An 87133-nucleotide genomic window follows, 5' to 3' on the forward strand; every position below is an offset into this window, starting at 1 on the left:
AATATTATAGAATCTAATAATTTTATTTGATTTTAGTATTTATTTATACAGAAAAATAAATATTTTTAATGCAAAAGTATAAAGTATTAAAAATATTTAACGTATGTATATAGTATATAAAAAAATACTTTACCAAGTATATAAAGATTTAATAAAAAATGACAAGGATGTCGAAAAACTAAGGAGAGTACAATGAGAATAAATACAAATTTAAATGCTATGGTAGCAACAAATCAAATGGCAAAAAATACAGCATTATCAGGAGCTTCTATGGAGAAGTTATCAACAGGTTTAAGAATAACTAAAGCTGGAGATGATGCAACAGGACTAGCAATATCTGAAAAAATGAGAGCACAAATAAGAGGTATGGAACAAGCAGATAGAAACGTACAAGACGGAATATCAATGGTTCAAACTGCAGAAGGTGCTATGGAAGAAATAGGGAACATAACTCAAAGAATGAGAGAGTTAACAGTACAAGCTTCAAATGAAACTAATACAGCTGATGATAGAACAAAGATAACAGAAGAATTAACTCAATTAAATGAAGAAATAACAAGAATAGCAGAAAGCACAACTTTCAACAATGAAAAAATATTAGTTGGAGGTAAAGGGTTTGATGCGGCGAGTATAAGTGCAGATAGTGTATCAGATTTAAAAATAACTTCAAATCTTAGTGGTATAGATGGTATATCATTTGAAGTAGATAATGCTCAAAATACAGTTACAATAACATTAAAGAATGNGGTATATCAATGGTTCAAACTGCAGAAGGTGCTATGGAAGAAATAGGGAATATAACTCAAAGAATGAGAGAGTTAACAGTACAAGCTTCAAATGAAACAAATACAGCAGAAGATAGAACAAAGATAACAGAAGAGTTAACTCAATTAAATGAAGAAATAACAAGAATAGCAGAAAGTACAACTTTCAACAACGAAAAAATATTAGTTGGTGGTAAAGGATTTGAAGCAGCAAGTATAAGTGCGAGTGTATCAGATGTGAAAATAACTTCAAACTTAACCGATGTAAATAAAATATCATTCACTGCAGACGCTAACGCAAATACAGTTACAATAACATTAAAGAATGAGAAAAATGAGGATGTAGCTACACAAACACTATCAAACATAACAGCTGCTCATAATGATAAACTTAATTTTGATGAAGTTGGTATATCATTTAAGATAAATGCAACGGGTGATAAGTTGGAAGCTATACTTAAAGATAAAGAAGTAAGCTTAAAAGATGGTTTTGGAGATAAAAATATATCTATCCAAGCTGGCGCAAATAACGAATCAAGCAACACTTTATCAGTAAATATAGGAGCAATGACATCAGAATCATTAGGGATAAACGCTGATGATATAAATGCTATAGGAGTTGCAGGAACAGTAGGAACAAAAGCAGCTAATGATTTCTTAGATAAATTAGATGAAGCAATAAGTAAAGTAAATACTTCAAGATCTAAATTAGGAGCACAACAAAATAGATTAGAGTATACTTCTTCAAACTTAGTATCATCAACAGAAAACTTAACATCTGCAGAATCAAGAATAAGAGATGTAGATGTTGCTAAAGAAATGGTTACATTATCTAAGTTAAACATATTAAACCAAGCTTCTCAAGCAATGGTATCTCAAGCTAAGCAACAACCAGAATCAGTATCTCAATTATTAAGATAATTATATTAGATTTATAAATTAATGGGTAAAGCATATGCTTTACTCTTTATTTATAAATACAATAACTTATAAGTATAGATTATTAGACGATATAAAATATTATAGAATCTAATAATTTTATTTGATTTTAGTATTTATTTATACAGAAAAATAAATATTTTTAATGCAAAAGTATAAAGTATTAAAAATATTTAACGTATGTATATANAATTTTAAATTAAGGGGTAAAGCACATGCTTTACTCTTTATTTTTAAATTTAATAACTTAAAAGGAGATAAATTATGTTATTAAGTATTGTAATGATTGTAAAAAATGAAGAAAAATATTTAGATAAAACATTATTTGCTTTAAATGCTTTGAAAAAAAATATAAATAGTGAACTTATAATATTAGATACAGGTTCTACCGATAATACAGTTAATATAGCAAAAAAATATACTGATAAAGTATATTTTGAAAAATGGAATAATAATTTTGCAGATATGAGAAATAAATCTATAAGTTATGCGAAAGGGGATTGGATTCTTGTATTAGATGCTGATGAAGTATTAAGTAATCTTGATAAATTAGTTCAATTTTTTAGAACTGATCTATATAAAAAATATAACTCTGCAACAATTGAGCTTATGAATATAAATAGTGAAGATGAACTTGAATATAATTTAGTTTCAATACCTAGATTATTTAAAAATGAAAATGGATTTTGTTATATAGGTGCAGTGCATGAACAACCAAAGTTTAAACTACCATTATATAATGATATTGCATCTTTTAAACATTATGGATACATGTTTAAAGATAAAGAATTATTAAACAAAAAATATCTTAGGAATGGTGAAATTCTCTTAAAAGAAATAGAAAAGAGCCCAAATGATCCTTATATTAACTACCAATTAGGTAAAAATTATTGCATATTAAAGTCTTATGAAGATGCATTATTTTATTTAGAAAGATCGTTGGAATTATATAGAAAAAGAAAGCATATACCAAGATTTCTTACATCTAACTTAGCACAATTATATATTTCAATGAATCAGTATAGAAAATGTGAAAATTTATGTTTAGATTATATAAAAGAAGATAATAAAAATATTGATATTTATTATGCATTAGGTATAAGCCAGGCATATTTGGAAAAGAAAGAGGAAAGTATAGAAAGTTTTGAAAGATATTTGTATTTAATTGAAAACTATAATATTTCTACTCAAGCTAATAATATAGATACAGATTGCCTAACTATTAGAAATAAGGAAGATGCTAAAGTTATTATTTTTGAGAATTATTATAAATTAGAAAGATATAAGGATGCAGTTAATTATAGTAAGTGTATTAATGAAAATAACTTAAGTAAGATATATTATATGTTAATACATAGCGTATATAAGCTAGGAGAAAGTGAAGAAATAAAAAATATATATATTAATTTAACCGATGATATTGAAAGAAGTAAATTTATTGATGCAATAGAAATATTTATAAATAACATTAAAGAAGTTGATAAAAAAATAATATATAAATATTTTTCAAATATAGATAATAACTATGGTAAATTGAATAGATTAAGACTTGGAGAACAAATAGATGTTAATGAAAGTATTTATATATTAAAAAATGAAAATCGTAATTATTTTGGAGATTTAATTTACTACTTAACAAAGACAAATATAAATTTATATGAAATTGTTAAAGATATAAGCTTATATAAATTAGAGATGTATCTAACTTATTTAATACAAAGCAAAAATGATATGGAACTTATATTATATGAGTATATAGACCAAACTGTAAATACTTTAGAAGTTAATAAACTGAAATTAGAAAGTACAATATGTAAATTATTATGTAAACATAGTAATTTACTTGAAGATAAATACAAAAAAGTATTTTTAACATATATAGTTTATAGAAATAATTACTTACAAAGTATATATAATGTAGATAAAATTAAATGTAATTTATGTGATATTGTAAACAATAAAGATGATAAGTTTGCATTAGATTTATATAATATTTTAAATTTAAAGAAAAATAATACATTAAGTTTTATAAGAAATATAAAAAATTTACTTAAAGAATATCCAGAATATAAAAAAGGGATGCAATATCTATTAAACGATATTGAAAAAGATATTTTAGTAAGTGATGAAATGAATATTTTAAAGAAAGAGTATAAATCAATTATAGAAAAAATAATAGCCTCAAATAATTTATCAAAAGCTATAGAAGTAGTTAGCCAGTATGAAGATATGTTTGGCAATGAAGAAATGTATAATATAAGAGCGATAATTAACTTATATTTAGGTAATATTCAACAAAGCGAAAGGTTATTAAAGTTAAGTTATATAAATGATCCTTTAAATGTAGACACTATATTTAATATAGCTTACACAAAAGAGATAAGTGGAGATTATGATGAAGCTATTAGTTTTTATGAAAAACTTTTAAGTATATCAGAGGATGAAGATTTAAAAAATGAAGTAGTATTAAAACTAAATACTCTTATAGGTTAAAAATAAAGTGAGGCATAATAATGAAAATATTAAATAAGATACAAAACTTTATAGTTAATAATGATATAGAAAATGCTTATAAATATATAATAGAAAATGAAAAAGCATATGAAAATAACTCTATTTACTGGAACTTAAGAGGAATGCTATGTTTTAAGGTTCAGGAGTATGATATAGCTATAAATTGTTATAAAAAGTCTATAAATATCAAAGAAGATTGTATTGATGCTTATTTTAACTTAGCATATATATATAAATTAATTGGAGAAAATATAAAATCAGTTTTATATGGTGCAATAGGTTTAAGATATACAGAAGATATAGAATTTATAAATGATATAAATAATTTATATGATGAAGAAATTCTATCTGACCAATACAAGAAATTATTAGAAGAATTAAAGTCCAATCTATCTATAAATTGCAATAATTTTAGTTTATTTAGATATATATCTAATAAGTTTACTGATGTAGATGAAGAATTTATTGAGTTAGCTGATAAAAATAATATAGATGAAAATTGGTTATATATAGAAGGAAATTATTCTATAAGTAATAAAGAAATTTTAACTATAGAAGATTATATTAGGAGACAAGAAATCTTAAATTTAGATGTTATAGTTTTATATAATAAAAATTATATAAATATAATAAAAGATATAGCCTATAAGGGAATAAAAGAATGTAATATATTAGTGCAAACAAATGATAATAAATTTACTTTAGTTAAAATAAACAATGATGAAATGTTGAACTTAAAAAATAAATACAATGAAGCAACAGTAACCTTCAATTTATTTAATTCAGCTGATGCTAATGTATATGCAATGATAAAATATATGCCAGAACAATATAAAGAAAAGTATAAATTAAATGTTATAAAAGGACGAGATGTATTTAATGTAGATAATATAGTTAAAGTACCTCTATTGTCATCTGTAACTGTATCTGGGTTCAATACTTTTACTAGTTATCCTAAATACACATATAATATAGATGTGGGTCATGCTAGTGTAATAATGAAAAATTGTGGTATTCTTGATAAAAAACATAAAAACTTTGGATTTACTCCCAAAGAATATGAAAGTATAGATAAAGTTTGTATTACATCTGAGATGAATATGTTAATACAAAGTGCATTTTCTGCTATTTCAGAAAATAAATATGAAATAACAGGAAATCCAAGAACAGATATACTTATGTTAAGTGATGGTAGAACAAACTTAGAGAAGTTATTGAATAGAGATTTGAAAGATAAAAAGGTTATATTTAATATGCCTACTTTCCATGTTCATGAAAATTCGGGAGTTATTAATGGTGATCCTATTAATGAAGGTATAAAAATTAAAAATTTTAATTATGCTAAATTTGATAAATTATTAGGAGAACATAATACGATTCTTATATCAAAGGTTCATCATGCAGAAGAAAGATTAGTAACTAGTAAGATGAAAGGTTATAAACTTAAGAATATAATATTTGTATCTAATAATGATTTAGAAGAAAAGAATTTAAATCTATATGAAGTTTTAAACTGCGCTGATATTTTGATTACTGATTATTCAAGCATATATGGTGATTTTTTATTTATGGACAAGCAAGTTATATTTACTAATTATGATATTGAGCAGTATAGAGCTGAAAGAGGTTTAAGTTTAGAACCATATGATTTTTGGACAGCAGGTCCAAAGGTTAAAACACAAGAACAACTAGAGTCAGAGGTTGTAAAGTGTTTATATGATGAAAATTACTACAAAGAAAAAAGACATGAATTAAGAGATGTATTTTATAAATACAAAGATAGTAATTCAACACTTAGAGTATGGAATCATATAGATAAAGTTTTAAGCAAAAAAATAATTAAAAATAGACATAATGAAGATGCTAGGAAGGATTAAAAATGGATTATAAATATTGGAATGAATATTATAAAAAAAATATAGCACCAAATGAGCCATCAAAGTTTGCTAAAGATATATTAAAATATTTAGATTCTGGCAAAAAATTAATAGAACTAGGGTGTGGAAATGGTAGAGATGCTATGTTTTTAGCAAATAATAATATAAGTGTAGTAGCAATAGATCAAAGTGAAAGCTCTATAAATAATCTAAAACAGAGTGTATCTAATAATAATATAGAATTTGTAGTAGATGATTTTATAAAAACTAAATTATTAAAGAGAGAAAGTTTTGATTATATATATAGTAGATTTACGTTACACTCTATATCAGAGGAACAAGAAGAAAAATTATTAAAAAGAGTATATGAAGGACTAAAAAAGGATGGACTGTTTTTAGTAGAAGCTCGTAGTATTAAAGATGATATTTTTGGATTAGGTGAAAAAATAGCAAGAAACACTTATGTGTATAATAATCACTCTAGACGATTTATTGTTTTAGATGAATTAGTAAAAAAGCTAACTTCTTATGGATTTAAAATTGAATTTGTAAATGAAAGTAATAATTATGCAGCATATAAAGATCAAAATCCTATAGTTATTAGGGTTATCGCTAAAAAATAAATTCGATTTTATTATAAAATATATTATATTATATATTATATTGACTCGTTGTATTAGTTAAATTTAAGTGTTGAAAATATTATATAGTAACTTTAATACTTGAAATAAGAAAACTAACAAAATAGGGTGTAGTATTATTTGTATATTTTTATGAATTAAGGAAGAGGATTTTATATGATAAATTTATCTATTGATAAATATTTAGAAGATTTTAAATTTATATATAATAAGAAATTAGAAATAAAGCATTATTTTTTTACTGAATTCTCTAATAGTGTTAAATTAATAAATATTTTTATAGAAGTTATAGATAGACTAATATGTTATAATTTAAAATCATTAAATAGATTAGAAAATACTATATTTGAATTTATAAAAAGAAATAATGATAATTTATATCCTAAAGAATATGAACTATATGAACTATATGAACATCGTTTAAAGAAAGTATTTGATGATATACAAGATGAATTTCGTCAATGTTACAGTTTAAATATATTTTTCTATGGGAATGATACATTTGGTTTAATTGAAAATAAACTATTAAATTATAATATAATAAAAATAAAAAATGAAAAAGAATTAAAATCTGTATCTATAAAAAAAGATTCTATAGATACAAATGTATATAATGTATTATTAGTAGAAAATGATATTTTATTTAAAAATAATTTTTTTGATAAAATATTAAACTATTCACAAATATCAAGCTTATTTTTAAAAGCAGCTGAAAATATATATAAATATTACTATGATTTTAATTACTTAAACAACTCTTTAAAACGTAGTTATAAAGATGATGTTGAGTCTATTATAGTAGGAAACTCTTATTCATTGGTAGGAATAAAGGAAGATTTGCTAAATCAAAGAACTGTTAATTTATCTATGCATAGTCAAGATTTATATTATTCTTTTAAATTAGCTAAAAATACTATTCTTGAGAACGGAAATATAAAACAATGTATATTTGGTATGAGTTATTATATTTTACATCATGATTTATCAAGAGGGAATAGTTTATACTCTAAAAATATGATAGAAAATGTATATTATCCATTACTAAATGATAGACATAATTCTACTACTGAAAGTATGAAGAATCGAAAAAGCTTAAATGATTACGAATTAGATATTTTAATAGAAAACATATTTAATATAAATGAAGTTGAAAAGTATTTTAAAGATAAAATATACAATGAAAATACAATGTATTACAACAGTATAAATTATGTAAATCGACAAAAACGATTTTCAGATTTTAATAAAGGATATAAAGAGCAATTAGGATTATTAAGAGCTGAGCAACATAATAAAATATTTAAGTATAGTGAAACTGAATCAGAATACAAAGATATACTTAAAGAATTTTTGAAATTTTTATATAAACATTCTATTCAAGTAATTATAGTAATTTTTCCTACTAGTAGGTATTATTCAAAAAATATAAAATTAGAATACAGACAACTTTTTGATAACTTACTTAATAAAATAAAAAAAGAAAATGATATAAAAGTAATAGATTTAAGAAATTCTTTATTTGAATTTGATGATACAGATTTTATAGATGCAGATCACTTAAATGAAAGGGGGGCGATAAAGGCAACAAATTATTTAAATGAATTTATAAAAGGTATTTAAGTTGTTTTATAATATTGTGGGGGAGAGCAAATGAATATAAATAATGATAATAAATTACATGAACTAAATTTATATACAAATATAAATATAAGTAATATGAATTTAAATCAAAATAATAATGAAAAAGTAAAAAATAATAAAAATGATAATAACTCATCTACTACGATTACTAGAATGAAGAGAAAAGCAAGTACAATGAATCATAAACAAAGAGAATTGCAAGAACGTATATCAGATATACAAGTTCAAGAAGCTAAAATTGATGAAATGGAAAAAACTTTACAAAATGCAAAAAACATATACTCTGAAAATATAAAAAATGAAAAAAAAGAATCATCAAATATAAAAGTAAAAATAAAACAACTAGCTAAAAAAGAAGATGAATTAAATTTTAAATCATACGAAGAAATTAATAGCAAAAATACTGATAATAAACTAGAAGATGAAAGAACAATATCAATAATAGAAGAAACACTTAAGAAAATAGAACAAGTAAAAAATAAGATATCTATATATAAAACAAAACTTATGATTTTAGAAGATAGTGTTGATAAGGCTGTATCAAAACTATATTCTAATAAAGATTCTATACATAAAGATTTTATAAATGAAGAATTAGGATTTATATCTATAGAAAATAATATTGAAACTGGAATTCTAATTAATATTGCAATATAAATTCTAAATTTAGAAGCATAAAATTAAAATAAATTATAAAAGGCTTGAGATTTATAATTTATTTTAATTTAAATTAATTACTATTAATGTAAAAATAAATATAAATTTTATATATTAAAGGAAATAGTCATTTTATGTAAATTTAAAATGGCTATTTTCTTTTTTTATTTAAAATACAAAATTATACAACTTATAAAAATGAATACATATAAAAGTTATGCAAAAGAATGTCGAAAAATATATGGAAATATATGAAAAAAACGAAAAACGTAGAAAAATGTCGAGAAAAGTAGTATAATAGGTCGATAGGAAATTTAAAATTTAAATAAAATATTATAAAAAGTTTTTGTAGGAGATGGACTATGGATATATATGGATTAATGAAAATGGGGTTAGATGCTACAGAACTAAGAAATAGAACTATAGCAAACAACATTGTAAATATAAATACCCCGAATTATAAAAGAAAGTATGTTACTTTTGAGGACAGTTTAAAAAATGAAATGGATAATGCAAAAATTGAGGTAAAAGTTGATAAAGATTCCGTAGTAAGGGAAGACGGAAATAATGTTGACTTAGAAAGTGAAAAGGTAAATCAAGTTGCTGCAAGCCTTCAATATAATGCAATTGTAAGTTTGACAAATACTAAATTATCTATGACAAAAAGTGTAATATCAGGGAGGTAATTAAATGAGTGTTTTTAATGGAATGAGAATAAGCGCTAGTGGTTTATCTGCCGAAAGATTAAGAATAGATGTTATATCTTCGAATGTTGCTAATGTAAAAACTACTAGAACTGAAAATGGAGGGGCCTACGTTCGTAAGATAGCAAGTTTTCAAGAAAACTATGATGAAAAATTAGGTATGTTAGGAGTTAAAGCTGTTTCTATAGAAGAAGATAAATCTCCTCTTAGAAAGGTATATGAACCAAATAATCCTGATGCAGATGAAGAGGGATATGTAGAATATCCAAATGTTGATTTGCTAGTAGAAATGTCAGATTTAATATCTGCATCTAGAGCATATGAATCAAATATTGATACTTTGAATGCTCAAAAAGATATGATTTCAAAAGCTCTTGAAATAGGAAAGTAATATATGGAGGTGCAAATAATGAGTTTGATAAATATGTCAAGTGTTAATTTTGATTCAAAGATGTTTTTAAATCAGATTCAAAATAACACTATAGATAATACAAATAAGAATTTAAATGAAAGTGATAAGGTTAATTTTACAGATGTATTAAACAATGCAGTAAATAAAGTTAATGATAGTCAAGTTAAAGCTAATAATGACATTGAAGCTCTTATAAAAGGTGATGATATAACAATGCATGAGGTTATGTTATCTACTCAAGAAGCTCAAATTTCTATGCAGCTCATGTTAGAAATGAGAAATAAATTATATGATGCATACAAAGAGTTAAGCTCAGTTCAACTATAGTTTTATTTTATAAAGGAGTGAGCAAATGAATGTAAAGGATATTATAAATAAGATTAAAGAGTTTATAAGTAAAAAAATATTGGACTTTAAAGCCTTAAGTAAAACTAAAAAGCTAGCTTTAGTAATAGCTTCTGTAGCAGTAATCTTATCTATTGTATTTGGTGTAAAGTACATGAATAACAACAAGTACAAAGTTCTTTTTTCAGGTTTGAATTCTACTGATGCAGCAAGCATAACTAAAGAACTTGAAAGTGAAAATATAGATATGAAAATACAAGGTGATAGTATACTTGTTCCAAAGGATAAGGTCGATGAATTAAGATTAAAATTATCAGAAAATATATCTAATGGTTCTAAAGGTTATGAGCTTATGGACGAAGGTTCATCATTTGGTATGACAGATGAAGAGTTTAAGATAAAGAAACAAAGAATGCTACAAGGCGAGATTGAAAAGACTATAAAGACATTTTCTCAAGTGGCAGATGCAAGAGTTCAGATTATAAATGGTGAAGAATCTGTATTTGCTAAGGAAACTCAACCAGGGTCTGCTGCAGTAACTATAACTCTAAACCCAGGAGAAAGTTTAGATATAAGTCAAGTAAGGTCTATTATGTCTTTAGTTTCTGCAAGTTGTGAAAATATACCCAAACAAAATGTAGAAGTAGTTGATCAAAATATGAATCTTTTATCTGAAGGTTTATATGATGAAAATGGAAAAGAGCAAGCTACCAACTCAAATGGTTTATATATAGCCAGAAAAGCAGAGAAAGAATTAAACTCAGATTTAGAAAGAGCTATATCTTCAATACTTGAATCTATGTTTGGACAAGGTAAAGTTGTAGTAAAAGTAAATTCAGATTTAAACTTTGATACTAAAGAAACTACAGAAATAAAGATTGACCCAGACAGGGTTGCATTAAAAGAAGATAGAAAAACCAATAAAACATCACAAGATGAAGCTACAGGTGGAAATATTGACAACAATATGAACACTGTAGGTGGTAATGAATCAAATTCAAATGAAAGTAAGGAAGAGAAGATAGAGTACGAGACAGGAAGAGTAGAGTCTAAAACTATAAAGGCTCAAGGTGAAATTAATAAGATTACTGCCTCAGTTGCTATCAATGGAAACTTAGATAATAAAACAATAAAAAAAGTAGAAGATATAGTATCTAATGTTATAGGTCTTGATGAGAAAAGAGGAGATAGTATTTCTGTTGTTGGCATGAAGTTTGATACATTAGCTAATGATGATGATTTAAATGCTAAGGATGAGATAAATAACGTGATGAAGATTGTAGGATATGTAGTAGGAATATTATTATTATTAATACTTGCAATATTAGTATACATGTACATTAAGAAGAAGAAAAACTCAGACTTTGTTGAAGATGATTATGATGATAGTGAACATCTTGATATTATAAATCAAAAAATACAAGAAATGGAAAAAACTAGATCTACTGAGGATGAAGAAGAAAGTATATCTTTAGAAGAAGAAGTAAGACAATACGCATCAGAAAATAAAGAGCAAGTTACAGACTTAATTAGAAATTGGTTAAGTGAGTAATACAAAGGGAGGTGCTTATAATTGGAAAAAGAAAGTGTTAATTTAGGAAATGCATTTGACTTGGGGGATATACCAAAGGTTAGAAAAGTTACAGGTGCTAGAAAGGCAGCTATTTTATTAATTACACTAGGTGCAGATGTAGCAGCTGATATAGTAAAAAACTTGCCTGATCAATATATACAAAAGATAGGTGTAGAGATATCAAATATTCATAAAGTAGGAACAAGAGAGAGAAGAGAGATTCTACAAGAATTTATAGAAGTTAATAAGGGACAAGATATTGTTCTTCAAGGTGGTATGGACTTTGCAAAATCTCTTCTTAATGGAGCTCTTGGCAATCAAAGGGCTAATAAAATATTAGAAGGTATAAAGTATGATACGTGTACAAAATTATTTATGGCTGCTAGAAAGGCAGAACCAGAGCAAATTTTATCTTGCATACAAGGTGAAAGTACGCAAACGATAGCAATTATACTTTCGCATCTTCAACCAGATAAAGCAGCAGTGGTTTTAAGTGAAATACCAGATGATATAAAACATGAAGTTTCTCTGAAAATAGGGGGAACTTCATCTATATCTCCTAATATTATAAAGGCTATAGATGAAGCTGTAACAAATAAGCTATCTAAATTAGGTCAAAGAGACCTTGAAAAATCAGGTGGAGTTGACAGCTTAATAGATATATTAAGTAATGTTGATAGAAAAACTGAAAAGAGCATTATTAAATATATTGAAGAAAATAACATAGAATTAGCAGAAGAAATTAAAGCTAGCATGTTCGTATTTGATGATATCGTAAGACTTGAAGACACAGCTATACAAAGAATTCTTAAAGAAGTTAATGTTAAAGATATTGCATACGCACTTAAAGGAGCATCAAATGATGTTTCAAATGCTATATATAGAAACCAATCACAAAGGGCTGCTGCTGCATTAAAAGAAGAGATAGAATTACTTGGAAAAACTAAGGTTTCTCAAGTTGAAGAATCTCAACAAAACATAGTAAACATAATCAGAAAGCTTGAAGAAATAGGAGAAATTACATTAACTAGAGGTTCAGATGAAGAATTCGTCTTATAGTAATAATATAATTAAGTCTGATTATGTAAAGGTTAAGGGTACAGTTTCTTTAAACTATTTTAACTTCAAGGAAAAAGAAGAGTTACCTGTTAATGAAGAAGTTGAGGATCATAATGAAAAGAGATTAGAGCTATTAAGATTAGAAGAGAAAATAAATCAAAAGCTTATAGATGCTCAAATTAAATATGATGAAATTTTAAATCAAGCTAATACTGAAAGTGAAAAAATATTAGCTGAAACGAATCAGAAAGCTGTGGAAATAGAGAAAAGAGCATATCATGAAGGTTACGAACAAGGTACACAAAATGGATATGAAGATGGCTACAAAGAAGCTTATGAAGACAACATAGAAAAAGCTAAAAATGAATCATCTGAAATAATTGATAAGGCAAATAAAATAATGCTTGAAGCTAATAATCAAGTTGCATCTTATATAAAAAATAATAAAAAAAATATTTTAGCTATGGGAATATCTATTGCGGAAAAGGTGCTAAGAAGAAATTTTGAAGATGAAGAATCTATGGATTTATTAATTTTAGATGTAATAAAGGAATATGAGTTAAAAGAAAACTTTGTAATACGAGTTAATCCTATTTATAAAGAAAGTTTAGATAAACAAATTTTAGAATTAAAAGAAAATAATCTTATTAATAAAGACGTTTTTATTTTATCTGATGAATCAGTTGATAAAGGCAATGCACTAATAGAAAGCTTGAATGGAAAATTAGTCATTGGCATTGATGATGTTATTGGAAAAATAAAAGAGGAGTTGCTATGATTGATATAGATTTCGAAAATGTAATAAATAAAATTAATTCTATACCTAAAATAACATTTGAAGGAAAGGTATCAAAGGTTATAGGTCTTACAGTAGAGGTTGAAGGTATAAAGGCATTTGTGGGAGAGCTTTGTATAATCCATAACAATATGGGAGCTGAAATCAAATGTGAGGTAGTTGGATTTAAGGAAGACTGTGTAATACTTATGCCGCTAGGAGAACTTGTAGGAGTTAGTCCTGGATGTAAGGTTATTGGTAAAGGAGTTCCGCTAAATGTTAGATGTAGTGATGAACTTTTAGGAAAGATATTAGATGGTCTTGGACATCCAATTGATGGAGAAGCAATATTAGATGGAGAAAATTACAGTTTATCTAATGAGCCACCAGACCCTATGAAAAGACCAAGAATAACTAATATAATGCCGACTGGAGTACGAGCAATAGATGGATTTTTAACTTGTGGAGAAGGTCAACGTATTGGGATATTTGCAGGAAGTGGAGTTGGAAAAAGTACAACTCTTGGTATGATGGCTAGAACAGCAGAAGCAGATGTTAACGTAATAGCTTTAATAGGTGAACGTGGTAGAGAAGTTTTAGACTTTATAGAACGAGATTTAGGTGAAGAAGGTATGAAAAAGTCAGTTGTAGTATGCGCTACATCTGATAAATCACCTTTAGTAAGACTAAAAGGAGCACTTACTGCAACATCTATAGCAGAATATTTTAGAGATAAAGGTAAAAAAGTACTTCTTATGATGGACTCAGTAACTCGTTTTGCTATGGCTCAAAGGGAAGTTGGTTTAGCAATAGGAGAGCCTCCAGCACAAAAAGGTTATACTCCATCGGTGTTTGCGATGTTGCCAAAATTAATGGAAAGAACGGGTATGTCAGATAAGGGGTCTATAACGGCATTTTATACAGTACTTGTTGATGGTGATGATTTTAATGAACCTATTGCAGACACAGTAAGGGGGATACTTGATGGGCATATAGTTTTATCTAGACAATTAGCACATAAAAATCATTATCCGGCTATAGATATTCTTAATAGTGTAAGTAGGCTTATGAAAGAAATTGCAACAGAAGAACAAAATAAGGCAGCTTCAAAGGCAAGAGACATATTAGCAACTTATAAAGAAGCTGAGGATTTAATAAATATTGGTGCTTATGAAGAAGGATCAAATAAAGAAATAGACTTAGCTATTAAATATATAGGTAATGTTAATTCATACTTAAAACAAGGTGTTAATGAAGTATCTCAATTCGAAGTAAGTAAAAGTAAATTAATTAATATGCTTGACTAAAGAGGAGATTATAGATGAGCAATTTTAAGTTTAAATTACAGAAGCTATTAGATATAAGAGTTAATGAAGAAGAAGAGAGTAAGTTATTTTATTCTAAGGCTCAAAATCAAAAAAATATAGTAGAAAATAAGCTGCATGAATTAGAAAACAATTATAAAAAGTATTCTGATATAAGTAGGGCAAAAGACACTATAAGTCAAAAGATTACTATGAACTATTTATCTTATCTTAACACTACTATAAAAGACACAGAAAAAGAACTTGAAGCTAAAGAAATTGAACTTGAAAAAGCAAAAAAAGATTTCATAGATAAAAGAATAAAAAGACGATCTTTAGAAGTGCTTAAAGAAAATAAAATTTTAGAAATAAAAAAAGAAGAAGAACGATTAGAGCAGATTTCTAATGATGAATTTGCTTTATATGGATATATAAGAAAAACTTCAAACTTATAATAGAAAGGTGAATGTATGATTAATATAAACTTAAGTAATATGGTGGGGGATAGTAGTTTATCACAAAGTAAATCGGTAAGTTCTGACAGTTTATCTACATTCAAGGATTTTATTAGTGAATTTAAGTTAGAAGATGAAAATAGTGGAACAAATACCAACAATAAAGAGGATGTTGATGAAAGCTTAATATTGTATAATTTAATTTATACCTTATATGAAAAGTTTAATATAGCAGAAAAAATAGATAGTTTAACAGATTTAGAAAATATAAAATCATCATTAAATTCTAAACTAAACGAAGTTGAAAATACAAAAAATATTTTAGATGCTATTGAAAACTTACATACAAGTTCAGAAAGCAATTATTCATTAGAGTTAAATAATAATGATATGAAAGAAATTATAAACAATATTAACTATCTTATCAATGAAGGCAGAAATAATTCAAATAAAATCAATGAAAGCTTAAATTCACTAATAGATAAAATAAAAAATCAGATAAAGGATTTAGACAAATCAAGCCAAGAAGACAGTATGTATGAAAACTTAGATACAGTAGGAATTTTAAATCAATCTAAAATAGATGAATATAAAAGTTCTAAAGGTACAAGTAATGATATTGAATATTTAGAAAATATTGTATCAGCTGATGATAATTCATATATAAATTCCTTTGTAGGAATTAATGAATTTAATACTGTATATAGAAATAGCACAAGTAACGATATACCCCAACCAGTTACAGAAATTAGGCAAGAGTTTATAACAGAAGATATTATTAAATCTGTAAAGTATATGAAAAATAGTGATTTAGAAGAGCTAAATGTAAAACTTAATCCAAGAAATTTGGGAGAAATAAGCATAAAGTTATCTAAGAATAAAGAACATTCAAATTTATTAATAACAGTTGATGATAATAACATATTAGACCTTGTAAATAAAAATATAGAAGATATAAAAAAGCATCTTAATGATACAGATATCAATATAAAAGATATTGTTATAAATGTAAAGTCAGAAAATGAAAATTTATTTTCTGATAACTTAAATAAAGAGTTTAATCAAGACAGAAGGTTTAATCAAAACAATAGTAATAAGAATAAAAAAAATAATAATCAAATAATAGAAGAATTACACAATAGTGAACATAACAAAGATGACGATAATTTAAACATATTAATTTAATGAAAGTGAGGACTAATAAAAATGACAAGCATAAACACAGGTACCTCAATGAATGATACTAGTAGTTTAAGGTCAAGAAATGTTAATAAAACTGAAAATGGAACGACTATAGTTTCAGGTAATGACAATTCAGATAAAGATTTATTTCTTAAACTTCTTGTAGCTCAAATGAAAAATCAAGATCCATTTAACTCACAAGATCCTACGCAATATATTACTCAGTTAGCACAGTTTAATATGCTTGAGCAATCAATGGCTTTAAATGAAAATATAGAGTATTTAATAGGAATGACTAATGGGATTTTAGCAAACTCGGCAGTAGGAAGTGCAACTAATCTTATTGGAAAAGAAGTTGAAGTATATGCACCAATTGAGAGTGGACAAAGGAGAGATGAAGACGTAAAAACAATATCTGGAAAGGTAGAAAGTGTATACATTAAAGATGGAGTTGTATATATGAACGTTAAAGATTCTCAAAGCGAAAATATAATCGAAGTTGAGTATGGAGCTCTTATAAAGGTAAATGGTTAATAAATATAATTTTAAATATATAAACGGAGGAGAAGTAGTATGTTAAGATCGATGTATTCAGGAATAAGTGCTATGAAATCAAATCAGACGAAAATGGACGTTGTAGGTAACAATGTAGCAAACGTAGGAACAACAGCATATAAAAAGACAAGCACAAGATTTGCAGATGCACTATATCAAAGTTCAATATACCCAAGTGCACCAACAGCTACAAGTGGAGGGGTTAACCCAGGGCAAGTTGGTATAGGTGTTAAAGTAAGTGGTATATTAAAGAACATGGTACAAGGTTCATTACAAACAACAGGAAGAGATACAGACTTAGCTATTGATGGAGATGGATTCTTCACTGTTGAAATAGGTCCAAATCAAAAGGGATATACAAGAGATGGATCTTTTAGTTTAGATATGAATGGAAACCTTGTAACATCACAAGGTTATAAGGTTTTAGGTGAAGGTGATAATCCTATATTAATACCAGAAGAAGTTGAAAATGCTAATGGTGTTAATCAAAAAGTAGTATCATTTAACATTGCTAGTGATGGTTCTATTTCATATTTGTTAGCTGATGGTACAAAAATGCCTCAATTAGATGTTGATGGAGCTGTAATAAAGGGAGATAAACAAGTTTTACAAATATCAGTATTCCAAAATGATGAAGGTTTAGAGCAACTTGGAGGAAATATATATGGAGAAACTGCAAACTCAGGCGAACCAATAAAGAACCCTGTATTTGGAAAGATAACTCAAGGTGCTATAGAAATGTCTAATGTTGACTTATCAGAAGAATTTACAGAAATGATAGTTACAACTAGAGCATTCCAAGCAGCAAGTAAAGTAATAACTACTAGTGATGAACTACTTCAAGAAATTGTAAATCTTAAGAGATAATAAGAGGTGGTAGAGAATGAAGAAGAATGATATTCTAACACCAATAGGATTAGTATTAGCAATAGGATTTATATTCTTTGCTATAGCACAGGGTAAAGGTGGAGTTGGTATGTTTATCGATATACCATCATTCCTTATAACTGTAGGAGGTTCATTTGCAGCAGTATTAATAACTTTTGATTTAGATACTGTAAAGAGAATTCCTAGTGCATTAAAAATGAGTATAGTTTCACCAAGCGTTAATAAAGTTGATTTAGTTGATCAATTCAAAGAACTTTCAAAAACAATTAGAAAAGATGGAATACTTGCAATAGAACAACAAGTAGCTGAAATGGAAGACCCATTCTTAAAAAAAGGTCTTGAATTAATTGTTGATGGTGTAGATGCAGAATCGGTAAAAGAAATATTAGAAATAGAGTTAAATGAAAAAGAAAAAGTATACGGCAGTAGTTCTAAGATATTCAAACTTTGGGGATCTTATGCACCTGCCTTTGGTATGGTTGGTACACTTATAGGTCTTATACAAATGCTATCTGATATGGGTTCACCAGATGATATAGCCTCGGGTATGAGTACTGCACTTATAACTACACTTTATGGAGCATTATTTACTAATATGATATTTAACCCAATTGGATTTAACATTGAATCTAAAGGTGAAAAAGAAATAGAGTATTTAGAAATGGTAGTTTGTGGATTACAAAGTATACAAAATGGTGACAGTGTAAGAGCAATGGAAGAAAAATTAATAACACACTTAAATGAAAAAGATAGAAAAGCATATTATGAAAATTCATCAAGTGAGGTTGCTTAATCATGGCTCGTAAGAAAAAAAAGGATGATGAAATAAGAACCGATGGATGGATGGATACCTTTGCAGACACCATGACATTGCTACTAACATTTTTTATACTACTATATTCGATATCAGCAGTAGACAGTGAAAAACTAAAAAAATTATCAGAGGCATTACAATATTCTTTAACAGGTGATTCATCTATTGAAGAAGTTCAAAGTATAGATGATTTAAAGGTTGAAATCGAAAAGGGTACTAAATATGAAGATTTAGCTGCAAAGTTAAATGAAATAATAGAAAAAAATTCTCTTACAGACGAAATTAAAATAAGAGAAGAAGAAAGAGGAATAGTACTTCAAGTTGATGAGTCAATACTATTTGATTCAGGTAAAGCAGAAATAAAAAGTGAGAGCATAAATGTTCTTGATACAATAGCTAAAATAATACAAGAAACAGATAATGAAATTGTTGCAGAAGGAAATACAGATAATGTTCCTATAAATAGTTCAGCATATAGGTCTAACTGGGAGCTTTCTACAGAAAGAGCATTAAGTATAGTAAGGTATTTAATTGAAAATAAGAATATAAATCCCAATAGAATTTCGCTTAAAGGGTATGGAGAATTTAATCCTATTGTTCCTAATGATACACCTGAAAATAAAGCTAAAAACAGAAGGGTTGATATTTTAGTAGTTGAAGAAAGAGAATCAAAAACTGAAAATAAAAACAATAATGTAGAAAATAAGTAATAAAATTTGAGGAGAAAGTTAAGAAATAGGAAGGGAAAATAAATTATGTTGCATTATATAATAAACTTAATAATATTTATACCTATTACTATTATTTTAATAATAGCTTCAATAAAGTTAACTAAATTTAACTCAGATAATATTAATAAGCATAAGTATGTTAAAGTCCTAGAAAGAACTAACTTAAATAAAGATACAAGTATATTTGTTTTAGAAATGGGTGATGAAGGATGTGTACTAGCTTCATCACCTTCTAAAACTGAAAAAATAAAAGTATTAAGTAAAGAAGAAATAGCTCAAATATATGATATGAAAGAAAGCTATGGGATAGATTTATCACAAATAGATGTTGATAAATTTAATATATCTAACTTTGGATTAAAGAACAAAAAAAATAAAAAGAATATGTTTTCAAAAAAGAATAAGTCAAAATTTTCAAACTTTAATAATTCGGATAGACTTTTATTTAATAAAAAATAGAAATTACTAGAAAAAGGGGGACGTATGTATGAATGATTTAGTTGGATTAGTATCAAATCATCAGCAAGAATTTACTCCTTTAATAAAGTTATTTATAGTAATGACATTTATGATGTTTTTACCGACTATCATCTTTATGATGACAAGTTTTGTAAGAATAATCATTACATTCTCATTTTTAAAATCAGCTTTAGGAGCTCAACAATCTATACCTAATCAAATACTAGTAGGTATAGCATTAGTATTGACAATATTTATTATGTCACCAGTAGTAGATAAGATTAATAAAGAGGCTATACAGCCATATAGAGAAGAAAAAATAACTTTTCAAGAGGGAATAGAAAAAGCTCAAATTCCTATGAAAGAATTTTTATTAAAAGAAACTAGAGATGAAGACATAAAATTATTTTTAGATAGTGCTCGTATTGATAAAAATGATGTAACAAGAGAAAATTTACCATTACAAGTACTAGTACCAGCGTTTGCAATAAGTGAATTAAAAACTGCGTTTCAAATTGGATTTTTAATATATTTACCATTCTTATTAATAGATTTGGTAGTATCAAGTGCATTGATGTCGATGGGGATGTTTATGCTACCACCAGCTATGATTTCTCTGCCTTTTAAACTTTTATTATTTATAATGGTAGACGGATGGAATTTATTAATTAAATCTTTAATTTTAAGTTTTAATTAGCAAGGAGATGACATTATGAGTGAACAGATGATAATGGGAATAATAACGAAAGCTTTATCTACTGCATTAATGGTAGCAGGTCCAATATTAATAATAGCATTGGTAATTGGTTTGCTAGTTAGTGTATTCCAAGCAGCAACTCAAATACAAGAACAAACATTAACATTTGTACCTAAATTAATAGCTATAGCAACAATACTTCTTGTTGGAGGGAGTTGGATGCTTAATAAGTTAGTAGTTTTTACAAATGAGATTATGAATATAATAGCAAATGTAAAGGGATGAGATAAATGATATTTGTATTTATAAGGATATTAACGTTCTTTAGTTGTATAAATGTAATATTTCCAAATGGAACTCCTAAAGTATTTAAAGTGATGTTTTCTATATTTATCTCATTTATAATATCTCCTTTTATACAAGCAGATATAGCTGTTCATTCACTTAGTCAACTTATTATATATGCATTAATGGAAACATTAACAGGATTAGTATTTGGCTTTATAACTAATATGTGTTTCAATAGTTTAAAAATAGCAGGGAGTTTAATTGACCAGCAATTAGGTTTATCTATGGCAAATATATATGATCCAAATACTAATACTCAAAATACATTAATTGAAACTATTTTATATTGGTTAGGAGTAATGATTTTTTTTAGCATGAATGGACATCACCAGTTAATAGCGGGGATACAAAATAGCTTTAACTTAGTTAAAGTAGGTCAACTAATACTTAGCGGAAACTTTGACTATGTAATAAATGTATTTGTTCAATGTTTTATAATTGGAATAAAAATAGCAGTTCCTATGATTTTATCATTACTTATTGCAGAGTTACTAATTGGTTTTATATCAAAGAGCGTTCCACAATTAAATGTAATGATAATAGGTATGCCTTTGAAACTACTAATAGGAATTATATTTTTAATGATAGCATTACCATTTATAGTGAGTAAAATTCACTATTTATTCAATCAGATACCATCTATTTTAGATGGAACTCTTAGTATGAATAATGACATGTTTTCTGGTGTAGGAGCTTTTGGATTTATGCTGTCTATGAGTGGAGATAAAACAGAAGACCCAACTCCTAAGAAAAAGAAGGATGCTAGAAAGCAAGGTAATATAGCAAAAAGTTCTGAAGTTAATACTGCTATGACTTTTTTAGCAATATTAGTTGTAGTTTATACAATGTCAGACTTTATAGTTTTTGAAGTTAAAAATTTTATGGTCAATATGCTTAGTGGAAACTTAAGTATGACTATAAATAATAATACTCTAAAAGTATTAATGTTTAAGATAATACTTTCTTTTATGAAAGTAATTTTACCAATATGTCTAATCATAATGGCATTTGGAATTATAGGAAATTTAATTCAAACAGGTTTTTTCTTTTCAGGAGAAAGTTTAAAACCTAAGTTTTCAAAATTAAATCCTATCAATGGATTTAAAAATATGTTCTCATTAAAATCGTTAGTGAATCTTGTAAAAAGTATAGTTGTCATATCAGTAATGGTAGCTATAGGATATTCATTTATGAATAAGAATTTTGCAGGGATAATAAAAAGTGGGGATATATACACTCCATATTTGTTTGATACTATAGTTGATCTTATAAAAAATATACTAGGTACCATAGCTATGGTAGTAGTTGTTATAGCAATACTTGATTATGCATATCAAAAGTATAGCCATAATAAAGAGCTTAAGATGACTAAACAAGAAGTAAAAGAAGAGTACAAACAGATGGAAGGGGACCCTCACATAAAAGGAAAGATAAAGCAAAAACAAAGACAGATGGCAACTCAAAGAATGATGCAAGCTGTTCCTTCGGCTACTGTAATTGTAACCAATCCTACACACATATCTATAGCAATAAGATATGAACAAGGAGTAGATAAAACACCAGTAGTAGTAGCAAAAGGGGCAGATCAAGTGGCATTTAAAATAAGAGAAATCGCTAAAAGTCATGATGTACCGATTATTGAAAATGTACCTCTAGCAAGACTTATTTACAGAGAGGTTGAGATAGATCAAGAAATACCAGAAGAAATGTATAAAGCAGTTGCTGAAGTATTAGTAGCTGTGTATAAGATAAAAAATAAATATAAGTAGTTATTAAGAAGAGGTTAAATATGGATAAATTAAGTTTAAAAGGCAGATTTGATATATTGGCCGGATTTGGAATACTAGGAATAGTATTAATGATAATAATCCCACTTCCGCCATTTTTACTAGATGTATTGTTATCAGTAAACATAGCATTATCAATTCTTATATTACTACTTACTCTTTTTTCAACTAATGTATTACAGCTATCTATGTTTCCAACAATATTGCTTGTTACAACATTATTTAGATTAGGTCTAAATATTTCATCAACAAGGCTTATATTAGGACAAGGTTATGCAGGAAATGTTATAGAGGCATTTGGTAGCTTTGTTGTTGGTGGGAATTACGTAGTAGGTGTAATTATATTTTTAATTATAATGATAGTACAGTTTGTTGTAATAACAAACGGTTCAGGAAGAGTATCAGAGGTATCAGCGAGATTTACACTTGATGCTATGCCTGGTAAACAAATGAGTATAGATGCAGATTTAGGTGCAGGAATAATAGACGAAAAAACTGCAAGAAAAAAAAGAGCAGAATTACAGCAAGAAGTAGACTTTTATGGTGCTATGGATGGTGCATCTAAGTTCGTAAAAGGAGATGCAATTGCAGGTATAATCATAACAATAATAAATGTATTAGGTGGAATTATTATTGGTGTAGTTATGATGGATATGAGTTTTGGTGAAGCTGTACAAAACTTTATAAGACTTACTATAGGGGATGGCCTTGTTGGTCAAATATCAGCATTACTAATATCAGTATCTGCAGGTATTTTAGTTACAAAGTCTAGTAACGAGAAAAACTTTGGTAATCTTTTAGGACAACAGTTAACATCAGTACCTGTAACTATAGGTATGGCAGGAGCTGTTTTGTTAATCTTAGGGTTTCTTCCAGGACTTCCTAAATTATCATTCTTTACATTAGGTGCTGGTGCATTAGCTACTTCATTTTTATTAAATAAAGAAGAAAAAGAAAAACAAAAACAAGAGGAATTACAATCTATACAAAGTGAAGCTGAAGATACTAAACCTAGTATAGAAATGGCAGAAGATGTGTCTAGCCTTATAAATGTTGAGCCGATAGAAGTTGAAATTGGATATGGTCTTATACCACTTGCAGATGAAAGTAATGGAGGGGACTTATTACAAAGAATAGTTTCTATAAGAAGACAGTGTGCAATTGATATGGGGATACTAGTACAACCAATAAGAATTAGAGATAATCTTCAGTTAGAGCCAAATCAATACAGTATAAAAATAAAAGGAAATGTAGTAGCAACATATAGTCTTATGCCAACAATGTTATTATGTATGAATCCTATGGGAACAGATATTAATATTGATGGAATAAGAGTTAAAGAACCTACATTTGGTCTTGATGCATTATGGATAAGTTCGGATAAGGCAGAAGAAGCAGAATTATATGGACTAACTGTTGTAGACCCAACAACTATACTAGTTACCCATTTATTAGAAATAATAAAATCTAAGGCACATGAACTTATTGGTAGACAAGAGGTTAAATTAATTATAGATTCGGCTAAAGAAAGATATAGTGCCGTTGTTGATGAGCTAATCCCAGATTTAATGACATTAGGAGAGGTTCAAAAAGTATTACAAAACTTATTAAGAGAAAATATTTCAATAAAAGATAGAGTTACAATTCTAGAAACGTTAGCTGATAATGCTAGAAATACAAAGGATATAGAACTTTTAACTGAGTATGTAAGAATGGCTATGAGTAGAAGTATTTGTTCTAACTTAGTTGATGAAAATAACTCTATAACAGTAGCAACTTTATCTATGGAAGTAGAAAATATAATAAGCAATAGCTTACAAAGATCTATTAATGGTACATATCCAGCAATAGACCCAGATACAACAAACAAGATATTCTCTAGTATACAAAATACAGTAGAAAGCATTCATTTTAATAATAATAGAACTATACTTCTAGTTTCTCCAAAAATAAGAGCGCCTTTTAGAAAGTTAGTTGAAATGGTATTTCCTAATATAACAGTTTTATCATTAAATGAAATACCGAGTGATATTCAGATAAAGGCTCAAGGTACAGTAAATATATAGTAGGAGGTGTGTATTGTGACTACTCAAAGTCAAGAAGAATTCATAGTGAATAATATGAATATTGTTAAAAATATAGCATCTAAGTATTATACAGATAAAATAGGATTAGACTATGAAGATTTAGTTAGTTATGGCGTTATGGGACTTATAGATGCAAGAAAAAAGTTTGATGAAAGTAGAGGCGTAAAATTTTCAACTTATGCTTCAATCAGAGTATCTTCATTTATAATAGACGAAATAAGAAAATACTCACCGGTATCAAGAACTTATATGAGCAAAATAAAGGAATACAATAAATGTGTAGATCAATTGCAACAAAAGCTTTTTAGAAAGCCAAGTGAAGATGAAATTGCACAATATATGGATATAACTAAAAAAGAAGTAATTAGTATTAGAAATAAAATGAAAACTTCAAGTAATATATCCATAGACCATACAGTTTCAGAAGGTGAAAAAGAATTTAGTATTATAGATACTATTGAAGATGAAGATATTCTTTGCCCAGAAGAAGCCTTTGAGCAAAAGGAGCTTCAAGATGTGTTAGCTAAAGCAATAGACATGTTAAAAGAAAAAGATCGATTAGTATTATCTCTTTATTATTATGAAGAGTTAACTTTAAAAGAAATTGGGGAAATACTTGGAGTATCAGAATCAAGAGTTTCCCAATTAAATAATAGAGCTATTTCTAATTTAAGAGCTGCTATGAAAAAGTTAAAGTATATTGATTAAGGAGGAATTAACATGCTTAGAAGTATGTATGCATCTGTGTCTTCAATGTTAACTTTACAAGCAAGGCAAGGTGTTATAACTAATAATTTAGCAAATATAAACACAACAGGATATAAAGGTCAAACTGTAGTAGCAAAAAGCTTTGATGAGATGTTACTACATAATAAAGATAGTTATGAAAATGGAGTTTCTAATGTAAAAGACTTAGGTTCTTTAAGTTTTGGAGTTAGAATAGATGATACTTTTACTAGCTATAATCAAGGAAGCTTAGTTTCAACTGATAACAATACAGATTTTGCAATAGTTGGGAGTGGATTTTTCCAAGTTTCTGATGATGCAAATAATACTTACTATACAAGAGATGGTTCATTTAAAGTAAACCCTCAAGGTTACTTAGTAACTAATTCTGGAGAATATGTTATGGGTACAAATACCCAAACAGGAAATTCTGAAAGAATATATGTAGGTACAGACCTTATTAGCATATCACCTGATAATAGCGTAATGATAAATGGAGAAAATAAGTATAAATTCAATATAGTTGATTTTGAAAATTATGATAACCTAACTAAATATGGAAATAATCTGTATAAAGGAGAGGGAGGATTTAACTCTAACAATTACAGTATAAAGCAAAAATATTTAGAAGGTTCAAATGTAGATTCTATAAATGAGATAGCTATGATGATGGAAACTGTCAATGAATTTGAAGCAAATCAAAAGGTTATCCAAACTATAGACTCAATACTTGGGCAAATAGCAAGTGATATAGGTAGAGTAAAATAATATTAATAGGAGGAAATATCAATGTATAACATAATGAACAACAGTATAACTGGAATGTCTGCTAATCAAGGAAAAATTGATATTATTTCTAATAATATAGCAAACTCACAAACTGTAGGTTATAAAAAACTAGATTCAGGTTTTCTAGATTTATATACAGATACTTTATCTAGACAATCATATCCACATAATGGAGATAATTTAATAACTGGAACTGGAGTAAAATTATCAAGTGCGACTAGAAACTTAACTCAAGGTGCATTAAAGGAAACTGGTATAAATACAGAAATAGCAATAGATGGAGATGGATATTTTAGAGTAATATCAAATGATGGAACATACAAGTACACTAGAAATGGAGAATTTAGTTTTGACTCAAATGGAAAGTTAGTTGACGATTCTGGAAATATCTTAGACATAACTTATAATCAAGGTATTAATGGTCAAGGTTTAAATTTATCAAATGGAGATCTTACAATAAGCAATAATGGACAAGTATTTCTAAATAAACAAAATGTGGGTAGTATAACTCTATATATGCCACAAGGTAATAATGATTTTACATCAGTTGGAGATAATTTATTTGCTCTTAATGATGGAGCTACACTTACAACGGTAGAAAATCCAAAACTTCATCAAGGATATGTTGAAATGTCTAATGTAAGTATGCAAGCAGAAATGACTGATTTAATTATGGCACAAAGAGCATTTCAATTTAATAGTAGGGCAATGCAGTCTACAAATGAGATGTGGGAAATGATAAATAACCTTAGAAGTAGATAATATCTTGAGAGGAGGTAGGTTTTAATTATGGATGAAAATGTAAGAGTATATGACTTTAAAAAGCCACAAAGATACTCAAGTGATAATATGAGATTCTTATCTGTAGTTTCAGAAGAATTCTGTAAAAATGTAAACTTATTCTTAGCTTATGAACTAAAAAAGCAAAAAATACACTGTAAAATTGAAAAAGTTGAGCAAACAAACTATGATGAATTTATAAATTTAATTGATAAAGATTCAGTAATTGCAGAACATGCTATACAACCATTAGTACAAGATTTAATTTACCAAATTGATAAAACTATAGCCCTTACTTTAATTGATGTAGTTTTAGGTGGAGATGGACTTTTAGAAAATTATGATAGAAACCTTACTGAAATAGATAAGCAATTATTATTTCAAAGTGTTAATGACTTCTTAAAGAGAATGTATGTAGTTGAAAGTTGTACACACAGAGAAGTATTAAGAGTTCATATAAATGCGGGAGCAAGTAAAAAATATCCTATAAGTGAATCTGTCTTAATTGCACATATGAAGGTTATGTATGAAGACAAGGAAATAGGTAAAATGAGATTTTGTGAACCATATAGCTGTATGGAACCAATACTTGATTTATTAGAAACTAAAAAATTATTTAGAAATAAGAATCAAGAATATGATTTTGAATTTACAAATGCAATTTATAACAATGTGTGCGGAGCGAAGGTTGATTTAATTGCAAGATTAGGAAAATCAACTATAAAAGTAAATGAACTCCTTGATTTAAAAGTAGGAGATATAATAACTTTAGATACAAAAGTAGATGGAGATATAGAGCTAGATGTTTCTGAAGCTAGATCGTTTAAATGTAGACCAGGATTAATAAAAAATAAAAATGGTGTAGTAATAACTGATAGTGTTAAGAAAGGAGTATAGACAATGAATAAAAATCTTGCTAGAGTATTAGATATAGAACTTAATGTAAGTGTTATTCTTGGTAGAACTAAGATGGCACTAAAAGACATATTTGAGCTAGGTAAAGGTTCATTAATAGAATTGGATACCTTTGAAAATCAAGAGGTTGAAATATATGTAAATGGAAGAAAAATCGGATATGGTCAAATAGTTGTAATAGACCAAAACTTCGGAGTTAGAATAACTAATATACTTGGTGAAGATGAATTAGTCAAAACATTAAGTTAAGGGTATCTATCATAGGAAGGACTGGTAAATGAGTAAATTATTAAAAAGCAAGTACAATAATAGTGGGGATAGATGTGTAGATGCTTGCTTAAGCTATGGAGAATTAAGGTACTTAGACCATGAGGGGCAGCCCATTAATATTGAGGTTCCTGAAGATAAATATGAAGAAGCAATAATAGATTTTACTGAAAGAAAAAAAGAAGGATTGGTAAGTAGCAGTATAGATCCAATTAAGGTATTAAAAAAAGGAAGCTTCACATATAATCAAGTAAAAAATATAGCAAATTTGAATAAGATAAAAGGGTTAAGAGTTTTTGAAATAGACGGAAGTATAGAACTTGAACATACTTTAGGTGTATCAGGAAGTATAGAGTATGCTTTAGCTATATGGAATGGTGATAGCAAAGAAGTAGCATTAGAAAAAGCAATTATTAGAGCTATAAAAATACATGGTGTAAATTTTGTAAAGTCATTAAAGCTTGATGAAAAATATGAATCTATATATGACAAAGTAGCTAAATTAGGTAGTATAGCAGAAAATCAATTATATACTATAAAATATTGTAAAATCCAAGATGAGATATATAGTAATATTGTAGATATGAGAATTAACTTAAAAAGGGGTTCTGATATTGCAATAGGAAGTATTGGTTCTTTAATAGGTTTTATATTAGTACAATTATTTACTAATTTTGGAAAGTTATTAAATAATATATTTATTCATGTAGGGATTAGTATATTTATTATGATTTTATTTTATATTCTTTCAATAAAACTTGTAAAGGCGATAAGCTATAATTACATAAAAAATACCAATGGCTCTATAATTGATATGTTTAATGATGAACTTGAGTATTATAGTTATAATAATCTTCTTACAGAAGATGAAAATAATATTATAGTTGAAAATATAACGAAGGGAGAAATTTCAAAGTTAATTGTTGAAATAAAGGGTAGTGTTAACAAAAAAATATCTATAAATAAAGTGATATCAAAAGAAACTGAATTTATTTTAGAATCTAGACGAAATATTTTTCTTCCAAATGATAATGAAATAAAGGAAATAACTGAAAGTCTTATCAAAAAATATTTTAATAAAGTTAATGTATAAAAAAATTGCTCTGAACAATTTATATGTTCAGAGTAATTTTTTTATTATATAAAATGAATAAGGTAAAAAATAAAAAATTTGTCGAAAAATGTAAAGTTATATTAATACTTATCCGTATAAATAAAATGTAAATTATAGGATAGATTAGATTCATTAGAGTCGGGAGGAAAAAGAATGAATTCATTTAAAAATTTAAAAATAGGAAAAAAGCTTATATTATCTTTTTTAACTATATTAATTTTAACGAGTAGTTTAAGTATATATATATTAGGAAAGTTATCATATACAGCTAATTTAACAGATTATATGTATGATGGACCATATAAATTAGTTAATGAGTCTTTAGGGATTCGTATGGAAATTATCAATATATCAAGATGTTTAAATAGTGGTTTTGTTGATAACAACCATACTGGAGAAAATAAAACTATAGCAGAGTCATTTAATAAAATAGAAGAAAATATAAAATCAATAAGTGCAAATGAATTAATAGCATCATCTATAGGTGATCATTTAAAAAATCTTGAAAATGCAATAGAAAACTATAAAAGTGCATATGAAAATTTATATGCAAGAACACAAGTAGAAGGATTTACTAATAATGTTAATGATATAGATGCATCAGTTATTTCAACATATTCAAATACATACAACAAAGTAATAGAAGAGGCATCAATATTAAATGAAAATGCCAATAAAATTATGGAAGAGTTTTTAACAGATGCAGATAAAACAGCTAAGCAATCTACAATAATAAGTATAGCATTATTAATAGTAGCTATATTAGGAGTATCATACATAAGTATATACATAACAAAAACTTTAAGAGACCCATTAGTTGAAATTGAAGATGCGGCTAACAAAATGGCTGAAGGAGACTTTGATGTTTCTATATCTTATGAATCTAAAGATGAGTTAGGAACTTTAGCTGATAGTATGCGTAGAATGGCTAATAATACAAATGAAGTTATAAATGATACAGTAAATGTATTAGGTGAAGTAGCAGCAGGAAACTTTAATGTATCTACAAATGTTGAGTTTATAGGCGTATTTAAAGAAATAGAAGACTCTATAGAAAAAATAACTAATGATTTAAGTGAAACAATGTCACAAATAAGTTCAGCATCAGAAGAAGTTGGAGCGGCATCAGATCAAGTATCAAGTGGAGCTCAAATGTTAGCTCAAGGAGCAACAGAACAAGCAAGTGCTGTTCAAGAATTATCTGCAACTTTAACTGAGATATCAGAAAAAATAAAGAATACAGCAGAAAATGCTCAACATGCTAACAGCTTAACAATAAGCGCAGGGCATGAAGTTCAAAATGGTAATGAACAAATGAAAGAAATGGTTAAAGCAATGGACGAAATTTCATTTACTTCAAATGAAATAGGAAGAATAATAAAAACAATAGATGACATAGCATTCCAAACTAATATATTAGCACTTAATGCTGCAGTTGAAGCTGCTAGAGCTGGAAGTGCTGGTAAAGGATTTGCTGTTGTTGCTGATGAAGTTAGAAATCTTGCAGCTAAATCTGCTGAAGCTGCTAAAAATACAGCAGTACTTATTGAAAATTCAATAGCAGCAGTAGAAAATGGAACTAAAATAGTTAATAATACGGCTGAATCTCTTGGAAATATAATTGAAATAACAAACCAAACTATGAATTCAGTTGAAATGATAGCAAAAGCATCTGATGAACAAGCCGAAGCAATAGCTCAAGTAACTTTAGGAGTAGAACAGATTTCAGCTGTAGTTCAAAATAACTCTGCAACATCAGAAGAAAGTGCAGCTGCTAGTGAAGAGTTAAGTGGACAAGCACAAATGTTAAAATCTCTTATTGAAGGATTTAACGTAAAAGGTGGAAACCAATCTCAAAGAAGCATGGATTTTATGAATAATGATGCAAGTTATTTTGATATGTATTAAGAATAATATAATACAGTAAAGTCATATTAATGTTTATTTGTAAAAAGGAGGCTTTTATGCTTCCTTTTTATATAATAGACAACTAATATATTTGTTTAACAATAAAGGAGATAAAAAATGAGTGGAATAGATTCTATGACTGAGTTTTATGTATATGAAAATATGCAATTGCTAGAGCAATTAGAAGAAATTTTGCTTTCTGGTCAATCTGATACTGGAGAATTGAGTCAAGAGGAAATAGAAGAAATCTTTAGAGCTATGCATACTATAAAAGGCTCATCAGCTATGATGGGATATGATAGTTTAATGAATCTTACTCATAGTATTGAAGATGTTTTTGATGAAATAAGAAGTGGTAGAAAACTTACTCAAAGCAAGTGGGAAGAAGTTATTGACGTAGTACTTGCAATAATAGACTTTTTAAAAGATGAAATATCAAAAGTTCAAGAAGGGTTGTTTCCTCAAGCTAGTATAGAAGAACTTTATCAAAGATCAAGCAACTTATTAAAAGAAGATATAGAAGAAAATATATCATATAATACACAAGTAGATGAAACAGTTGATGAAGTTGTTAACTTAGATTCAAATGGAATGAAAATAAAAGTATTTTTTGAAGATGGATGTGGAATGGAATCTATAAGAGCACTTGGAGTTTTAATGTCTCTTGAAGGAATGCATTCATCAATAAAAACAGTACCAGAAAATTTAGAAGATGACTGTGATGGAGAAATAGCACAAAATGGACTTTTACTAGTTCTAGAAAATCCAATAGACAAAGAAGCAATTGAAAAAGCTATACAAGGAACAATGTTCCTTAAGTGTTTTGAAATAGAAGAACCTAATGAAAATAATAAAGAAGAAGTAGCAGAAGCAGAAGTATCTGAAAAAATAGAAGAAATAGAGATAAAAGAAGATTTAAATAAAGAAGAAACTGTAATCGAAGAAACTATTACTAATAAAGAAGAAACACATGTTTTAGAAGTAGTTAAGGAAGAAAGTCAAACAGAGGTTAAGGAAAATAAAATAGAAGAAAAGAAAACTTTAGATAAAAATAAATCTAATAAAGAAACTAAAAATAATTTCCTTACTGTAAACATAAATAAAATTGATATGTTAATGAATTTAGTAGGAGAGATTGTAACAACAGAGTCTATGGTAGAAAAACAATCTCAACTTGAAAACTTTAATAGAGATAACTTTGAAAAACAAGCTAGAAGATTACATCAATTGACTGCTGAGTTACAAGATGTAGTTATGTCTATCCGTATGGTACCTATATCATCTACATTTACTAAGATGCAAAGAGTAGTAAGGGATATGAGTAAAAAAACTGGCAAAATAGTAGACTTAGAACTTATAGGAGAACAAACAGAAGTAGATAAAACTATACTTGAAAACATATCAGATCCACTTATGCACATGATTAGAAATAGTATGGACCATGGTGTTGAAATGCCAGAGGAAAGAAAGGCAGCTGGAAAGCCTGAAAAAGCAACAGTAACACTAGAAGCTAAAAATACAGGTGGAGATGTTGTAATAGTTATAAAGGATGACGGTAGAGGTTTAAACAAAGAAGCTATTGTAAAAAAAGCTATAGAAAAGGGAATTACAACTAAGAGATTAGAAGAGATATCAGATAAAGAAGCATACAACTTTATAATGGCTCCAGGATTTTCAACTAAAGAAGCTGTTACAGAATACTCTGGTCGTGGAGTAGGGATGGATGTAGTTCATACTAACATAAAAAAATTAAGAGGTTCTATAACAATTGATAGTGAGAGCGGAAAAGGCACTATGTTCATAATTCGTATACCATTAACATTGGCTATAATAGATGGAATGAAAGTTGAAATAGGAAATGAAATATATATAATACCATCTCTTAATATAAAAGAAGTATTTAGAAGCGGGTCTTATGAAATTGTAAAAAATCCTAATGGTGAAGAACATAGTATTGTTAGAGGCAATTGCTATAAAATTCATAGATTAGCAGACATATTAGGAATTGAATCTAAAGATAAAAACGAAGGAATAATGATATTAGTTGAGTCTGAAATAGGAAATATATGCATAATTGTAGATAAAATAATAGGCCAACAAAATGTTGTTATAAAACCAATACCTCAATTATTAACTCAATTTGAAAAAGTTCAATCATATATGTCAGGATGTTCTATATTAGAGGATGGATCTATAAGCTTAATATTTGATGTTAACTCAATAATAACTAGATAATACTTTTATAGGAGATATACTATGAAAATTAATAGAAAAATAAAAGTAGTAATAGTTGATGACTCAGGAATATTTAGAAGAGTTTTATTTAATCAACTTAAAGACCACTCTCATATAGAAGTTGTTGGTATGGCTAAAGATCCATATGAAGCTAGGGATGTTATTGTAGAGTTTAATCCAGATGTATTAATACTAGATATAATGATGCCGGGACTTGATGGAATTGAATTTTTAAATATATTAAAGAATAAAAGATTTATACCAACTATTGCAATTAGTGGTAGTAGTATTAATGAAAGTAATGCAATTGCAGCGGGAGCAGTTGATTTTATCGAAAAGCCAACTGCAAAAACTATGCGTAATTTTAATGAAACTTTGGTTCAAAAAATAATAAATGCATCAGGATTTTATGATGATAGCTGTTCTAATACAGAACTTAAAAAGACTAACATTATAAAAAATAATGTTAGTTATAATAGTAAAAATATAATAGCAATAGGTGCATCTATGGGTGGAGTAGATGCAATAAGACACGTTTTAAGAGAGTTGCCATTAGGATTACCTGGCATAGTTATAACTCAACATATGCCCCCAATATTTACAAAAAAATATGCACAAAGACTTGATAAAGAATGTAGCATAAAGGTCGTTGAAGGTAAACATGGAGATGTAGTTTTAACTGGACATGCATATATTGCACCAGGTGGATATCAAATGGGAATAGTAAGAGAAAATAACAAGTATATCTTAGATATAAAAAAAGCTGAAAAAGTAAGTGGACATTGTCCATCAGTAGATTATTTATTTGAATCAGTAGCGATACATGCAAAAAATAATTCTATTGCAACAATACTAACAGGTATGGGAAATGATGGCGCTAAAGGATTATTATCTATAAAAAATGCAGGGGGATACACAATCGGTCAAAATAAAGAAACATGCGTTGTTTATGGTATGCCTATGGCAGCTAAAAATATCGGTGCTGTTCTTAAAGAAGTTCCTTTAGAAGCTATTCCAAATTTGATAGTAGATAAATTTAGAACGATATAAACTTAATAAAACTTAGAGAGGGAAGGAACATACCTATGAATTTTGAACAAGAAAAGTTAAATGTATTTCGTGAAATTAGTAATATAGGTTCGGGCAATGCATCTACATCATTAGCTCAAATGCTAAATGAAATAGTAGACATAGGAATACCTAACAGTGATTTAAGAGAATTTTCAGATATAACTAACAGTTATAGTTCACCAGAAGAACTTGTTGTTGGAACTGTATTACAAATATCAGGAGATTTAGAAGGTTTTATAATGGTAATAATGGACGTTGATTCAACACTTACTTTATTATCAAGATTATTAGGTAGAAAAATAGAGTGTGATAAAGAAAATTACGAAGAACTTTACAAAGAATTAAACTCTGTAGGAGAAATATGCAATATACTTTGTGGAACTTATTTAACTGCAATGTCAGATATGACTGGATTAACAATAGACCAATCAATACCATACTTTAGTGTAGATATGGTTATGGCAATAATGAACTTACCAGCTTCATTATATGGTGGTGAATCAGATTCTATACTATGTATAGAAACAGAATTCTTTACTTTAGATAGAGAGATAGAAGGAAAGTATTACTTTATACCTAAAGTAGAATCTTGTAACACATTATTATCTAAATTAGGATTTGAAGTATAGGTAGATTTAATGTCAGTTGCAAACGTAGGAATAGCAGATTATAAAATTATAAAATCACCAGATCAAATAATGACAGTTGGGTTAGGTTCTTGTTGTGGAGTTGTTATATATGATGAGATAAATAAAATAGCAGGACTTGTACATATTTTATTATCTGAATCAAAAGCAGAAAGGACTTTAACAAATAGAGCAAAATTTGCTGATACAGGAATAACACTTTTATATGAAGAATTAAGAAAAAAAGGTGCAAATCCAAGATTTATGAAGGCAAAAATGGCAGGTGGAGCACACATGTTTAATTTTAATAATTCTAATAATACTCTTACAATTGGTGAAAAGAATGTAAAAGTATGCAAAGAAACTCTATTTAAGTTAAGAATACCTATTATATCCTCAGATGTACTAGGTTCTTGCGGAAGAACTATTATATTTGATACAACTACTAATAAACTAAAAATAAAGAGTGTGGGCAAGAATGAAAAATTTATTTAGAAGAGGTGTATCAGTTTATGAATAATAATGAGGAAATTTTAGATAGCAAAATTGATGATTTATATATGATATTTGTGATAAATAACCAAAAATATGCATTATCATCTAAATATATTACAGAAATAATTGAAATTTTACCAATAACTAAGGTACCATTCTTACCAGAATACATGAAGGGTATAATCAACTTAAGAAGTACAATTATACCTGTAATGGACGCAAGAATGAGGTTTGGCATGGAACCTATTGAATATAGTGAAAGAACTTGTATAATTATAATCGAAAATGAAGCAAATAAAATAGGATTAATTGTTGATGCAGTAAATGAAGTATTAACAATACAACCTAAACAAATAATGGAATCTACAAAAGAAAAAAATGATTTAAAAGAAAGTTTTGTAAATGGAATAAGTCAGATAAATAATGATATACAACTAATATTAGATTGTGATTCATTAGTGAATATTGTAGGAGATATGAGTAATGAAATTAACGAATAATGATTTTATACGTCTTAAGACATTTATGTATAACAACTATGGTATAAATCTTGAAAATAAGAAAACATTAATAGAAACAAGACTTGCAATAGTTGTTAAAAGATTAGGATTTAATGATTTTAAATCATATATAGATAATCTAATGAGAGATAAAACAGGAGAACAAGCATCTATAATAGTAGGAAAACTTACAACTAACTTTACTTATTTTATGAGAGAAGAAGCACATTTTGAGTTTTTAAGAAATGAAATATTTGTGCCTTATTTTAAAAAAGCTCCAGTTGGAGGAATAAAAATATGGTCTGCAGCATCGTCTACAGGAGAAGAGCCTTATTGTATATCAATGTTAGCAACATCTGTATTCGGAATAGGTGCAAAATCAAAAGTATCTATAACAGCATCAGATATATCGACTAATGTTTTAAGAACGGCTAAAAATGGAGTTTATACAGAAGATAAAATAGCTAAATTGCCAAAAACTTGGGTTCAAAATTATATGAAAAAAGTGGGTGATAAAAGCTATGAAATAAATAATAATATAAAAAGTTTAGTTGATTTTAAATACTTTAACCTAAATCAAAGTATAGGATGGGAGTTTAGGAAATATGATGTAATATTCTGTAGAAATGTTATGATTTACTTTGATAATCCTACAAAACAAAAATTATGCAAAAGATTACATGATTCTTTAAAACCTGGTGGCTACCTAATAATAGGTTTATCTGAAAACTTATCGAACCTAGATAATGGTTTTGAAAGAGTAAGACCATCTGTTTATAGAAAAAAATAATTAATTTCAAGGAGAAAAAATATGAAAAGAGTATTAATAGTTGATGATGCATCATTTATGCGTATGTCTATAAAAAACATGCTTGCAAATTATGATTTTGAAGTAGTTGGGGAAGCTGAAAATGGAGTAATGGCTATAGAAAAATATAAAGAATTACAACCAGATATAGTTACAATGGATATAACTATGCCAGAGATGGATGGATTAGAAGCATTAAGAGAAATTAAAAAAATAGATCCAGGTGCATCAGTTGTAATGGTTTCAGCATTAGGACAAGAAGCTAGAATGAAAGAAGCTATAATATACGGAGCAAAAGGATTTATAGTAAAGCCATTTAAAGAAGAAATGCTTATATCAGCATTATCAAAATTATAAAGATAAATACTTTAACTAAAAAAGAAGATATAACATTATCTTCTTTTTTTATAGGCTATGTTTTAACAAAATGTTGATATTGAGTAAAAATTATATATAATCTATATTAAATATGCTGATACATTATAACTATATATATTAAAGCATTTGGATAAGATGAATAGTTTCATATAAAACACAAAATAAATATACATAATATTTATAAAATAGTATTGAAAAAATTGTCGAATTTTGCTATAATTTATTGTGTCGATGAATAGTATTATTTATTAATCTAATATATATCCAAAAACTTTCAAAGTGTATATTGTTTACTATAAAATAAGACGACATTAAGAATCTCATAGAATAAGATATCAAAACCACATAAAAAACCAATTAGATAATATTAATTATTTAGTTGGTTTTTTAATATCGATAGTTATAACATAATTTACAGAAAATTAAGAAAATACATCGACTTTATATGTATTATGTTATATAATGTATTATAGATATTACTATTCATTCATTTTATTAATTAAATATTTTAAGGTATATTAAAAATTACTTTTTTAATATTTAAATTGTTTTATAAAAATTCCTTATTAAATACTCAAATTAAACCAATTAGATAATATTATTATTTAATTGGTTTTTTACTATTCAAAACTTACCTAATTTCAACATCGTGTTAAAACACAGCATTTTTATAAAAAATTCAAAAAATAATCTAAATAAATTTAAATAAGTACCGTATATAAATAATAGAGTGATTATTTAAACTTAATGTAGGATGGGGGAACAATAACTATGGATACTCCAAATCAAACAAAAATACTTTTAGAGTCAGGTACAAATGAACTTGAAATAATGGAGTTCACTGTAGGTGGCGAATTATTTGGAATAAATATCGCCAAAATACGTGAAATCATGAGAGCGCAAGAAACTAAGAGAATGCCAAACTCACATAATTTTGTAGAAGGTATATTTAAACAAAGAGGAGAGGTAATAACAGTAATAGATTTAGCCAAATGTTTAAATATAGAAAAATCAGAAAATAAAAGTCATGATATATTCATACTTACACATTTTAACAAGTTAAACTTTGCGTTTAGAGTTGAAAGTGTAGTTGGAATAGACAGGGTTTCTTGGGAAAACATAAAAAAACCAGATAAAGTTATATACAGTGGAGAAGACAGTGTAGCAACTGCAATAGCTGAATATAAGGACAGACTTATAACTATATTAGACTTTGAAAAAATTATAGCAGATATAAGCCCAGAAACATCTATTACACTTGATAGATTATATGAACTTGGTGATAGAGTAGAAAGTCAAAAGAAAATATTAGTAGCAGAAGATTCAATGATGCTTTCAAATTTAATTATTGGATTTTTACATAAGTCAGGTTATAAAAATACAGTTAAATTCAACAATGGCAAAGAAGCTTGGAATTACTTAACAGAAGCTAAAGAAAGTGGATTACCTATAAGTAATTATGTATCTTGTATAGTTTCTGATATAGAAATGCCTTTAATGGATGGTCATAGACTTACAAAACTTATAAAAACTGATGATGAGTTAAAGCATATACCTGTAATTTTATTCTCATCTTTAATTAGTGATGAGTTGAGGATAAAGGGACAAGAAGTTGGTGCTGATGAGCAGATAACTAAGCCAGAGATTGTGGAACTGGTAAATATTATAGATAGATTGATAAAATAATTTAATGAATCAAATTGTATTAAATTATCAGAATTTAATACCAAATTCTGATAAAAAAGAAAATTAAAAAAAAGTTGAAAAATGTCGTAAAATGTTATATGATGTAATAGGGATTTTATTCAAGGATGAATTTAATTTCTATTATATATGAAAATAAATATTTTAAAATCGTGGAGGATAAAAATTATGGCAATGAAGAAGAAATTTTTAGGTTTAGCTTTAGCTGCTGCTGTAGCTTTACCAGCAACAGGTGTGTATGCTGATACAATAGGTGGAAATCAAAATGATACATTTACTCACAATGTAACAGTTACAGGTACTGTATCGAACAAAAAAGGTATAGCACCAGAAGGTAAAATAGAAGTTGAATTACCAACATCAATGACATTTAGAGTGGATCAAGATGGAACTTTCGAAGGAAGCGACTTCAGAGTTGAGAATAAAAGTAAAGTAGGAATAGATGTTTTTGTTGATGAATTCAGAACAAATACTGGAAATATAACAGTAAAGAAGAAAACTGATTTAGAAGGACAAGAAACTAATTTTGATAGATCAAATGTTTATTTAGAGCTAAGTGGGAATGTTGGTGGACAAACAAAAACTGTTGACTTAGCAAAAGTTTCAGAACTACAAACTGAAAATGAAAGAAAAATACTTAATGTATCAGGTGCAAACACAGGTCTTATACAATTAAAAGGTGGAGCAGGAACTAAAGAGGCTGATGGTTCAAGTGCGTTAAGTCCACAAGGTGTAGATAAAGATGGAGCATCAGGAAACTTTACTTTAATATACAAAATAAAAAAAGAGAGCCATTAATAAATATAATAATATAATCGTAAATCCATAATAATTAATTATTATGGATTTATAATTATATAGGAATTATTACTGTGTAATTAATAAGGAGGATTAATTATGAAAAAAAATAAAATTATAATTATAATTAGTGTACTATTACTGTTTGGATTATCTGTAGGTGGATTTTTATACTTAAAAGCTAAATCAGAGTATAAATCTAGTGCTAGCAACTTATCAGGATATGTGCTTGGAACAGGTGTAGCTCCTGACTTAACACCAGAAGAAATAAAAGCATTAATGCAAAAAGAAGTTGATAAATCAAAAGTAGCATTTAGTATATATACTGAGCCTACATTTGTAGGAAAAAGAGGAACTATAATGTTTGCAAATCCAAGATATAGTGCTCATAATATAGAATTAGAAGTTAGAGTAGATAATAAAGTGATTATAAGAACACAAAAAATATCACCAGATCAATATATTGAAGATATAGAACTTATGGGAAAAGCACTTAAAAAGGGAAAGCATAATGGTGTTGCTTCAGTAAAAGCATATGATCAAAAAACTGATGAATTAGTTGGGGAAGTAGCCGTAGATATGATAATAACATCTAAATAGTACAATAGGATTTATTTAATGGTTACTCCTTATTAATTCGTATAGAAAATATATAGAAAGTTGTTAAGATAATATGAAAAAAATAAAATGTATTTTAAAAGATACTTTATCTTATATAGCAGCTAGAAGATTATTAAGATATTCTATTATTGTGATTATAATATTGAGTCTTATTGGGGGCATAGCTACTAATAAATATTTTAATAATAAAAACTATAACAAAGAAAAAATAGAAGAACAGTCATCAAATGTAAGCAATGGAAATAAAGACTTAGCAAATGGAAATATTAATACTAATGCAGTAATTGACAAGGAAATTTCAAAACATACCTTAAAAGAAGGATTTTCAACATTAAATGATGATAAAAGCCCTAACTCAAATACTACTAATAATAACAATAAAAATGATACATCACAGAATACATCATCTAGTTCATCAGCTAGTATAGATAAGTCATCAATAAAAGGTATAGACTTAGAAATATTAGAAGGTTATGAGTTCAATGCAAAAAGAGATTTGAAGTTGCAGGCTACTGATAAAGATGGAAGCGATATAAGTGATAGTATAATACTTGAAAGAAATAATGTAAATACAATTGTTCCAGGAATTTATACTGTAAAAGCTAGTGTAAGACTAAGTAATGGAGAATACAAGGAAAAAGAATTTACTGTTACAGTAAAGGAAACTCGCTTAGATGTTTCTTTATTAACTTTTAAACCGATTAAAAGTAATGTAAAAAAAGGTGAAAAAATAGGATTTGATTTAAATCTGAACATATCTAAAAAACATATTACTCCAATAGCGGTAATGATAAATGGACAAGAATATACTTTATATAATGGAAATAACAATATAATTGATAAATTATTTAATAATAAAAACTATAAGGTATTTATAGATGAAAAAGATATTTCTGGAGTATATGAGTATAATTTAGAACATATAAAATTGTCGAATGGATCATGGATAAGTTTAGGTGAAAATATACAAACAATAGAAGTATTAAAAGATCAGGCATTTATTAATAACTTTAGTTATGAAGAATTATCTTTAGAAAAGAAAATAAATATTAAATTTGAATTGAATGATTTAGAAAATACATCATCTAATTTAAGATTAGAATTTTATAATAAGAATGAGAAACTAAAGGATATAAAATTAGATAAAAAAAATAACTACTCAATGTACTTACCTATAGATAGGAATGGAGAATATCACTTAAAAATATTAGGTGATATAAGTTTAAATCAAAATTCTAATGATGGTAATACTATATATAATAAAGAGATATATAGTACTAATATAAATATATCTAATATCAATCAAACATCAATAACAGGTGAAAATTTAGAACTTACACAAGGTGACAACTTTGATTTAATAAAGGATTTAAATTTAAAAGCCATTGACTTTGATGGTGAAGATATAACAGATAAAATACAAATTGAAAGTAATAATGTTGATACAAATATAGTTGGAAGACAAATAGTAGTAGTATCAATAGTAAATAAAAAAGGCGAAAAGTATGCTAAGGAATTTTATGTAACTATTAATTTGAAAGATGAAGATGAAAATAATTTATCAAGAATGTTATTTAAAAATTTTAGTAAAAATAAAACAAAAAAGACATCTTTAGTATCTTTATCTAATGAATCTGATATAGCTGTATCATCTTTATCTAGTGAGTCTATAGTAGGAAATGACACACAAGTGCTAAGTCATATTGTAGATATTAAAGGTTCAGTTAGTAAATATGATGGAAGTTTACCTGGTGGTAAAATTCAAGTAGAGGTACCAACTGCTATGTCATTTATAGTAGACCAAGATGGAAACTTTGATTCTGCCAATTATACTATAAATAATAGAAGTTCTGTTGGTATAAGTGTATCTGTATCAGAGTTTAGGGATAGTGATAAAGGTGGAGGAATAACAGTTAAACCTAAGACTGAAGATATATCAACTTTGGATAGATCAAATTTACATTTAGAATTAGTTGGTAATGAAGGTAGAAGTATTGATTTAGGTGAAAAAATAATTAATCCACAAGAAATTCTAAGACTAGATCCAGCAAGTTCAAGTATAATTCAATTATCTGGAGAAGTTGGTAAAGGTAATGGGGAAAGTGTTGATAAGGATGGAGCAAGTGAAAAATTTACTTTAATATTTAGAATAAATAAAATCTAGTTTAAATATAGAATATATTTAAAATGGGAAGTGATGTAATGAATAAAAAATATAAAATATTAATAGCCTTATTATTTATATTAATAATGCTATTAGGTATTATTGTTATTATTAATAATAACAATGATAATAAAGTAAATATTTCTGGTGGAATTTTACAAGAAGGTATAATACCTGGGTATACTGAAGAACAAATTAAAGAAATTTTACAAAGAAAAGCTGATGAATCAACATTTTCTTTTGAAATAAACTCTAGACCAATATTTAAAGATGGAAAATCTGAGGGAAACCTTAGAATTGCAAATCCACCATATAATAAGCACTTAATCAAAGTAGAAATAAAACTAGATGATAATAATAAAAAGGTATTTGAATCTGGTGAAATATTACCGAATCATTATATAGAATATGCAAAATTAACTAAAAAATTAAAGGCAGGGGAATATAATGCAACTGCAACTATAAATGCATATGATATAGAAAGTGGAGAATACAAAGGAACTAGTGCTGCAAAACTAATAATAAAAATTGAAAGTTAACATAACTTGGAAAGAAATATTGAGGGTAAGATGCCTATGAGGAAAAAAATTTTAATATTACTAATATTTGCTCTGAGTATAAATAAATATTCATTAGATATATTTGCAGATACATCAAAGGTTAAAACTTCTACTATTAAGAATGATTCTACTATATTAGATGGTGAAATTGGAGAATGGGATCCAGAACTTGATGATAATCCTGATTTTGATGGTTTTGAAATAGAAGGTAATAAGCCTGAAGATGGCGATTATTATACTATATCAGTTACAGTACCAGTAAATATGGAATTTTATGTATTACCTAACACTCGATTGCCAGATGGTAGTTTTTATTCTCCGATGTATACTATAAAAAATAATGGTAGTAAGAACATATCTGTAAGTATAGATTCATTTGAAAGAGATGGTGAAACGCTAGATAGTGATACAGTACCTCTTTATATTGAATCATTAACTGCAAATGATAATAAAACACAAATGGAATTAAAATTGTGTGGAGTAGAAGATTTAAGTACTACTCAAGTAAATAAAAAAGTTGACTTATGGAGATTAGGAGAATTAACACAAGAAGAAAAAAAGTTATATTCACTAAGTGCTAATGAAACAAAAGGTATTAAATTTCATTCAGAACGATGGGAATTACCAGAGCGTGAATGTAATAAAAATAAGGCAATGTCTAATTTTACAGCTAGTTTTATATTTTCAATAAATCGTTAAAATAAAGAATATAAAATAATTGCCTAGGATTAAATCCCTAGGTAATTTTTTTATATTTTAAATAAAATTTGTAAATAATATATGTAATATAAAATATTTAAGGAGAGATATTATAAATTGAAACTAAAAGAAATATTAAAAAAATATTGGATAATACTGTTAATTATAGTGATTATAATAGCTGGATTATGCACATTTTTCATAATAAACAATAATAAAAAAGAAAATAAAATAGAACCAAGTGTAAAAGAACTACCACTAAGAATAGATAAAATACCTCTAACATTTAACATAGTAAACAACGGTGCTGAACAAACATTAGAAGTAAATTACACTAACAATTCAAAAGAAACAATAACAAGACTAATGTTAGATATACAACTAAAAGACACACAAGAAACTATACAACTAAGTAGCAACGAAGCAATACAACCTGGACAAACTTCAACACTTTACGCAGCTAAAGCACCAGCAAGTGGAAATGTAGATGATATTGAAATATTAAAATATAAAATATCATTATTAAGTGGAGTATACATGGAATATGATACAAAACTAAAACAATATAATTGGTCATAAATTTATCTATAAAAATACACTGTCAAAAATATCGACAGTGTATTTTTATAGTCATTATAACATATTAATATTCAAGCAAAACTAAGCGTTACCAAAGACAGATTTAGCGTTACCGAAGCGGAATTTATGGTAACGCTAATTTTAAAAAAGGTGTTACCATAAATTTTTGGTAACACCTTCGGTAACACCCTTTGGTAACGGGTTAAATGTGTAAATTTCAATATGTTAAGATAGGTGTTACCGAAGTAGTCAAAAACCTTAATAGATTATCTAAATAGAGAAAAATAAGAAAAATTACCCTCTATTTAGATAAAAGTTTATAGCTTTGGACTCTTGGTAACGGTAAATAAATATATAGATTTTTTAAATACACAATATCAGCTTTATTTATTTAAATATACACATTATAATAAATAAAAACATATTTTACGTGGTTATGAATTTGTAGCAAAATGGTATTTATTAAAAATCATAAAAGAATATGTACTTATTTACTTTATTAATTAAGGAGATTGTGTTATGAAAATCTTAAAGAATATAATCAATGTAGTTTTGATTTTAATTATAGATATATGTGTATATAATGTATATATAAAAAGTACAGAATACAAAAAAGCAGACAAATCTTATGAACAAATTAGAGTAGAAAAAGAAGAAGAGAATCTGTATGACAAATACGAAGACTACAGAGGTTGGATTAAGATAGATAATACAAATATAAATTATCCTATTGTTCAAGGAAAAGATAACTCATTTTATTTAGACAAGGATATTAATAAAAACTATTTATCATCAGGATCTATTTTTATGAATTATTTAAATCATGGATTTAATGATGAAAATACAGTTTTATTTGGTCATCATATGAGAAATAAAACTATGTTTGCGCAATTAAAGAAGTATAAAGAAAAAGAATTTTTCTATGGAGATAATGATATAGTAATAGAAGTTGAAAATGATAAAGTTTTAAAATATAAAGTTTTCTCAGCATATGTTACAGATTCTAAAGATAATTATATTAAAACTAACTTTGATGATAAAGACCAATACAAAGAATTTTTAGAAGATATAAAAAATAAGTCACAGTATAAATCAGATATAGATGTAAATGAAAATGATAAAATTATAACTTTATCAACTTGTTCTTATGAATTTAATGATGCAAGAATGGTTGTACATGGTAAACTTTTAAAATAATTATAAATATTATTTAAGAATATATTTAATATTTCTGATATATATAAACTTGAAATATATTAAAATAGATTAAATTTAATTTTTAAATTAAAAATTACAAAAGTAATATTATATTTTAAAGTCTAATTCAAAATGTAGATATTAAAGTACATTTTGAATTGGACTTTTATTATAATGTAAGATATATTAAGAAACTTCAATAGAAAATATTAACTAATATAAATTGATGGTTTGGATGGCACTGTAGATATGTAGCTAAAGAAAGTGATTAATAAAATTTAATAGTAGCAGGAGGCATTAGCTAATATGATAAGAAAATTAGAAGATAAAGATATAGATAAAGTTATGAATATATGGTTAGAAAGCACTATAAAAGCCCATGATTTTATATCGAAAGAATATTGGGAATCTAACTATAACACTGTAAAAGAAGTTTACATACCTATAGCAGATAGTTTTATTTATGAAGAAAAAGGTATTATTAAGGGGTTTATATCAGTAATAGATAAAGAATTTATAGGAGCTTTGTTTGTAGACAATAATTATCAAGGACTTGGTATTGGAAGTAAATTAATTGGATATGTAGATAGTATATATGACGAACTAACATTAACTGTATATAAAGATAATAGTAGAGCTGTTAGTTTTTATAAAAGTATTGGATTTAATATACTTGATGAACAAATTAATGACGATACAGGTAGTATAGAATACTATATGAAAAAATAAATTTTTTCAATATAATCATTAAAATTTAATATTTATAAATATAAAAGAAGAATAATTTATATATGATTATTCTTTTTTTACGTACAAGGAAATTATGATATGAAATTTTTTATGGATAACTTATAAATATAAATAATATCAATAACTCCAGAAACGTAAAAAAAGACATTTTGAAATGATTCGCCCACGCAGTGGTTCAAGCAACGGATGTGACCGAAGCTGTAGCGAGTGTCATATCATTGGCGACATGAAGTGTTTCGCCGACACATCGCTCAAGCATAGCGAATTTTTTATTTTAAATTTATCTAACTATATTACATTTTAACAGTTTTATTATATATTGGTAGAATTATTCTGTTTAAACTACCAAAATAAAGTATATTAATTATAATAGAAATGATTATATAAAACAACTATACAAGGGAAGGCATATATGGAAGAATCAAGAATTATAAAAATGATAAATAATAATCCTAGTATTATATCAACAATAAATAATCCAACAGATGAAATGAAACTGTTAGCTATAAAAAAAGATGGATTAACATTAGAGTATATAGATAATCCAACTACAGAAATGCAAGAGTTAGCATTAGATAATAATATTAGAGCTATTAGATATATAGATAATCCTACAGAAGAAATGATGATAAAAGCTGTAAATGCAGGATGGAGTATATTAGATTATATAAAAAATCCAACAGATAAAGTAATTGAGTTAGCTATAAATCAAGCTGGATGGGCTATAAAATATGCAAAAAATCCAAGTGAAGAACTACAATTACTTGCTGTTAGAAAAAATTATGATTCAATAAAGTTTATAAAAAGTCCTTATGAAAGTGTTCAAAAAGAAGCTATAAAAATAAGTTATGATGCATTAAGATATATTAATTCACCAAGTCATAATATAGAAATTGAAGCTATTAAAAATAATGAAGCGGCAATTAGCTTTATACATAACTTAGATAAGGATAAAATATTAAATTTCTTAAAAGAAAATATTTTGGTAATTAAATATGTAGCAAGAGAAATATCAAAAGAAGATCTGGAAGAAGTGTTAAAAGAGGTTTTAGCAAAAGAAGAAGTTGAAGAAAAATATGTTAGAGACTTTTTAAATTGCAGTATGATAGATAGAAATAGTAAAAACTTTGAAATAGACAAGATAATGCTTATTTATAAGTATGGTAGTAAAAAGGCTAGAAAGATAGCTGTAGATGAAAAATTAAAGATGATATAGGAGATATACCGATGAATTTTATAGATACATTAAAGAGTGTTGACTTAGTATTATCAACTAATGAAGTACCATTAGTAGTAGGAGAAAGTGGAATAGGAAAAACAGCATTAGCAAAGAAACTTGCTAAAGAAAATAATTGGAGTTTAGTTGTTATTGATGGTAACTTACTTAAAGAAGGTGAAATAGGTGGACTTCCAACTATAGAATCTTACACAACAACAAACTCTAATGGAGAAAAGATAGAAAAGAAAATTACAGTATATGCAGTTCACAATAAGTTAAGAGAAATTGATGAAGAAATAGCTAAAGGAAAAAGCGTTCTTTTATTTATAGATGAAATAAATCGTTGTGAACATACAGTACAACAAGAATTAATGAACTTAATATTAAATAGAGAAATAAACGGATATAAGCTACATGATGATGTAAAAATATTAGCTGCAATGAACCCATCAAGCAAATACGGTTCAGATTTTGATTATCAAGTTGTTGATATGGATGCAGCACAAGAAAATAGATTTGTATGGTTAAACATGGAACCTGATTATAATCAATGGCTAAATTGGGCAATGGATGCAGGTATAGAACAAAAGGTTATAGAGTTTATATCAACATTCCCTGAGTATTTACACAGAATAAATGAAGATGATTTACGTGCAACTCCAAGAAGTTATGAAAGAGTTTCTAAGAGTTATAAGGTTTATAAAGAACAGAAAGACTCAATACCAAGAAACGTATTTTTAAATGTTATAAAAGGAAATGTAGGAAAGGTTATAGCAGAAGAGTTTATAAGCTTTGTTGAGTCTGATTGTAGTCCATTAATATCTTATGAAGATGTATTTTCATGTGAAACTTTAAGTTCAAGTGTTATAGAAAAAGTAAAAAGCGAAAGTCATACAAGACTTTATTTATCAGCAATGAATATATTAAAAACATTAGAATTAAACTTTGAAAATGATGATATATCAGAAAATAATATAAATAGATTTATTGAGTTTTTAAAATCATATCCTGTTGATTTAATGGTAGGAATTATGAAAGATATAAAGAGTAATTATATAAATGTATATAATAAAGCTATAGAAAATGAAGAATTCGTAGAATTATACTTTGAATCTTATAGTATGATAAGGGGATAATCTATGGAAAGTTATTTTGATAAACAAGCAAAATGCCTTTACAACAAAGCAGAAGAAATAATAAATACTTATGCTATGTTAAAGGCAAATAAAAAAGGTGAAAATTTTGATATAGATATATCACAAGATTTTAAAGATGAATTTTTTAAATTAGTAGACAAAGTTAATTTAAGTCTTATGGAAGATAAAGATAACTTTTATGGATACTTTTTATTTCAAACTTTAAGAGATATTAGATTTGATATAAGTAGCCCAACTGCCATAAACTTTAAAGGTGCTAAATATGTAATATATTTTAATCCAATAATTTTTTTAAGTCTTGATATGAAACAGATGGAAAGTACTATTAAGCATGAAATACTTCATATACTATCGCTGCATTTATTAAGAGGAAAAGAATTAAAAAATAAGTATAGTACATTGGCTATTAATATTGCAATGGATGTAGTAGTAAATCAATATTTAAACTATTTACCACCATATGCAACAACACTTCAATGGTTAAACTCAAATTATAACTTAAAACTTGAACCATATGAATCATTTGAATATTATGTAGAAAAGATTCAAACGGAACTTGATTTACAAGAAGTTGATGAAAATGGTGAAGAAGTTGATAATCATGAAAATGAAAATATAGAAACTGAATATAATCCAGAGCATACTCATGATATTTGGGAAGAATCTGATGAGATAGATGAAAAAACTCTTAAAGAATTTACAGAGAAGTTTGTTACTTTATCTCAAAAAGGTGAAATACCAAACTATTTAGGTGGTTTAATTTCGGCTTTAAAAAACAGTAAGGGAGAGTTACCTTGGAACTTATATCTTAAAAAACTTATGGGTACAGTTGAAAGCAATAGAAAGAAAACTATAACAAGAAGAAATAGAAGACAACCAAATAGACTGGATTTAAGAGGAGAGCTTAGAGGACATAAAGCAGAAATTGCTGTTGCACTTGATACAAGTGGAAGTATTAGTGATGAAGAATTTAAACAAGCTATTAAGGAAGTTCTTCAAATAGTAAAAAACTATAATCATGAAATTACTATTATAGAATGTGATAATGAAATTAGACGTACCTATAAAGTTAAATCTGTAAAAGATATAAAAGAAAGAATTAATATAAGAGGTGGTACTAAGTTTACTCCAGTTTTTGAATATGCTAATAAGAAAAAACTTAATTTATTAGTTTACTTTACTGATGGTAAGGGAGAAGATAGACTAGAAGTTATACCTAGAGGATATAAGGTTTTATGGGTTATTTCGGGAAGAGGAGATAAATTATCATTAAATAATCCTTATGGAGCAGTTAAAAAACTTAGCAAGGTTGAAGTTAAAGAAGATACTATAGACATGAGTGATGTTAGAGATGATGGATATTCAATGAATAACCAGCAACCAATGTTATAAATATTATTATTCAAATTATTCATACTATCTTATAGTAAATATTTAAATTTAGGCTATGTTTTAACACAATGTTGAAATTAGATAAATTTTGAATAATAAAAAATAAAGAGTTGTATGAATAAACAAATGCAACTCTTTATTTAGTTCGCATTATATTAATATTACGAACTAACTATAAGTTAAAAATAACCATACACTATAGTTTAAATTATTAAAAGTACTAATGTATGGCAATTATGAATAATAGGATAATATTTTTCACAAATATGAACTGATTTTATATAAAATGTTACATTTAATTACTTTTGTATGATATAGTACACCATAAGAAACTGCAATCTATGAGTGGTGGTTTCATATAGTTCTAGTTCCTACAGTAAGTAGGAAGGAGGTGTATTCTATATGGAACTAATGATAAATTTTATCTTATGACTTATTAGTTCTATTTGGATTGGTTTAGCTACCAACTACATATATGATAAAATAAAAAACCACTCTTCTAGTGCAAATAGAAAAAGTGGTTTGGAATTTGAATTCAAAGTTAAGTTTAAATTCTTTAAATAGTCTATACTAGAAACCACTACTCTACACCACTAGATTGTGGTTTCTTTTTTATTTTATCTGTATTCATATTATACTACATTAATTGAAAAAATAAACAAAAAAATAAATTTATTATTAAGTTCTTAATATATAACAATTACGAAGTTAATTATATTGTATTATTTTTCAACATTCATTTAAAACATAGCTTACTAATAAAATATAAATAGACAACATTAACAGAAAATAAGGATAAATCATAATATATATCGTGATAATTGATTATATTATTAGGAGGTATATTATGGATACATCTTGTCCTAAATACGATATACAAAAGATATTTTCAGCATATAACCCATCTAGACCAAATGCGTATGCTCAAATAAAAGGTGGACCTTTAGCACCTTGTATAAGGGGAACTATATATTTATACCAATTAGGTGAAGGAGTATATATAAAGGTATATATAACAGGTATACCTAATGTAAATAATCAAGCAAGTTCTTTCCATGGACTTCATATTCATGAGGTTGGAGACTGTTCTATTGGTAATAATAATGAGCTATTTACTGCTGCAAAATCTCATTATAATCCAAGTAATGTAGCACATCCTATGCATGCAGGTGATTTACCACCGGTTCTATCAGCTAATGGTATAGGAATACTTTCAACATTTACTAATAGATTTACTGTAGATGAGGTTATAGGTAAATCTTTCATACTTCATGCAGGATATGATGATTTTACTTCACAACCAGCAGGAAATTCAGGTGCGAGATGGGCTTGTGGTATTATTGATTATTATTAAAACTTAAAGTAGAAATTTTAAATTACTCACTTATATTAATAAATAATATAAATAAAAAAGTTCTTGAAATTTAAAATGTACCCTATAGAGTAGACAGCTAATAAAAAGGTTTACTCTATAGGGTATTTTTGTATATAATTAAATATAGTAGTCGAACTTTTTTAAGTTCGACTACTATAAAAATAATAAATTTATATCTTTTTCAGTTTTTAACTCAGGCGTTAGCCTTTTGTTAATGTAACCTTTATCACCTATAATAGAAATTGAATTATATTTGTCACATAAATCCCATACTGCATTTCTATCATCAACATTTGCAGGCGTTATAACATAGTCAGTTAAGAAACCATCTATTGTAGTAAGTGCGTGAAACTTAAAGCCAAAATAGGTTTGTTTTTTTGATGGACATACTCCATAAGAGGCTTCGCCTTTAAAACATTTACTGAAATGTGCTCTGCCAAACTCACAAACTGGAATCGGCATACTATCTATAACTCTTATATTATTCGAATAAGATTTAATATACAATGAAATATACTCTCTTATTTCATTAATTACAGAATGTAAATTTCGTTTTGTCCTATTAAATCTAGTTCTATCTCCTAACTTTGGAAATAGTTTTGAATATTCTCTACTCAATAAGCTGAAAAATGCTTTTTCTGAATCTATAGTTAGAAGTTCACCAACTATACTTATAGTTATTATTTCGCTATCGCAAAGTTTGCTATCTTTGATATTACGTCTATTTCTAATACTTATAGGTATGATATCATTATATATATCATCGACTATTGTAAAAATTATAGTAAATAAATCCGTTAAATTTTCTACTTTCTGGATATAATAATTATTAAGCTCCAACATTGTAGTAACCCTCCTTTAGATTGGTGATAATCTTAGGGTACTATATTTGTTGGAGTTTTATTATTGTAAAATTTAACTAGCACAACGGATTAATTTATTTCTATAAAATAAACGAATAAGGTGGTATTTATGGCTGATAATAATACTCATAAATATAAAAAAGATGTTTTAAGATTAGCTACATTTATAGGACAATTAATGCTTAGAAATGGAGCTGAAACTTATAGGGTGGATGACACTGTAAAAAGAATTTGTAGTTCACGAGGATTTACACACATAAATGTATTCATGGCACCTAATACAATTATAGTATCTGATGATAGATTTGATGGATATACATTTATGAAGGTAATAGAAAGTCGATGTATAAATTTAAATAAAATAGATTTATTAAATGATTTTTCTAGAAAATTTGTTAGTCAAACAGATATGTCAATAGACGATGCAATAGAAGAGTTGAAAAATTTAGAAGACAAATCACCTCATACGCAAAGAGCTGTAAATATATGGACAGCAATTGGTTCATCTAGTTTTGCTGTATTAGTCGGAGGAGATAATGCATTAACATTTATGTTAACTCTTATAACATCAGTGATGGCTATGACTACATATAACGAAGTTAAAAAAATAAGTAACATACCTGTTTTTGCTACATTAGTATCATCCATAATTATAGGACTTTGTGGTGTAGGTCTTGTAGAAATTAAAATATTAGACACACCTAAGATGTTGATAGTAGGGTCAATAATGCCTCTTTTACCAGGAGTACCATTTATAAAGGCTATAAGAGATTTAGTATCAGGTGAACTTATGTCAGGAGTAGGACGAGCAATTGATGCAGGAATTATAGCCACAGCTATTGCAGTAGGTGTTGGTATAGCAATGAATATATATGTTAGATTTGGAGGCGTATTATAATGATTTGGATGCCGATGTATATACATGTGATATTTTCATATTTAGCAGCAGTTGGATTTGCAGTATTTCTAAATTCCCCAAAGAAGACACTTTATGTAGCTGGTTCTATAGGCATGATATCATGGGTTATATATGTACTTTTAATGAGAATTAATATTGATATGATGACTTCCAATTTTATAGCAGCATCTATAGCAGCATTATTAAGCGAAATATTAGCAAGGAAGATGAAAAAGCCTACTATATTATTTATAGTACCTGGAATAATAACATTAATACCAGGTCTTGGATTATATAATACAATGTCTTATGTTGTAGAGGAGGATTTTCAATTAGCTTTTACTACGGGTGCTAATGTTCTTTTAGCAAGTGGAGCTATAGCTCTTGGAGTTATTGTTATTTCATCTTTATTTAGGACATATTATAGAAATTTAAGAGAGAAGCTACATATTAATAGAACTTTATAAATTTATTTGTTTTTACATATAAGTAAACTACGATATGGAATTTTTATCTAGGGAAAATTATAAGCTATAGATGTAAAAGTTAATATATCAGTTTATAGTATTTAAAATTTGACATAAAATAGCTATAATTATATAATTACTTTGAAATTAAACTAGTTGTACAAGAGGAGAAAATAATATGGCAAATTTAGATTTCATATACAACCGTAAAAGTGTAAGGCAATTTAAAAATACACCAGTACCAAAAGAAGACATAATTGAACTGTTAAAAGCTGGAACTTATGCACCATCTCCAAAGCATCAGCAAAACTGGCACTTTGTAGTGTTACAAAATAGAGATATAATAAATAAAATGGCTGATATAGTAACTAAAAGTCATGAAAATATAGGCCAACTTGCAAAGAATGAAAAAGACTTTAAAAGACATATGAGCGTAATAAACTACTATACATGTTTTAAACATGCTCCTGTAGTAATAATAGTGTATTCATGTGAGTACAAGATGATAGAATATAAAATATTAAAAGAAAATAATGCTCCACAAGAGGTTCTAGATATATTAGTATCTCCTCAATCTGCAGCACAAGGAATAGGAGCTGCGGTAGAAAATATTTTATTAGCTGCAACTGAAATGGGATATGGAACTTGTTATATGACAGGGCCAACACATGCAAAAAAAGAGATAGAAGAACTTATAGGATTTGAAAAAGAAGGATATGAATTAATGTCTATGATTTCTTTAGGGGTAGCAGAAGATGATACTCCGAAACAACCTCCTCGTAAACCTTTAGAAGAAGTTGTAACATTTATAGATTAAATAATAAAAAGCTTATTAGTCATTTACTAATAAGCTTTTCTTATTATTTAATAAGCTTACTATCTTAAAGGTTTGTCTAGTATATAAAATATAGATATTTAATAAATACTATATGAAAGTATTTATAAGTATAAACAACTCTACGTTTAGTTTATTGAATTGTCTTACAAATTAGTTTAAATTAATATTAAGAGGTGATAAGGATGGATTGTAAAAAAATTGGAAGTTTGATATATGAATTAAGAAAAGATAAGAACATGACTCAAAAGCAAATAGCTGATTTAATGAATATAAGTGATAAAACAATAAGTAAATGGGAAAGAGGTCTAGGATGTCCTGATATTTCTTTACTTCCAGAATTATCACAAATATTAGGTGTAAGTATTGATCAAATATTATCTGGACAAATAAATTTAAACGATTTAGTAGGAGGAAATATGAACAAAATAAAGTTTTATGTATGTCCACAATGTGGGAATTTAATGACAGCTACAGGAAATGCTACAATATCTTGTTGTGGTAAGACGCTAGAACCATTGGTTGCAAAAAAAGCAGAAGAAGGGCATAAGCTTGATATAGAACCAGTAGAAGACGAATTATATGTAACAACTGAACATGAAATGACAAAGGAACATTATATATCTTTTGTTGCATATGTAAAGGGTGATAGAGCTCTTATAACAAAACAATACCCTGAATGGAATATGCAATTTAGATTCCGTAAGTCAGGTCATGGTAAGTTATATTTTTATTGTGTAAATCATGGGTTATTTTATCAAATAGTATAATTGTAAACGATATAAATTTTACGAATTAAAAAGTGCAATAAAATATAAAAATTATTAATAGTATTTATAGTGTAGAAAGTATACCAACAATAAAATGGATACTTTCTATTTTTATATTTATAAAGTAAAAAACTACAGTTGGGGGAACTGTAGTTTTAATATACCTGGGGGAGATAGGTATGTTTTCCGTTCATATTTTAAGTATTATCATTTTTCAAAATAATATACATATTTAAAGAAAATTTACATAAAATAATTTGTTTAATATAAAAATATATACATATAGATTATTTTAATCTATATGTATTAAGCAGATAGCTAATATAGGATAGAGTTAAAAAGTTCATTAAATTTTATAAAGAATAAGTCATTGTAATTATATTATCTTATTTAATATAATATAAATAATAAAATACTAATTAGGAGAGAAAAATGACAACAATAATAGATGCAATAAAAATGTGTGAAGATAAAATAAAGATATATCAAAATGATATTAAAAATATAGAAATAGCAATAGGAAAAAAAACTGAATTTGTAATAATAAATGCATCAAATGATGAAGGAAATGCAAGGTATATCAAAGGTAAAATAAAAGAAGGAGAGAAAGCTGGATTAAAAGTAGAAGTTGTAAAACTTGAAGAACATTGTAATAATGAAGATGTATTAAATATAATAAATAGATGTAATGAAGAAAAAATACCCGTTATACTTCAATTACCAACATTTAAGCATTTAGATACTAAAAAACTTATGGAATCAATAAACTACGATGTAGATGCAGATGGTTTTGCTAGAGAATGGATAGGTGAAATAAATTTAGGAAATGACAAGAAATTAGCACCAGCAACACCTAAAGGAGTAATTTCTTTATTAGAACAATACAATGTAGATATAGAAGGAAAAATAGCTTTAGTTATAGGAAAATCAAATCATGTAGGAAAGCCATTATGTACTATGTTAATGAATAGAGGAGCAACTTTAATAAATGCAAATAGCAAAACTAAAGACTTATCTAGCTTAGTAAAAATGGCTGATATAATAATTTCATGTGTAGGACGTCAAAATCTTATAAAATCAGAAGATATAAAAGAAGATGCAGTTGTTATAGGAGTAGGATTTACTTATGTAAATGGTAAGCAAATTCTAGATTTTGATGTTGATGAAATTGTAGCATTAGGTAAAGCTAAATTTGTTTCAAATAGAATAAATTGTACAGGAAAAGCTACTATAAATTCATTGATAGACAATGTTATAGAGCTATATAAAATGAATTTTGATATAAAGTAATATATTTTGAGTAATGAATATAAACAAATAGGTAGCGAGTGTTATATCGTTAATGAAATTAATGAAGCAAATTTTTAATTCGAATGGAGGTAATTATGAAAAGGACTGATTACATATCTTGGGATGATTATTTTATGGGTATTTCACTATTATCAGGAATGAGAAGTAAGGATCCATCTACTCAGGTTGGAGCATGCATAGTTGATAAAGATAACAGAATCGTATCTATTGGATACAATGGGTTTTTAAATGGTTGTAGTGATGAAGATTTTCCTTGGTCAAGAGAAGGAGAATTTTTAGAAACTAAATATCCATATGTAGTACATGCTGAACAAAATGCAATATTAAATGCCAGAGGAAAGTCTTTAGAGGGTTGTAGGATTTATGTAAATTTATTCCCTTGCCATGATTGTGCAAGAAATATTATTCAATCTGGAATAAAGACAGTATACTATTTAGAAGATAAATATGCAGATACAGATTCTATAAAAGCATCTAAATACATGTTTGAAAAGGCAAAAGTGGAATTAATACAATTAACACCTCAAGTTGACAAAATAGAGATAAACTTTAATAAAAAATAGAAAGTAATTATAAAATAGCCTATATACTAAATTAACAAAAAGTATACAGGCTATTTTTATTCTTCTAAAGAAATAGAAGCTCTATATTTAGATGGACTCATATTTGTATATTTTTTAAACACCATACTATAATAATTTTGATTATTAAAACCAACAGTTATTGCAATATCGAGTAGGTTTAAATCAGTATCTATTAAAAGCTTTTTACTTTTTTCAACTTTGAAGTGATTTAAAAAATATGAAAATGTATTTCCAGTATATTTTTTAAATAAGCTACAAAAATAACTCTTATTGATATCTAAGTAATTACATAATGAGTCAATTGTTATATCTTGACTATAATTTTCATGAACATATTCTATAGCCTTTCTTATGTAAGGATTAAATAATTTATTATTCATATTCTTATCAAATTTATCATCAGCTATATTCAAAATGAGCTTAGACATATAATTAGAACACTCTAAAGAACGATAAGGTATATTATGTGAAGTATTACCAACAGGTTTATTTGATATAGGTCCTAATACAAAGAAGCCTTTGTTTTTATTAAACTTAGAAATACTTACAACCTTATAATAAATGTCTATATTGCTGTCTAAATTGATATCTAAATGACTACCTGAATGATTTATTAAATCTTTTATTTGTTCTAGTGGAAATATTTCTTCAAAATAATCATTGTATCCAATTTTATATATATCATCAAACTCACTTGAAATAGCCTTTACAGGCATATTGCAACATTCATAAAAATCTTTGAGTACTGAAATTATAAAATTCATAAAAACTCCCAAAAATTATTCTAAAAATAAATTTAAGCAAAAAAAATTTAAAAAATGCAAATATACTTAAAACTTTTATGTATAAAAAATATATAATTAACTCGTTAATGAAAATCAATATCATATAATAAATAATATAAAGTATAAAATTTGAAAAGTCAATGATAGATGAAAATTATTATTAATTGATAAAATGGAGGAGAAAAAATGGCTTTAAGAAAAAAAGGTTTAAAAGTGGCGGTTAAAACTATGGCAATAATATCAGTTATAACATCAGGGGGATTAAATAATATTTATGCAGACGGTAGTATAGATAAAAATGTTATAGTAATAGAAAGAACATTAGAAGATAAGGTGTATTCAGTAGCAAATAAAATAGAATATGTAAAAGATGGAGAAATAATAACATCTGGTCATGGATACCAATCTTTAAGAGATGCATTATCAGAAAATACATTAATAGAAGTTAAAAATGGAAAAATATACATAACTCTTGAATTTACAGATTCTCAATACAGTCTTATAGATAATATAAGAATAGCAGTAGATGGGAAAACAACTAATTTTGAAAAATCAAGTAATAGAAAGTATACAGTTGAATTAGCAAGTTTAGATTCAAATATACAATTAAGTTATAATGTTAATATACCAATACCTAATATGCCACCACATGATTTTACTGTAAATGTAAAGTTAGCAGAGACACCAGAGCTTGAAACAAAAAATAATGCACCAGTAATAAATGTAACAGATTCATCAATATATGTAGGAGATGAATTTGATGTTTTAAGTGGAGCGACAAGTGGAGTAGCTACAGATAAGGAAGATGGAGATTTAACATCAAAAATAGAAGTTGTTGGTAATGTAGATACAACTAAGGCTGGAAAGTATACAGTTACATATAAAGTTACAGATTCACAAGGGTCTACTACAACTAAAACTATAACAGTAACAGTTTTAGAAAAAGAAGCAGTAAGTGGAGATAAATTAGAAGATGGTAAATATAAAATAAAGAATACAACTACTTACTCAGGAAATAGTTCAATGGGATCAAGTATGGTAAGAAATTCTTTAAAAGAAACATCTTACATAGAAGTAAAAGATGGAAAGATGTATGCAACATTAGAATTTGCATCAGATTTATACAAGACTATGGAAAATATTAAGATATCTGTTGATGGAGCAAATGTAGCTATAACAGAAGATAAAAATAATGCTAAGGTTACATTTGAAGTTAACTCAGTGGACTCAAAGATAGGTGTATCATCATATATAACAGCTATGGGAATGAATATAAACTATACTGTTGGATTAGAAACGTCAACTATTGAAAAAATATCATCTTCTTCAACAGAAGGAACAACAAGTGGAACAACAAATGGTACAACATCAGGAAGTTCATTATCAACAAGTGGAAGTACATCATCTTCAGATACTACAACAGAAAGTACAGTTAAAAAAGGAAAACTATATACTATAAAAAATACAGTAAATCATGAAAGTCAAACTGGGAAAGATATGGCTAGAAAATACTTAAATTCTACATCTAAAGTTGAGGAAATAGATGGACAAAAATATGTAACATTAACATTTACAGGATCAGAATTTATGAAAAATCATGTTATATATGTAAATGGAAGCAAAGTATCTCATAAGGTAACAGCTAAATCAGGAGATAGCATAAGCTTAAGATTTAAGGTATCTAGTTTAAGTGATACAATAAAAGTTGGAATGTATGTAGTACCAATGTCTAGAAATATAGAATTTACAGTTAAATTATTAGAAGATACGTTAACATTTGTAAAAGATTATGAAGTATCAAGTGATGGAACATCAACTCTTCCACAAACTGGATCAGCGATAGACGGAACAATGGCTATGGGTGTAGGAACTTCATTAATGGCATTAGGTACATTATTAAATAGAAGAAAAAGAAAGTAAGTAAAAATAGCGCTAGGGGGTATACTCCTAGTGCTTTTGTGTATTAGGAAACATAAATTATACAAATATATTTATAAACTCTAAATATAGAATAAGAACAAGATTATAAAAAACTGTAGAATATATATGAAGTTGAAAATCAATATCGATAAAAATCATAAAGGATGGTATTATGAATAAAAAGAATATTATAAAATTTATACTAGATATAGCTATGGCTGTATTATTCATAACTTTTTTTAATAAAAACTTGATAAGTTTTAAATTTCATATAATAGGTGGGTATGTATTTGCAGCATTTATATTAGTGCATATGATTTTAAACAAAAAATGGATAATAAATATAAGTAAGAGATTATTTGATAAAAAATTAAAATTAAGAGTAAAAATATCATATATACTAAGTTTATTCTTATTTATAAGTATTTTTTCAATAATAGCAAGTGGGGTACTTATGATGAAAGCAACAACTTATGATAGAGTAATGTTTTGGAAGATGCTTCATTTTGGAGCTTCATACCTATCAATAGCTTTAATCGGTATGCATATAGGGCTTTATTGGAATTTTATAATGAATATGTTTAAAAAAATATTTAAGATAAAAGAAAGTAATAGTATATCTAAGATTTTAGTAAATTCTGTTGTTATAATAGTACTAATATTGGGTATATATACTACATATAGAACAGAATACTTTACAAAGGTTACAAATACATTAACATATGTTGCTCAACATATAAAACCACAAGATATAGAAGCTCCAGAAGGAAATGGATACGAAAAAGAACATCTTACATTTACAGATTTATCAATAACATATGGATCAATAATATCTATATTTGCAATATCTACTTATTATAGTGATGTTGCAATAAAAGAGTATAATAAATCAAAGTTAACAAAAAAAGATAATAAAAAAATAGTAGAAGAAGCATAGATAAAAATGTAGGTATGAATTAATTCATATCTACATTTTTATTTGAAAACAATAATATCTAAATTTAAATAAAAACTCTATTATACTTACTAATTTATAAAAATGAAATAGATTTTTATAAATTAAAATATAAAAAATATTGTCAAAAGTATTGACAAAAAAATAAAATTTTAGCGTTTAAAAAATGCTTGATAGTCCACTATATATAGTATACAATAACTGATGTGATACTACATATGGTGCTTAAGGATTGAAAAAATGATTCACATATAGTAAGAAAAGTCAATAGGATTTTGTGAAATAAAAGTAAGATTTTGTTAAAAATATTATTTTTATTTTACAAAATTTTAGGGATAATAAAGTGTTAAAAGGAGTATTTTTATGGTCAAGAACTTAAATATAATAAAAAGAGATGGAAGTATTGTTAAATTTAATAAATGTAAAATAGAGGATGCAATACTTAAAGCTATGAAATATGGAAGCGGAATATATGAAGAAGAAATAGCTAAAAAAATAGCAGATGAAATAGAAATAAGTTGTTTTGAAAAAGAAAATTCTCCAACTGTATATCAAGTTGAGAACATGGTATACAACAAATTAATAGAATATAAGCATGAGTTAACAGCAAAAGCTTATGAAGGATACAGAGCAGTACAATCATTTAAAAGAGAAGTAAATACTACGGATGACAGTATAATAGGTCTTTTAAATAAAACTAATGAAGAAGTAATAAATGAAAATTCTAATAAGAATGGTATATTAGCCTCAACACAAAGAGACTTGATAGCAGGTGAAGTGTCTAAAGATATATCGAGAAGAAAGATAATACCAGCTCATATAGTTCATGCTCACGATGAGGGTGTACTTCATTATCACGATATGGATTATGCAATGCAATCAATTCACAATTGTATGCTTATAAACTTAGAAGATATGCTTCAAAATGGAACGGTAATAAATAATAAATTAGTTGAGTCACCAAAGTCATTTAGTACAGCTTGTACTATAGTTACTCAAATAATAGCTCAAATAGCTAGTGGTCAATATGGTGGAAATACTATAACAATTAGACATATAGCACCATTTTTAAGAGTTTCTTATAATAAGTATTTCAATAAATATAAAGAAAAGTATTCTGAAGAAATGGCACATGAACTGGCAGAAGATAGAATGTTAGAAGAATTAAAGTCTGGTATACAGACTATAAGATATCAATTATCAACTCTTCATACAAGTAATGGTCAATCACCATTTTCTACTATATATTTAGAAATTGAAGAAGGTCATGAATATGAAAGAGAAATGGCTTTAATATGTGAAGAAATGATAAATCAAAGATTAGAAGGAATGAAAAATCACAAAGGTCAACAAATAGGAGAAGAATTCCCTAAACTTGTATATCTGTTAGATGAGCATAACTGCTTAGAAGGTGGTAAGTATGATTATATTACAAAGCTAGCAGCTAAGTGTAATACAAAAAGATTAGTTCCTGATTACCAAAGTGCTAAAATAATGAGAAGGAATTATGAAGGAAGTACTTTCCCACCAATGGGTTGTAGAAGTCATCTTTCTCCATGGAAGGATGAAAATGGTAATCATAAATGGTATGGTAGATTTAATCAAGGAGTTATTAGTCTTAACTTAGTTCAAGTAGCTTTAACTGCTAATAAAGATATGGACAAGTTCTGGGAAATTTTAGATGAAAGATTAGAACTTTGTAAAGAAGCCTTAATGGTTAGACATAACCTATTATTAGGAACAACATCAGATGTATCTCCAATACATTGGCAACATGGAGGAATAGCAAGACTTAAAAAAGGTGAAAAAATAGATTCATTATTAAAAGATGGATATTCAACTCTTTCATTAGGATATGTAGGGGTATATGAAATGACTCAAGCAATGCTTGGAGTATCTCATACAACTAAAGAAGGAGAAGAGTTTGCTCTAAAAGTAATGCATCACTTAAATAATACATGTCAAAAATGGAAAAAAGAAACAGGTCTTGGATTTGGATTATATGGTACTCCGGGAGAAAGTTTAACTTCAAGATTCTGTAGAATAGATAAACAAAAGTTTGGAGAAATAAAAAATGTAACAGATAGAATGTATTATACAAATTCATATCATGTTCACGTAACAGAGGAAATAGATGCATTCTCTAAATTACAATTTGAGTCTCAATTCCATGATATAAGTTTAGGTGGATGTATAAGTTATGTTGAAGTACCAGATATGAGTAAAAACTTAACTGCAGTAGAACAAATAATAAATTATATTTACCATAATATACAGTATGCTGAAATAAACACTAAGCCAGATGTATGTTTTAAGTGTGGATATGAAGGTGAAATATTATTAGACAATGACTTAGAGTGGTATTGTCCAAATTGTGGTAACAGAGAAAAAGAAGAAATGCAAGTTATGAGAAGAACTTGTGGATATATAGGATCTAATATGTGGGGTAAAGGCCGTACGCAAGAAATTGGACAAAGAGTTCTACATTTATAAGATTGGAAGTGATTATATGAGGTTTTCTAAGATAAAAGATAATGATATAGCAAATGGTGTTGGTATAACAATGTCACTATGGACACAAGGTTGTCCACATCATTGTAAAGGATGTTTTAATGTTGAAACATGGGATTTTAACGGTGGAAAAGAATTTACAAATAGTGATTTAAAGTACATCTTAGATAATATGAATAAAAACAACATAAAAAGAAACTTAGCTATATTAGGAGGAGAGCCTCTTTGCCCTCAAAATGTTAAAGGTGTTATAGAACTTTGTAAACAATTTAAGAAAGTTTACCCAGAAAAAATGATATACTTATGGACTGGATATGTAGTTGAGGATTTTGATTATACTCAAATGGAGATATTCAAGTATGTAGATGTACTAGTGGATGGAAAATTTGAAGAGGATAAGAAAAATTTATCTATTATGTTGAGAGGTTCTTCTAATCAAAGGGTTATAGATGTAAATAAGTCGTTAAATAACCATGATATAGTAATGTATGAGGTGGGATAAAGGAGAAATTGATATGATAATGAACGTGAAAAAAATAAATAAAGATGCTGTAATACCAATGTTTGCTCATCCAACAGATAGTGGATTTGACTTATTCACATGTGAAGATATAACTGTATTAGGCGGAAAAAAAGGAATAGCTAAAACAGGATTAATATTTGAAATACCACAAGGGTGGGGTATACAAATAAAAAATAAGTCTGGAATAACTGTAAAGGGTGTTCCAACAACTTCGGGAGCTAATGCGGATATAACAGTATTTGAAGGTACTGTTGATATGGATTATAGAGGTGAACTTGGTATAATGTTTAAAAATGAAGAAGACTTCGAAATAACTATACCAAAACACACTAAATTAGCTCAAGGAGTTTTAAGAAGAGTTTATAACTGTACTTTTGTAGAAGTTAATGAAGTAAATGATACTGTTAGAGGCGAAGGTGGATTTGGTTCTACAGGGACAACTATTAATACAAAGTAATCAGATTTTGCTATACATAAAAGAGGCTATCTCATAATATGGGATTGTCTCTTTTTTACGTACAAGGAAATTATGATATGAAATTTTTTTGGATAACTTATAAATATAAATAATATCAATAACTTCAGAAACGTAAAAAATAATATTTTGAAATGCTTCGCCCACGCAGTGGCTCAAGCAACGGATGTGACCGAAGCGGTAGCGAGTGTCATATCGTTGGCGATATGAGCGTAGCGAATTTTTGATTAGGTAATATAAATTATAGCTTAATAAAAAATAGATATTTTGGTAATATAGATAAAGACTAAAATGTTAAATTTTAATAAAAATACAAGGATGGTAATAGATGAATAAAAAATTTGAAGACTTCAATTTAGATAAATATATAATAAAAGCTTTGTATAATTTAAACTATAAAACACCTTCTAAGGTACAGGAGGAAGTTATACCTAGGTTATTGAAAAAAGAGGATGTTATAGTAAAATCTAAGACAGGAAGTGGTAAAACTGCAAGTTTTGGAATTCCAATATGTGAGAATATAGATATAGAAAATAATAACGTACAAGCTCTTATAGTAGTACCTACTAGAGAGTTAGCACTTCAAGTTAAGGATGAAATTTCTAATATAGGAAGGTTAAAAAAGATACGATGTAGTGCAATATTTGGTAAACAACCTATAAAGGAACAAATAAGAGAACTAAAACAAAGAGTGCATATTGTAGTTGCTACACCAGGTAGAATAATTGACCATATAGGAAGAAATACAATAAACTTAGATGATATTAAGTATTTTATAATAGATGAAGCTGATAAGATGCTTAATAAAGGGTTTATAGAAGATATGGAATTTATATTAAATAAGATACCTAAAAATAGTGCAAAAGGATTATTTTCTGCAACTATAGATGATGATATACAATACATATGTGATAAATACCTTAAAGTATCTAATATATTAGATATAAAATATAATGAATTATTTGATAAGAAGCAAATAATTGAAAATAAAATAAAATCATTTGAAAATGACAAATATAAAAATTTAAAGAGTATAATTTATATGGAGAATCCAACATCTTTAATAATATTCTGTAATACAAAAGATAAAGTTAAAAAGTTGTATGAAAATATGAAAAAAGATGGATTTTTAGTTGAAGAACTTCATGGAGATATGTCTCAAGATAAAAGAATATTTGTGATTAAGGACTTTAAAAATAATAAGTTTAATATACTTATAAGTACAGATGTGGCTGCTAGGGGTATACATATTGATGATATATCTTTAGTAATAAACTATGATGTTCCACGAGATAAAGAAAATTATATTCATAGAATTGGTAGAACTGGTAGAAAAGATAGCTATGGAAAAGCAATAACTATTTTTACTGATAAAGATGATAAATATATTAACGAAATAGAAGCATACCTTGGATATGAAATAAAAGTTCTTGAAGAGTTAAAAATAGACGATATAGCTAAAGGAAAAATAAAGTTTGAAAAGAAATCCAAGGAAGTTTTGAAAAATAGAAAAAATAAAATAATAGAGAAAAATATTCATAGTGAAGTAACGAAAATATATATAAATGCAGGAAAGAAAAAGAAAATAAGAGTTATCGATATAGTTGGAGCTTTTAGTAATTTACCAGGTATAAATAATGAGGATATAGGTGTTGTTGAAGTTCAAGACTTATGTTCATATGTAGATATACTTAACTATAAAGGTGAGGAATTAGTAAAAAAATATAAAGAAATAAGTATAAAGAAAAAAATGGTCAAGTTAAGAAAAGATAGACAAAGTTAATAAATGGTTTTAGAGAAATATATGACGAATTTAAAAAACTACTTATAATAATATATCATTTTAATCAATAAAACCAATAAACTTATGAGGGATTAGAAGATATGAATTTATAAGGTTAGATAAAAAATAATATATTGTATGCAAATAAGTTGACAGGAGGAACTGAAGTGCATACAATATATTATAAATATTATAAATATTTAGAAAATTAAGAAAAGAAAGGGTGGGGAAAAGATGAGAAATAAGAGTAAAGATATTGCTGTTACAGGATTTGCACTATTTTCAATGTTCTTTGGTGCAGGAAATTTATTATTTCCTCCATACTTAGGTCTTGTATCTGGTCAAAGTTGGATAGTGTCCCTTATCGGATTTGTATTAGCTGATGTAGGGTTAGCTTTATTAGTTATGGCAGCATCTGCAAAATGCTCAGGAGACTTAGATAAAGTATTAAACAGAGTAGGAAAAAATACTTCGAAATTAATAGGGATAGCAGCAGTATTATGTATAGGTCCACTACTTGCAATTCCAAGAACAGCAGCTACTACATTTGAAATGGGTATAACACCTATTTTAGGTGAGATGAATATAACAGCATCTGTAATTTTTTCTATAATATTCTTTGGTTTAACACTAGCATTAACAATAAGACCATCTAAGGTTGTAGATATAATAGGTAAGGTGCTAACACCAACATTATTAATAGTTTTAGCAATATTAATTGTAAAAGGAATAATAACTCCGATTGGAGATTTAAACCCTGAAGCTATGATAGAAAATAATCCGTTTCAAGAAGGGATTTCACAAGGGTATTTAACTATGGGTGCATTAGGAGCAGCAGCTCTTGCAACAGTTATAATTACATCTATACATGAAAAAGGATATATAAACTCAAGAGATAAAGTTAAGTTAACTATGAAAGCTGGCATAGTAGCAGGGATAGCTTTAACGTTAGTTTATGGAGGTCTTACATATTTAGGAGCAACACTATCTAATCTTCCAGGAGATCCATATGGAGTAAATACACCACAGGCATCTTTAATGGTAGTTATAACAAATGGATTATTTGGATATCCAGGTAAAATAGTTCTTTGTGCTATAGTTTCACTAGCTTGTTTAACTACAGCTATAGGATTAACTTCAGCAACAGGAAAGTATTTTTCAAGTATAACTAATGGAAAATTAAAATATGAAATAACTGTAATAGTAGTATGTGTATTTAGTGCAATAGTATCTAATTTTGGAGTTGGAACTATAATAAAATTTTCAGGTCCAATATTAGAAATAGTTTATCCTGTACTTATGGTACTAGTAATAATGACATTGGTATCTGAAAATATTAAAAATGATAATGCATTTAAGGGTGCAGCATTAGCAACGTTTGTTGTAAGTTTATTGAGTGTAGCTAATAGTCTTTGGCAAGTTGCACCTTTTACTACAAAGCTTCCACTTGCAACATTTGGATTTAACTGGATAATACCAGCTATAGTAGGTGCTTTAATTGGAAGTTGTATAAAAAATTCAGCAAGATCTAGTATGTATGAAATTGAATAATATAATATTTTTAGCTGTAGATAATATCTACAGCTTTTTCTATAAAGAAATAGTATAGTTAATTAAGGTTGTTTGTAAAAATTTTATTTACTAAGTCAAAATTTGTTTAAAGTAGCACTTAAAAAGATATATATTTATAGAGTAAAATATATTTTTTTAAGTAATATAAGAATGAATTATGTATTTAAAATGTAATGTAGTATTATATATCGTAGATAAACTCTATAATATATACGTTCTAATAATAATTCTACATTATAAAATACTTTTATTATCTATGGCACTTTTAAATAATATAAATTAATAACTTTACTTAATTAAGTATTTAATTAAAACATATATATAAATAGCAAATGAAAGGAGAAAAGTTATGATTAAAGAATTTATAAAGTACTATAAGCCGTATAAAAAGTTATTTATGCTAGATATGTTAGCAGCATTTACAGTGGCTTTATGTGATTTAGTATATCCTCTGATAACTAGGAGTATAATGAATGATGTTGTTCCTAATAAAGACCTTAGGATGTTAATTGTTTTTGCTATAACATTATTAGTTATATTTATAATAAAGGCAGGACTAAATTACTTTATGCAATATTGGGGTCATGTTGTTGGTGTAAGGATGCAAGGTGATATGAGGAGTTATGTATTTACACATCTTCAAAAGTTACCTAATTCATATTTTAACAACAATAAAACTGGTGTAATAATGTCTAGAATAATAAATGACCTTATGGAAGTATCAGAACTTGCGCACCATGGACCTGAAGATTTATTTATATCTATAGTAATGTTTTTAGGTTCATTCTTTATTTTAATAGGTATAAATGTAGAGCTTACACTAATTGTATTTACAATATTACCTATAATAGTTATCTATGCAATAAGTCAAAGGAAAAGAATGAATAAAGCATTTAAGGAAACTAGAGTGAAAACAGGAGATGTAAATGCTACATTAGAAAATAGTATAGCTGGTATGAAAGTTACAAAATCATTTTGTACTGAAAAAGAGGAATTAGAAAAGTTTAATGAATCTAATCAAATATTTAAAAAAGCTAGAGAAGGAGCCTATAAGGTAATGGCACAATACTTCTCTGGAATGTTCTTACTTATAGATATATTAGAATTAATAGTTTTAATTGTAGCAGGATACTTTACATATATGGGCTATATAACTATAGGTGATTTTACTGCATATCTACTATATGTAAAGATGTTTATACAACCACTTAGAAAATTAATAAACTTTACCGAGCAATATCAAAATGGAATGACTGGATTTGAAAGATTTATGGAAATAATAAATGAAGAAACTGAGAAAGAACCAGAAAATCCAATAGAGCTAGAAAATATAAAAGGAAATATAGAAATAGAGAATATATCATTTACTTATGAAGATGACAATGAAGTATTTAAAAATCTTAGTCTATCTATAGAAGCAGGAAAAACTGTAGCACTAGTAGGTCCATCTGGTGGAGGAAAAACTACATTATGTAATATGATACCAAGATTTTTTGATTTTGATAGTGGAGATATAAAAATTGATGGAATAAGTATTAAAGATGTAAGTTTAAAATCACTTAGAGAAAATATAGGTGTTGTAGCTCAAGATGTTTTCTTATTTACAGGAACTATAAAAGAAAATATAACTATAGGTAAAACTGATGCAAGTGATGAAGAGATAATTGATGCTTGTAAAAAAGCTAGAATACATGATTTTATAATGACTCTTCCTGATAAATATAATACATATATAGGAGAAAGAGGAGTTAAGTTATCTGGAGGTCAAAAACAAAGGGTTTCTATAGCTAGGATATTTTTAAAAAATCCTCCAATTATGATACTAGATGAGGCTACATCAGCATTAGATAATGTGACAGAAAATGAAATACAAAAATCATTAGAGGAATTAGGTAAAAATAGAACTAATTTAGTTGTTGCGCATAGGTTATCTACAATAAAGAATGCAGATGAAATAATAGTTTTAACTGAAAATGGTATAGAAGAGAGAGGAACTCATCAAGAACTTGTAGAAAAGAATGGAATTTATTCTAAGCTTAATAAAAAGTAGAAAAAATAAGAAAGCTGGTTATCGCATTGCGAAATCCAGCTTTTTTATTTTACGCATAGATAAATGGGCTATTTAAATAATACTTCATTATAAAATTTAAATATTAAATTTATTCTATATTTTCGCCGAAACTCTCACTTATAAGTCTAGTATAGCTAATGGATTTAGCAATTCTATCTAATATTTCATCTTTGTTACTTATAATAATGTCTGTTCTAGCATTCCAAAGCTTGTCAAATAAGTCAGTACACATACCCTTAAACTCATTATCACTAATTATAAAGTAATAATTTTTACCAGATTCAGGATAAACCTTTGTAAATTTTAAGTTTCTTGATAGATATAGTGAAGGATTTTCTTTATTTTTAAAATCGTCAACCAAATCACCATCAACAAGTCTTATTTCCACATCATTTGATTCATTAAGGATTTTTTCCATATATTCTATATGTCTTTCTCTTTCCTTAAATGTAAGAGTTACTGGAGTATTGAAAAAGTGTAGTTTTCCAGATGACATATATTTTCTAAGCTCTGATTCATGAATAAGAACTTTTAGTTTTGATTTATAGGTTACATTGTGAAGGAATAAGTTAATCTTCTTTAGTTCATTAATTATTTTTTGGTTATGACCAAATAATCTTTCTGCAATTTCCATAAATAAATCTGGTGGCATAAAGAATTCATTAATAGAACCTAGTAAACATCTTAAATCATTATTCATTATATATTGTATATAAGTTTGGTCTTCAATCATTGAAGAAGCCTCTTTTCTATAGAATAAAAGATTTCCTTTATTCTTTAGTGTATATTTTATATTAGAATAAAATTCTTCAACTAAGCGTCTATCCTTTGAGTTTGTACTAAATAAACATTCACCTTCTTCAAAGAATATATTTGTAGATAAGAATTTATCCTTTATAGCAAAGGCTACAGTATTTGATTTAACCTTACAATTATAAATTTTAAAGTTTAAACATGGATAACTAGCGATTAAATTAATACCAAGTAATGTATTTATAACATCATCTTCATTATCATCTCCACCAAAGCCTATTAAAAAGCTAATTTTTACATTTGTTTTTTTACTTATTCTATGTAAAATCTCCTTTAAGTCAGACAAAGTTATTTTATCCTTATGGTTTAGATACATTAAGCTTAAAGAAACTAATATTTCTAAAGAGTCTTCTTTATCTGCCATATTATTTAACTCATTAAAAAATGTATTGTAAATAATGTTAGGTTTTACCATAGAGAAGCTATTATAATATTCTTCAGAATGTGTACTTTTTGGTAAATTTTGAACAGATTTATTATTTATATTAACTGTGTCAATATAAACTTCTTTTAACATAGTTTCAATAAATTCACCAATGAACTCTTCACTGCTATCAGCTGGTATTTCAAAGTAATCAATTAAATTAATTAAACTTGATTCATCTAAAGAGTCAAGTATGAAATCTGAGATATTTTTACATATTTCATTTATTCGTTTTGAGCTAGGTAAATATGTAGATAGTATCCATTTATTAATATAAGATACATCATATCCTATAAATTTTGCTAAACTACTTTTCTTTTGATTTGAAATATATAGTAATTTTTCTATTAAGTTTCCGAATGTTATATTTTTCAACTTTGATGTCCTCCTAAGAAATACATATTTTCTTTGTAGTATCTAATAAGATATATATTATACCATTTTATTATAAAAATTATAATAAGTTAATTAGCACTTTAAGTTGGAATATTAAGAATAATTATAAAAATATACAAATTTAAATTACTTAAAAGGAAAAAAGGAATTCCTGATTTCTTTAAAATGCTCTATTCTTCTCAGAAATGAATGGATAAAGTATGTTATTATTAATTTAACAAATTGAAAAAGTGTTTTCATAAGAAAAAAGGTAAGAAAATATAAGAAAAAGCAAAAAAAATATAAAAAAATTAAGTAATGAGTAGGAAAAATAGGAAATTAATTTTACTCATAATAGAAAATAATAAATGACATTAAATTAATAGGAGGAGATTTTTTAATGAATGATTCAACAATTAATAAAAATAAAAAAATAACTACAGGATGGTTAATAGTAATAGCTTGTATGCTTGTACAAGCTATACCAAATGGAATAGTAGTAAATACACAAGCATTATATATGTATCCAGTAATGGAAGCTAAAGGATTTACACTATCTCAATTTTCATTAATATTCACAATAGGTACAATAGTTCCAGCGGTAATTGGACCATTTATAGGTAGTATGTATGGTAAATTAAATACAAAAATGTTATATCTATCAGGAGGTATATTATTATCTGGAGGATTTATGACATTCTCAATAGCAGATAAATTATGGCAATTTTATGCAATTGCAGCTATAGCTCAAATAGGTTCTAGTATAGTATCTGGTATAGGTATACCGATGTTACTAAACTCTTGGTTTGATGAAACTATAAAAGGTAAAGCTATGGGGATGGCATATGCAGGTGGATCTATAGGGAATATATTCTTACAACAATTAGTTACGAGAACTATAAGTTCAAGTGGTTATTCTCACTCATACTTTATATTTGGGTTAGTTGGATTAGCAGCAATAATTCCAATAGCATTATTTATGATAAGAATGCCAAAAAATGAAAGTGAAAAAGTTAGAGGTAAAGGTCAAGAAAAAGAAGAAAATACAACTTCAATAGACGTATCATATACATTAAAAGAAGCTCAAAAAAATAAATACTTCTGGATAATGGGTATAGGATTATTATTCGTAGGTATATATGTATCGGCTTACTCAATACAATATGCAGCGTATTTCCAAGGTGAATTACAATTATCATCATCTACGATAGCTACAACAGGTTCATTATTTGCTATGGCATCATTATTAGGAAGTATGGTTGGTGGTATATTATTTGATAAATTAGGTATATTAAAAACTTTATCAATAGCAGCTATAGCAGTAATAGGATCAGGAGTTGCATTATTAATGGCTGGAAGCTCGCCGTTATTCGCACATGCACACTCAGTTTTAAAAGGTATAGCGACGTTTATTTATATGATGGGACCAGCTTATATGGTAGGTTCGTTCTTTGGTAATAAAGAATATGGGCAAATACTTGGTTTAGTTAATTTAAACTTTGCAATAGGATTTTGTAGTGGATCAGCATTATTTGGAGTATTTGCTGAAAACTTTGGATATAATGCAACTTGGATAGGAATACTAGTATGTGTAGTTATAGCATATATATCACTTACAATTGCAGCTAAAGGTATGACCAAGGTAAATAAAGAAAGAACAAAACAATTAGATGAAAACTCAGTTAAAATAGCTTAATATAAAGGCTGTCTATTAATTAGACAGCTTTTTTAATATATAATTTTAGAATCATACAAATGGAAACTTTGATATGACCTATCCATGTAGTTCCTTAAATATCGGATGTGACCGAAGTAAATTTTTATATTTAAAGCAAAGTTATATTTATTAAAATATATATGTTTAAAACAAATTATCGTGGACATAATCCTAATAAAATTTATCGGGGGTATGGTATAAAATGATAGTATTAAATAGAGAAAGTATTATAAATGGATTAATAGAATTAAAAAAAGAAGAAGACAGAGATAGTAGGATAATAGTTAATAATATAAAATCAATAATAAGTTTAAATGATATAAGTGATTTAGATAAATTAAAGCTTATAAACAATGAATTAGGAAAAATACTATTTGATGAAACTATATAAAATAATTATTCATAAAAATAAAATTATATAGTTATCAAGTGTTTGAAAATATTAGAAAATATAGAAATGATTGTTAATAAATTAGGATATACAATGAGAGAATTTATTAATGAATATTTACATATAAAAAAGAACATATTGGATAAAATTGGATTACTTGATTTTATATCTAATTAATGGTAGTTTATACTTAAATTAATATTAAGGAGATGAATTATGAAATTTAAATTTTGTCACAATAATTTTAATGTATTAAACCTTGAAAAAAGTTTAGAATTTTACAAAAATGCACTTGGACTAGTTGAAACTAAAAGAACAGTAGCAGATGATGGCAGTTTTATATTAGTATTCTTAGGAGATGGAGAGAGTACACATAAGTTAGAGTTAACTTGGTTAAGAGATTGGGATAGACCTTATAACTTAGGAGATAATGAATTCCACCTAGCATTTAGAGTTGAAGACTTTGATGGTGCATATAATTTACATAAAGAAATGGGATGTATATGCTATGAAAATAAGGAAATGGGAATATACTTTATAGCAGACCCAGATAATTATTGGATAGAAATACTACCAGCAAATACGAAATAGAGGTAAAAGTTATGAATAAGATAATAGTTGTAGTGGCGAATAATAATGAGTGTATAGAATCTTTAAAAAAAGCAGGAGATTCTATAGGTGTAGAGATAAAGTCTGAAATACAATCGGACGGAAAAATAATAAATGAACTTTCTATAAATGATATAAAAGAATCAACAGCAGTATTATTTGCTATAGATGGAGATGTTGAAGAGGTAGAAAAGATAGAGAGATTTATAGATTGTGAATACTATGAAGTTGAAGAACAATTTATAAAAAATGATGCAAAATCAGTACTACAAGAGATACTATCTGATTTAAACTAATTTTAAGTAAGTAGAAAAATAGTAAATAAACAGAGAATAAATAAGTAAAATATATAAAAGACCTTTAAGTTAGTTGTTACTACACTTAAGGGTCTTTTTTTATATAGTAATATCTTTAGAGAAAAAGTGCAAAATAAATTTAATAAGGAGGAGATAACGTGATCAAAAAGACCATTATAAATAATACTATTACATTTGCAATTGTTATGTTTTTTGTTATTACATTTAAATCAATATTCGGAGAAGAAAATACATTGATTGGCGTTACAACGATAACAGCAACGCTTATGTTTTTAGAGCGAGATTTTACTGGATCGCCTTTAAAGAATACATTAAAATTTATAGGAATAAACTTGTTGATAGGGATAGGAACATCACTGATTGTTGCAAGTAATATGTGGTTAGGACTTATAATTAACTTTATAGTAGTATTTATATTTAGTTATATCTTTACTTATAATTTAAGACAACCATTATATATTCCTTTTGGATTACAATATCTATTTTTATTAACTACACCTGTACCAACCGATAGATTGGATATTAGGTTGCTGGCCTTAATATTTGGAGCACTTATAATAATGTTAGTACAATTACTTTTTAATAAAAATAAACTGGCTACTAGCGGTAATAAGATATTAGTAGATGTATGTGAATCTATTGAAAATAAAGTATGTTGTATCAAAGGTAAATCAAATAATTATGATTCTATAAATAATATAAATTCATCTATAGATGAATTTAGAACGATAGTATATGATAAGGGAGAGTCAAATTACTATTTAACAAAAGAGGCTAAAATAAAGTTAAATATATCTGTAGCTTTAGAAGTTATAAGTAGAATATTATATAGTGACAATAATAAGTCGATAAATTTAATTATACTAGATACTTTAGAAGAATTAGTAAAAGTTGCGAAAGAAGTAATTTCTATTAATTCTAAAGAAAATAAAACAATACAACTAAATTCTTATAATATAAAGAAACTTTTAAACTATTGCCAAGAACATGAAATAAATGATTTGCTTAATTTACAATTATTAGAAGGTATGATTTGCTTAGATGATACTTTAGAAGAGTTAACTAAACTCGATATAAAGCAATATAACGTAGTTGATAAAATAGGAGATAAATCGGAAATATTCTCAAAGAAAAATATCAAATCTTTTTTAACAGATACTGATTCACCTAAATATTGTTATGGTATGCGTATGGCTATAACTATGACTATTGGATTATTTTTAATGGAATATTTTAAACTTCCTGAAGGAAGATGGATATTGTTTACAATATTATCTTTAACTACTCCGTTGTATGAAACATCTAAACATAAAATTAGATATAGAATAGGATCTACTTTAGTTGGATCTGTGATTATAATTATATTATTTAGCATATTTAAAACTGAGAATATTAGACTACTTATAGTAATGCTTGCTGGTTACTTGCAAGGGTATGTCAATGAATATAAGTATAAAATAATATTTGTAACCGTATCAGCAATTGGAGCCGCCGTTATTGTTGGAAATATTCAAGAGTTAACAATTGAAAGAATTTTAATGGTAGCTATAGGTACCATAATAGCTATAATAGCTAATAAATATTTATTTCCTTACAACTTAGAAAAATCAAATGAACAATTAAGAAAAATATATGATGCTTCTATTAAAAAAATGTTTAAGGAATTACGCAGTTTAGTAGAGGGAAAAAATAATCCTGAATTTATAAAACATCTATTTGTTACAATATCTATTATAGAATCTAAAGCTAGAATGAATAAGCAGATAGATAAAAATCAAAATTATAACAATATAGTAAATGAAAGAAGATACTTAGCTAGTAATATTTATGAATTATATATGCGGATTTATAGAGAGAGTATAAATTCCAATGATATAGATAAAATTATTAATAATGTAAAGTTACTAATTGAATATAAAGATGACGCTATAACAAATAAGGTAACAATTATACAAAAGAGCATAAATGAAAGTAAAAATATAAATACAAAGATTATAATAAGTACTATATTAGTAATACTTAAAGAATTAGATAAACTAAGTCAATTAGTTAAATTAAATGAAAAAGCTCAGATTTAAAAATCTGAGCTTATTTCATTTAATACTTCTTTTAAAGTAATAAGAGAATCATTTAATTTATCAAGCTTTTCATCTGGTAAAGAAGAAATTTTATCTTTTAATGATGATTGAATTTCTAAGAAACTACTTTTTAAATATGTACTTCCTTTTTCCGTTAAATTTATATTTATAATTCTGCGGTCTTTTTCTCCAGGAATCCTTTCAATCATACCTTCATCGATAAGTTTATTTAATAACTTAGTCATATTAGGTGTGGATATAAAAAGTTTTTTTGCCACTTCTGATATAGGTTGTTGCCCTTCCTTTTTTAAAACCGCTAATATTTGAAAGTGCGAATGATTTAAATTACCTTTATCAAATTTACAATTATCATGTAAAAGTTTCTTTTTAAATAAAGGTATAATACTTATAAAATTTTGAACAATTGCTTCTAATTTAACTTCATCCATTTATTGTTACCTCCATATAATACATATTTGTTATTTAATATCGGTAATTTGTAATAATATTAAATAACAATATTTATATTATTGACTTTTATTAAAAAAAGTATATACTTAAAAAGTATAATAGTTAAAAAGTATAACTATTTCAAAATATAACTATTATAATTATACAACAAATTTTATTGAAATGGAGGTAGAAGTTTAAATATGACTAAAGTTTTAAAATACTTAAAGCCATTTACATTATCACTTATATTAGTAATTGGTCTTTTGATAGTACAAGCGACTTGTGATTTATCTTTACCAGACTATACATCAAACATAGTTAACGTAGGGATACAACAAAATGGTATAAAAAACGCTGTTCCTACTGTTATTAGAGAAAAAGAATTAAATAAACTAATGATTTTTATGGATAACAATCAAAAAGATGAAGTAAATAAAAATTATAAGTTAATAAACAAGGATAATTTAACTAAGGAAGAATATGATAAAGAGGTTAAAAAATATCCAATATTAAAAAGTGAACCATTATATAGGTTAAATACAAATGATAAAAAAGAAATAGACAGTTTAAATAAAATAATGAGTAAGGCTTTGGTGAAGGTGTCAGGTATTGAAGCTGCAAGCCAACAAGGGAAAATACCTAATATTCCAAAAGGTGTAGATATTTTTTCTGTAATTGAAAAACTACCTCAAGCTCAAATAGATGAGATGACAAAAGAGATAGATAATAAAACAAGTGATTTAGATGAAAATATGCTAACTCAATCATCTATATATGCTATAAAAAATGAATATGAAGCTATAGGTATAAATATAGAAAAGTTACAAAATAATTATATATTTAAATCAGGTGCAGCTATGCTAGGAATAGCACTTATAAGTTTATTAGCAACTATAGTTGTTGGATTTATTGGTTCAAGATTAGGTGCAGGAATAGGGCGAAGTCTTCGTAAAGATGTATTTAGAAAAGTTGTAAGTTTTTCAAATGTTGAATTTGATAAATTTTCAACTGCATCACTTATAACTCGTAGTACAAATGATATTCAACAAATACAAAACTTTACAGTTATGTTTGTAAGGATGATATTATATGCACCAATACTTGGTATAGGTGGTGTACTAAAAGTTTTAAATACTGATACATCAATGGCGTGGATAATAGGTGTAGCGGTTATTGCTATACTTTTAGTAATTATAGTTTTATTTAGTTTAGCGATACCTAGATTTAAGAAAGTACAAAAACTAGTAGATAAACTAAACTTAGTAACACGTGAATCACTAGTAGGTATGTTAGTTATAAGAGCTTTTAGCAATCAAAAAGTAGAGGAAAAAAGATTTGATGAAATTAACATAGATTTAAGAAAAACAAATACATTTGTAAACCGTATAATGTCAGTAATGATGCCTACGATGATGTTAATTATGAATATGATAACAATACTAATAGTTTGGGTAGGTTCTCATAATATTGATGCAGGAGTAATGCAGGTTGGAGATATGATGGCATTTATTCAATATTCAATGCAAATAATAATGTCATTCTTAATGTTATCTATGTTATCAGTTATATTACCAAGAGCATCAGTTTCAGCTAGTCGTATAGGTGAAATATTATCAACTGATGTAGCTATAAAAGATTCAAAAGAAACTAGAGAATTTGATGAAGATAAGTATGGAGAAGTAGAATTTAAAAATGTTTCATTTAAATACCCTGATGCAGAGGATAATGTTATAAGTAACATAAACTTTGTTGCAAAACCTGGCCAAACAACTGCTTTTATAGGAAGTACAGGAAGTGGTAAATCAACTTTAATAAACTTAATACCTCGCTTCTTTGATGTTACAGAAGGTGAAATTTTAGTAAATGGAGTTGATATAAGAAATATTAATCAACATAAACTTAGAGATGAAATTGGATATGTTCCACAAAAGGCAGTTTTATTCTCTGGAACTATAGATAGTAATATAAGATATGGTGCAGAAGATTCTACAAAGGAAGATATAAGGGAAGCGGCAAGTATTGCTCAAGCTATGGAATTTATAGAGTCAAAACCAGACAAATTTGAGACTGAAATATCTCAAGGTGGTACAAATGTATCTGGTGGACAAAAACAAAGACTTTCAATAGCTCGTGCTTTAGCTAAAAAACCTAAGATATTTATATTTGATGATAGTTTCTCAGCACTAGATTTAAAAACTGATGCAAAACTTAGAAAAGAATTAAAATCAAAAACTAAAGATGCAACAGTTTTAATAGTGGCTCAAAGAATAAGTACAATACTTCATGCTGACCAAATAGTTGTACTTGATGAAGGTAAAGTTGTAGGAATAGGAACTCACGATGAGCTTATGAAAAACTGTGAAGTTTATAAGCAAATAGCACTATCTCAACTTTCAAAGGAGGAGCTAGATAATGAGTAATAAAAAAGGAATGAAAAGACCTGGTGGTATGGGCGGAGGTCATATGAAAATGGGCCAAGAAAAGGCTAAAGACTTTAAAGGTACGATGAAAAAGCTAATAAGCTATTTAAGCCCATATAAATTAGCTATATTATTGGTTATAGTTTTTGCTATAGGAAGTTCTGTATTTAATATAGTTGGTCCTAAAATATTAGGAAATGCAACAACTAAAATATTTGAAGGTCTAGTTAGTAAGGTAAGTAATAGTGGTGGAGGTATAGATTTTGATGCTATATTTAGAACTTTAACTATACTTGCAAGTTTATATATTATAAGTTCGATATTTTCTTTTATTCAAACTTTTATAACATCAGATATATCCCAAAAGGTATCTTATAATTTAAGAAAATCTATATCTGAAAAAATTAACAAATTACCTCTTAACTATTATGATAGAAAGACTAATGGAGAAGTTTTATCGAGAGTAACAAATGACATAGATGCAATAAGTCAAAACTTAAATCAAATATTATCACAAATGATAACATCAGCAACTACTCTTATTGGAGTTTTAATAATGATGTTATCGATAAGTGTTACAATGACGTTAGTTAGTTTAATTGTAATACCTCTATCTTTAGTGATGATTATGTTGGTTGTAAAAAAATCTCAAAAACACTTTAGAGCACAACAAGAATATTTAGGTCATACTAATGGACATATAGAAGAAATGTATAGTGGTCATAATATAATGAAAGCCTTTAATGGTGAAGAAAAAGCTATTGAAGAGTTTGATAAATTAAGTGATACGTTATATAACTCAGCTTGGAAATCACAATTCTTATCAGGAATGATGATGCCGATAATGACATTTATAGGTAACTTAGGATATGTAATAGTAGCTATAATGGGTGGTTTCTTAGCTATAAGAAATAAAATACAAGTTGGAGATATACTTGCATTCATTCAATATGTAAGATCATTTATGCAACCTATAGCTCAAACTGCTCAAATAGCTAACGTAATGCAACAAACAGCAGCTGCAGCAGAAAGAGTATTTGAGTTCTTAGAAGAAGAAGAAGTTGTAGAAGATGTTAAAAATCCAATATCAACTGAAGGTATAGAAGGTGCTGTTGAATTTGATCATGTTAGATTTGGATACAATGAAGATAAAATAATAATAAATGATTTTTCTATTAATATAAAACCAGGTCAAAAAGTAGCTATAGTTGGACCAACTGGTGCTGGTAAAACTACTATTGTAAAACTACTTATGAGATTCTATGAATTAAATGGAGGTAAAATACTTATAGATGGTCATGATTATAGAGATTTTACAAGAAATGATTTAAGAAAAATATTTGGTATGGTTTTACAGGATACTTGGCTATTTAATGGAAGCATAATGGAAAATATACGTTATGGTCGTCTTGATGCAAGTGATGAAGAAGTAATTGAAGCTGCCAAGTTAGCTCATGCACATCACTTTATAAAGACATTGGCTGATGGATATAATATGGAAATCAATGAAGAAGCAGATAATATATCACAAGGTCAGAAACAATTATTAACAATAGCTAGAGCCATACTTTCAGATCCTAAAATACTAATATTAGATGAAGCAACAAGTTCTGTAGATACTCGTACAGAAGTATTGATACAACAAGCTATGGAAAATCTTATGGAAGGTAGAACAAGTTTTATAATAGCACATAGATTATCTACTATAAAAAATGCAGATGTAATATTAGTAATGAAAGATGGAGATATAGTTGAACAAGGAACTCATGAAGAATTATTAAAATCAAAAGGATTCTATAGTGAACTATATAACAGTCAATTTGAAGAAGAAGTATGCTAAATGATTAAACCACACTAATCTTATAGATTAGTGTGGTTTTGTTTTATAAAGATAAGTATGCTTAAAATTTATTTATTAATCATATTTATATAAAGTATTAATCAATAGAATAGTAGATTATTATATTTAACTTAAATAAGTTAAATTTTTAGAGACAAAAGAACAAAATGAAAAAACAAAATTACAAAGACAATGAAATAAGAAGGTACTAAAATTAGTTATATAAAGGGGAATAAGAAAACATTAATTAATCTATTGTGCTAGTTAAAATTTTTCCAAATAAAGTAAATTGCTTTTCGCAAAAAATAATACCTTATTATAGGTTGGTATTTGTAAATTTTAACCAAATACTAACCTTTTTATTTTAGCTATAGAATCATAATTTCCCATAAGTTTATTTATTAAAAATGAAATATTATGAGCTAAAACTTTTATCGAAGTTCTAGTTATAAATCCTAGCATTGATTTACTTTTAACTTTATTTAAATTTAATTGCTCTGTTAATTGAGAAAAGCTGGTTTCTATCCTTCTTCTGATTTTAAATATTAGTTGTCTTATTTCTTTTGGATAGTTATCTTTGCTATTACCTCTTTTTAAGAATAATAAATTTATATCTCTTTCACCTTTTAACTCAGGCGTTAGCCTTTTATTGACATATCCTTTATCACCTATAATAGAAATAGAATTATATTTATCACATAAATCCCACACTGTATTTCTATCATCTATGTTGGCTGGAGTTATAACATAGTCAGTTAAGAAACCGTCTACTGTAGTAAGTGCATGAAACTTAAATCCAAAATATGTTTGTTTCTTTGATGGACATCTACCATAAGAGGCTTCGCCTTTAAAGCACTTGCTAAAATGAGCTCTACCAAACTCACATACAGGAATAGGCATGCTGTCTATAATTCTTATATTATTAGAATACGCTTGAATATATTCTGAAATATATTCTCGTATTTCTTTAATTACAGCATGTAGATTTCGTTTAGTTCTATTAAATCTAGTTCTATCTCCTAATTTAGGAAATAGTTTTATATATTCTCTGCTCAATAAACTAAAGAATGCTTTTTCTGAGTCAATAGTCAGAAGTTCTCCAACTATACTTATAGTGATTATTTCACTATCTGAAAGCTTACACTCCTTAATATTACGTCTATTTCTAATGCTTATAGGAATAATATCGTTGTACACATCATCAACTATTGTATAAATTATAGTAAATAAATCAGTTAAATTTTCAATTTCTTGGATATAATAATTATTAAGCTCCAACATTATAGTAACCCTCCTTTAGATTAATGCTACTAATCTTAGGGTGCTATATTTGTTGGAGTTTTATTATTGTAAAAATTAACTAGCACAACGAGTTAATTATATAAGAAGATAATAAGTATATAAGAGGAAAATGTTTTCTTAATATTAAATAAGATTTACAGGGAGTTGATGATTATGCCAAATATAGTACTAACAAGAATTGATAACAGATTAATACATGGTCAAGTAGCAACAATGTGGTCTTCAAGTGTAGGAGCAAATTTATTATTAGTTGCAAATGATGAAGTATGCACAAATGAGTTTAGACAGGGGCTTATGGACATGGCAGCACCAAGTTTTGCTCAAACAAGATACTTTAGTATAGAAAAAACTATAAATATAATACATAAAGCAAGTGATTCTCAGTATATAGCAATAATATGTGAAACACCTCAAGATGTAGTTAGATTAGTTGAGGGTGGAGTGCCTATAAACAAAGTTAATATAGGAAATATGCATATGGCAGAAGGAAAAAGGCAAGTATCTAAAGCTGTATGCGTAGATGATAATGACGTTAAAGCATTTAGACGCCTTCAGGAATTAGGAGTAGATCTAGAAATCAGGAGAGTTCCAAGTGAGTCTGCTGAAAGTTTAGATGAATTATTTAAATAAAAGGGGGTAAATTTTATGGAATTAAGTTTTATCCAAATTGGTCTTATACTTATTGTAACGATGATAGCGGCAGTTGACCAATATAACTTTTTAGAATCTTTATACAGACCAATAGTAATTGGACCTATAGTAGGGGCTATTATGGGTGATTTACAAACAGGACTTATAGTTGGTGGTTCTTATGAATTAATGATGATAGGCGCAATGCCAGTTGGTGGAGCACAGCCACCAAATGCAGTTATAGGTGGTATAATGGCAACTGTATTTGCAGTTCAATCTGGCTTAGATGTTGCAGCAGCGCTACCTCTTGCAATACCATTTGCATTACTTGGTCAATATGCAGTTACTCTTTTATTTACAGTAATGTCTCCATTAATGGGATTATGTGATAAAGCAGCTGAAGATGCTAACCCAGCTGGTATAGATAAAGTTAACTATATGGCGATGGGAATATTAGCAGTTTTATTCGCATTAATAGTTTTAGCTGGATTGCTATCTGGTCAAGCGATAGGAGAAACTTTAACTAAAGTGTTACCAGCTCAAGTTTGGGCAGGATTAACAGCTGCTGGAAAGATGATGCCTGCTCTAGGATTTGCAATGTTACTTAAAGTTATGTTAAGCAAAGAATATGCAATATTTATGGTACTAGGATTTGTATTAGTAGCATATGGTAAATTGCCACTTTTAGCTATAGCTATGGTAGGAATAGCTGCAGCAGTTTATGACTTCCATGTAAGTATGAAAACTAAGAATAATACAGGAGGAGGTATGACAGATGGCATCTAATACAGAAGTAATGAAAAGAGGTAATTTAGAATATATTGATAAAACTGAAGGTGAAACTCTCGACAATAAAACTTTAAATAAAATGGCTTGGAGATCTATGTTTTTACAAGCATCATTTAACTATGAAAGAATGCAAGCTGGAGGATGGTTATACTCTATACTTCCAGGGCTTAAAAAAATACACAAAAATAAACAAGATTTATCAACATCAATGAAACATAACCTAGAATTCTTTAACTGTCATCCATTCTTAATAACATTTGTTATGGGTATAATATTATCATTAGAGCAAAAGAAAGCTGATATTCAAACTATACGTTCTTTAAGAGTTGCGGCTATGGGTCCTTTAGGTGGAATAGGAGATGCAATATTCTGGTTTACATTATTACCTATATCAGCAGGTATAGGGGCTAATCTTTCTCTTCAAGGAAGTATATTAGGACCAATTATATTCTTTGTACTGTTTAATATAGTACATTTAGGTCTTAGATTTGGTTTGATGCACTGGTCATATAAAGTTGGTGTTGATGGAATAGCTAAGCTTACTAAAAATGCTAAAGAATTTACTAGAGCAGCTACAGTACTTGGTATGATAGTTGTAGGAGCATTAATAGCTTCATATGTAAATGTAAATATAGTTACTCCAGAATATTTAAGTATGCAAGGAACTATAGATTTACAAAGTATATTAGACTCTATAATGCCATGTTTATTACCGCTTGCAGTAACATTTGGTATGTATGGATTAGTTAAAAAGAATGTATCTCCAATGGTTAATATACTAATATTAGTTGTAATAGGTATAGTAGGAGCATTCCTAGGTATATTTGCATAGATTTTAGGAGGAGAAGGAATGATAATAATAACAGGTCATGGGAGATTTGCTTCAGGTCTTAAAACTAGTTTAGATTTAATAGTTGGTAATTTTGACTTTGTAAAACCTGTTGATTTTACAGAAGATAAGTCTCCAGAGTCTTTAAAAGAGGAAATAAATTCTTTTATAAAATCAACAGATAAAAAAATATATGTATTCACAGATTTAGTTGGAGGAACACCATTTAAAGTGAGCAGTGAATTAACTTTAGAATATCCAAACGTAGAAGTTTTTTGTGGAACTAATTTACCGATGCTTGTGGAAGCTACTATGATGTTGTCTTTAGGATGTGATATAGATAGTGAATCTATAAAAGAATCTGGTGTAAATAGTATAAAGCCACAGCCAAAGAAAGTTATATTTACTGAAGATGGAATATAAAAATTAATATAATCAAAATCACTAGTTAAATAAATTTATTTTTCTAGTGATTTTTTTATGTGAAAGTAATGATGTAATTAAAGAAAAAGGATAAATATTACAATAATAAAAAATCCTAATATGGAAAACTTAAGTATAAGTATTTATTTAGGAGGTAAAGTTATGGATAATATGAAAGAAATGAGAAATAAAGTACAAGACGGAAAATACAACTTAACTTTAGAGGTAGCAGAAGGTGCTTATTTTGGAACTTATGATGATGTTGACACTAAGTCTGGAGAAGATTTAGTTAGAAATTATTTAAGAAGTAATTCAGATGATGCGAATTTTAATGATATAAAAATAAAATATAATAAAAATAGACACACTGTAAGGGTTACAGCTGAATTAAACTATGATAATAACGTACATAGTGATTATCATAATAGAGGAAAACTAATGTAATTTTAGAATAAAAAAACTATATCAAGGACAAGTAAAATATTAATCTGAAATTTTTTTAAAAAAAGTGTTGACTAGTTAAATTTAAGATGGTATAGTTATACTTGTCCTTAAGAAAAGGGCAAAACAAAAGAAAAAACTTTAAAAAATAAGTTGACAAAGAAAAATAACTTTGATAAACTTAAGGAAGTTAAAAATGAACTTTGAAAATTAAACAGTAGGTTAATTTATAGAATTGAAACTAACAAACCAAGCCAGATATTCAGATAATGATAGTCTGAGCAGGTAATCAAATTTATTTGAGCAACGGATGTATCTGACCCCAGGAAGACTACCTGGTTGATAGGTCGAAGGTGTAAGTGCAGTAATGTATTTAGCTTATCGATACTAATAGGTCGAGGACTTGACCAAGATAAATGATGGATTTGAGCAACGGATATGACCGACGCGGTAGCAAGGGAATATCGTTGTCGAAATGTCAATTTTAAATGATATGCAGTTTTCAGAGTATTAACTCTAAATTAAAGATTATGTGGTTATTATAGCAAAGAGGATACACCTGTTCCCATACCGAACACAGAAGTTAAGTTCTTTAGCGGCGATGGTACTTGGTGGGCGACCGCCTGGGAGAGTAGCACGTAGCCACGTAGTCTTTTTTTTATTTCCAAATTAAATTCATTTCTTTAAGAATCTACTTTAATCCTAATTACAAATTCTAATATATAGTTACAAATCTATTTAATAATATAGTAGTCGAACTTAAAAAAGTTCGTAAATAGATTCTTCAAGGCTCTTGTTATTTTTAGTTATTTTTTTCAAATTTTTCTTTAATGTTGCCCAATACTTTTCTATAGGATTTAAATTTGGAGAATATGGTGGTAAAAATATTAGTTTTAGATTTTTATTAGCATTTTTACATAATTC

General features: G+C 26.9%; 84 protein-coding genes, 1 rRNA gene and 1 pseudogene. 80 read left to right on the forward strand and 6 right to left on the reverse strand.

What is annotated here, in order from left to right; all coding sequences use genetic code 11:
* Positions 1-192 precede the first annotated feature (192 nt).
* From BN7997_RS01975 to BN7997_RS02230, 52 genes are all read left to right on the forward strand, one after another.
* Positions 193-792: a flagellin N-terminal helical domain-containing protein gene (locus BN7997_RS01975; RefSeq protein WP_083334978.1), complete on the forward strand. Its 600-nt coding sequence runs from the start codon at positions 193-195 to the stop codon at positions 790-792.
* Positions 756-1685: a flagellin gene (locus BN7997_RS16165; RefSeq protein ID WP_074010946.1), complete on the forward strand. Its 930-nt coding sequence runs from the start codon at positions 756-758 to the stop codon at positions 1683-1685. Before BN7997_RS01975 ends, BN7997_RS16165 begins: the two co-directional genes overlap by 37 nt.
* 282 nt (positions 1686-1967) lie before the next feature.
* A complete protein-coding gene (locus tag BN7997_RS01985; RefSeq protein WP_071119212.1) occupies positions 1968-4196 on the forward strand; it encodes a glycosyltransferase in 2229 nt (742 codons plus the stop codon).
* Between the two features lie 20 nt (positions 4197-4216).
* Positions 4217-6094: a CDP-glycerol glycerophosphotransferase family protein gene (locus tag BN7997_RS01990; protein ID WP_071119213.1), complete on the forward strand. Its 1878-nt coding sequence runs from the start codon at positions 4217-4219 to the stop codon at positions 6092-6094.
* Positions 6095-6096: 2 nt separating this feature from the next.
* The gene (locus tag BN7997_RS01995) at positions 6097-6717 is read left to right on the forward strand and encodes a class I SAM-dependent methyltransferase (RefSeq protein ID WP_071119214.1); all 621 of its coding nucleotides are present in this window, start codon (positions 6097-6099) and stop codon (positions 6715-6717) included.
* Between the two features lie 174 nt (positions 6718-6891).
* The gene (locus BN7997_RS02000; protein ID WP_071119215.1) at positions 6892-8355 is read left to right on the forward strand and encodes a hypothetical protein; all 1464 of its coding nucleotides are present in this window, start codon (positions 6892-6894) and stop codon (positions 8353-8355) included.
* 30 nt (positions 8356-8385) lie between these two features.
* Positions 8386-9033, forward strand: a complete 648-nt coding sequence (locus BN7997_RS02005; protein WP_071119216.1) for a hypothetical protein — start codon at positions 8386-8388, stop codon at positions 9031-9033.
* 362 nt (positions 9034-9395) lie between these two features.
* Positions 9396-9719, forward strand: coding sequence for a flagellar biosynthesis protein FlgB (locus tag BN7997_RS02010; RefSeq protein ID WP_071119217.1), 324 nt, complete (start codon positions 9396-9398; stop codon positions 9717-9719).
* A gap of 4 nt (positions 9720-9723) precedes the next feature.
* A complete protein-coding gene (flgC, locus tag BN7997_RS02015) occupies positions 9724-10128 on the forward strand; it encodes a flagellar basal body rod protein FlgC (RefSeq protein ID WP_071119218.1) in 405 nt (134 codons plus the stop codon).
* Positions 10129-10146: 18 nt separating this feature from the next.
* Complete coding sequence (gene fliE / locus BN7997_RS02020; protein ID WP_195906790.1) at positions 10147-10476, forward strand: flagellar hook-basal body complex protein FliE; 330 nt, start codon at positions 10147-10149, stop codon at positions 10474-10476.
* 25 nt (positions 10477-10501) lie between these two features.
* On the forward strand, positions 10502-12046 hold the full coding sequence (gene fliF / locus BN7997_RS02025; protein ID WP_071119219.1) for a flagellar basal-body MS-ring/collar protein FliF: 1545 nt from the start codon (positions 10502-10504) through the stop codon (positions 12044-12046).
* Positions 12047-12067: 21 nt separating this feature from the next.
* A complete protein-coding gene (fliG, locus tag BN7997_RS02030) occupies positions 12068-13126 on the forward strand; it encodes a flagellar motor switch protein FliG (protein WP_242873370.1) in 1059 nt (352 codons plus the stop codon).
* Positions 13107-13904: a FliH/SctL family protein gene (locus tag BN7997_RS02035; RefSeq protein ID WP_071119220.1), complete on the forward strand. Its 798-nt coding sequence runs from the start codon at positions 13107-13109 to the stop codon at positions 13902-13904. The genes fliG and BN7997_RS02035 overlap by 20 nt, the downstream gene beginning before the upstream one ends.
* Positions 13901-15208: a flagellar protein export ATPase FliI gene (gene fliI, locus BN7997_RS02040; RefSeq protein ID WP_071119221.1), complete on the forward strand. Its 1308-nt coding sequence runs from the start codon at positions 13901-13903 to the stop codon at positions 15206-15208. The genes BN7997_RS02035 and fliI overlap by 4 nt, the downstream gene beginning before the upstream one ends.
* Positions 15209-15222: 14 nt before the next feature.
* Positions 15223-15660 carry a flagellar export protein FliJ gene (fliJ, locus tag BN7997_RS02045; protein WP_071119222.1) on the forward strand — a complete coding sequence of 146 codons (438 nt, stop codon included), beginning with the start codon at positions 15223-15225 and terminating at the stop codon, positions 15658-15660.
* 15 nt (positions 15661-15675) lie between these two features.
* The gene (locus BN7997_RS02050; RefSeq protein ID WP_071119223.1) at positions 15676-16845 is read left to right on the forward strand and encodes a flagellar hook-length control protein FliK; all 1170 of its coding nucleotides are present in this window, start codon (positions 15676-15678) and stop codon (positions 16843-16845) included.
* A gap of 21 nt (positions 16846-16866) precedes the next feature.
* Positions 16867-17376 carry a flagellar hook assembly protein FlgD gene (locus BN7997_RS02055; RefSeq protein ID WP_071119224.1) on the forward strand — a complete coding sequence of 170 codons (510 nt, stop codon included), beginning with the start codon at positions 16867-16869 and terminating at the stop codon, positions 17374-17376.
* A gap of 39 nt (positions 17377-17415) precedes the next feature.
* Entirely contained in the window at positions 17416-18264 is an 849-nt protein-coding gene (locus tag BN7997_RS02060) for a flagellar hook-basal body complex protein (RefSeq protein ID WP_071119225.1), read from the forward strand.
* A 16-nt stretch (positions 18265-18280) separates the two neighbouring features.
* Complete coding sequence (locus BN7997_RS02065) at positions 18281-19078, forward strand: motility protein A (RefSeq protein WP_071119226.1); 798 nt, start codon at positions 18281-18283, stop codon at positions 19076-19078.
* Positions 19079-19080: 2 nt separating this feature from the next.
* Entirely contained in the window at positions 19081-19809 is a 729-nt protein-coding gene (locus BN7997_RS02070; protein ID WP_071119227.1) for an OmpA family protein, read from the forward strand.
* Positions 19810-19854: 45 nt separating this feature from the next.
* Positions 19855-20289, forward strand: coding sequence for a flagellar biosynthetic protein FliO (locus BN7997_RS02075; protein WP_071119228.1), 435 nt, complete (start codon positions 19855-19857; stop codon positions 20287-20289).
* Between the two features lie 28 nt (positions 20290-20317).
* Positions 20318-20986, forward strand: a complete 669-nt coding sequence (fliP, locus tag BN7997_RS02080) for a flagellar type III secretion system pore protein FliP (RefSeq protein ID WP_071119229.1) — start codon at positions 20318-20320, stop codon at positions 20984-20986.
* 15 nt (positions 20987-21001) lie between these two features.
* The gene (gene fliQ, locus BN7997_RS02085) at positions 21002-21271 is read left to right on the forward strand and encodes a flagellar biosynthesis protein FliQ (RefSeq protein ID WP_071119230.1); all 270 of its coding nucleotides are present in this window, start codon (positions 21002-21004) and stop codon (positions 21269-21271) included.
* Positions 21272-21276: 5 nt separating this feature from the next.
* On the forward strand, positions 21277-23103 hold the full coding sequence (locus BN7997_RS02090; RefSeq protein WP_071119231.1) for a fused FliR family export protein/FlhB family type III secretion system protein: 1827 nt from the start codon (positions 21277-21279) through the stop codon (positions 23101-23103).
* A gap of 20 nt (positions 23104-23123) precedes the next feature.
* The gene (flhA, locus tag BN7997_RS02095) at positions 23124-25187 is read left to right on the forward strand and encodes a flagellar biosynthesis protein FlhA (protein ID WP_071119232.1); all 2064 of its coding nucleotides are present in this window, start codon (positions 23124-23126) and stop codon (positions 25185-25187) included.
* A 15-nt stretch (positions 25188-25202) separates the two neighbouring features.
* Positions 25203-25916, forward strand: a complete 714-nt coding sequence (locus BN7997_RS02100) for a sigma-70 family RNA polymerase sigma factor (RefSeq protein WP_074010947.1) — start codon at positions 25203-25205, stop codon at positions 25914-25916.
* Between the two features lie 12 nt (positions 25917-25928).
* The gene (locus BN7997_RS02105) at positions 25929-26702 is read left to right on the forward strand and encodes a flagellar hook-basal body complex protein (RefSeq protein ID WP_071119233.1); all 774 of its coding nucleotides are present in this window, start codon (positions 25929-25931) and stop codon (positions 26700-26702) included.
* A 21-nt stretch (positions 26703-26723) separates the two neighbouring features.
* Positions 26724-27485: a flagellar hook-basal body complex protein gene (locus BN7997_RS02110; protein WP_071119234.1), complete on the forward strand. Its 762-nt coding sequence runs from the start codon at positions 26724-26726 to the stop codon at positions 27483-27485.
* 27 nt (positions 27486-27512) lie between these two features.
* Positions 27513-28400: a flagellar motor switch protein FliM gene (locus BN7997_RS02115; RefSeq protein WP_071119235.1), complete on the forward strand. Its 888-nt coding sequence runs from the start codon at positions 27513-27515 to the stop codon at positions 28398-28400.
* A 3-nt stretch (positions 28401-28403) separates the two neighbouring features.
* Positions 28404-28667 carry a flagellar motor switch protein FliN gene (gene fliN, locus BN7997_RS02120; RefSeq protein ID WP_071119236.1) on the forward strand — a complete coding sequence of 88 codons (264 nt, stop codon included), beginning with the start codon at positions 28404-28406 and terminating at the stop codon, positions 28665-28667.
* Positions 28668-28695: 28 nt separating this feature from the next.
* Positions 28696-29778 carry a hypothetical protein gene (locus BN7997_RS02125; RefSeq protein WP_071119237.1) on the forward strand — a complete coding sequence of 361 codons (1083 nt, stop codon included), beginning with the start codon at positions 28696-28698 and terminating at the stop codon, positions 29776-29778.
* Positions 29779-29952: 174 nt separating this feature from the next.
* A complete protein-coding gene (locus tag BN7997_RS02130; protein WP_071119238.1) occupies positions 29953-31707 on the forward strand; it encodes a methyl-accepting chemotaxis protein in 1755 nt (584 codons plus the stop codon).
* Between the two features lie 117 nt (positions 31708-31824).
* Positions 31825-33942, forward strand: a complete 2118-nt coding sequence (locus BN7997_RS02135) for a chemotaxis protein CheA (protein ID WP_071119239.1) — start codon at positions 31825-31827, stop codon at positions 33940-33942.
* Between the two features lie 21 nt (positions 33943-33963).
* The gene (gene cheB, locus BN7997_RS02140) at positions 33964-34992 is read left to right on the forward strand and encodes a chemotaxis-specific protein-glutamate methyltransferase CheB (protein WP_071119240.1); all 1029 of its coding nucleotides are present in this window, start codon (positions 33964-33966) and stop codon (positions 34990-34992) included.
* 35 nt (positions 34993-35027) lie between these two features.
* Positions 35028-35642: a chemotaxis protein CheC gene (locus tag BN7997_RS02145; RefSeq protein WP_071119241.1), complete on the forward strand. Its 615-nt coding sequence runs from the start codon at positions 35028-35030 to the stop codon at positions 35640-35642.
* 9 nt (positions 35643-35651) lie between these two features.
* On the forward strand, positions 35652-36134 hold the full coding sequence (locus BN7997_RS02150; protein WP_071119242.1) for a chemotaxis protein CheD: 483 nt from the start codon (positions 35652-35654) through the stop codon (positions 36132-36134).
* A 17-nt stretch (positions 36135-36151) separates the two neighbouring features.
* On the forward strand, positions 36152-36634 hold the full coding sequence (locus BN7997_RS02155; protein WP_071119243.1) for a chemotaxis protein CheW: 483 nt from the start codon (positions 36152-36154) through the stop codon (positions 36632-36634).
* The gene (locus BN7997_RS02160; protein ID WP_071119244.1) at positions 36618-37424 is read left to right on the forward strand and encodes a CheR family methyltransferase; all 807 of its coding nucleotides are present in this window, start codon (positions 36618-36620) and stop codon (positions 37422-37424) included. Before BN7997_RS02155 ends, BN7997_RS02160 begins: the two co-directional genes overlap by 17 nt.
* A 21-nt stretch (positions 37425-37445) precedes the next feature.
* Entirely contained in the window at positions 37446-37799 is a 354-nt protein-coding gene (locus BN7997_RS02165) for a response regulator (protein ID WP_071119245.1), read from the forward strand.
* Positions 37800-38591: 792 nt separating this feature from the next.
* Positions 38592-39506 carry a chemotaxis protein gene (locus BN7997_RS02170; RefSeq protein ID WP_071119246.1) on the forward strand — a complete coding sequence of 305 codons (915 nt, stop codon included), beginning with the start codon at positions 38592-38594 and terminating at the stop codon, positions 39504-39506.
* Positions 39507-39692: 186 nt separating this feature from the next.
* Positions 39693-40322, forward strand: a complete 630-nt coding sequence (locus tag BN7997_RS02175) for a hypothetical protein (protein WP_071119247.1) — start codon at positions 39693-39695, stop codon at positions 40320-40322.
* Between the two features lie 99 nt (positions 40323-40421).
* Entirely contained in the window at positions 40422-40922 is a 501-nt protein-coding gene (locus BN7997_RS02180) for a hypothetical protein (RefSeq protein ID WP_071119248.1), read from the forward strand.
* Between the two features lie 73 nt (positions 40923-40995).
* A complete protein-coding gene (locus tag BN7997_RS02185; RefSeq protein ID WP_071119249.1) occupies positions 40996-43107 on the forward strand; it encodes a DUF5011/hyalin repeat domain-containing protein in 2112 nt (703 codons plus the stop codon).
* A 38-nt stretch (positions 43108-43145) separates the two neighbouring features.
* The gene (locus BN7997_RS02190; RefSeq protein WP_071119250.1) at positions 43146-43646 is read left to right on the forward strand and encodes a hypothetical protein; all 501 of its coding nucleotides are present in this window, start codon (positions 43146-43148) and stop codon (positions 43644-43646) included.
* Between the two features lie 36 nt (positions 43647-43682).
* Positions 43683-44366 (forward strand): hypothetical protein, encoded by a 684-nt coding sequence (locus BN7997_RS02195; RefSeq protein ID WP_143023148.1) that lies wholly within the window; start codon positions 43683-43685, stop codon positions 44364-44366.
* 117 nt (positions 44367-44483) lie between these two features.
* On the forward strand, positions 44484-44945 hold the full coding sequence (locus BN7997_RS02200; protein ID WP_071119252.1) for a hypothetical protein: 462 nt from the start codon (positions 44484-44486) through the stop codon (positions 44943-44945).
* A 519-nt stretch (positions 44946-45464) separates the two neighbouring features.
* The gene (gene srtB / locus BN7997_RS02205; RefSeq protein ID WP_071119253.1) at positions 45465-46142 is read left to right on the forward strand and encodes a class B sortase; all 678 of its coding nucleotides are present in this window, start codon (positions 45465-45467) and stop codon (positions 46140-46142) included.
* A 306-nt stretch (positions 46143-46448) separates the two neighbouring features.
* On the forward strand, positions 46449-46871 hold the full coding sequence (locus BN7997_RS02210; RefSeq protein ID WP_071119254.1) for an N-acetyltransferase: 423 nt from the start codon (positions 46449-46451) through the stop codon (positions 46869-46871).
* A gap of 433 nt (positions 46872-47304) precedes the next feature.
* The gene (locus BN7997_RS02215; protein WP_071119255.1) at positions 47305-48108 is read left to right on the forward strand and encodes a hypothetical protein; all 804 of its coding nucleotides are present in this window, start codon (positions 47305-47307) and stop codon (positions 48106-48108) included.
* Between the two features lie 11 nt (positions 48109-48119).
* A complete protein-coding gene (locus tag BN7997_RS02220) occupies positions 48120-49247 on the forward strand; it encodes an ATP-binding protein (RefSeq protein ID WP_071119256.1) in 1128 nt (375 codons plus the stop codon).
* A 3-nt stretch (positions 49248-49250) separates the two neighbouring features.
* Entirely contained in the window at positions 49251-50660 is a 1410-nt protein-coding gene (locus BN7997_RS02225; RefSeq protein WP_071119257.1) for a vWA domain-containing protein, read from the forward strand.
* Positions 50661-51507: 847 nt separating this feature from the next.
* On the forward strand, positions 51508-52014 hold the full coding sequence (locus BN7997_RS02230) for a superoxide dismutase family protein (RefSeq protein ID WP_071119258.1): 507 nt from the start codon (positions 51508-51510) through the stop codon (positions 52012-52014).
* 177 nt (positions 52015-52191) lie between these two features.
* Here BN7997_RS02230 and BN7997_RS02235 read toward each other — a convergent pair.
* Positions 52192-52878, reverse strand: a pseudogene (locus tag BN7997_RS02235) (IS982 family transposase); the annotation flags it as partial.
* 129 nt (positions 52879-53007) lie between these two features.
* On the opposite strand from BN7997_RS02235, the gene BN7997_RS02240 reads away from it, so the two are divergent.
* The 6 genes from BN7997_RS02240 to BN7997_RS02265 all read left to right on the forward strand — a co-directional run bounded on the left by BN7997_RS02240 (position 53008) and on the right by BN7997_RS02265 (position 57742).
* On the forward strand, positions 53008-53796 hold the full coding sequence (locus tag BN7997_RS02240; RefSeq protein WP_071119260.1) for a threonine/serine exporter family protein: 789 nt from the start codon (positions 53008-53010) through the stop codon (positions 53794-53796).
* Positions 53796-54263: a threonine/serine exporter family protein gene (locus tag BN7997_RS02245; protein ID WP_071119261.1), complete on the forward strand. Its 468-nt coding sequence runs from the start codon at positions 53796-53798 to the stop codon at positions 54261-54263. The genes BN7997_RS02240 and BN7997_RS02245 overlap by 1 nt, the downstream gene beginning before the upstream one ends.
* 178 nt (positions 54264-54441) lie before the next feature.
* Positions 54442-55080, forward strand: coding sequence for a nitroreductase family protein (locus BN7997_RS02250; RefSeq protein ID WP_071119262.1), 639 nt, complete (start codon positions 54442-54444; stop codon positions 55078-55080).
* 203 nt (positions 55081-55283) lie between these two features.
* The gene (locus BN7997_RS02255) at positions 55284-55868 is read left to right on the forward strand and encodes a helix-turn-helix domain-containing protein (protein WP_071119263.1); all 585 of its coding nucleotides are present in this window, start codon (positions 55284-55286) and stop codon (positions 55866-55868) included.
* 432 nt (positions 55869-56300) lie between these two features.
* Positions 56301-57158, forward strand: a complete 858-nt coding sequence (locus tag BN7997_RS02260) for a bifunctional 5,10-methylenetetrahydrofolate dehydrogenase/5,10-methenyltetrahydrofolate cyclohydrolase (RefSeq protein WP_071119264.1) — start codon at positions 56301-56303, stop codon at positions 57156-57158.
* A 95-nt stretch (positions 57159-57253) separates the two neighbouring features.
* Positions 57254-57742, forward strand: coding sequence for a deoxycytidylate deaminase (locus BN7997_RS02265; protein WP_071119265.1), 489 nt, complete (start codon positions 57254-57256; stop codon positions 57740-57742).
* A 56-nt stretch (positions 57743-57798) separates the two neighbouring features.
* On the opposite strand, the gene BN7997_RS02270 is transcribed toward BN7997_RS02265, so the two are convergent.
* Positions 57799-58527, reverse strand: coding sequence for a helix-turn-helix transcriptional regulator (locus tag BN7997_RS02270; RefSeq protein WP_071119266.1), 729 nt, complete (start codon positions 58525-58527; stop codon positions 57799-57801).
* Positions 58528-58734: 207 nt separating this feature from the next.
* Here BN7997_RS02270 and BN7997_RS02275 point away from each other — a divergent pair, with 207 nt between their 5' ends.
* The 8 genes from BN7997_RS02275 (at position 58735) to BN7997_RS02310 (ending at position 70337) form a co-directional block, all read left to right on the forward strand.
* Complete coding sequence (locus tag BN7997_RS02275; protein ID WP_071119267.1) at positions 58735-60468, forward strand: NEAT domain-containing protein; 1734 nt, start codon at positions 58735-58737, stop codon at positions 60466-60468.
* A 172-nt stretch (positions 60469-60640) separates the two neighbouring features.
* Positions 60641-61405, forward strand: coding sequence for a DUF4405 domain-containing protein (locus tag BN7997_RS02280; RefSeq protein WP_071119268.1), 765 nt, complete (start codon positions 60641-60643; stop codon positions 61403-61405).
* A gap of 381 nt (positions 61406-61786) precedes the next feature.
* Positions 61787-63916, forward strand: a complete 2130-nt coding sequence (nrdD, locus tag BN7997_RS02285) for an anaerobic ribonucleoside-triphosphate reductase (protein WP_071119269.1) — start codon at positions 61787-61789, stop codon at positions 63914-63916.
* Positions 63917-63932: 16 nt separating this feature from the next.
* A complete protein-coding gene (gene nrdG / locus BN7997_RS02290; protein WP_071119270.1) occupies positions 63933-64436 on the forward strand; it encodes an anaerobic ribonucleoside-triphosphate reductase activating protein in 504 nt (167 codons plus the stop codon).
* A gap of 13 nt (positions 64437-64449) precedes the next feature.
* Positions 64450-64914: a dUTP diphosphatase gene (gene dut / locus BN7997_RS02295; RefSeq protein ID WP_071119271.1), complete on the forward strand. Its 465-nt coding sequence runs from the start codon at positions 64450-64452 to the stop codon at positions 64912-64914.
* Positions 64915-65260: 346 nt separating this feature from the next.
* Positions 65261-66715 carry a DEAD/DEAH box helicase gene (locus BN7997_RS02300; RefSeq protein ID WP_071119272.1) on the forward strand — a complete coding sequence of 485 codons (1455 nt, stop codon included), beginning with the start codon at positions 65261-65263 and terminating at the stop codon, positions 66713-66715.
* A 234-nt stretch (positions 66716-66949) separates the two neighbouring features.
* On the forward strand, positions 66950-68266 hold the full coding sequence (gene brnQ / locus BN7997_RS02305) for a branched-chain amino acid transport system II carrier protein (protein ID WP_071119273.1): 1317 nt from the start codon (positions 66950-66952) through the stop codon (positions 68264-68266).
* Between the two features lie 370 nt (positions 68267-68636).
* Complete coding sequence (locus tag BN7997_RS02310) at positions 68637-70337, forward strand: ABC transporter ATP-binding protein (RefSeq protein WP_071119274.1); 1701 nt, start codon at positions 68637-68639, stop codon at positions 70335-70337.
* Positions 70338-70446: 109 nt separating this feature from the next.
* Here BN7997_RS02310 and BN7997_RS02315 read toward each other — a convergent pair whose 3' ends face one another.
* Positions 70447-71970 carry a myosin/kinesin family protein gene (locus tag BN7997_RS02315; protein WP_071119275.1) on the reverse strand — a complete coding sequence of 508 codons (1524 nt, stop codon included), beginning with the start codon at positions 71968-71970 and terminating at the stop codon, positions 70447-70449.
* Positions 71971-72370: 400 nt separating this feature from the next.
* On the opposite strand from BN7997_RS02315, the gene BN7997_RS02320 reads away from it, so the two are divergent.
* The 6 genes from BN7997_RS02320 to BN7997_RS02340 all read left to right on the forward strand — a co-directional run bounded on the left by BN7997_RS02320 (position 72371) and on the right by BN7997_RS02340 (position 77082).
* Positions 72371-73666 (forward strand): conjugated bile salt MFS transporter, encoded by a 1296-nt coding sequence (locus tag BN7997_RS02320; RefSeq protein ID WP_071119276.1) that lies wholly within the window; start codon positions 72371-72373, stop codon positions 73664-73666.
* 223 nt (positions 73667-73889) lie between these two features.
* Positions 73890-74078, forward strand: coding sequence for a hypothetical protein (locus BN7997_RS02325; protein ID WP_071119277.1), 189 nt, complete (start codon positions 73890-73892; stop codon positions 74076-74078).
* A gap of 42 nt (positions 74079-74120) precedes the next feature.
* Positions 74121-74255 carry a hypothetical protein gene (locus BN7997_RS16170; RefSeq protein WP_278335227.1) on the forward strand — a complete coding sequence of 45 codons (135 nt, stop codon included), beginning with the start codon at positions 74121-74123 and terminating at the stop codon, positions 74253-74255.
* A gap of 39 nt (positions 74256-74294) precedes the next feature.
* Positions 74295-74669: a VOC family protein gene (locus BN7997_RS02330; RefSeq protein ID WP_071119278.1), complete on the forward strand. Its 375-nt coding sequence runs from the start codon at positions 74295-74297 to the stop codon at positions 74667-74669.
* An 11-nt stretch (positions 74670-74680) separates the two neighbouring features.
* Positions 74681-74983, forward strand: a complete 303-nt coding sequence (locus BN7997_RS02335) for a PTS sugar transporter subunit IIABC family protein (RefSeq protein ID WP_071119279.1) — start codon at positions 74681-74683, stop codon at positions 74981-74983.
* Positions 74984-75141: 158 nt separating this feature from the next.
* A complete protein-coding gene (locus BN7997_RS02340) occupies positions 75142-77082 on the forward strand; it encodes an FUSC family protein (protein WP_083334981.1) in 1941 nt (646 codons plus the stop codon).
* On the opposite strand, the gene BN7997_RS02345 is transcribed toward BN7997_RS02340, so the two are convergent.
* A complete protein-coding gene (locus BN7997_RS02345) occupies positions 77079-77531 on the reverse strand; it encodes a MarR family winged helix-turn-helix transcriptional regulator (protein WP_071119280.1) in 453 nt (150 codons plus the stop codon). The genes BN7997_RS02340 and BN7997_RS02345 overlap by 4 nt on opposite strands.
* Positions 77532-77735: 204 nt before the next feature.
* On the opposite strand from BN7997_RS02345, the gene BN7997_RS02350 reads away from it, so the two are divergent.
* Positions 77736-79955, forward strand: coding sequence for an ABC transporter ATP-binding protein (locus BN7997_RS02350; protein ID WP_071119281.1), 2220 nt, complete (start codon positions 77736-77738; stop codon positions 79953-79955).
* Between the two features lie 10 nt (positions 79956-79965).
* On the forward strand, positions 79966-81795 hold the full coding sequence (locus BN7997_RS02355) for an ABC transporter ATP-binding protein (RefSeq protein WP_408638330.1): 1830 nt from the start codon (positions 79966-79968) through the stop codon (positions 81793-81795).
* A gap of 339 nt (positions 81796-82134) precedes the next feature.
* Here the strand turns inward: BN7997_RS02355 and BN7997_RS02360 are convergent, their stop codons facing one another.
* Positions 82135-83076 (reverse strand): IS982 family transposase, encoded by a 942-nt coding sequence (locus BN7997_RS02360; protein WP_071119283.1) that lies wholly within the window; start codon positions 83074-83076, stop codon positions 82135-82137.
* A 174-nt stretch (positions 83077-83250) separates the two neighbouring features.
* Between BN7997_RS02360 and agaB the strand changes: the two genes are divergently transcribed.
* From agaB to rrf, 6 genes are all read left to right on the forward strand, one after another.
* Complete coding sequence (gene agaB, locus BN7997_RS02365; protein WP_071119284.1) at positions 83251-83727, forward strand: PTS galactosamine transporter subunit IIB; 477 nt, start codon at positions 83251-83253, stop codon at positions 83725-83727.
* Between the two features lie 15 nt (positions 83728-83742).
* Positions 83743-84513, forward strand: coding sequence for a PTS mannose/fructose/sorbose/N-acetylgalactosamine transporter subunit IIC (locus tag BN7997_RS02370; protein ID WP_071119285.1), 771 nt, complete (start codon positions 83743-83745; stop codon positions 84511-84513).
* The gene (locus BN7997_RS02375) at positions 84503-85348 is read left to right on the forward strand and encodes a PTS system mannose/fructose/sorbose family transporter subunit IID (RefSeq protein WP_242873371.1); all 846 of its coding nucleotides are present in this window, start codon (positions 84503-84505) and stop codon (positions 85346-85348) included. Before BN7997_RS02370 ends, BN7997_RS02375 begins: the two co-directional genes overlap by 11 nt.
* 18 nt (positions 85349-85366) lie before the next feature.
* Positions 85367-85768 carry a PTS sugar transporter subunit IIA gene (locus BN7997_RS02380; protein ID WP_083334982.1) on the forward strand — a complete coding sequence of 134 codons (402 nt, stop codon included), beginning with the start codon at positions 85367-85369 and terminating at the stop codon, positions 85766-85768.
* Between the two features lie 162 nt (positions 85769-85930).
* Positions 85931-86212, forward strand: coding sequence for a hypothetical protein (locus tag BN7997_RS02385; protein WP_071119287.1), 282 nt, complete (start codon positions 85931-85933; stop codon positions 86210-86212).
* Positions 86213-86740: 528 nt separating this feature from the next.
* Positions 86741-86857: ribosomal RNA gene (gene rrf, locus BN7997_RS02390) — 5S ribosomal RNA — on the forward strand.
* Positions 86858-86968: 111 nt separating this feature from the next.
* Here rrf and BN7997_RS15015 read toward each other — a convergent pair.
* On the reverse strand, positions 86969-87133 hold a 165-nt coding region (locus tag BN7997_RS15015; RefSeq protein ID WP_195906791.1), incomplete at its 5' end, for a transposase.

The sequence above is a fragment of the Romboutsia timonensis genome, from assembly GCF_900106845.1.
GTDB classification, from domain to species: domain Bacteria; phylum Bacillota; class Clostridia; order Peptostreptococcales; family Peptostreptococcaceae; genus Romboutsia; species Romboutsia timonensis.

Coding starts and splice junctions, on each gene's coding strand:
- BN7997_RS16165 (WP_074010946.1), top strand. CDS start 756: ATGGTTCAAACTGCAGAAGGTGCTATGGAAGAAATAGGGAATATAACT.
- BN7997_RS01985 (WP_071119212.1), top strand. CDS start 1,968: ATGTTATTAAGTATTGTAATGATTGTAAAAAATGAAGAAAAATATTTA.
- BN7997_RS01990 (WP_071119213.1), top strand. CDS start 4,217: ATGAAAATATTAAATAAGATACAAAACTTTATAGTTAATAATGATATA.
- BN7997_RS01995 (WP_071119214.1), top strand. CDS start 6,097: ATGGATTATAAATATTGGAATGAATATTATAAAAAAAATATAGCACCA.
- BN7997_RS02000 (WP_071119215.1), top strand. CDS start 6,892: ATGATAAATTTATCTATTGATAAATATTTAGAAGATTTTAAATTTATA.
- BN7997_RS02005 (WP_071119216.1), top strand. CDS start 8,386: ATGAATATAAATAATGATAATAAATTACATGAACTAAATTTATATACA.
- BN7997_RS02010 (WP_071119217.1), top strand. CDS start 9,396: ATGGATATATATGGATTAATGAAAATGGGGTTAGATGCTACAGAACTA.
- flgC (WP_071119218.1), top strand. CDS start 9,724: ATGAGTGTTTTTAATGGAATGAGAATAAGCGCTAGTGGTTTATCTGCC.
- fliE (WP_195906790.1), top strand. CDS start 10,147: ATGAGTTTGATAAATATGTCAAGTGTTAATTTTGATTCAAAGATGTTT.
- fliF (WP_071119219.1), top strand. CDS start 10,502: ATGAATGTAAAGGATATTATAAATAAGATTAAAGAGTTTATAAGTAAA.
- BN7997_RS02035 (WP_071119220.1), top strand. CDS start 13,107: ATGAAGAATTCGTCTTATAGTAATAATATAATTAAGTCTGATTATGTA.
- fliI (WP_071119221.1), top strand. CDS start 13,901: ATGATTGATATAGATTTCGAAAATGTAATAAATAAAATTAATTCTATA.
- fliJ (WP_071119222.1), top strand. CDS start 15,223: ATGAGCAATTTTAAGTTTAAATTACAGAAGCTATTAGATATAAGAGTT.
- BN7997_RS02050 (WP_071119223.1), top strand. CDS start 15,676: ATGATTAATATAAACTTAAGTAATATGGTGGGGGATAGTAGTTTATCA.
- BN7997_RS02055 (WP_071119224.1), top strand. CDS start 16,867: ATGACAAGCATAAACACAGGTACCTCAATGAATGATACTAGTAGTTTA.
- BN7997_RS02060 (WP_071119225.1), top strand. CDS start 17,416: ATGTTAAGATCGATGTATTCAGGAATAAGTGCTATGAAATCAAATCAG.
- BN7997_RS02065 (WP_071119226.1), top strand. CDS start 18,281: ATGAAGAAGAATGATATTCTAACACCAATAGGATTAGTATTAGCAATA.
- BN7997_RS02070 (WP_071119227.1), top strand. CDS start 19,081: ATGGCTCGTAAGAAAAAAAAGGATGATGAAATAAGAACCGATGGATGG.
- BN7997_RS02075 (WP_071119228.1), top strand. CDS start 19,855: ATGTTGCATTATATAATAAACTTAATAATATTTATACCTATTACTATT.
- fliP (WP_071119229.1), top strand. CDS start 20,318: ATGAATGATTTAGTTGGATTAGTATCAAATCATCAGCAAGAATTTACT.
- fliQ (WP_071119230.1), top strand. CDS start 21,002: ATGAGTGAACAGATGATAATGGGAATAATAACGAAAGCTTTATCTACT.
- BN7997_RS02090 (WP_071119231.1), top strand. CDS start 21,277: ATGATATTTGTATTTATAAGGATATTAACGTTCTTTAGTTGTATAAAT.
- flhA (WP_071119232.1), top strand. CDS start 23,124: ATGGATAAATTAAGTTTAAAAGGCAGATTTGATATATTGGCCGGATTT.
- BN7997_RS02105 (WP_071119233.1), top strand. CDS start 25,929: ATGCTTAGAAGTATGTATGCATCTGTGTCTTCAATGTTAACTTTACAA.
- BN7997_RS02110 (WP_071119234.1), top strand. CDS start 26,724: ATGTATAACATAATGAACAACAGTATAACTGGAATGTCTGCTAATCAA.
- BN7997_RS02115 (WP_071119235.1), top strand. CDS start 27,513: ATGGATGAAAATGTAAGAGTATATGACTTTAAAAAGCCACAAAGATAC.
- fliN (WP_071119236.1), top strand. CDS start 28,404: ATGAATAAAAATCTTGCTAGAGTATTAGATATAGAACTTAATGTAAGT.
- BN7997_RS02125 (WP_071119237.1), top strand. CDS start 28,696: ATGAGTAAATTATTAAAAAGCAAGTACAATAATAGTGGGGATAGATGT.
- BN7997_RS02130 (WP_071119238.1), top strand. CDS start 29,953: ATGAATTCATTTAAAAATTTAAAAATAGGAAAAAAGCTTATATTATCT.
- BN7997_RS02135 (WP_071119239.1), top strand. CDS start 31,825: ATGAGTGGAATAGATTCTATGACTGAGTTTTATGTATATGAAAATATG.
- cheB (WP_071119240.1), top strand. CDS start 33,964: ATGAAAATTAATAGAAAAATAAAAGTAGTAATAGTTGATGACTCAGGA.
- BN7997_RS02145 (WP_071119241.1), top strand. CDS start 35,028: ATGAATTTTGAACAAGAAAAGTTAAATGTATTTCGTGAAATTAGTAAT.
- BN7997_RS02150 (WP_071119242.1), top strand. CDS start 35,652: ATGTCAGTTGCAAACGTAGGAATAGCAGATTATAAAATTATAAAATCA.
- BN7997_RS02155 (WP_071119243.1), top strand. CDS start 36,152: ATGAATAATAATGAGGAAATTTTAGATAGCAAAATTGATGATTTATAT.
- BN7997_RS02160 (WP_071119244.1), top strand. CDS start 36,618: ATGAAATTAACGAATAATGATTTTATACGTCTTAAGACATTTATGTAT.
- BN7997_RS02165 (WP_071119245.1), top strand. CDS start 37,446: ATGAAAAGAGTATTAATAGTTGATGATGCATCATTTATGCGTATGTCT.
- BN7997_RS02170 (WP_071119246.1), top strand. CDS start 38,592: ATGGATACTCCAAATCAAACAAAAATACTTTTAGAGTCAGGTACAAAT.
- BN7997_RS02175 (WP_071119247.1), top strand. CDS start 39,693: ATGGCAATGAAGAAGAAATTTTTAGGTTTAGCTTTAGCTGCTGCTGTA.
- BN7997_RS02180 (WP_071119248.1), top strand. CDS start 40,422: ATGAAAAAAAATAAAATTATAATTATAATTAGTGTACTATTACTGTTT.
- BN7997_RS02185 (WP_071119249.1), top strand. CDS start 40,996: ATGAAAAAAATAAAATGTATTTTAAAAGATACTTTATCTTATATAGCA.
- BN7997_RS02190 (WP_071119250.1), top strand. CDS start 43,146: ATGAATAAAAAATATAAAATATTAATAGCCTTATTATTTATATTAATA.
- BN7997_RS02195 (WP_143023148.1), top strand. CDS start 43,683: ATGAGGAAAAAAATTTTAATATTACTAATATTTGCTCTGAGTATAAAT.
- srtB (WP_071119253.1), top strand. CDS start 45,465: ATGAAAATCTTAAAGAATATAATCAATGTAGTTTTGATTTTAATTATA.
- BN7997_RS02210 (WP_071119254.1), top strand. CDS start 46,449: ATGATAAGAAAATTAGAAGATAAAGATATAGATAAAGTTATGAATATA.
- BN7997_RS02215 (WP_071119255.1), top strand. CDS start 47,305: ATGGAAGAATCAAGAATTATAAAAATGATAAATAATAATCCTAGTATT.
- BN7997_RS02220 (WP_071119256.1), top strand. CDS start 48,120: ATGAATTTTATAGATACATTAAAGAGTGTTGACTTAGTATTATCAACT.
- BN7997_RS02225 (WP_071119257.1), top strand. CDS start 49,251: ATGGAAAGTTATTTTGATAAACAAGCAAAATGCCTTTACAACAAAGCA.
- BN7997_RS02230 (WP_071119258.1), top strand. CDS start 51,508: ATGGATACATCTTGTCCTAAATACGATATACAAAAGATATTTTCAGCA.
- BN7997_RS02240 (WP_071119260.1), top strand. CDS start 53,008: ATGGCTGATAATAATACTCATAAATATAAAAAAGATGTTTTAAGATTA.
- BN7997_RS02245 (WP_071119261.1), top strand. CDS start 53,796: ATGATTTGGATGCCGATGTATATACATGTGATATTTTCATATTTAGCA.
- BN7997_RS02250 (WP_071119262.1), top strand. CDS start 54,442: ATGGCAAATTTAGATTTCATATACAACCGTAAAAGTGTAAGGCAATTT.
- BN7997_RS02255 (WP_071119263.1), top strand. CDS start 55,284: ATGGATTGTAAAAAAATTGGAAGTTTGATATATGAATTAAGAAAAGAT.
- BN7997_RS02260 (WP_071119264.1), top strand. CDS start 56,301: ATGACAACAATAATAGATGCAATAAAAATGTGTGAAGATAAAATAAAG.
- BN7997_RS02265 (WP_071119265.1), top strand. CDS start 57,254: ATGAAAAGGACTGATTACATATCTTGGGATGATTATTTTATGGGTATT.
- BN7997_RS02270 (WP_071119266.1), bottom strand. CDS start 58,527: ATGAATTTTATAATTTCAGTACTCAAAGATTTTTATGAATGTTGCAAT.
- BN7997_RS02275 (WP_071119267.1), top strand. CDS start 58,735: ATGGCTTTAAGAAAAAAAGGTTTAAAAGTGGCGGTTAAAACTATGGCA.
- BN7997_RS02280 (WP_071119268.1), top strand. CDS start 60,641: ATGAATAAAAAGAATATTATAAAATTTATACTAGATATAGCTATGGCT.
- nrdD (WP_071119269.1), top strand. CDS start 61,787: ATGGTCAAGAACTTAAATATAATAAAAAGAGATGGAAGTATTGTTAAA.
- nrdG (WP_071119270.1), top strand. CDS start 63,933: ATGAGGTTTTCTAAGATAAAAGATAATGATATAGCAAATGGTGTTGGT.
- dut (WP_071119271.1), top strand. CDS start 64,450: ATGATAATGAACGTGAAAAAAATAAATAAAGATGCTGTAATACCAATG.
- BN7997_RS02300 (WP_071119272.1), top strand. CDS start 65,261: ATGAATAAAAAATTTGAAGACTTCAATTTAGATAAATATATAATAAAA.
- brnQ (WP_071119273.1), top strand. CDS start 66,950: ATGAGAAATAAGAGTAAAGATATTGCTGTTACAGGATTTGCACTATTT.
- BN7997_RS02310 (WP_071119274.1), top strand. CDS start 68,637: ATGATTAAAGAATTTATAAAGTACTATAAGCCGTATAAAAAGTTATTT.
- BN7997_RS02320 (WP_071119276.1), top strand. CDS start 72,371: ATGAATGATTCAACAATTAATAAAAATAAAAAAATAACTACAGGATGG.
- BN7997_RS02325 (WP_071119277.1), top strand. CDS start 73,890: ATGATAGTATTAAATAGAGAAAGTATTATAAATGGATTAATAGAATTA.
- BN7997_RS02330 (WP_071119278.1), top strand. CDS start 74,295: ATGAAATTTAAATTTTGTCACAATAATTTTAATGTATTAAACCTTGAA.
- BN7997_RS02335 (WP_071119279.1), top strand. CDS start 74,681: ATGAATAAGATAATAGTTGTAGTGGCGAATAATAATGAGTGTATAGAA.
- BN7997_RS02345 (WP_071119280.1), bottom strand. CDS start 77,531: ATGGATGAAGTTAAATTAGAAGCAATTGTTCAAAATTTTATAAGTATT.
- BN7997_RS02350 (WP_071119281.1), top strand. CDS start 77,736: ATGACTAAAGTTTTAAAATACTTAAAGCCATTTACATTATCACTTATA.
- BN7997_RS02355 (WP_408638330.1), top strand. CDS start 79,966: ATGAAAAGACCTGGTGGTATGGGCGGAGGTCATATGAAAATGGGCCAA.
- BN7997_RS02360 (WP_071119283.1), bottom strand. CDS start 83,076: ATGTTGGAGCTTAATAATTATTATATCCAAGAAATTGAAAATTTAACT.
- agaB (WP_071119284.1), top strand. CDS start 83,251: ATGCCAAATATAGTACTAACAAGAATTGATAACAGATTAATACATGGT.
- BN7997_RS02370 (WP_071119285.1), top strand. CDS start 83,743: ATGGAATTAAGTTTTATCCAAATTGGTCTTATACTTATTGTAACGATG.
- BN7997_RS02375 (WP_242873371.1), top strand. CDS start 84,503: ATGGCATCTAATACAGAAGTAATGAAAAGAGGTAATTTAGAATATATT.
- BN7997_RS02380 (WP_083334982.1), top strand. CDS start 85,367: ATGATAATAATAACAGGTCATGGGAGATTTGCTTCAGGTCTTAAAACT.
- BN7997_RS02385 (WP_071119287.1), top strand. CDS start 85,931: ATGGATAATATGAAAGAAATGAGAAATAAAGTACAAGACGGAAAATAC.